The sequence below is a fragment of the Janthinobacterium sp. TPC_1 genome, from assembly GCF_056037845.1.
The window spans coordinates 57,672-171,291 of record NZ_CP195157.1; the positions used below are offsets into that span (position 1 = coordinate 57,672).

Below are 113,620 nucleotides of genomic sequence, written 5' to 3' on the forward strand. Positions count from 1 at the left end.
TTCCAGAATCACGTGCAACAACGCCCGGTTTTCGTCGCTCAGGACTTCTGCCAGCGATTTGATCGAAGTGAACCAGACCTTGGGCTCATCCGCCTTCGGTTTATATATGCCGCGAGCGATGGCGAGCACGCGTTCGCGGATTTTCTCTTGCGGCATGATGCCAATAAAAATCGGTTTCATTGCTTTTTTACCTCCAGCAAAATGCGGTCCACGTCAGCAAAGAAATCATTGATGAGATGCTGTGCATCCTTGAATTCGTATGGCACTCCCTGATCTGACGGATGCCGGTGTTTATGGTCGAATGCCACGATACGTCCCGCATATTTGAATTTCTTTGGCGGCTTTACCATGTGCGCATTGTCGTAACCGAGAATGCGTTTGCCATATGGTTCATGCAGCGTCAGCGAGTAGCGTATGCCATGAGGAATCTCATCCGATACCTCCGTCCGCCTGGCTTCTATCTTGATCCAATAACCGCCATCCTGGTCGAGGATGGAGCCATCCAGGTCCAGCAATGTATCAATGGCAGGATCGATCCGCATGCGGGAAGTATATCATCTGTTGATATGCCGATTCCACGAAAGCCTCAATAACTGCAGCCTTTGACTCCATCCGGCCAAGACATCGAGAAGCTTTGTACCTATTTTCGTTTATGCTGGTGTTTTACCTTTTGCATCGACCGCCATGATCGTCCACTTATTAAGATGTTTCGGCGCCGCGCCCGGTGGCGGCAATGCGGCGCTGGTCGTGGAAAACGACGGCAGCGGCGAAACGGCGCGCCAGGCCTTCGCCCGCGAGCGGCAAGTAAGCGCCTGCGCCTTCATCGACCGGCAGGCGGACGGCGGCATCGTGCTCGACTATTTTTATCCGCACACGCGCAGCCCCCTGTGCCTGCACGCCACCCTGGCCGCCGCGCATGTGCTGCTGACGCGCCCGGCGCCCCGGCAACCTTGACGGTGAGCACGGCCATGCGCGGGCAAGCCTTGCAGCTGGTGCGCCGCGCGGAAGGGCTATTCATTGGCTTGACTTCGCAGCCGGCACCGGCCGTCATGCTGGAAAAATATATCCCGTCCGAACTCATGGGCCAGCACATGCACTTGCTGTCGCCGCCCGTCATCGCCTCCGTCGGCAGCCCGAAGCTGCTGCTGGAAGTGGCCGACCGCACCACCCTGCGCGCCTTGCGGCCGAACCTGGAACTGATCGCCGACTGGAGCGCCCTGCACCAGATCAGCGGCTGCTACGTGTATTGCCGCACGGGCGAGAGCGAATATGAAGGGCGCAACTTCAACCACCGCGATCCGGCCCTGGAAGACAGCGCCACGGGCGTGGCGGCGGGCGCACTGGCAGCGCATCTGCAACAGTCGCTGCGCCTGCATCAGGGCCACGTGACGCAGCAGCCGTGTCTGATCGAGGTGCAATACAGCGCAGACGCAATCTGGGTGGGCGGCATGGTGCAGCGCAGCACCTGAATAGGGCATCGCGCACCAGTACAAGGCAAGCCGGGCAGCGGCAAAAAGATAATCAACCAGGAAACAACAGTTACGGCAAATTTGTAACAACAAAACAAAGTATCGCTGGTGAATGCTGAAATGATGGCACTAGAATCAAGTCACGAATCTTGCTCATCAGCCACTTGGAGACACTGCGTGCCGACCCTTACCACCTTGCGTAAAGCCATCCTCATCAGCCTGTACGGCAGCGCCGCCCTGGCCGCCTTCAGTCCCGCCGCCATGGCCCAGAGCACGGAAGCGGCCGCCACGGACGGTCCCGTGCAAACGGTCAGCGTGGTCGGCTCGCGCCGGGTCGCCAGTTCCGCCACGGACACCATGGTGCCGGTCGATATCATCCCGATTTCCCGGTGGCCGAGCAAGGCGGCCAGTTTGATCTGGCGCAATCGCTGCAATACATTTCGCCCTCGTTCAACTCCACGCGCCAGACGGGCGCCGACGGGGCCGACCTGATCGATTCGGCCGCCCTGCGCGGCCTCGGTTCCGACCAGACCCTCGTGCTGGTGAACGGCAAGCGGCGCCACACGACGGCCCTGGTCAACCTGTTCGGCGCGCGCAACCGCGGCAACACGGGCACGGACATGAATGCGATTCCCTTGTTGGCGATCAAGAACGTGCAAGTGCTGCGCGACGGTGCCGCCGCCCAGTACGGCTCGGACGCCATTGCCGGCGTGATCGACATCGAACTGAAGAAAAGCCTGGGCTGCGAAGCGGTGGCCGGCTACAGCCAGTATTCCGAAGGCGACGGCAAGAATTACATGACCTCCGCCTACTGCGGCATCGCGCTGGGCGACAAGGGCACGCTGGCCATCACGGGCGAATACCTGGACCGGGGCCGCTCGAACCGCGCCGACGCGGACAGCATGCGCATCATCGGCGACACCAAGTCCAAGAACAAAACCCTGTACCTGAATGGCGACTACGCCACCAGCGGTACGGGCAAGCTGTACTTCACGGCCGGCGCGCAGACGCGCGACGCCTCCAGCGCGGCATTCGGCCGGGGCGGCATCGGCAGCGACGACATTCCATCGCGCAATTCGGCCGCCATGTATCCGGACGGCTTCGTACCCTTCATTAACGGCAAGATCGACGACCAGTACGCCACCATCGGCCACCGCAGCCAGATCGGCGAATGGCATGCTGACTTTTCGCAAACCTATGGCTACAACAAGATGCGCTACGACATCAGCCATACCTTGAACGCCTCGATCGCCAACCTCGACTTGATGAACGGCGGCAAGGGCGTCAGCGCCAGCAACTTTGACGCGGGCGGCTTCTCGTTCCAGCAGCTGACCAGCAACGCCGATTTCAGCCGCTACTACGACACGGTGATGAGCGCATGAATGAACGTGGCCTTCGGCGCCGAGTACCGCAGCGAGGAATACAAGATCATGGCGGGCGAGCCGAACTCCTACATCGATGCCGACGGCGTGGGCGTGGGCGGCAATGCGGGCAGCCAGGGCTTTCCCGGCTTCCAGCCCGGCGATGCCACCAAGGCCAAACGCCACAGCATCGCCGCGTATGGCGACGTGGAACTGGACTGGACGGAGCGCCTGAAAACCCAGGCGGCCCTGCGCTATGAAAAATTCAGCGATTTCGGCTCCACCGTGACGGGCAAGCTGGCCGCCAGCTATAAAGTGGCGCCGAACGTGCTGCTGCGCGGCTCGGCCAGCACTGGTTTCCGTGCGCCATCGTTGCAGCAAGTGTATTTCTCGTCCACCTTCACCGACTTCATCGGCGGCGTGCCCACCGACGTGGTGCTGGCGCCGAACGGCGGCGCCGTCGCCAACGCGGCCGGCATTCCCAAGTTGAAAGAGGAAAAATCTACCAGCTTTACGTTCGGCACCACCTGGACGCCGACGCAAGCCATTTCCGTGACGGCCGACTTGTACAACATCAAGATCAAGGACCGCATCGTGCTGTCGGGCCGCTTCAATGCCGACAACTACCCGGACCTGGCCGCGCGCCTGGCCTTGCTGGGCGTGGGAGAGGCGCAATTCTTCGTCAACTCCATCGACACGCGCACGCGCGGCCTGGACCTGACGGCCTCGCACAAGGGAGAATTCGCCGGCAACCGCCTGAACACCTTCCTGGCCTTGAACCTGAGCAAGACGGAAGTGACGAAGGTCAAGACGCCCGCCTCGCTGACGGGCTTTGAAGACGTGCTGCTGTCCGAACGCGAACGCCTGTTCATCGAACAGGGCGGCCCCCGTTCGAAAGCCACGCTGGGCTTCGACTACATCACGGGCAAGCTGGAGTCGGACCTGCGCATCATTTATTTTGGCCCGCAAACCCTGGGCACCTTCAGCGGCACGGCCGAGGGCGTACCGAACGCCCGCTACGCGGCCAGACGTCCGCCGACCTGAGCTTCACCTACAGCATCAACAAGAACACCAAGCTGACCTTCGGCGGCAACAACATCTTCAACGTCAAGCCCACCACGCAAAACGCAGACGAGACGGATAACGGCTTCAAATACGACAGCGTGCAGTTCGGCCTGAACGGCGCCTCGTATTTCGGACGGCTGTGGGTGAAGTTCTGATCATCCTGTGCGCATAAGAAAACAGCGGAAAACAGCGGCTGCGCCAGCATGGGCAGCCGCTGTTTTTTATGCCGACATCCACGTCTTCACGTCCAATCCGGATTGTCGCTTGACTTGAAATGATGAAACAGCGAATCGTAACGCCAGCCATCCTCGGCCACGACACTGCAATCGGTGGCGCGTACGCAGTCATGCAGCAATTTGACTGGATCAGCAATAACAGGAACAGGTAATGTATCCAATATCCGTTTCCTGGCAGCAGGAAACTCGGCGTATTCCTCTGCAAAGTCCTGTTCGCTGAACCGAGGGTCCGGTCCGGCGCATCTCTTGCAAGTTACCACGATCTGAAAACTTGAGCAGGTCGCGCCAGTAAGGCAGCGCCAGCATCATGGCAATCAGCTCCGTGAGATTGGCGGCGATACAGCCCGCCTGCCCCTCGGATGTAACATACAGGACAGGGCGTCGGTCGACCTCGCCATCGCCGTACGCCAGAAAAACGCCACCACTGCTTTCACCGGCCAGTACCATGAAAGGATGTTCTGGCTGCAGCGTGATCCAGGAGCTGTCCCGAGCGGCGCGGCCAAGGTCAAAATCGCAATACGATGCGAGCTCGTCCATCACAGTTTGCGATTTTTGTATATCAGCAAGAATAATCATAATAGAGAAACAACCTTTAGTGCGATAGGTGAAAAGCCATGGACTATCCGCTTGCTTCATAGCGGAACGTGCCCCCTTGGCCCACCCCAGTGGCTCCCGGCCAGCACGGCCGCGGTGAACAATCTTTGCCCTGCGGCGGAAAGCACGGATAAAGCGGCTAACTCATAAGCACAGTATTGGATTACCTCATGGAAATTAAAGTCAACTTTCTCGACAAGCTGCGTCTCGAAGCCAAGTTCGACGATTTTACCGTCATCGCCGACCAGCCCATCCGCTACAAGGGCGATGGCTCGGCACCTGGCCCGTTCGATTACTTTTTGGCATCGTCGGCACTGTGCGCGGCCTACTTCGTGAAGTTGTATTGCGATACGCGCAATATTTCCACGGAAAATATCCGTCTGTCGCAAAACAATATTGTCGATCCGGAAAACCGTTACCAGCAGATTTTCAAGATCCAGGTCGAGTTGCCGGCCGATATCTCGGCCAAGGACCGCCAGGGCATCCTGCGCTCGATCGACCGTTGCACTGTGAAAAAAGTGGTGCAAACGGGCCCCGAATTCGTCATTGAAGAAGTCGCGAACCTGGATGCCGATGCGCAATCCTTGCTGATGCTCAATCCGGCCAGCGAAGCCAGCACTTATATTGTAGGCAAGGACTTGCCGCTGGAACAGACCATCGCCAATATGTCTGGCCTGCTGGCGGGCCTGGGCATCAAGATTGAGATCGCCTCGTGGCGCAACATCATTCCCAACGTATGGTCGCTGCATATCCGCGACGCGCATTCGCCCATGTGCTTTACCAACGGCAAGGGCGCGACCAAGGAAAGCGCGCTGGCGTCGGCCCTGGGCGAGTATATCGAGCGCCTCAGCAACAACCATTTCTACGCCGGCTCGTTCTGGGGCGAGGACATCGCCAACGCGGATTTTGTCCATTACCCGAACGAGCGCTGGTTCAAGCCGGGCCGCAAGGATGCGCTGCCGAAGGAGATTCTCGACGCATACTGCCGCGACATCTACGATGCCGATGGCGAGCTGCGCGGCTCGCACCTGGTCGACACCAACTCCGGCAATGCCGAGCGCGGCATCTGCTCGCTGCCGTATGTGCGCCATTCCGATGGCGAGGTCGTGTATTTCCCGTCGAACCTGATTGAAAACTTGTATGTCAGCAATGGCATGAGCGCCGGCAATACCCTGGTGGAAGCGCAGGTGCAATGTCTGTCGGAAATTTTCGAACGGGCCGTCAAGCGCGAAATCATCGAAGGCGAAATCGCCCTGCCCGACGTGCCGCAGGAAGTGCTGGCGAAGTATCCGGGCATCCTGGCCGGCATACAGGGCCTGGAAGAACAGGGTTTCCCCGTGCTGGTAAAAGATGCGTCGCTGGGCGGCGTGTACCCGGTGATGTGCGTCACCCTGATGAACCCGCGCACGGGCGGCGTGTTCGCCTCGTTCGGCGCGCACCCGAGCCTGGAAGTGGCGCTCGAGCGCAGCCTGACGGAATTGCTGCAGGGCCGCAGCTTCGAAGGCTTGAATGACTTGCCGCAACCCACGTTTGCCAGCGAAGCCGTCACCGAGCCGAACAACTTCGTCGAGCACTTCATCGATTCGAGCGGCATCGTCTCGTGGCGCTTCTTCAGCGCCAGGGCCGATTACGATTTTGTCGAGTGGGATTTTTCCGGCCATGGCGAAAACTCGAATGCCGAGGAAGCGGCGACCCTGTTAGGCATCCTCGCCGGCATGGGCAAGGAAGTGTACACGGCCGTATATGACCAGCTGGGCGCCACGGCCTGCCGCATCCTCGTGCCCGGTTATTCGGAAGTGTATCCGGTCGAAGATTTGATCTGGGACAACACCAACAAGGCGCTGCTGTTCCGCGCCGACATCCTGAACTTGCACGGTCTGGACGATGCCAGCCTGGAAGACCTGCTCGACCGGCTGGAAAACAGCGAACTCGACGAGTACGGCGACATCGCCACCCTGATCGGCATCGAGTTTGACGAAAACACGGTGTGGGGCCAGCTGACGACCCTGGAATTGAAGCTGCTGATTCATCTCGCCTTGCAGCAATTCGAGGAAGCGAAAGAACTGGTGGAAACCTTCCTGCAGTATAACGACAACACGCTCGAGCGCAAGCTGTTCTATCAAGCCTTGAACGTGGTGCTGCTGGAAGTGGAACTCGACGACGAGCTGGAACTGGACGATTACGTCGTCAATTTCCGCCGCATGTTTGGCAACGACCGCATGGACGCGGTGCTGGGCTCGGTAGATGGCAGCGTGCGCTTCTTCGGCCTGACCCCGACCAGCATGCAGCTGGAAGGCCTCGACCGGCACCAGCGCCTGATCGACAGCTTCAAGAAACTGCACGCGGCGCGCGCCAGGGCGGCGGCGGCCTGATCTGGAAACGATGCCATGGCCACACTGGAATTCTGGTTCGATTTCGGCAGCAACTACAGCTACCTGAGCGCCATGCGCATCGACGCGCTGGCGCGTGAAAAGCAGGTGCAAGTGATCTGGAAACCCTTCCTGCTGGGCGTCGTCTTCAAGGCGCTGGGCTGGGAGACGTCGCCGTTCGTCTTGCAAAAAATCAAGGGCGACTACACGTGGCGCGACATGGCGCGCCAGTGTGAAAAGTACGGTTTGCCATGGCAGCAACCGAGTTCCTTCCCCCCACGCACGCGCGCTGCTGCCCATGCGCGTGGCGCTGATCGGCGCGGACCAGGGCTGGATTGCGCCCTTTGCGCGCCGCATGATGGCGATGAATTTTGCCGAAGACCGCGACATCGACAACCTCGAAGCCGTCAGCGAAGCTTTGGAAGAACTGGGCCTCGATGCGCGCACCGTCCTGGCGCTCGCTTTGACGCAGGACAACAAGCTACGGCTGCGCCGCCAGACTGAGCAGGCACAAGCGCTGAAGCTGTTCGGCGCCCCCAGCTTCCTCAGCGGCGGCGAACTCTTCTGGGGCAACGACCGGCTCGACGATGCGCTGGCGCATGCCGCCGCCCACCCCTGACGAGCATCAGCCGGCCAGCGCCGCGATTTCCTTCTGCATGTTTTCAATGGCCCGTTCGTTGTACTGGTCGGCAAAATACGCATCGCCGAACAGCTGGCCCGCCTGCGCCTTGCCGCACAAATGCTGCAGCGCCAGGCCCCGCTGCTCGTTGAAGCGCGCGGGATCGACATGCGCGTATTCGCGCACGATGGCTTGCGTGTAGGCCTGGTACACCTCTTCGTCCTGCCCCAGGATGGCCAGGTCGGCGCTGAGCATGGCGTCTTTCAGCGCGTGGCTGATGCCGGGGCCCTGGAAATGGTCGGTGGCGCGTATCAATTGCGCCACATCCTGGTTGTCGCCCGCATCGAGGCCGCTGGCCAGCCACAGCTGGGCGCTCGCCTCTTCGCTCGAATAGAGGGCGTCTTCGTCGTGGCTGTAGACGGCGTCGTGGAACCAGAACGCCTTCTTGACCAGCGCGCTGTCGCGCTTGGGCGCATAGGTATTGTCGGCCCACACGCGGATCTCGGACAGGCCGTGCACCAGGTGGTCGAGATTGTGATAGTGGCGGTCCGCGCCGCCGTAAGCCTGCGGCCCCGTCAGGTGCGCGAACCAGTGGTCCGCCAGCGCGATGTCGGCCTGCGACGCGGTCGCGTAATTCCACAGCGCTTCCCACTCCTTGCGCAGGCAGTCGAGTATCCACGCCTGGTAGGCGGGGCCGGGGACGAATTTCTTCATGGTCCAGTTCCAGCCCACGGGGCCTTCCAGCGCCTTGACGAAGCTGGAGCTGACGGAGCCGAGGTCGCGCGGCGGCATGACGAAGATCGTCTTGGCGCCCTGCAGCACGTCCACATTCGTTTGCTGGATCAGGTTTTCATAGTCGAAATCGGCCGTCGTGCGGATGCCGCGGATCAGGTAGTCGCAGCCGTGCTTTTTCGCCGCGCGCGCCGTGTAGTCGCCCTTGACGATGACCACCTGCACATTCTCCCAGCCGCACTCGCGCGCGCTCTGCTCGATGATGCGCTTGCGGTCTTCGGCCGGGAACTGCGGCTTCTTGGCGGGGTTTTGCGACAGGAACACGATCACCTCGTCGGCGAGCGAACGCGCCTCGCCGATCACCCACATGTGGCCGTTGGTGATGGGGTCGAGGGTGCCTGAAAAGCCGATCTTCTGCATGCTGCGCTCCGTTTGCTTGATTGCTTATTGCGCAGACAATATATGCCAGCGGCGCGCGCGTCAATGCAACAGGCCAAAGATCATGATCAAAACGTTATTTTTTCACGGCTTGCGGGAACTCCACGCGCACGCACAGGCCGCCCAGGCGCTCGGATTTGTCCAGCACCAGGCGCGCGCCATGGCGCTCGGCGATGGCCTTGATGATGGCCAGCCCCAGGCCGCTGCCGTTGGCGTCCGTGCCGGGCACGCGGTAGAAGCGGCTGAAGACGCGCTCGCGCTCCTCGGGCGGGATGCCGGGGCCGCTGTCTTCCACCGATAACGTCACGCCGACGGGGCTGGCGCGCAGGTCGATATCGACCGTGCCGCCCTGCGGCGTGTACTTGATGGCGTTGTCGACCAGGTTGCGCAGCATGATGTTGAGCGCATCGGCCTGGCCCGCCACCTTGGCCGCATCCATGTGATGCAGGCCCAGGTCGATCTTGCGCGCCTGCGCGATGCCGGCCATGTCGCCCAGCGCGCGCTTGACGACGTCGTTCAAGTCCACCGCCTGCAGCTGGTCGCCGCTGGCGGCGCTCGCTTCCTGGCGCGCCAGTACCAGCAATTGCTCGACCAGGCGCGTGGCCCGCTCGATGCCGGCGCTGACGCGGGAAATGGCCAGGCTGCGTTTTTCTTCCGATTCAGCCCGTTCCAGGCTCAATACCTGCAGTTTCAGGGCCGCCAGCGGCGTGCGCAATTCATGCGCGGCGTCGGCAACGAAATGCTGCTGGGCGTCGAACGCCGTCTTGACGCGGCCGAACAGCAAATTGAGTTCATGCACGAGGGGCCGTACTTCGTCGGGCAAGCCCGCTTCCGAGACGGGAGATAAATCGTCCGCCTGGCGCGCCGCCACCTGCTTGCGCACGCGCGAGACGGGCGCCAGCGAACCGCTGACGACCCACCAGACGACCAGCATCAATATCGGCGCCATCAGGGCGATGGGACCCACCGTGCGCAAGGCCAGGCTGCCGGCCATGCGCTTGCGCACGGCCATGTCCTGGGCGATCTGCACAGTCTGGGAACTGGTTTGCACGGAAAAGATGCGGTAAGTCGTGCCGTTGGCTTTCACGTTGGAAAAGCCCAGCACGGCGCGCTGCGGCAGTTCCGCGCGCGTGATCGAACGGAACACCTGCACGCCGTCCGGCGTCCACACCTGCACCACCATGTCGTTGTTGACGGGGTCGGCCGGCAAGGCTTGCGCATGGTTGGCCAGCGGCGCGCCGGAGCGCAGCGACAGGGCCATCTGCTGCATGTGATAGTCAAAAATCTGGTCGGCGTCGTACAGGGCGCTGCGGTAGGCGATCGAGGCCTGCGCCAGGGCCGCCATGATGATGGCCGCCAGCAAAAACCACAGCAGGCGGCCGCGCAGCGAGTGCGTCACCGTGACCTTCATCCTCATGCCTTGGGCACCATGTAGCCGAGGCCGCGCACGTTCTGGATCAAGTCGCTGCCCAGTTTCTTGCGCAAGCCGTGGATATACACTTCCACGGCATTGCTGTTGACTTCATCTTTCCAGCTGTACAGTTTTTCTTCCAGCTGCGCGCGCGACAGCACGATGCCGGGACGCGCGATCAATGCTTCCAGCACGGCCCATTCGCGCGCCGACAGGTTCACGGGATGGCCCTCGGCAATCACTTCGCGCGTCAGCGGATTGATGGACACGCCCTGGTGCTCGAAAACGGGTTCCGGCCGCCCCGAGGCGCGCCGCAGCAGGGCGCGTATGCGCGCCAGCAGTTCGTCGAGGTCATACGGTTTTAAGACGTAATCGTCGGCGCCCGCGTCCAGGCCGGCGATACGCTGCTCGACGGCATCGCGCGCCGTGGCCACGAGGACCGGTGTATCGAGCTTGCGCAAGCGCATCGAGCGCAGCACGTCAAGGCCATCCTTGCGGGGCAAGCCCAGGTCCAGCAGCACCAGGTCATAGGTCTGCGTCTGCAGGGCCGTATCGGCCATGTCGCCATCCTTGACCCAATCCACCGCGTAATGCTCGGCGCGCAGCAAGTCGAGCACCACCTCGCCGATCATCGTATCGTCTTCTACCAGCAATAAGCGCATGCCCTACTCCTTCATCTTGACTGTTTTATCGACCTTGCATCCTGCGCCAGATCAACCGAGGCGCACAGGAATGAAGATCTTATCGGGGCCGCGCTGTATCAGCAAGGCCACCGACTTGGCGGATTTTTCCACCACGTCGCGCACCTGCTCGACCGTGTTGACGGGACGGCCATTCACCGACAATAGCACGTCGCCCGGCTGCACTCCCGCATTCGCGGCGGCACCGCCCGCGTCTTCCACCAGCAGGCCGGCGCTGATGCCCGCCTCGCGCTTTTCATCCGATTGTAACGGACGCAGGGCCAGGCCCAGCTTTACCTTGCCGGCGGCGCTGTCGTTCTTCGCCACTTCGGCCACCTTGTCGGCCGCATTGCCCAGGGTTGCCGTCAGGCTGACGATCTTGCCGTCACGCCAGACGTCCATGCTGATCTTGTCGCCCGGCAAGGACGTCCCCACCAGCGCCGGCAAGTCGGCCGAGCCGATGATGCGCTGGCCATTCACCTTGCGCACCACGTCGCCCGATTTCAGGCCCGCCTTGTCGGCCGGGCTGCCCCGCTCGACATTGGCCACCAGCGCGCCTTCCGGCGTGGCCAGCTTGAACGAGTCGGCAAAGCCCTGGTTGACTTCCTGCACCGTCACGCCCAGCTTGGCATGGCTGGCCTTGCCCGTGGCGACGATCTGGTCCTTGATGCGGCCGGCCAGGTCGATCGGAATGGCGAACGACAGGCCCTGGAAGCCGCCCGTCTGGCTGTAGATCTGCGAATTGATGCCGACCACTTCGCCGCGCGTATTGAACAGCGGGCCGCCCGAGTTGCCGGGGTTCACCGCCACGTCCGTCTGGATGAACGGTACATTGCTGTCGTCCGGCAGGGAACGGCCCTTGGCGCTGACCACGCCGGCCGTCACCGTGCTGTCGAAGCCATACGGCGAACCGATGGCCAGCACCCATTCGCCCACTTTCAGGTCGCTCGAATGGCCGAGCGGCACGATGGGCAGGTTGTTGGCGTCGATTTTCAGCACGGCAATATCGGTCTTCGGATCCGTGCCCAGCACCTTGGCGCGGAATTCGCGGCGGTCGTTCAGCTTGACGGTCACTTCGCGCGCATCGCGCACCACGTGGGCATTCGTCATGATGACGCCGTCGGGGCTGACGATGAAGCCGGAACCGAGGCCGTGCGTAGGCACGTCGCGGCCACCGCGCTGTCCGCCTTGCGGCCCCTGGAAGCGGCGGAAGAATTCGAAGAACGGATCGTTGCCGAAATCGTCATTGCCGGCCTGGGCCGAGGGATCGTAGGCCACCTTGGTGCTGCCCGTCACGCTGATATTGACGACGGCCGGGCTGTTGCGCGCGGCGATCTGGCTAAAGTCGGGCAAGGCCACCAGCGGCGCGCTGGCGGCAGGCGCCACGGCGGCAGCCACGGGTGCGGGTGCGGCGGCGGCCGCTGCGGCATTTGCGCCGGCATTGTTCTGATGCACCACCATGGCGCCGCCGGCACCCAGCACACCGATCGCGGCCAGCGCGGCTACGGTGCGTTTGATTTTCAGGGATGCGGTATTCGTTTGCTGTTCCATGAATTGCTCCTCATTTAATGAGATTTTGATGTATGCAATAGTGGGCCACGAGTCTTAGGCGGTGCTTAACATTTTTCCATTTGGAAACAGGCATTTGCGCCTTTAAGCAAGGTTTAATCTTGCCTGCCGCACGCATGTTGCATGCCGATCAAGGAGGACCCGAACTGGCTCCAGACGTGACACTGGCCGGATCAACCGGCCAGTATTTTACTGCATGGGAGAGGCTAGCCCGGGCGCCCGAGGGGCGCCGCAGTCAGATCAGGCCGCCTGGCGCTGTTCCAGCGCATTCACGTTAGCGGCGGCAGCGATGGTATCGCCGCCGGTGCCGATTTCGATCTTGCGCGGTTTCAGCGCTTCCGGCACTTCACGCACCAGGTCGATGGTCAGCATGCCGTTTTCAAACGTGGCGCCCGTGACCTTCACGTGGTTGGCCAGCTGGAAACGCTGTTCGAAATCGCGGGCAGCGATGCCGCGGTGCAAGAACGTGCGCTCGACGCCATCTTTCTGCTTGCGGCCCGTGACGTGCAGCGAATCGCGTTCGGTGATGATGTCGATCTCTTCGCGCGAGAAGCCGGCCAAGGCCATCACGATGCGGTACTTGTCTTCCGACACGAGTTCGATGTTGTATGGGGGATAGCTCGGTTGCGCATCGGCGCGTTGTTCGTTGAGCAACTGTGCCAGGCGGTCGAAGCCAATGGCGGAACGGTACAGGGGAGCAAGGTCAAAAGTACGCATGATAAATATCCTTTTCAAATGAAGCGATAAGAGGGGCGGACCTCACCGTGAGCATCCGCTTGCTACCAATCTAAGGACGATCAAGCGGCCTTCAAGGCCTTGAAATTGGCGCAAAACACCCCAGACGGCCTCAAATTTGTAAGAAATTTTTACAGAATGCTAGACTCGCCGTTTGCCACCCAGCCGCCGCCCCATGTCCCGTGCCTTCCTCTCTTTCGCCTTGTCCCTGCTCGTTTCCACTGCGGCCCAGGCCGCCTCGCCCACGGCTCCTCCCATCGTGCTGCAGGTGGACGCCAGCAATGTGGCGCAGCAACTGTTCAGCATCCGCGCAAGCATTCCCGCCGCGCCCGGCAAGCTGACCTTGCTGTATCCGCAATGGGTGCCGGGCAATCACGGTCCCAGCGGCCCCCTGAACCAGCTGGCCGGCCTGCGCCTGTCCGCCAACGGCCAGCCCCTGGAATGGCGGCGCGATCCCGTCAACATGTTCGCCTTTCACCTCGACGTGCCGGCCGGCGCCAGCAGCGTGGAAGCGCAATACCAGTTCCTCTCGCCCGTCGACACGAGCCAGGGCCGCATCACCATGACGGGCGCCATGCTGGGCGTGCAATGGCATGCGATGACACTGTATCCGGCCGGGCGCGCCGCGCGCGACATCCTCGTGCAGCCATCGTTGACCCTGCCGGCCGGCTGGGAATTTGCCAGCGCCCTGGAAGTGCGCGCGCGGGCGGCCACGCCAGCCGGCCAGCAAGTCGATTTCGAGCCGCTGGACCTCGACACCCTGGTCGACTCGCCCGTCTTTGCCGGGCGCCATTTCGAGCGCATCGACCTCGATCCGGGCGCCAAAATCCCCGTGCACCTGAACGTGATGGCCGACAGTGCCGACAGCCTGGAAGCGTCGCCGCTGCAAATCGAACAACATCGAGCCATGCTGCAGCAAGCCTATAAATTGTTCGGCGCGCGCCACTACCGCCACTATGACTTCCTGCTGGCCCTGAGCGACGAGTTCGGCGGCATCGGCCGCGAACACCTGCAATCGAGCGAAAACGGCGTCAAGCCCGGCTATTTCAGCGAGTGGGACAAGAACGAAGCGGAGCGCGTGCTGCTGCCGCACGAGCTGGCGCATTCGTGGAACGGCAAGTTCCGCCGCCCCGCCGGCCAGGACACGCCGGATTTCAACACGCCGCTGCAAAACAGCCTGCTGTGGGTGTACGAAGGCCAGACGCAGTACTGGGGCAATGTGCTGGCAGCCCGCTCCGGCCTGGTGGCGGCAGCCAACATGCGCGACCTGTTTGCCGCGACGGCGGCCCATTACGACGCCATGCCCGGGCGCGGCTGGCGCACCATGCAGGATACGACGAACGATCCCATCATCAATGGCCGGCGCCCCATAGCCTGGAGCAGCTGGCAGCGCGACGAGGATTACTATATGGAAGGCGCGCTGGTCTGGCTCGACGTCGACACCACCATCCGCGCACTGTCCCGCGAGCGCCGCTCGCTGGACGACTTCGCCCGCGCCTTCTTTGGCATGCAGGATGGCAGCACCACGCCCCTGCCCTACACCTTCGAGGATGTGGTGGCGGCCCTGAACGCCGTGCAGCCGCACGACTGGGCCACTTTTTTGCGCACGCGCCTGGAGAGCCACGGCCCCGGCGCCCCGCTCGATGGCCTGGCCCGCGCCGGCTGGAAGCTGGTCTACCGCGACACGCCCACGCCCTTCCTGAAAGCCAATGAAGAGCGCGGCGAGAGCACGGACCTGACCTATTCTCTGGGCTTGACCATCGACAAGGATGGCAAGCTGGGCAAGCTGCTGTGGGATGGCCCCGCCTTCCGGGCGGGTTTGTCGGGCAACACGACCTTGCTCGCCGTCAATGGCACGGCTTATACGCCCAAGCTGCTGAAGGCGGCCATCCAGGCGGCCAAGACGAGCCCGCAGCCGATCAACTTGCTGGTCAGAAAGGGCAAGCAATTCCAGACGGTAGCGCTCGACTACCACGGCGGCTTGCGCTACCCGCAACTGGAGCGCATCGCCGGCACGCGCGACCGCCTGTCGGCCATCCTGCAGGCGCGTTGAGGCGGGGATTGCCCGGTGATTTTGCGCCGCGCGCCCCATGCGGGGCCGGCTTTTGGTGTATGCTGGCGGCATGAATAATGACACCGACATCCAGCTCAGCGGCCCCTTCAAGGCCACCGACGGCTCCGGCCGTGCCCACGACATCAAGGCCATCCGCATCTTCGACGAAGGCTACGGCATCATCGACGTCTACGTCGACTTCGCCGCCCCGCTCGAAGCGGGCGCCTACAAGGACAAGACCCTGGTCGGCCACATCCTGGCCCGCTTGCGCAGCCTCGGCTACGTCGGCCCCGACTTCGGCCACGGCGACCTGGGCTTGCAGGACAAGAAACTGATCGTCCTGGAAGCGCCCGAGGAATTTTCCGCCTTTGCAATTAGTAAAGGCTGGAAGGATTTATCCGCCGAATTTGACGAAGACTGAGAACACCTGACCAAATCTACTGCGCGCCGCGCCAGCTTCTGCTGCCGCGGCGTTTTTCATGGGCGACCGCTTGCTTACTTAGCTGATATAGCGCACGCTCCAGGCGGCGATGACGTGGCCCACATAGGCCGCATCATTGCGCCCCGTCAATAAGTGGTCGGCATCGTCGAGCGAAACAAAACTTTTCGGGTGCTTGGCGGCCGTAAAGATATCCATCGCGTTCGACAGGCTCACCGTCGTGTCGTTCGGCGCATGCATCACCAGCAGGGCGCGGCGCAGGCCGGCGATGTGGGCCTTGAGGCTGTGGCTGCCCGCGTCGTCGACGAATTGCTGGCGGATGCGGAAGGGCCGCCCTTCCAGCTGCACCAGCGCCTCGCCCTCGGCGGCGATCTGCTCCAGGTGCTCGCTGAACATGCGCGTCACGTAGGCGGGCGTGCTCGGCGCGGCCAGGGTGGCAATGGCGGTGGCTTCCGGCACGTGCGCGGCGGCCGCCAGCACGGCGGCGCCGCCCAGGCTGTGGCCGATCAGCAATTGCGGCGCAGCATGTTTTGCCCGCAGGAAATCGGCGGCGGCGATCAAATCGTCCACATTCGACGAGAAATTCGTGGCGGCAAACTCGCGCCCTCGCTGGCGCCCAGTCCCGTGAAGTCGAAGCGCAGCACGGCGATGCCGTGTTCCGTCAAGCCTTGCGCGATACGCCGCGCGGCCAGCACGTCCTTGCCGCAAGTAAAACAGTGGGCGAACAGCGCGTAGGCGCGGATGGCGCCATCGGGCGCGTCGAGGCGCGCCGCCAGCACATGGCCGTGCGCGCCGGGAAAATCTTGCCGGGTGGATTTCATTGTCTCAGATCAAAGCTGCCGCGCAGGGCGGCCGATGGCGCATTGTAGCGCCGCCCGGCCGCTGCCGCAGTTGGCCAACCTTATCCGCGCTGCGGGATGTCGAGCCCCTTGATGACGGCGGGACGGGCAAGAAACGCGTCCAGCGCGCGCTGCACGTTCGGGAAGTTATCAAAACCGACGAGCTCGCCGGCGCCGTAGAAGCCCACGAGGCAGCGCACCCACGGGAAGATGGCGATGTCGGCAATCGTGTACTGGCTGCCCATGATCCAGTCGCGGCCCTGCAGGCGCTGCTCGAGCACGCCCAGCAAACGCTTCGCTTCGCCGATATAGCGTTGCAACGGACGCTTGTCTTCGTATTCCTTGCCGGCAAATTTATGGAAGAAGCCCACCTGGCCGAACATGGGGCCGATGCCGCCCATCTGGAACATCAGCCACTGTATCGTTTCGTAGCGCAGGGCCGCGTCCTGCGGCAGGAACTTGCCCGTCTTTTCCGCCAGGTACAGCAGGATGGCGCCCGACTCGAACAGGGCCAGCGGCTTGCCGCCGGGACCGTCCGGATCGAGGATGGCGGGAATCTTGTTGTTGGGATTGAGGGACAGGAAGGCGGGCGACAGCTGGTCGTTTTGCTCGAAGCTGACCAGGTGCGGCTCGTACGCCAGGCCCAGCTCTTCCAGCAGGATGGACACCTTGATGCCGTTCGGCGTGGGCAGCGAGTACAGCTGCAGGCGCTCGGGATGCCGGGCCGGCCATTTTTGGGTGATGGGGAAGTCGGAGAGTTGGGACATGAAAATCCTTATTCAGTGTATGACGTGGCGCAAGAAAGCAAGTATAGCCAAGCATGGCAGTTTCAGCAGGACAGCGCCTTCAGCCAAACAAGCCATGCAAAAACCAGCGCGGCGCGGCGTCTTCTCCGCTGCCGGCGATGCGTTCGCGGTAGACCCAGTAATGGGCGTGGTCGAGGCCTTCCGCAATGAAGTAATCGCGCGCCTGCGACTGGCCCCACCAGCCCGCCTCGATGCGCTCGGCCACGGACACCATTTTCAAAGGCGAGCCATAGAAGGGCCGGTGCTCGCGCATCAAGAGGGCGATGGGCTGGGCCAGCAGCCAGCCGGGACGGGGCATGCCGGGCAAGCCGGGCGGCAAGTCGGGTGGCACATTCTTGCCGCTGACCTTGGCCGGCAGCGGCAGCCACCGGTTGGCCGCCTCGGGGCGGTAATCGGCGCGCGGCACGGCCTGCAAGACATTCTCGGCGCCCAGGCGCGCCACCAGCAATTCCAGCAGGCGCTGGCGTTCCTGCGGCGTGCCGCCCGGCTCGGGAAACAGGCTATCGCTGGGCGGCGCCATCGGCTGCACCTGCAGCGCTTCCAGGGTGAGGCCGATCACGGGCGCGTCCAGCACCAGCTGCGCCAGGCGCTCCTTGAGCAAACGCAATAAATGCTCGTCGCGCCAGACGGCCTCGCCCAAGGCCAGGTCGATGACGGTGGGCGGGCGCGCCACCCTGCCCCGCTCGTGCGCCAGCAGCAGCTGTATGCGCTCGACGGCGAATTGCCGCGCGCACAGCCAGCCCGTCATTTGCTGCAGCAGGCGGCGCGCGCCGAACAGCAGCGCGTCGGCGTGCTCGACGCGGTCGAACAGTTCCAGGCTGGCGCGGAACGTGGGCGGCGCTTCGATCCAGACGAACAGTTCCGTGCCGTGGCCATGCGCGTCGTCGAGCATGGCCAGCAAGGCTGCGCCGCAGCGGCGCTGCAAGCCCGGACGCGGCAAGTGGCGCAGCTGCCCCAGGGTGCGGCAGCCGATGCCTTCGAACCAGTCCAGCCAGGCGCGCGCAGGCGGCAGCAGGGCGCACGGCAAGCCGTCGAGGCGGCGCACCAGGCTGGCCATGCTCAATGTCCGGCCCCGGCGCGTACCGGCGCGCGCCAGCAGCCAGGCGCCGCGTGCCGTGGGGGCGCACGACAGCTGGGCCGTGTAGCCGAGCACGCGCAAGCTGGCCGCGATGTGCCGGCACAGGGCGCGCACGCCGCCGAACAGGCGCAGGCTGGCGCCCGCGTCGACCAGCAGGGTCGCTTCCTCGCCCTGCGCCACCAGCGGCGAATATTGCAGCAGCGCCAGCGCCACCGCCTGCAGGGCCTGCGCTTCCAGCTCGGGCGAGCGTTCGTGCAGGCGCGCCTGCGGCGCCAGCATCAGCGCGCCCGCGCGGCGCATGCCCGGCTTGACGCCGGCGGCCAATGCCAGCGGCGACACGGCCATCACTTGCTCCTGCTCCAGCACCACGCCGAGGCTGTCAGCCGACCAGCGCGGGCAAAACACTTCGAGCGGGAGCCGGGGCAGGTACAGGCCGATCCAGAGTCGCATGGCGCAGCAGTAAAGAAGGAGGTTGCAGGGGCAGGAACAACGGCGCGTCGCGCTGCGGCCCCCGGCGCTTGATGAAGCCGATCTCGATGCCGCCGGCGGCCGGGCGCACGGACAGGCGCAAGGGCGCCGGCGACGCATCCTGCGCGCCGTGCAAGGGGCGCAGCATGCAGAACAGGGTGTTGCCCGACTGCGCCGCCAGGTGCAGCCGGCGCAGGCTGTCGGCGCGCACGTGCGATTGCCAGAACAGCAGGGCGCCGCACGTGCCGCTGCGCAAGATGTTTTCCGCCGCCCACAGGGCATCCTTGCTGCCGGCGCTTTTGAGCCACAGCAATTGCGACGGCGCCAGCCCCTGCGCGGCCAGGGCCAGCGCCTGCGGCGGATGGGGCGGCTGCAGCAGCACGATGGGCAAGCCCGGCAGCTGCGCCAGCGCGGGCGCCAGCAGCCGCAATTCGCCGCTGCCCGGCTGCTGCACCAGCAGATCGATGAGGCTGCCGCTGGGCCAGCCGCCGCCGGGCAGCTGCGCGGACAAGGCGGCAAAGCCCGTGTCCAGGCAGCGCGCGGCGCCCTGGCCCAGCTGCGATGCGCGCCATAAAGACGGATGCAAGGCTTCCGGCGACGCCATCAATTGGGAATGTTGCATAATTGGCTAGGGAGATAAATACTGTATGCATATACAGTACTATCCGGCCCCGCTTTTGGCAAGGCTTATCTGCCAGAGAACGTGCCCGGGGCCGCTCCGCCATGTCCGAAAAACCCCGTTTCTGGCATCGATTGCTGTACCATAAGCACTCTCCTTACCGCTCGGCAATGCACCGGGCGGCTTCCTCCGTCCATAAGGAAACGCATTTGACCACCATCCAAATCATCAGCGCCATCGTCTTCGGCCTTGCGCTCATCCACACCTTCGCCGCCAAGTCGTTTGAAACATTATCGCGGCGCCACCCCCGCCATGCGGGCTTGCTGCATCTGCTGGGCGAAGTGGAAGTCGTGTTCGGCTTCTGGGCCTTCATCCTGATCATCATCATGGCCTTTGTCTCGGGCAGCGATGCGGCCATCGAGTATGCCGAGTCGCGCCATTACACGGAACCGCTGTTCGTCTTTGTCGTCATGGTGGTGGCCGCTTCGCGCCCCGTGCTGGACGCCGTGCAGCGCCTGCTGAAAGGCGTGGCGCGCGTAATGCCGCTGCGCACTGAACTGGCCCTCGTCTGGCTGGGTCTGGCACTCGTGCCCCTGACGGGCTCCCTGATCACGGAACCTGCCGCCATGACCCTGGCCGCGCTGATGCTGGCGCCGCAAATCTTCCGCCCGGGCATCCCCGAATGGCTGAAATATGGTGCGCTGGGCGTGCTGTTCGTCAACGTTTCCATCGGCGGCACCCTCACCTCGTACGCGGCGCCGCCCGTGCTGATGGTGGCCACCACATGGAACTGGGACAGCGCCTACATGGCCACCCATTTCGGCTGGAAAGCCGCCATCGCCGTGCTGATCAACGCCACGGGCGTGAGCATATTGCTGCGCAAATATCTGCACAGCAACACCTCCGACATCAAGCCGAAAGCGGGCGAAGTGGAAGCGCCGAAAGTGCCGCTGGCCGTCAGCCTCGTGCACATGATCGTGCTGGCCGGCGTCGTTACCCTGGCGCATCATCCCGTGCTGTTCATCGGCCTGTTCCTGTTCTTCCTCGGCTTCGTGCAGGCGTATGAGCGCTATCAAAGCCCGCTGATCCTCAAGGAAGGTTTATTGGTCGGCTTCTTCCTCGGCGGCCTGGTGGTACTGGGCGGCATGCAGCAATGGTGGCTGCAGCCCATCGTTTCCAGCCTGAAACCTCTGGCCCTGTTCTTCGGCGCCCTGGGCTTGACGGCGATCACGGACAATGCGGCCCTCACCTACCTCGGTTCGCTGATCGTCGGCATGACGGACGAAGCGAAATACATGCTGATGGCGGGCGCCGTGGCCGGCGGCGGCCTGACCGTCATCGCCAATGCGCCGAACCCGGCCGGCGTGGCCCTGCTGCGCCGCGGCTTCAAGGATGAATCGATCGGCGCCGTCGGCCTGCTGGCCGGCGCCCTGCTGCCGACGGCCGTGGCCGGCCTGGCCTTCCTGGCTTTGTAAGCACCCTCGCGGGGCGGCTGCCTGCCGCCCCCCCCCCCTCAGTTACCCTCCTCAGTTTCCTTCATACACGAGGAAATGCAGCCGGTCATAGAACAGGCTGTAGGCATAGTCGAACGTGCCCACACTGCGAAAACCCTTGTGCAGATACACTTGCAGCGCTTCGCTCTTTTCCCACACCGTCAGGGTGATGCGCGCACAGCCCTTGCGGCTGGCCAGGTCGCGGATTTCATGGAACATTTGCCGGAACAAGCCCTGGCCACGGTATTTCTCGTCGATGGCCAGGCTGCTGACGAAACAGTCGTCGGCGCGCGCATGCGCGAGCACGAATTCGTCATACGCATCGTCGAGCGCCTTCATGTCATCGCGGTAATATGACTCGGCGCCGCAAGCCTGGAATTCGGCCATCGTCGCGGCCGTGAAAAAGCCGATGAAACGGTCGTCCTCGTCATGCAGGCCGTGGATGTGCGCCAGGTAGGGGTCGATGTTCTGCCGCCGCTGCAATTCGACGAACTGCAGATTCAATTTATTACCGAACGAACAGTATTCGAGATAACTGGTGGCAAACAGCAATTTGGCCATGCGGTTCTTCGCCTCGTCGCCCAGCAGTTCGCCCGCCACCAGCCTGAGCGGCGCATGCGACAGCAAGCCCGCCTGCACCTCGTCACCTGGCGGGACGGCATCGCCGGGGGCCGGCATGCGGCTGCCGTGGCGGCCCACGGTGGGGCGCCAGAAATTGCCGGCGGCAATATGCTGCGAACGGTGGGCCAGCAGGTAGCGGCAAAAGACGTCATTCACGCGGTCCAGCTGCGGGTCGTCCGACAGCACCGAATAATAGTGAAAATGGTCGATATCCGCCCGCAATTGGGCAGCATACGCCATGCGCGGCACTTCCTCGATGTCGAACACGTCGACGATATTGGGCAAGATCAAAGGATCGTCGAGCTGCCAGCCGACGTCGTCCAGCCGGGCCACGCAGCGCGCATACGCGCACCGCTCCTCGTCGCTCAAGGGGATGTGCATGCCGGTAATGATATCGTCCAGCAGCCGCATGCCGCGGATGCCGCCCGCCACCGCTTCGCGCACGCCGTCGTACAGCACGCAATAGCGCTGGTAGAACTCGGCATGGCTGAGCACGGTCACGCCCAGATTCTTCTTCCATTCAGCATAGAACTGGCCAAACAGCTGCGCCTCGAATTGCGGGCAGGAACGGGGGATTGCCTCTTCAATGCCAGCATACGCGAGATTCACATTGCGCTGGATCACGCGCAGCGCGGCATCGTTCTTCTTGGCGATCAGCATGCCCGTTTCATCGAGAAACAGATTCATCCAGCTGACATGCCGGCGCGCTTCGCCCTCGCCTTCCCCATGCTGGAAATAGTCGGGCACTTCCGGCTTCATCAGGAAAATCGTCGCCGGATTGTGCGGGATCGTATCGACATCCATGTACATGCCGCCGTATTCGCACATGATGAGGATGCGGAAATAATCGGACAGGGTGGCGAAGTAGCGCTGCGTATGCAGGGTGTCGAGGATGTCGAAGCGGGCCGGCGCGAAATCGAGCGCCAGCGCGCGCAGCGAGTTGATGTGCAGGGTCGTGCCGCCAATGGCATAGCGGCCTATCGTGTAGCGCCCGGCGCCGCCCGTGGGGCTGAAGCGTTCGTCATTGCGCAGCTGCTGCGCATCCCACACCCACAGGATGGAGACATACGGCGCGCCGCCGTTAAGCCGCACTTCTTCCAGCGCCGCGCCCCACTGCCCGATCGCCTCGGCAGCGATGGCCGGCAGCGGCCCGCCCATCCAGATGCGTGCAGGTAGCGCTCGTCGTCACCCAGCGCGCGCGTGGGGATGCAGCTGAGCGAAGAACAGCTTGCCGCATTGAAATGCGTAAAATTGCCGGCGACGAAGCTGCGCAGGGCGGCGATGCCCGCCTGGTGCTCCGCAGCCAATTGTTCCAGATCAATGCCGGGGGGCCGGATATCGGCCAGAGTGATGTAATCGAGTTTCAGCCGGTGGATGCGGAACTCATATTCCAGGTTGAAAATCTTTGCTTGATCGTGTTTCGAGGCCAGGTCATCTATTTTCATGGGCGCACCATTTTCCGCAGGAGAGTGTCAATAAACGTCGCAGGAGGTAAAACAAGGTCGGGAACACGCGCATCGTTGCGCCATCAGTGCCGGGCCAGCCGCACCCCGCTTTCCCGGCGCCCCGCCATGCCCCGCGTAAACAACAGCAGGCAGGCGGCGATGACCACGATGACGGGAATATTCAGCAGCGCATACGTTTCCAGCGCATAGCCGAAGCGCTGGCACAGCACGTTGTACAACTGCAGCCAGGCGGACAGATAAATGCAGTACAGCAAGCTCATGGCGGCCGTCGTCAAGGTCATCGATTCCTTGCTGGCCGTGATCGCGCTGCGTATCAGGGCGCCGTTGAACAGGCCGAAGCCGATGGAATAGACGAACATGCAAGCGGCAAACACATCGACGTGATGGCGGCCCAGGCCCGCACCAAGCATGCCGGCGGCCGCGATCAGCCCGCCCAGGCGCAGCAAGGTGACGAGCGGAAAATCCTGGCGCAGGCGCTGGATGGCGATGCTGCTGATCACGAAGCCCGACAGAATCACGCATTGCAGCGCGATATACGTGGCGTAGGACGCGCCCATTTCCTGCAGCACGAAGATGGGCGAGAAGCCGATCCAGGCCGTCAGGGGCACGGTGGCCAGCCCGGCCGTGAACATGCCGAACATGAAGCGCCCGTTGCTGAAAATGGCGGCATAGCTGCGCACGATGGCGGCAAGGTCCAGGCGCGGCCGCGCCGGCGCCGTGCGCGGCATGGTCTTGAACAGGCCCAGCAAGGACAGCAGCGCCAGCAGGCCCGAGAGGAAAAACACATAGCGCCAGTCCAGCCGGCTGATGATGGCGCTGCCGAGGATGGGGCCGGCCAGGGGCGCGAGGATGGTGGTGCTCGATAGAATGCTGCTGAGCTTGACGGCCGCCATGTCGTCGAACAGTTCATGGATCATGGCATAGCCGACGAAGATGAAGCAGCAGCCCATGCCCTGGATGAAGCGCACGGCGAGAAATTGCTCGATGGAAGTGGCAAACGGTACGGCCAAGGTCGCCAGCAGGAACAAGGTATTGCCGGTGAGCACAAGCTTGCGCTTGCCGATGGTATCGGCCAAAGGCCCCAGGAATATCTGCAGCGAGCTGCCGCCCAGCAAATACAGGCTCAGGGACAGGGGGACGAATTTTTCCTCCGCCTTGAATTCGTCGACGATGCCCAGCATCGCCGGCATGATCATGTCGTTCGACAGATAGATATTCAACTCAAAAACGAGAAAAAACGCAAAAAAACACAGCAACTGCCTGGACTTGATGGACATGGCGCGTTCCGTAACGTGGGTGGCTGCCGTCAGTGCGTGCCGGCCGTCGGGGCATGGGACGGTAGACACGTCTCACACTGAAAACGTGTACCAATTGTATACCAGTTAGGGTTTTTGACGCCTGTTTTTGTGATTTTTAAATACCGCAGCAATACCACTTATGAAAATGCGCATGGTATGGCGGCAATGGCACCCGGGCTGAAAAGGGCGCGGCCCGCATGCCGGCGCGCGGCAGCGGGCATGCGGGGAAGGAAAGAGCGATGCGTACCAGTGCCCTGCCGCGCCGTTGCGGCGCGCGGCGCGGCGGCTCAGCGGCTCAGCGGCGGCGGTGGCCGGCGAAGAAATCGAGCAGCATCTTGCTGGCGTCGGGCTTGGCCTTGTCGTTGAACGGCAGGCTGGCGTCGCCGCCGCTCCACGCGTGCTCGAGGTGCTCGACCTGCGCCACGCGCAGCAGCACCTGCTTGCCCACCTGATAATCGTGCAGCGCATATGCATGGGCCGGATTGCGCCCGCCCGCCGCGCCGCCGGGCAGGCGCTGCGCCGTCACCAGCGTGTCGGCAGGCATGCGGTTGACGCGCACGCTCTGGCGCACCAGCTGCGTCTGGTTAATGGGCCGCACCACCTTATCGGCCAGCCCCTGCAGCAGGATGGTGGGCAGGCGGGGGAACGCGGGCTGGCGCGCCAGCACTTCATCGATGGCAGCATCGGCGCGGGCGGCGGCGCCATGCTGCATCACGCCCAGCGCGCCGATCAGGTTATGCCCGGCGCCAAACACGGGCCCCGAATGCAGACCCAGCCCGGCGAACAGATGGGGATGGTTCAGGGCCACGATATGCGCCATGCCGGCGCCGGCGGAAATGCCGCAGATATAGATGCGCGCGCGGTCGATCGCATTGCGGGCCGCCACCTGTTCGATGGCGCCGACGATCAGGCGCACGTCGCCGCCGCCCTCCTGCGTCAGCTTGTCGTACCACTTCCAGCAGCGGCGCGCATGCGAACGCAGCGATTGCTGCGGATACAGCACGGCATAGCCCTTGCGTTCGGCCAGGCGGTTCATGCGCGTGCCTTCGGCAAACTGCGTGGCACTCTGCTCGCAGCCGTGCAGCATCACCAGCAGCGGCCGGCCCCGGCTGCGCATGGCGGCGCTGGGCGCCTTCTCGGGCAGGTACAGGAAATACGGCAGGCGCCGGCCCGGCAACTGCCCCAGCTCCGGCAGCGGCGCATAGTGGGCGGCCAGCCACTTGCCCGGCGGGGGCGCCGTTCGCTTGCGCACGCGCGGGGGCGACAGGGGCGTGGCAAACGGCGCCAGCGCGGGCACGGCGTCGCTGGCCGGCCTGGCGCGCGGCTTGGCGATGGTCTTGGCGACGGTCTTGACCACGGGCTTGCTGCGTGGCTTGGCCCTGGGCTTGGCCGGCACGGGCCCGAACAGCACCTTGGCCAGCTTGGTCGCCGTGCGCTGCTGCACCTTGCCGACGCGCAATAGCCCGCGCAGCCATTTGGTGGCGGGCTTCACCATGGCTGGCAGCGCAGGTATCGTGGTGGAGCGATCCGCAAGTTCATCCCCCTGCAGCGTTGCATCGTCAGCATGTGCGGCCTCCTCCGTAGAATGCATAGAGTACCGCAATTGACTGACAACACCGTACGTTTGCGCACGGATAAAAGTGCCGCTAAGTAATCCTCAGGAAATTATTGTGAATTTATGACGAACAGAACCGGATGCTATGCAAGGCGCCCACTGCGACGCAGTGGGCAAGCCTCGTCGGCCACCTTGCAGAGCGCCGGTTATGGAAGTCAGAAATCATAATAATTTGGGGGTTACTTAACACCATTGAGGCAGATCAAATGCGACCCTGTGTGCATGCGTAATCTGGGTGTTCGATCAGCACTTCACGAGGAGAGAACACCATGAGCTACCTGGATCGCGACATCCTGGGCATGTACCGCAACCACGACGGCCCCGGGCCGGCCCTGATGGGCGCCGATACCCTGATCGGGGACGAAGTCTACAATCACAACGACGAGGAATTGGGCGATATCAAGGAAATCATGCTCGACATGCGCACGGGCCAGATCGCCTATGCCGTGCTGTCCTTCGGCGGCATCTTGGGCATGGGCGACAAATTGTTTGCCGTGCCCTGGGAACGCCTGACGCTGGACACCGTCAACAAGCGCTTCCTGCTGAACGTGGACAAAAGCCAGCTGAAAGACGCGCCCGGCTTCGACAAGAACAACTGGCCCGACATGGGCAGTGACGCCTGGAACCAGCAGATGGAAGCCTTCTATGGCAGCGGCACGCGCTACGGCAGCATGGCGGGCAGCCGCATGCCATCCGGCAGCGACCTGCGCGGCGGCGCCAGCCTGCAATCGGGCAGCGAAGGCAGCATGTCCGGCACCTCCATGAGCGGCAGCCGCGCCGGCACGGGCAGCCAGAGCGGCTCGCGCTCATCACTCGGCGATGATGGCCGCGACGAGCGTAGTTGATGGAGTAGACGACAGGCAAACCCGACAGACAAGGACCGGGGTCGTACCCTGAGGGTACGACCCCAGTATTTGCTTGGGGCTTAGCAGGCTAGCGCTGCATCGATTCCCATACCTTCTGCAGCCGCTTGGCCGACACGGGCATCGGCGTGCGCAATTCCTGCGCAAACAGCGATACGCGCAGCTCTTCCAGCATCCAGCGGAACTCGACCAGTTTCGGGTCCGTGTTCTTGCCGGCCTGGCGGTCCTTGGCCTGACGCAAGTACGGCGCGGCGGCCGATTGCCATTCAGCCATCAACTTGGTGTCGCGGGCGGGGTCGGCGCGCAGTTTTTCCAGGCGTACATTGATCGCCTTCAAATAGCGGGGGAAATGCGCGAGCTGCGTGTACTCGTTTTCCGTCAGGAAACGTTTATGCACGAGGCCCTGCAGCTGCGCCTGGATATCGATGCGGCCGCGGCAGGAATATTTTGCAGGCGCTTCGGCAAGCCGTGGAATTCCGTCAGCACTTGCGACAGCAAACGGGCGATTTCATTGACCAGCAAGACCAGGCGCGACTTGCCTTCCGCCTGGCGCTTGGCGAACGAGGCGGCGTCCAGCGGCAGCGGATCTTGCAAGCAGGCAATATCGAGCGCCTTGTTGATGATTTGCTCGCGCAGCTCTTCCTGCGAGCCCAGAGCCATGAATTGCATGCCCATCTGCTGTAAACCAGGAATGCTTTTCTCGACGTACTTGATCTGCTCCTTCATCTGCAGTGCAAATAAACGGCGCAAACCGACCTTGTGCGTACGGGCGGCCACGGTCGGGTCGTCGAACACTTCCAGGTCGCAATGCGTGCCCTTGTCGACCAGGGCGGGGAAGCCGATCAGGGTCAGCTTGCCCTGCACGATTTCCAGCAGTTCCGGCAGCTCGCCGAAGGTCCAGGCCGTCAAACCCATGTGCTGCGAAACAGTCGCATTCGGAGAAGCGGACGCGGCTGGGGCAGCGCCCCTGGCCGGCGCGCTGCCCTTGGCGTTGGCGGCGGTGTTCTGCGCTTGCGCCTGCAGCCGCGACGCCACTTGCGCGCCCGCCACCTTGGCACCAGGCGTGCCCGCGCCGGAGACGCCCGACACTTCGGCCAGCTTCTGGAAGCTCTGGCGCGCCTGGCCGCCGAATTCCGCCTGCAGGGTGGCCAGGTTGCGGCCCATGTCCAGCTGACGGCCATGCTCGTCGATCACCTTGAAATTCATGAAGTGATGGGCAGGCAGGGTTTCCGGCTTGAAATCCGTCGTCAGCACATTGATCGTGATCTGCGTGCGAATGTCGAGGATGATGGCGTCGATCAGGTCACCGCGGCCGAACACGCCCGCTTCATGCACGCGCTCGCAGAATTTCGCCGCATAGTCAGGCAGCGGCACGCAGTGGCGGCGCAGCTTTTGCGGCAAGGACTTGAGCAGCAGGTGCACTTTTTCCTTCAGCATGCCCGGCACCAGCCATTCGCAACGCTCGCGCGGCAACTGGTTCAGCGCATACAGGGGCACGCTCAAGGTCACGCCATCGCGCACGCTGCCCGGCTCGAAGTGGTACGTGAGGCCCATTTCCAGGCCCGTCACGGACATGGTTTTCGGGAACAGGTCCGTCGTCACGCCGGCCGCCTCGTGGCGCATCAGCTCTTCGCGGTTCAGGTACAGCAGCTTCGGATTCTCGCGCGTGGCTTCCTTGTGCCACTTTTCGAAACCGGCGCCATTGCACACGTCCGCCGGCAGCAACTTGTCGTAGAAGGCGGCGATCAGTTCATCGTCGACCAGCACGTCCAGGCGGCGCGACTTGTGTTCGAGGTTTTCGATGTCCTTGATCAGTTTATGGTTGTGCGCAAAGAACGGCGCGCGCGTGTCGAAGTCGCCGCCGACGAGCGCGTCGCGGATGAAAATCTCTCGCGCCTCCGGCAAGTTGAAATTGCCGTAGTTGATGCGGCGCTGGCTGTACACCACCAGCCCATACAAAGTCGCCCGTTCGGACGCCGTCACCTGCGCCGAGCGTTTTTCCCAGCGCGGCTCGCCCCACGATTTCTTCAGCAGGTGCTCGCCCACTTTTTCCAGCCACTCGGGCTGGATCTGCGCCACGCAGCGCGCGTACAGCCGCGTCGTGTCGACCAGCTCGGCCGCCATGATCCACTTGCCCGGTTTTTTCAGCAGCGAAGAACCGGGCCAGATGTGGAACTTGATGCCGCGCGCGCCCAAATACCCCGCGCCCGGCTCGTCCTCGCCCTTGAAGCCGATATTGCCCAGCAAGCCAGTCAGCAAGGCCATGTGCAGATTATCATAGGTGGCGGGCGCTTCGTTCAGGCGCCAGCCCTGTTCCTTGACGATGGTCAACAACTGCGAGTGCACGTCGCGCCATTCGCGCAAGCGCATCTGCGACAGGAAATTCGTGCGGCAATTGTCCTGCAACTGGCGGTTGGTCTTCTTGTGCTCGATGGCGGACTCGAACCAGCGCCAGATCTTTAAATAGCTCAAGAATTCCGACTTTTCATCGGCAAACTTCTTGTGCGCCTCGTCGGCCGCCTGCTGGTGCTCCATCGGGCGGTCGCGCGGGTCTTGCACGGACAGGGCCGAGGCGACGATCAGCACTTCCGTCAGACACGCGTTATCGAGCGCGGCCAAAATCATGCGGCCCACGCGGGGGTCGAGCGGCAGCTTGGCCAGCTTGTTGCCCAGCGGCGTCAGTTTATTGACTTCATCGACGGCGCCCAGCTCTTGCAGCAGTTGATAACCGTCGGCCACCGCGCGCGCCAGCGGCGGCTCGATGAAGGGGAAGGTTTCCACATCCGTCAGGTGCAGCGACTTCATGCGCAGAATGACGGCCGCCAAGGAGGAGCGCAGGATTTCCGGCTCCGTGAACTTGGGGCGCAGCAGGTAATCCTGCTCTTCGTACAGGCGGATGCAGACGCCGTCGGCCACGCGGCCGCAACGGCCGGCGCGCTGGTTGGCGGCCGACTGGGCGATCGGCTCGACCTGCAGCTGCTCGACCTTGTTGCGATAACTGTAGCGTTTCACGCGCGCCAGCCCCGCGTCGACCACGTAGCGGATGCCGGGCACCGTCAGCGAGGTTTCCGCCACGTTGGTGGCCAGCACGATGCGGCGCGCATTGCTGGTTTTAAACACGCGCTCCTGCTCTTCGGCCGACAGGCGGGCGAACAGGGGCAAGATTTCCACGTGCGGCGGGTGGTGCTTGCGCAGCGCTTCGGCGCAGTCGCGGATTTCGCGCTCGCCCGGCAAGAACACCAGCACGTCGCCCGAGCCGATGCGGCACAGCTCTTCCACGCCATCGACGACGGCATCCATCAGGTCGCGCTTTTCGCGCGCGGCAGCCGTGCGCTGGCCGGGCTTGTCCGCGTTCGCGGCACCCGGCATGGCCACCTGCTCGCGTTCCACGGGGCGGTAGCGCACTTCCACCTGGTACAAACGGCCCGACACTTCGATCACGGGCGCGGGTTTTTCCGGCGTGCCGAAATGGCGCGCGAAGCGCTCGGCATCGATGGTGGCCGAGGTGATGATGATTTTCAGATCGGGCCGGCGCGGCAGCAGCTGCTTTAAATAGCCGAGCAGGAAATCGATGTTCAGGCTGCGTTCGTGCGCTTCATCGATGATGATGGTGTCGTAATTTTTCAACAAGGGGTCGGTCTGCGTCTCGGCCAGCAAGATGCCGTCCGTCATCAGCTTGACGGACGCGCCCTTGGTCAGCGTGTCGGCAAAGCGCACCTTGAAGCCCACGGTTTCGCCCAGCGGCGTGCCCAGTTCCTGCGCGATGCGCTTGGCCGTCGACGAGGCGGCGATGCGGCGCGGCTGCGTGTGGCCGATCAGGCCCTTCTGCCCCCGTCCCAGTTCCAGGCAAATCTTCGGCAGCTGCGTCGTCTTGCCCGACCCCGTCTCGCCCGAGACGATGATGACCTGGTTGTCCATCAGGGCCTTGGCGATTTCTTCGCGCCGGCCCGAGACGGGCAAGTCTTCCGGATAGGTAATCGGCGGCAGCGGATTGCGGAAAGCCTTTTCCGCTTCGCGCGCGGCGCGGGCCGCGTCACGGCTTTCCTGCCCCTCGCGCGGCGGGCGCGCGGCCTGGGGCTTGCCCTCTCCCGATCGCTGCTGCTGTTGCTGTTTCTGCTGTTCCGCGCGCGGCGATTGCGGCCTTTGCTGGCTCACGGGCGGGCGCTGGCGGCCTTGCGCAGGCGTGGCGGCAGGCATGGCAACATCCCCGCTGGCGGGCACATTTGCAACGGTGGAAGGAGGGGAAGACTTATTGCTGGCTGAAGACATTGTTTTTTACAGGTATTTTAAGCGCGCACATCGCGCAGCGAATTATAATGCGCTTAATGGAAAACCCTACCCAATTCGTCCAATGGCTGCGCTCCGTCGCGCCCTACATCCACGCCTTTCGCGGCAAGACCTTCGTGGTCGCCTTCCCCGGTGAACTCGTCAGCGCCGGGGCGCTGCAGGTGCTGGCCCATGATTTGTCCCTGCTGCATGCGCTGGACATCAATGTCACCGTCGTCTACGGCTCGCGGCCGCAGGTGGCGGAACAACTGGCCTTGCGTAACGTCGAAGGCCGTTTTCACAACGGCGTGCGCATCACGGATATCGCCGCGCTGGAATGCGCCAAGGAAGCGGCCGGCGAGCTGCGCCTCGATATCGAGGCCGCGTTCAGCCAGGGCTTGCCGAACACGCCCATGTCGCATGCGGCCATCCGTATCATTTCCGGCAACTTCATCACGGCGCGCCCGCTGGGCGTGATCGATGGCGTGGACCTGGAGCTGACGGGCATCACGCGCAAGGTCGATGCCGAAACCATCCACTCCATCCTCGGTTCGGACGGCCTGGTGCTGCTCTCGCCGCTGGGCTTCTCGCCGACGGGCGAAGCGTTTAATCTGACCATGGAAGACGTGGCGTGCAGCGCCGCCATCGCCCTGCACGCGGACAAGCTGATTTTCATCACGGAAACACCTATGATGGAAGACGCCACGGGCGTGGAAATCCGCGAACTGTCGTCGCACCAGGCCGAAGCCGTGCTGATGGCCGGCTTCCTGCCCGACGCCACGGCGTTTTACTTGAAACATTGCGTCAAGGCATGCCACAACGGCGTCGAGCGCTCGCACATCGTGCCCTTCTCGATGGACGGTTCCGCCCTGCTGGAATTGTTTACCCATGATGGCGTGGGCACCATGATCAGCCATGAAAACCTGGAAAGCCTGCGCCAGGCCACCATCGAGGACGTGGGCGGCATCATCAAACTGATCGAACCGCTGGAAGCGGACGGCACTTTGGTGAAGCGGGGCCGCGAGCTGATCGAACGCGAAATCGATTATTTCTCCGTCATCGAGCATGACGGCGTGATCTTCGGCTGCGCCGCCCTGTACCCGTTCCCCGCGCAAAAAATGGCGGAAATGGCCTGTTTGACCGTCAATCCGGAAGTGCAAGCCCAGGGCGACGGCGAGCGTATCCTGAAACACATGGAAAACCGCGCGCGCGCCGCCGGCCTGAACAAACTGTTCGTGCTGACCACGCGCACCTCGCACTGGTTCAAGAAACGCGGCTTCGTGCCCGCCACCGTCGACGACTTGCCGAAGGATCGCCAGCATATGTATAACTGGCAGCGCAAATCGCAAGTCTTGATTAAAACCCTGTAACACGTGAAAAAGCCCGGCATGCCGGGCTTTTTCTTTGCGCAACATCAATATTTGATAATCAATTATTTGATGTTCAGCGGGGCGAACGATTTCACCAGGTCGTCGAGCGCCTTCAATTGCGCCAGGAATGGCTCCAGCTGGTCCAGCGGCAAGGCGCTGGGGCCGTCGCAGCGGGCGTTGTCGGGGTCAGGATGGGCTTCCAGGAACAGGCCGGCGATGCCGACGGCCAGGCCGGCGCGGGCCAGGTCCGCCACTTGCTGGCGGCGGCCGCCCGAAGCGGCGCCGCCGGGATCGCGCTGCTGCAGCGCATGCGTGACGTCGAAGATGATGGGCAAGTCGTCGCAGGTCTTCTTCATGACGCCAAAGCCCAGCATGTCGACTACCAGGTTGTCATAGCCGAGGCAGGTGCCGCGGTCGCACAGGATCAACTGGTCGTTGCCCGCTTCCTTGAATTTCTCGACGATATTGGCCATCTGGCCAGGGCTCAAAAATTGCGGCTTCTTGATGTTGATCACTTTACCCGTTTTCGCCAGCGCCACGACGAGGTCCGTCTGGCGCGCCAGGAAGGCGGGCAATTGCAGCACGTCGACCACTTCGGCCACCTGCTGTGCCTGCCATGGCTCATGCACGTCGGTAATCACGGGCACGCCGAACGCCGCCTTGACGTCCTGGAAGATGCGCATGCCTTCTTCCAGGCCCGGGCCGCGGTAGGAATGGATCGAGGAACGGTTGGCCTTGTCGAAACTGGCCTTGAACACATAGGGAATGCCCAGTTTTTGCGTACGCGCACATATTCTTCGCAGGCGCGCATGGCGAGATCGCGCGATTCGAGCACGTTGATGCCGCCAAACAGCGCGAAGCTGCCTGTATTGCTGACATCGATGCCATGGACTTTCACTGAGGTCATAGGGATTCCATATTGGTTAATTATTACTACTTGCTTGGAAGAGGCGCAGCCAGCGGCTGGCGCGACAAGGCATCTTACTAGCTAGGGCGGCGCAGATCAAATTTGATCCAGCGCAAGGGCGCGGCAAACGGCGCGTGGCCAGGCCGCGACGGCCCCGCGAGGAGACACGCAAAGTACCTTATAATCACGCTTTATCTCTACACTGATTCAGGAGCACAGATGGCCCGCACGATCCACTGCATCAAACTCAACAAGGAAGCCGAAGGACTGGATTTCCCGCCGTACCCGGGCGAACTGGGCAAGAAGATTTACGAATCGGTGTCGAAAGAAGCGTGGGCCGCCTGGCTCAAGCACCAGACCATGCTGGTCAATGAAAACCGTTTGAACCTGGCCGACGCGCGCGCCCGCAAATACCTGGCCACGCAGATGGAAAAGCATTTCTTCGGTGATGGCGCCGATGCGGCCATGGGTTACGTCCCCCCTACCGAGTAAGTTTTTCGCTTTGAATGTCCGTGGCCGCCGCGCCACGGGTAGCATTCCCCTCCCCGTTTCACGCAGCCTGATGCTGTTTCACGGCTTACCTTCCCCGTTTCGTCGCACCCCGCTCGCCGCCGCCCCTGCCGCCGGCTGGCACAGTACGTCCATCGACAACCTCACTCCAAGGCGGACACCATGTTGCAGCAAATCTTCAGCCACACTCCCCTGTATGTCTGGGCCATCCTGGGCTTCCTCGTGTACCGCGGCGTGCTCGCCAGCCGCGCGCGCGAAGTGACCTTGCGCAAGCTGTGCATCATTCCCCTGGTCATGCTGGCCCTGTCCCTGAGCGGCGTGCATGGCAGCTTCGGCTTGGCCGGCAGCGCGCCATTCGCCTGGGCAATCGGCGCCCTGGCCGGCGCGGCGCTGGCATGGTCGCTGGTCGATACGCGCAAGATAGTCGCCATTCCCGAACGGGCCAGCGTGCAGCGCCCCGGCAGCTGGGTGCCGTTGACCTTGATGATGAGCATCTTCTGCATGAAATATGCTGTCGCCGTGACCCTGGCCATCGCGCCGGCCTACGCCCATGCAATCGGCTTCAGCCTGCCCGTCTGCCTCGCCTATGGCTGCTTCAGCGGCATCTTCCTCGGTGGCTTGCTGCGTACCGTGGCCGTGTACCGGGCGGCGCAAATGACAAGCGGCCCGCAAGGGGCCGCCGTGTAGATCAGATGCAAACGCCGGCGAACGCCGGCTATCGTCTTAGTAGGCCAGCGTACGCACGCCTTCCGGCATGCCCAGCAGGCAAACGTTGGCGCCGCGCACGGCGAACAGGCCGACGGCGATGACGCCGACGATCTGGTTGATCTGCTGCTCCAGCGCCACCGGGTCGGCAATCTGCAAGCCCACGACGTCGATGATTTCGCCGCCGTTGTCGGTGATGAATGCTTCGGTGCTGCCGGCCTTCAGGCGCAAGCGGGGCGTGCCGCCCAGCGCGGCCAGCTGGCGCGAGACGGCGGCGCGCGCCATCGGCACCACTTCCACCGGCAGCGGGAACGCACCGAGGGTCTCGACCAGCTTGGAGCCGTCGGCGATGCAGACGAACTGTTTCGCTACGGAAGCAACAATCTTCTCGCGCGTCAATGCCGCGCCGCCGCCCTTGATCATGGCGCCGCTGGCCGTGATTTCATCGGCGCCGTCGATGTAGACGGCGATCGACTCGACGTCGTTGAGGTCGAAGACGGGAATCCCATGGCCTGCCAGGCGCGCGGCCGTCGCTTCGGAGGACGCAACCGTGCCTTTGATGCGGTCCTTGATCTTGGCCAGTTCATCGATGAAAAAGTTGGCGGTGGAGCCGGTACCGACACCGATGATTTCACCATCGACTACATAGTCAATGGCGGCGCGGGCTACGGCTTGCTTCAATTCGTCTTGGGTCATGGCATTCAGGCTAAAGTGAGGAATGGCGCTATTTTAACGGATTGCCAGCCCGGCCAGCCGGCCATCATGACCGATGGGGCGACTCAATACAACAGGCAAACGGGAAAACCTTGCCCTAGGGCAATTGCGCACCCAATTACACTCTATGCCCTCTAAAATATGCGAAAATGGAACGATTGACCGATATGACGTTTCAGGAATAGCACATGAATCACAGTAAGCAGGTACTTGTTGTCGATGACAGCCGGGTTTCACGTTTGATGTCGCATCAGTTCATCCTCAGCAAACATGCCGACTGGCAAGTGATTGAGGCGGCGACGGGTGAGGAAGCCCTGGAAAAAGTCAAGACTGTTACCCCTGTGCTGATACTACTGGATGTCAACATGCCCGGCATGGGCGGCATCGCAGCGGCGGAACAATTGCGCGCGCTGTGCCCGCAGACGCACATCATTCTCGTCACGGCAATGTGCAGAACGCCACCCGCAACCGCGCCAGCGAAATGAAAGTCGGCTTCATGGAAAAACCGATCACGGAAACGCGCATCCACCAGCTGATCGATTCCCTGGGACTGTGAGCATGGTCAATCTCTCCGAACTCGAAAACGATGCCTTGGTAGAGATATTCAACATCGGGGTAGGCCATGCGGCGGCGGCCATGAGCGAGATCGTGAATGAAGAAGTCACCATGTCGGTGCCGTCGATCACCTTCCTGAACCGTGCCGACGCGGCCGCCTTGCTGGGCAGCAAGAAGGATGGCGATCGCATCTGCGGCGTCAGCCAGCATTACGATGGCGCCTTCGCCACCGAAGCCATCCTGATGTTTCCCGAAGATAAGAGCCTGGAAATCGTGCGCCTGATGGTGGGCGACGCCATGCCGCTGCAGGAACTGACGGAAATGGAACAGGAAGCGATGAGCGAAATCGGCAACATCATCCTCAATTCCTGCGTGGGAACCCTGGCCAACCTGTTCGACAGCGAACTGCATGGTTCGCTGCCTCTGTACCACGTGGGCACCAGCGCGGAAATCCTGTCCTCGTTCGGCGGCCAGGATGACGAGGCCGTCGTGCTGATGCTGCATATCGACTTCGTGCTGTCCAAGCACCAGATCCATGGCTATGTGGCATTCGTGCTCGACCTGTCCGCCTTGCACGACCTGAAGCAGCAGGTCAGCCGCTATCTGGCCAAGGTTCTGGGACAGGCGTGACGATCATGCCGGATGCCTTACACCGACTTGCCCTGCTCGAGAGCATACTCGGCGCCGTGAACCTGGGCGCCATCGTGCTCGATGAGCAGCACCGCATCGTGCTGTGGAATAACTGGATGGCGCGCCACTCGGCCTGCCAGGCGAACGCCGTGCTGGGCCAGGATTTTTTCGCCGTCTTTCCGGAACTGCGGCACAAGCGCATCGATTCGGCCATCACCCAGGCCCTGCGCGACAATTTCCAGTCGCTGCTGTCGCAAACGCTGCACAAGGCGCCGTTTGCCCTGTACACGCATGGCGCGACCGCAGGCGGCAACGACGGCGAGGAACGCATGCAGCAGGCGATCGCCGTCACACCGATCAATTTACCCGCTTCGCCGCGCCACTGCCTGATCCAGATCAATGATGTCACCATCGCCGTGGGCCGCGAAAAGCTGCTGCGCGAACAGACCATGGTCTTGCGCTCGCAAACCTTTTCCGATGGCTTGACGGGCATCGCCAACCGCCGCCACTTCGACGTGGCCATCGAAAAGGAAATGCGGCGCGCCACGCGTACCAGCAGCCCGTTGTCGCTGCTGATGATCGACATCGACCACTTCAAGGATTACAACGACCACTACGGCCACCAGCAGGGCGACGATTGCCTGATCCGCGTGGCGGCCGAACTGGCCGCCATGCTGCAGCGCCCCACCGACCTGCTGGCGCGCTATGGCGGCGAGGAATTTGCCGCCATCCTGCCCGACACGGAGGCCGAGCAAGCGCTGAGCATGGCCGAGGCGATCCGCCAGCGGGCGGCCGACTTGCGCATTCCGCATGCCAAGACGGGCAACGACGTCAAGCACGTCACGGTCAGCATCGGCATCGCCACGCAGCACCCGCAGCAGCCGCTGGCCATCTCCGCCCTGATCGGCGCCGCCGACCGCGCCCTGTACCTGGCCAAGGGTGCCGGGCGCAACCGCGTGATGGTGCAGCCGCTGTAAAAAAAGCAACGCAGGGCAAAGGATTCCAGTAGACATCTTTACGGCGTGTGCGTAGACTCGTTACTGATTGCAGCAACAACAACAAGAATTTATCTGTGGTATCTATCCCTGCGCGGCCCGCCCATGCGGGGCACGGCCAGGAGCGCTTGTGAATCTCGATCCTCCCCTCAGATCCGGCTTGCCGGGTGCCGGCATGGATACGACCATGGTGAACGGCATGCGCCTGCTGCTGTCGAGCGCTACCTTGCTGACCCTGTTCATCGACCCCGAAAGCGCCGGCAAGCTGAGCAAGATCACCTGGCTGATCTTTTCCGCGTACACCCTGCACAGCCTGCTGCTCTACCTGCTGGCCCTGCTGGGTTTCAGCCTGCCGCAGGACATCCTGCTGTACTGGCTGGACGTGGCCTGGTATGCGCTGATCGTGTTTTCCACCAGCAGCCACAACAATTTATTCTTCCTGTTTTTTTTCTTTGCCATCCTGACCTCCTCGTTCCAGCGGGGCTTCGAGGAAGGCGCGCGCGTCACCCTGGCCTCGGCCGGCCTGTTCGCCGCCACCGCCCTGTTCGGCGAAACGGATGCGGAACTGTCGCGCCTGCTGCTGCGCACGACCTTCCTGCTGGCGCTCGGCTACATGATCGCCTACTGGGGCGGTTCGGCCATCACCCAGCGCAGCCACCTGGCGCTGCTGCGCGACGTCAGCCAGCTGTCCAATCCCCGCTTCGGCGTCGACCAGACCATCACCTCGGTGCTGGAAAAGACCCGCAGTTATTTCAATGGCCGCAGTTGCCTGCTGATCATGCAGGACAAGGGCTCGCGGGTCTGGTCGCTGCGCAGCGTGATTTATACGGGCACGGGCGTCGTGCATACCAGTTCGCTCCTCAGCGACGACGCGGCCAGCCCCCTGCTTGCTTTTCCGCTCGATAAAATCGCGCTGTACAACCAGCCCGCCGGCCGCTGGCTGCCGTGGACGGGCGGCGCGCGCATGCTCGATCCCGACAGCGGGCGCTGGCTGCGGCATGACGATGCGGCCGGCGCCCGCCTGGCCGAACTGCTCGAAGCGCATGCCTTCATCAGCGCGCCGCTGCCCTTGCGCAATGGCAAGGGACGCATCTTTGTCGTGTCCGCCACCAGCATGAGCAAGACGGATGCCCTGTTTCTCAGCCATATCGGCGCGCAAGCGTTTCCCGTCATTGAAAATATCGACCTGCTCGACCGCCTGGCGTCGCAGGCGGCCTCGCGCGAGCGCGAAAAGATCGCGCGCGACCTGCATGACACGGCCATCCAGCCGTACATCGGCTTGCGCCACGGCCTGGCCGCCCTGCGCAACGAAGCCACGCCGGGCAACCCGCTGCTGCCCGAGCTGGAAAAGCTGATCCTCATGTCGGGCCAGGTGATCACCGACCTGCGCAGCTACGCGCGCACGTTCAAGAATGGCCAGGTGCAAAGCGAGCCGGAACTGCTGGTGGCGCTGCGCCGCCAGGCCACGCAAATCCGCGAGTTCTACGGCATCGACATCGCCCTGCATATCGAAGGCGACCTGCACATCAACGACCGCCTGGCGGCCGAGGTGTTCCAGATCGTCAACGAGGGCATGAGCAATATCCGCAAGCATACGTCGGCGCGCCATGGCGCCGTCAAGCTGACCTGCGTGCAGGGCGCGTTGCACATCAGCATAGACAACGAATGCGCGGCCGCGCACGTGCCCGACTTCCTGCCCGACTCGCTGGCCGAGCGCGCCGCCGCCCTGGGCGGCACGGCCCGCGTCACGCATAGCATGCTGGGCAACACTTCCGTGCAAATCGAGATCCCCATATGAATGACAGTCGTGCCATGCCACCGCCCAGCCATACCATCAGCGTCATGCTGGTGGACGATCACAAGACCATGCTGTGGGGCCTGGAGCGGCTGATCGGCGGCGAACACTCGGGCATGCGCGTGGTGGCCACGGCGTCCGACAGCGCCGAGGCGCTGGAACTGGCGAAGGCGCTGCAACCGGATGTGATCGTGCTGGACCTGGACCTGGGGGGCATCAGCTCGCTGGCCATCCTGCCCGCGCTGGCGCAATGCGGCAGCACGCGCGTGCTGGTGCTGACGGCCAGCCACGACCAGGCCATCCTGGACCAGACGGTGCTCAAAGGCGCGCGCGGCATCGTCAGCAAGGATGCGCCGGCGGAAATGGTGCTCAAGGCCATCGAAAAGGTGTATCACGGCGAACTGTGGCTGGAGCACGCGATGCTGGGACGCATGCTGACGCAGCTGACCCAGCCGGGCGGCGGCTCGGCGCAAGCCATCGCCGTCGCCAGCCTGACCATCAAGGAACGCAAGATCATCGCCGCGCTGGTGCACGGCAGCGGCACGCCGGCCAAGCTGCTGGCGGACCAGCTGTTCATCTCCGAACATACCTTGCGCAATCACCTGACCTCGATCTACCGCAAGCTGGGCGTGTACAACCGCCTGGAGCTGTACGCCTACGCCACCAAGCACCAGCTGGGCCAATTGCCGCCCGGCGCCTGACACCACCGCAGCACCCGCGCGGCGCCTGCCTCGCCGCGCGCCTCCCCCTCCCTGCAGCGACGCCAGCGGCCTCAATGGCCAGCCTGGGCACGCCCCCGCGCATCCAGCTCGACCATGACAATTGTCACGAAAAAAACAAGCAGTTCCTCCTTGCAATAAAAGGATGTTCTTCTGATGTAGATCAATGTGCCGACTTCTATAGTGGATTTACCGGAGTGCAAATCACCGCGCGGCCCACCACGACACGGAGCACAGCATGCGCTTTGACAAGTTTCTTCCGACAGCCCTGATCACCTATTTGCAGGGCAAGGAAAAGGCTGCGTTCTACCGCTATGCCCTGGTGGCGGCCCTCATGGCGGTGGTCTGCATCATCGGACTGCTGGCACTGGGCGAGAGCCCGTGACCCCGCCAGGTCAAAGCACCAGAAAGCAACACTGCAATGCCGTTTTACCCACCGCTGTACCTTAACCACCACCAGGAGTTGTCATGAACCTCATCAAAAACTTTATCCGCGAAGAAGATGGCGTCACCGCAATTGAGTATGGCCTGATCGCTGCCCTGATTGCCGTGGTGATCATCGCCGCCGTCACCATCGTCGGCACGCAGCTGAAAAAAACCTTCAGCACCATCGGCTCCAAGCTCACCACCGCCAATGCCTGACGCGGTGCTGTCCGGGCCGGCCCAGCGCCAGCCCGGACTACGCTGCCCCACATTCCCGGCACCTCCACCTTGACGAACGCATAGCGAGGCCCATCGTGAAATCTCTCTTCCGCCGTTTATCCGACGAGTCGGCCGTCACGGCGATCGAATACGCGCTGCTGGCGGGCCTGATAGCGGCAGTGCTGGTGCTCACGATCACCCTGCTCGGCGACCAGGTCAAGCTGCTGTTTTTCTACGTCAAGGACCAGGTGGTCCTGGCCCTGTCATGAACACCCTGCGCGCCTCGCTGCGCACCCACCGCGCCCTGCTGCTGATCGTGCTGCCGTACGCCGCCGCGGCGGCGCTGCTGGCCGGGCCTGCCCAGCGCCTCGGATGCCCTCAACGTGCTGGCCGGCTTCCTCGTGGCCATCCTCACGGGCCCCGTCTTCATCCTGTGCGGCTACACCATCCACGTCATGGTCACGAAACGCCCGCACCGCCTGTGCCACTATCTGTACCACGATCTGCGCCGCTACCTGAGCAACGAGCGCCTGCTGCACGCGCTGCCGGCCATGCTCTTGATCCCCATCTTCGCCTCCAGCTTCACCGTCTTCAAGGCCGCCATCCCGCGCCTGCATCCCTACACCTGGGATGCCAGCCTGTCCGCCTGGGACATGGCGCTGCATGGCGGCATGGCCCCCTGGGAAAGGCTGCAGCCGCTGCTGGGCCACCCGCTGATCACGGGCTTGCTCAACTTCAACTACCACTTCTGGTTCTTCCTGTTTTACGCCATCCTGTACTGGCTCATCCTCGATACGCGCCGCCCGCTGCTGCGCATGCAGTTCCTGCTCAGCTTTGCGCTGACCTGGATCGTCCTCGGCAGCATCCTGGCCGTGCTGTTTGCCTCGGTCGGCCCCTGCTACTACGGCCACCTGCATGCCAGCGACCCGTATGCGCCGCTGATGGCCTACCTGCATGACGCCAACCAGCACGTCCCCGTCTGGGCCCTGCAGGTGCAGGACATGCTGTGGCACGGTTATCAAAGCAAGGGCGCGAACGGCGAGCTGGGCATCTCCGCCATGCCCAGCATGCATGTGGCCACGTCCGTGCTGATGGCCATGATGGGCTGGAGAGTCAGCCGCGCCGCCGGGATCGCCCTGTCCGCCTTCGCCGTGCTGATCCTGCTCGGCTCCATCCACCTGGGCTGGCACTATGCGCTCGACGGCTATGTGGGCGCGGCCGGCGCGGCGCTGGTATGGCGCCTGGTGGGACGGCTGCTGGGCAGCCAGGCCGCCGCACCCGCCATGCACCTGGCCACGGTGCCCTGCATGAGCAAGGAAGGACTGCCATCATGAACGCCCACCTGCCCATGCTGCTGTGCCTGGCCGTGCTGGCCACCTTGCTCGCCAGCGCCCTGTGGCACGACCTGCGCACGCGCCGCATCCCGAACCGGCTGGTGCTGTGGGGCACGCTGGCGGGACTGATCCTCAACGGCTTCGTGCCATCCGGCGCCGGCCTGTTCGACGCCTCCTTCGGCGGCCTGGGACTGCTGCAGGCGCTGGCCGGCGCCGCCGCCGGACTGGCCCTGCTGCTGCCCATGTACCTGCTGCGCGCCCTGGGCGCCGGCGACGTCAAGCTGATGGCCATGTGCGGCGCCTTCCTCGGCCCCGACGCCGTGCTCGAAGCGGCCCTGCTGACCTTCCTGTGCGGCGGCGTGCTGGCCCTGGCCGCCGCGCTGGCCGGCCAGCGCCTGCGCCAGGTGCTGAAAAACACCTATCACATGATGCTGGGCGCGCTGCTGCACAGCCTTGCCGGCGGCGCCGCCACGATCGCCGAACCGCCGCCGGCCACCGGCAAGCTGGCCTACGCCTTCGCCATCGCCAGCGGCACCGGCTTGCAGCTATTCCTGCAATACAACCATCTGTGGAGTCTGCGCTGAAACGCGCCGCCTGCCCGCCACCCCAGGAACTGACCATGGACACCATCGCCACCCTCTGCCACTCGCGCCGCGCCAGCCTGTTCACCAGCATCACCATGGCTTGCCTGTGGGCGCTGTTTGCCAGTGCCCACGTGGTGGGATTCCTGCACAGCGGCGACTGGAGCTATCTGCTGTTCTGCGCCGCCGAAACCCTGGCCGCCCTGTTCTTCATCGTGCGCTCGGCCCCCGTCAGCGTCTCCACCGATGCGGGCGACTGGCTGCTGGCCATCGGCGCCACCTTCGCCCCCTTCCTTCTGTCCCCCGCCGACATGGCCATCTGGCCCGGCGCGCGCTACCTGCTGGCCGTCGGCAGCCTGCTGCAGATCGCCGGCCTGCTGTCGCTGAACCGCAGCTTCGGCCTGGTGGCGGCGCAGCGCGAGATCAAGACGGGCGGCGTGTACCGCGTGATACGCCATCCCCTGTATGCCAGCTACCTGATTTCGCTGAGCGGCTACCTGCTGGCCAATACCTCGCCCGCCAACACCGTCACCTATGTTGCGACGATGAGCATGATGGTGGCGCGTTTGCTGCGCGAAGAACGCTTCCTGTCCACCGACGTGCGCTACCGCGTCTACATGCGGCAGGTGAAGTACCGCCTGCTGCCCTTCATCTTCTGATCACCGGCCACCCGAACGAGGAGTATCCATCATCCCTGACACCTATCCAGAACGCAGCGACGGCGGCGGCGTCGAACCGGCGGCCAAGCGCGCGCCACGCACGGTCGAGGAAACGGGATTGCCCTTCCTGTTCCTGGTCGAACTGCTGGTGAAGATCCTTTTCCTGCGCGGCCAGATCGGCCTGCCGGCATTGTCGACGCATGTGAAACTGGGCGCCGGCGTGCTCGAACCGCTGCTCACCTTCATGCGCGCCGAAAAGCTGTGCGAAGCGCGCCGCAACGGCGGCAGCGGCACCGACGCCGACCTGTATTACCTGCTGGGCGACCAGGGCCGCCTGCGCGCCGCCGAATACATGCGCCGCAATGCCTACAGCGGTCCCGCGCCCGTCACCCTGGCCGATTACAGCAACCAGGTGCTGGCGCAAAGCGTGGCCGACATGCACGTCACGCGCGACGACGTGCAGCGCGAATTCCGCGACGTGGTGGCCAGTTCGTCCGTGCTAGACCAGCTGGGCGCGGCCATGAATTCCGGGCGCGCCCTGTTCTTCCACGGCCCCGCCGGCAGCGGCAAGAGCTACCTGGCCGAGCGCCTGAACGGCTTGCTCAGCGGCGCCATCGCCCTGCCGCATGCCGTGATGGTCGACGGCGAAGTGCTGCCCTTCCTCGACCCCATGCTGCACACCCTGTCAAGCAAAGGCCCCGTGCCATCCGACCCCCGCTGGGTGCGCGCCGAGCGCCCCGCCGTGCTGACGGGCGGCGAGCTGACGCTCGACATGCTGGACCTGCAATTCGACCAGGGCACCCGCTTGTACCAGGCGCCGCCGCACCTGAAGGCCAACAACGGCATCTTCATCATCGATGACCTGGGCCGCCAGCGCTGCTCGCCCGTGGAACTGATGAACCGCTGGATCGTGCCGATGGCGCGGCATATCGACTACCTGTCGCTGCACACGGGGTACAAGTTCCCCGTGCCCTTCGACGTCATCGTCGTGTTCTCGTCGAACCTGGCGCCGCAGCAGCTGGCCGACGACTCCTTCCTGCGCCGCATCGGCTACAAGATCCACGTGGGCCCGTTGAGCGCCTACCACTACCTGGCCGTGTTCCGCAGCACCTGCGCCCAGCTGGGCATCAATTTCGACGAAGCGGCCTACACCTATCTGCTGCACCTGCACAGCCAGTACCAGCGGCCCTTGCTGGCCTGCTATCCGCGCGACATCCTGGCGCAGGTCTGCGACCAGGCGCGCTATGAAGACCACGCGGCGCAGCTGTCTCCGGAAGTGCTGCTGTGGGCATGGAAAAACTATTTCGGCAGCGATGACGACCTTGCAAGCACACATAACGGACCGGCAGCGGTCCAGCACAAAGGGGAAGCAAAATGAGAAACGCACGCGCTCTGACGATGATGGCCATTGCGGTCATCCTGGCGTTCGCCGCGGTCATCGTGGCCGCGCGCTGGATCAATGCCCAAGCCTCGGGCAACATCAACAAGGTGGCCGTGGCCCAGGTCGACATCAGCCTGGGGGCACGCCTGACGCCCGACATGGTGCGCATGGTGGACTGGCCTTCGAACGCGCTGCCGCCGGGCGCCATCAACGATCCGAAGCTGCTGGAAACGCGCGTCACGCGCACCAGCATCCAGCACGGCGAACCGATCATGGAAGGCAAGCTGGCGCCTCCCGGCACGCAAGGCGGCCTGTCGGCCGTCGTCGCCGAGGGCAAGCGCGCCATGACCGTGCGCGTCAACGATGTGGTGGGCGTGGCCGGCTTCGCCCTGCCCGGCAACTTCGTCGACATCCTCGTCAACACCCAGGGCGAAGGCGCCCGCAAGACGCCGGACCGCGATCCGAACATTTCCAAGATCGTGCTCGAACGCATACTCGTGCTGGCCATCGCCCAGGAATCGAACCGCGACGACACCAAGCCCAAGGTGGTCAACGCGGTGACCCTGGAGCTGACGCCGGAACAGGCGGAAAAACTCGACCTGGCGCGCAGCGTGGGCACCCTGTCGCTGGTGCTGCGCAACCAGGTCGAGGACAAGCCCGTCAACACGGAAGGCGCCACCAAATCCAGTCTGCTCGATGAAAAAGTCGCCGTGGCAGCACCCGCCGCCATGGTGCAAGCCAAGCCGCTCCCACGCCGCCGTCCTGCCGCCGCGCCTGCGCCACAGGCCGGTCCCCGCGTCGATGTCATCAAGGGGCTGGAACGCAGCTCCCAACAATTCTAACCTGCACCAGAGGAGCCTAGCCATGAGTACATATCGCACAGCAAGCGGCATCCGGGGCCTGCGCCTGGCGCTTGCCATCGCCGCCATCGGCGCCCTGGCGCCCCGGGCGCACGCCGAGCCAGTCGCCGCCACGGCCGCTACCGCCGCTGCCGAAGCGGGCGCCGCCAGGAGCAGCCGGGCGGCCGTCCGTCCCAAGTCCACGCCGCCGCAAAGCGAATCGCGCGCCGGCCGCACCGAGATGGCGCCGCAAATGAGCCTGGCCGAAGGCAAGTCGACCCTGATGCGCCTGCCGTTCGCCGCCAGCCGCATGTCCGTCGGCGACCCGCGCATCGCCGACGTCATCCTGCTCAATCCCAACGAGGTGTACCTGCTGGGGCGTTCCGTCGGCACCACCAACCTGATCCTGTGGAACAAGAGCAATGACGCCACCATCATCGACCTGGCCGTCGGCATCGACAGCAGCAGCCTGCAGGCACGCATGGCCGAACTGCTGCCGAACGAAAAAATCCACGTCACGGTGGCAGGCGACACCCTGATCCTGTCGGGCATGGTCAGCGACGCCGTCAAGGCCGACCAGGCCCTGTCGCTGGCCAACGCCTATGTGCAGCGCAGCGCCCGCAGCGGCGCGGCCAGCGCCGGCGCCGCGGCGCCTGCCGCCGGCGCCGCCCCGGCGCCCGCCGCAACGCCGGATGCGGCCATGCCGCGCGTGATCAACCTGCTGTCGATCGCCGCGCCGCAGCAGGTGATGCTGGAAGTGAAGGTGGCGGAAGTGTCGAAGGTGCTGGTCGATCAGCTGGGCGCCAGCCTGGGCATCAACAAGACCATCGGCAGCTGGTCCTACTCGTTTCTGTCCAGCCTGCTCAGCAACAATCCCAGCGGCTTGAGCGGCGCCAGCAAGAACAACTTCTTCAGCCTCGACGCGCAAAAGCGCGATGGCCTGATCAAGGTGCTGGCCGAACCAAACATCATGGCCATCAGCGGCCAGGAAGCGAGCTTCCTGGCCGGCGGCAAAATCTTCATCCCCGTCAGCCAGACCAACAACAACGGCGTGCCCACCATCACGCTGGAAGAGAAGGAGTTCGGCGTGGCCGTGAAATTCACGCCCACCGTGCTCGAAGGGGGACGCATCAATCTGAAGGTGGCGCCGGAAGTGTCGGACCTGAACAAGGACGGCATCGGCATCACCGCCACCGGCATCTCGGCGACGGCCATCCTGCCCTCGTTCACGACGCGGCGCGCCACCACCACGGTGCAGCTGTTCGACGGCCAGAGCTTCGCCATCGGCGGCTTGATCAAGAACAATGTGACCAGCAATATCAAGGCCTTGCCGGGCCTGGGCGAAGTGCCCGTGCTGGGCGCCCTGTTCCGCAGCACGGACTTCCAGACGGACCGTTCGGAACTAGTCTTCATCATCACGCCGCACCTGGTCAAGCCGCTGCCGCCCGACTACAAGCTGCCCACCGACGAGTACATCCAGCCGACGCGCGGCGACATGTTCATGCAGGGAAAAATGGAAGGCACTGCGCCCGCGCCCGCCCCCGCAGCGCCAGCAGCGCCCATGCAGCCGCAAGCGGCCGCGCCCCAGCCTGCCGCCGGCTTCGACCTCAAATAGGAGAACACCATGAAAACCGTACATTGCCTGCCGGGCGCCGCCCTGTTATGCCTGCTGGCCGGCTGCGCCGCCACCACCACGCCCGTGCTCGATTCCCACTTTGGCGAATCGGTGGCCCTGCTCAAGGCGCAACAGATCATCTACCCGGACGCCTACCGCAATACCAATCCCGTCAGCGGCATCGATGGCAAGGCCGGCGCCAGCGCCTACCAGCGCTATCAGAAATCGTTCAGCGCGCCGGAACCGCAAGTCAATGTCTTCGCCATCGGCGTGGGCGGGCGCCAGTAGGTGCCAGCCCCACGATGAATTCCCCCCAGGCCACCAGGAGACGTCCATGAAAACCGCATTCCGCAGGCACGACAGGCAGCAAGGCGCGATCGCCATCGTGCTGGGACTGACCCTGGTGGTGCTGTTTGCCATGGGCGGCCTGGTGCTGGACCTGGGCCACCTGTACATCGCCAAGACGGAACTGCAGAACGGCGCCGACAGCGCCGCCCTGGCCGGCGCCGTGGAACTCAATCAAAGCGCCGCCGGCATCGACAATGCGCAGGCCAAGGCCATCGCCATCGCGCAAAAGAACCGCTACGATTTTTCCACCGCACTGACCCTGACGGCTGCCAACATCGAGTTCGGCCCCAGTCCGGACGGTCCCTGGTCATCCGGCGCCAGCGCCCGCACCAGCCCGCAAGGCCAGACCTTCATCCGCGTCGACACGGGCAGCAAGACCTTCGCCACCTACCTGATGGGCATTGCCGGCATCGCCAGCACCAGCACCTCGGGCGTGGCCGTGGCGGGGCGCTTCGTCAACGACGTCACGCCGATCGGCGTGTGCGCCGTCGATCCGGCCAACAAGACGGCGCAATACACGTATCCGGCCGCGCCGGCCGGCACGGGCCTGACGGAGCTGGTGGAATTCGGTTTCCGCCGCGGCGTCACCTACAACCTGTTCGGCCTCAATCCGCTGGGCGGCCCGTCCGATCCCTACCTGATCAACCCCGTCGACGCGCCCCCTGGCGCCTGCGACGCATCGCATTCGAGCGCCAATTCCACCGCGCCGTTCATGTGCACGGGCAGCAGCGCCGTCGTCAGCAGCGGCTCCGGCAAGGTCTACACGAACACTGGCTTGAGCGCTGGCAAGATCGCGGCTTCGCTCAACTCGCGCTTCGACGACTATTCCTCGCCCTCCGTATGCGACCCAGCAACGGCGCCGCCCGATACCAACATCAAGGAATATCCATGCAAGGGCGGCGGGTCCCCCTGCGTCGCCAGCGCCGCCAACTCGCCGCCCACCGGCTGGATGGAACCGGGCGCCAGCACCTTGCCCAGCCAGCAGTCGGTCAGCCTGTCCGGCAGCAAGCCGAACTACCGCCTGCCGCCTGCCTTCACGACGCCCGTGACGGCAGCCCAGGCGCAGTTCGCCGGCTACGGCGTGCTGTGGTCGTATGGCCCCGCCTACCAAAGCAATGGCGCCACGCCAGCCAAGGCCGGCACGGCCTACAGCGTCGCGGATGCCAACGCCAACCCCATGTACAGCACGGCCAAGGCGAATTACTTCGACACGGCCAGCTATCCCGTCACGGCCGGCGCCAGCTTCCCCGCCGGCACGCCGCCTTCGCCGTACAACCAGACCAGCGGCCCCACGTTCCAGGCGCCGTCGGCAAGCCATCCAGGCCGCAACAATCGCCGCATCCTCAACGTGGTGCTGGTCGATTGCCGCACGGCGCCCGTCGGACCCTCCTCCTGTGGCGCCATGGATGCGGTGGGTATCGGCAAATTCTTCATGACGATGAAAGCCGATTTCAGCGGCGGCACCAAGCGCCTCGACGTCGAGTTCGCGGGCCTGATCGAACCCGTGCCGAATTCCGAAATCAAACTCTACAAGTGAGGCGGCCATGCGCATTCCCCTTTCCCATCCCAGCCAGCGCGGCGCCGCCGCCGTCGAATTCGGCATCGTGCTGGCCCTGCTGGTCACCCTGCTGGCCGGCATCTTCGGCTTCGGCCGCGCCTTCTGGTACTACGACGCGCTGACCAAGGCGACGCGCGACGCGGCGCGCAACATGTCCGTCAAGGCCAAGGCCAGCATCGCCTCGCAGGGCGTGCCTGCCGCCAAACAGACGGTGGCCGACGCAGCCGTCAGCGCCGGCATCAGCGACTTCACCACGGCCAACGTGACGGTCACCTGCCTGGACGCGGCGTTCAACGACAGCAGCTGCACCGATGGCACGGCGCCGGGCGGCATCCGCGTCGAAGTCGTCAACTACACGCTGTCGGTGGGCCAGTACCTGCCCTTCGTGATCGGCGCGGCCAGCAGCTACGCCACGCCGCTCTCGCCGCGCACCACCATGCGCTACATGCTGTAAGGAGAACGCCATGCGCCACCGCCTTCCACTTGCCCCCCGGGCCGGCCGCCAGCGCGGCGCCGCCGCCGTCGAATTCGCCCTGGTGGCGCTGCTGTTTTTCACGCTGCTGTTCGGCATCCTGGAATTCGGCCGCATGCTGTTCCTGTACAACACGGTGCAGGAAGTGAGCCGCCGCGCCGCGCGCGAAGCGGTGGTGCGCTGGATCGACCAGACCGCCGCCATCAAGACCCTGGCCCTGTTCGGCGGCACGGCCCTGCCGGCCGCGCCGGAACTGACGGCCGCGAACATCACCATCAGCTACCTGAACAAGAGCGGCGCCGAAGTGACCTTGCCGCCACTCGACCCGGGCGACAACCTGTCGGCCTGCGGCGACATCACGCGCACGGCCAGCTGCATCGACAGCGTGCGCGTGTCGATCGACAACGTCAGCTATACGCCGATGGTCAGCCTGTTCGGCTTTCTGAATATCGCCGTGCCGGCCTCGGTGGTGGTCATGCACGCCGAAAGCCTGGGCTTCCAGATCAACTGAACGCCTTTACCAGGGAGTACCAAGTGAATATCGTCATCGTCTCGAAGAATGAAGCCCAGCTCAAACGGCTCACCCGTTTGCTGCGCGAACGCAGCGCGGCCGACCGCGTGGCGCTGCTGGCGAGCATACCGGATGTGTTCGACAACGGCGTCACGCCCGACCTGCTGCTGCTGGAGCAGGAGCAGACGGGCGAGGCGGAGCTGGAACGGCTGGAGCTGCTGGGCGGGCGCCATCCGAACCTGGCCATCATCGTGCAATGTCCGCAGCAAAGTCCGCAATTCCTGCTGCGCTCGATGCGCGCCGGCGTGCGCGAAGTGCTGCAGCCCGACGACGACGCGGCCCTGTGCGCCGCCCTGCGCCGCATCGAGGACAAGCTGCAGAAGCAGGTCACGCGCAAGGGCCAGGTGCTGGCCTTCGTCTCGTGCAAGGGCGGCAGCGGCGCCACTTTCATCGCCGCCAACCTCGGCTACGCGCTGGCCGCCGGCGAACAGCGCAAGGTGGCGCTGTTCGACCTGAACCTGCAGTTCGGCGATGCCGCCCTGTTCGTCTCGGATCACAAGCCGGCCACCACCCTGTCGCAGCTGTCGCAGCAAATCGTGCGCCTCGACGCCTCGCTGCTGAACGCCAGCATGATCCAGATCACGCCCGCCTACAGCGTGCTGGCCGCCGCCGACGATCCCGCCCACGCGGCCGACATCGAAGCGGACCATATCGACCGTCTGCTGAGCCTGGCGCGCAGCCAATACGACTACATCCTGCTCGACGTCGGACGCGGCCTCGATGCCGTCAGCGTGCGCGCGCTGGACCGGGCCGACCTGATCTTCCCCGTGCTGCAGGCAACCTTGCCGTACGTGCGCGACGGCAAGCGCCTGCTCGACGTGTTCCGCGGCCTCGGCTACCGCGAAGACAAGATCCGCCTGATCCTGAACCGCTATGCCAGCAGCGACAGCATCCGCGTCGCCGACCTGGAAGCAGCGTATGGCAAGCACGTCTACAAATCCATCCCCAACCACTACGAGGCGGTGGCGGCCTCCGTCAGCCAGGGCGTGCCCATCCTCAAGCTGGCCCCGCACAATCCCGTTTCGCGCGCCCTGCAGGAGCTGGCCGCCAGCCTGGCCGGCGAAACCCCGCCGGCCGCGCAAGGCTGGGTGGCGCGGCTGCTGGCGCGTGCCTGAGGTTCCAACCAGATACCCCCATACACCGGAGACCGACCATGACTGCCGAAAAACTCACCCTGCGGGACCGCCTGGGCTATGCCCAGGATGACGCCAGCCTGAACGACGATGCCGCGCACCAGGGCGCCGCCAGCCAGAGCTACCAGCAGCTCAAGCACCGCACGCACCAGGCGCTGCTCGACCGCGTCGACCTGGAGGGCATGCAGCGCCTGTCGCGCGAACAGATCCGCGAAGAGCTGAAAATCCTCGTCAGCGAGGTGCTCACGGAAGACAATGTGGTGATCAACGAGCTGGAACGGCGCTCGCTGATCCGCGACATCCAGGACGAAGTGCTCGGCTTCGGCCCGCTCGAACCGCTGCTTGCCGATCCCGGCGTGTCCGACATCCTCGTCAACACCTACCGCCAGGTGTATGTCGAGCGCCATGGCCGGCTGGAGTTGAGCGACATCTGCTTTACCGACGACGCCCACCTGATGAAGATCATCGACAAGATCGTCTCGCGCGTGGGCCGGCGCATCGACGAATCGAGCCCCATGGTCGATGCGCGCCTGCCCGACGGCTCGCGCGTGAACGCCATCATCCCGCCGCTGGCCATCGACGGCCCCGTGATGTCGATCCGGCGCTTCTCGGCCCAGCCCCTGCGCCTGGCCGACCTGATGCTCAAGCACAGCCTGACGGAGGAAATGAGCACCACCCTGCAGGCGCTGGGCAAGGCCAAGGTCAACATCCTGATCTCGGGCGGCACGGGCAGCGGCAAGACCACCATGCTCAATGCGATTTCCGGCTTCATCAGCACGGCCGAACGCATCGTCACCATCGAGGATGCGGCCGAACTGCAGATGCAGCAGCCGCACGTGGTACGCCTGGAAACGCGGCCGGCGAACATCGAGGGCAAGGGCGAAGTGACGCAGCGGGCGCTGGTGCGCAACGCGCTGCGCATGCGCCCCGACCGTATCATCCTGGGCGAGGTGCGCGGCGCCGAGGCGCTCGACATGCTGGGCGCCATGAACACGGGCCACGAAGGGTCGATGGCCACCATCCACGCAAACACCCCGCGCGACGCGCTGACGCGGCTGGAAAACATGATCAGCATGGCCTCGGCGGGCCTGCCCGTGAAGGCCATGCGCCAGCAGATCAGTTCCGCCATCAGCGTGGTGGTGCAGGTGGCGCGCCTGACGGACGGCAAGCGCAAGATCATTTCGATCCAGGAAATCACGGGCATGGAGGGCGAGATGATCACCATGCAGGAAATCTTCACCTTCCGCCAGACGGGCATCGGCGAGGATGGCACGGTGCAGGGACATTTCCATGCCAGCGGCGTGCGGCCGCATTTCCTGGAACGCCTGCGCGCCTTCGGCATCAGCCTGCCGGAAACCCTGTTCGATCCCGCCCGCCAGTACCATTAAGGGGAGCATCATGGACTATCTCTATTACGTATTCGCCATCCTCACCTTCATCGCCGTGGTGCTGCTGATCGAGGGGGTGTACCTGGCGTGGAACACCTCGCGCGGCCCGGAAGCGGAAAGGGTCGCGCGCCGCCTGCGCATCATGTCGGCCGGCGCGCATGGCGACACGGGCAGCTCGATGATCAAGAAGCGCCTGCTGAGCGACACCCCGGCCCTGCAGCGCGTGCTGCTCAGCGTGCCCCGCGTGCATGCGCTCGACCGCCTGCTGGAACAGTCGGGCCTGAGCTGGAGCGTGGCCAGCTTCGCCGGCGTGATGCTGGCCACGGCCGGCGCCGCGTTTCTGTTGCTCAGCTACTTCAGCGTGCCGTGGATGCTGCGCCTGCCGCTGGTGGCCGGCGCGGCCCTGCTGCCGCTGCTGGTGGTCTTGCGCGCCAAGGCCAAGCGCCTGCAGCGCATCGAGCAGCAATTGCCCGATGCGCTGGACCTGATGGCGCGCGCCCTGCGCGCCGGCCACGCCTTTCCCACGGCCCTGAAAATGGTCGGCGATGAAATGAACGCGCCGCTGGCCGTGGAATTTCGCGCCACCTTCGATGAAGTCAATTTCGGCATCGCCATGCAGGACGCGCTGATGAACCTGGCCACGCGCGTGCCCAGCACGGACTTGCGCTATTTCGTCATCGCCGTGCTGATCCAGCGCGAAACGGGCGGCAACCTGGCCGAACTGCTCGACAGCATCAGCCGCATCATCCGCGAACGCATCAAGCTGCTGGGACAGGTGCGCGTGCTGTCGGCCGAAGGCAGGCTGTCGGCCTGGATCCTGTCGCTGCTGCCCTTCGGCGCGGCGGCCATGATCCACCTGACCAATCCGCAATTCCTGGAAATGCTGTTCGTCGACCCGGGCGGACGCAAGATGCTCGCCGGCGCCCTGGTGATGATGGCGTGCGGCGTCCTGGTCATGCGCAATATCATCCGCATCCGCGTCTGAGCCCGCAAGGAGAACTCTCATGAATCCCGTGCATATCGCCTTTCTCGCCCTGCTCTTCATTGCCGTCTTCGGCACCGTGCTGGTGGCCATGCGCAGCTTTGCGCCCGATCCCTTGCGCCAGCGCATGGACAACGCCACCGGCAAGAGCGCGGCGACGCCTGGCGCATCATCAGCGCCCAGCCCGTGGCTGGCGCGCATGGTGCGCCTGAGCGGCCCCCTGGCCAAACTGTCGCTGCCCGACCAGGGCTGGGAAGGCTCCGTGATGCGCCGGCGCTTCATGAATGCCGGCCTGCGCCAGGCGTCGGCGCCCATCCTGTTCTTTTCCGCCAAGACCATGCTGGCCATCGGCCTGCCCCTGCTGCTGTTCCTGGGGCTGAGCGCATCGGGCAGCCAGATGGCAGGCAAGGCACTGCTGTTCTGGCTGCTGATCGTGGCCGCCATCGGCTACTACCTGCCCAATATTGTGCTGGCGCAAATGATCAAGCGGCGCCAGCGCGATATCTTCGAAAGTTTTCCCGACGCGCTGGACTTGATGACGGTATGCGTGGAAGCGGGCCTGGCCATGGATGCGGCGCTGGCCAGGGTGGCGGCCGAGATCTCGCTGAAAAGCAAGGTGCTGGCCGAGGAATTGCACCTGGTGATGCTGGAACTGCGCGCCGGCAACACCAAGGAGCGGGCGCTGCGCAACCTGGCCCTGCGCACGGGCGTCGAGGATGTCGACGCGCTGGTGGCCATGCTGATCCAGGCCGAGCGTTTCGGCACCAGCATCGCCGCCTCGCTGCGCGTGCAGTCGGACCAGCTGCGCACCAAGCGCCGCCAGATGGCCGAGGAAGAAGCGGCAAAGATTGCCCTCAAGCTGCTGTTTCCTTTGATCTTTTTCATCTTCCCGTCGCTGCTGGTCGTCCTGATGGGACCAGCCTTCCTGCAAATCTACCGCGTGCTCCTGCCCAGCATGGGCGGCGGCAACTGACCGGAGAACCGCCATGTCACAGCACACCACCCTGATGCTCATGCTCGCCTGCGCCGGCCTGCTGCCCGCCTGCGGCCACCTGCCCGGTCCGGCCAGCCAGGCCAATCATGCTGCGCCGCCCCAGGCGCGCACCGAAGACAGCGCCGCAGCGCGCAGCGCCGCCTTCTGCAAGCTGGGCAAGCGCATGCAGGAACTGGGCGACCCGCGCGCGGCGCAGGCCGCCTATCGCGAAGCGCTGCTGCTTGAGCCCGGCTCGACCGATGCGCGCAATGGCGCCGCCGTGCTGCACGCGCAGCTGGGCCAGCTGGAAACGGCCCGCGCCATGCTGCAGGCGCTGGCGCAGGAAGCGCCCACGGCCAGAGCGTACAACAACCTCGGCTATGTGCTGTACCTGCAGGGAGAGTATGCCCAGGCGGCGGCCGTGCTGCGCCAGTCGCTGCAGCTCGACAATGGCCAGCAGCCGGCACGCGCCAATCTGGAGCTGGCCATCGCGGCGCTGGCGCGCAGTGTCAGCACGGTCGATGCCGTCGATGCCACCGCGGAGGCCATCGCGCCCGACCTGGCGCCGGCGCCCAAGCCGGCGGCACCGGCCAGCCGCTTGCAGCTGACGCAATTGCAGCCGAATATCTTTGCGCTGAGCTGGCGCGATGCTCCCGTGGCGGCGCGCGCCGCCGTTCCCGTGAAGCTGGCAGCGCCGCTGGCGTCGGCGGCCCCCCTGCCACGGCTGGAAGTCATCAACGGCAATGGCGAAACGGGCATGGCGGCGCGCGCATGCGCGGCATGCTCGGCGGCATGGGCATCAGCGTGCTGCGGCTGGGCAACCAGCGGCCGTACGGCGTCCAGGCCAGCAGCATCGTCTACCGCCCCGGCCATGCGCAGGCGGCCGCCGCCCTGGCCCTGGCCTTGGGCGGCATGCCGCAGCTGCAGGCGGCGGACGGTGGCGGCATCGGCGCGGGCGCCGACCTGCGTTTATTGCTGGGCAAGGATGCGGCGGCCAGCCTGCGCGCGCCGGACGTGCGCCTGGCATCGAACGCGCAGTAACGGCGGCGTCAGCGCGGCAGCAGGCGGCGGTCGGCAGGATTGATCAGGAAGCCTTGCAGGATATCTTGCAGCTGCGGCAGCTGCGCCACGTAGGCGGGAATGCCCAGCTGGCGCGCGCCGAAGTAGTGGGCGATGATGTCGCCCTGCTGTTCCATGTTGAAATCGGACAGGATGCCGCCCGCCTGCGCGTCGTAGCGGTAGGCCCGTTGCCGGATGTAGCCGCCGCACAGCGCCAGCAGCACGCCATGCAGCAGCACGCCGTAGCCGAGCTGGTACTGCCACACGTGCACCATCTCGTGGATGAAGAACAGCTTGCCGCTGTTGCCTTCGCGGGAAAAGTCGTCGCGGTACTGGGCCGGCATGAAGTGCAGGCTGCCGCGCGGCGTCATGGCCGTGTTCTGGTCCTGCAGGCCGAACGGTAGAAAGGAGCCGCGCACGACGCGCACGCGCGCGTAGTCGATGGCGCCCTGGAAGACGCTGCGGGCCATGGCGGTTTCGCCGATGGTGAGGGGGCGGCGCAGCACTCGCATAAGAGAAGAAAGCGCGGCAAGCGTAAAGCCTGCCGCACCGGTGCCGCTTAAGCCAATCGAAGGCCGCTGGCAGCCTTGGCGATTTCCGTGATGCGGTCCCAGTTGCCGGCCGCAATCGCGTCTTTCGGCGTCAGCCACGAGCCGCCCACGCAGGCGACGTTCTTGCACGCCAGGAACTGCGACGCCGTCTCTTGCGAGATGCCGCCCGTCGGGCAGAACGTGATGTCCGGCAGCGGGCCGTAAATCGCGTTGAGCATGCCGATGCCGCCGGCCGGCACGGCCGGGAACAATTTCAGCTGCTGGAAGCCGTTTTCGCGTGCCGCCATCACTTCACCTGGCGTCATCACGCCTGGCAGCAAGGGCAAGCCGCTGCTTTTCGCCGCCGCCACCAGGGCCGGCGTCAGGCCCGGCGAGACGCCGAAGACGGCGCCCGCATCGCGTGCCTGGGCAAATTCCTCGGGACGCGTCAAGGTGCCGACGCCGACGATGGCGCCTGGCACTTCCGACATGGCGCGGATCGCTTCCAGGCCATGCCTGGTGCGCAGGGTTACTTCCAGCACGCGGATACCGCCCGCCACCAGCGCGCGCGCCAGCGGTACGGCGTGGTCAGGGTCGTCGATCGCAATCACGGGGATCACGCTCGAGGTGCGCATAATTTCCAGTAGTGTCATGGTCATCTCTTATTTCCTAGCCAAAAAGTCTTCATCGGAACCCGGTACGGTATCACCGACATTGTCGGCGTCGTGCAAGGCGACGGTGGTGGGAATCGGCGACGGCAGGCCGAAGGTGGTAGCACCCTCTTCCGCCGCGCTGACGGTGGAACGGAACATGGAAAACAGCTCGCGGCCCATGCCGACGTGGTTCGGCGACAGGTCGGCCGTGACCAGCGCACGCGCGTGCCAGACGTCGGCCGGCACCAGCGCCTCCAGTACGCCCGTAAAGGCGTCGAGGCGGATGATGTCGCCGTCGCGCACGAGGCCCAGCGGGCCGCCGGCGAGAATTTCAGGCGAGACGTGGATGGCGGCCGGCACCTTGCCCGACGCGCCCGACATGCGGCCATCGGTGACCAGCGCCACGTGGCGGCCCGCATCCTGCAGGTTGGCCAGCGCGGGCGTCAGCGCATGCAGTTCCGGCATGCCGTTGGCGCGCGGGCCCTGGAAGCGCAGCACGGCGACGAAGTCGCGGTCCAGCGTGCCGGCCTTGTAGGCGGCCATGAAGTCTTCCTGCGAATTGAATACCAGCGCCGGCGCTTCAACCGTGCGGTGCTGCGGCTTGACGGCCGAGACCTTCATCACGGCGCGGCCCAGGTTGCCCGCCACCAGGACCATGCCGCCGTCCGGCGCGAACGGGTTCGAGGCGGGGCGCAGCACGTTTTCGTCGGCGCTGGCGGCCGGCGCGTCTTTCCAGAAGACCTTGCCGTCTTCGCCCAGGAACGGCTCCATGCAGTGCGCGCGCAAGCCGTGGCCCAGGATGGTGTTGACGTCTTCGTGCAGCAAGCCCGCGTCCAGCAGTTCGCGGATCAGATAACCGGTGCCGCCGGCCGCGTGGAAATGGTTCACGTCGGCGTCGCCGTTCGGGTAGATGCGCGTGAGCATCGGCACGATGGCAGACAGTTCATTGAAATCGTTCCAGTCGATGACGATGCCGGCCGCCTTGGCGATCGCGACCAGGTGCAGGGTGTGGTTGGTCGAACCGCCCCGTGGCCAGCAAGCCGACGACGGCGTTGACGATACATTTCTCGTCGACGATATGTCCAACTGGCAAGTAACTGGCGCTTTGCGCCGTGATGCCAGCGGCGCGCTGGGCGGCGGCCCTGGTCAGCGCATCGCGCAGCGGCGTGTTCGGCGTGATGAAGGCGGCACCCGGCAAGTGCAGGCCCATCACTTCCATCAGCATCTGGTTGCTGTTCGCGGTACCGTAGAAGGTACAGGTGCCGGCGCCGTGGTAGGCTTTCGATTCGCCTTCGAGCAAGTCTTCGCGCGTGGCCTTGCCTTGCGCATACAGCTGGCGCACCTTGGCTTTTTCCTGGTTCGACAGGCCCGACGTCATCGGACCGGCCGGCACGAAGACGGCCGGCAAGTGGCCGAAGTGCAGCGCGCCGATCAAGAGGCCCGGCACGATCTTGTCGCACACGCCCAGGTACAGGGCGGCGTCGAACATATTGTGCGACAGCGCCACGGCCGTCGACATGGCGATGGTGTCGCGCGAGAACAGCGACAATTCCATGCCCGGCTGGCCCTGCGTCACGCCATCGCACATGGCGGGAACGCCGCCGGCGAACTGGGCGACGGCGCCCACTTCGCGCACGGCTTGCTTGATGATCTGCGGGAAGCCTTCGAAGGGCTGGTGCGCCGACAGCATGTCGTTGTACGACGAGACGATGGCCACGGACGGCTTCTTGTACTCTTTCAGCGACAGCTTGTCGTTGGCGGGAAAGGCGGCAAAGCCGTGCGCCAGGTTAGTACACGACAGGGCGCCGCGCTGCACGCCCTGGATGCGGGCCGCATCCAGATGCGCCAGGTAGGCGCCGCGCGATGGCCGGCTGCGCGCGATGATGCGCGCTGTTACGGATTCGACTACTGGATGCAGCGCCATATGGATTTCCTTAAAAATGAGTATTTCGTGAAATTTTACTACAAAATACTGAAGAAGACGCACTCTTGCATGGGCAAACAACACAAATAAGCCACGGATTGCGGCATATCAAAGCAAATCCATGAAATATCGCGTACCAGCACCTGCCGACACATCCCTTATGTATCACTGGTGCAATCACTAAAAAAAGCACAACAAAATCGGCTTGACATCACAAACTGTAGTGAAATTACGTTTTTCTGATGTATTATTCTCACACCAACGCCGGAACCGCTGTTCGCCACGACGAACGCGCCGCGCTCCTTTCAACCGAGACAAGCACCCAAGCCGACCGCCATGCGCCAGCCAGCACCTACTCCTGCCATCACCGCCACCGCCAGTTTCCAGTCCCTGCAAGCGCATGGCGCCAGCCTGCGCGAAGTGCATCTGCGCCAGCTGTTCGCCGCCGACCCCGCGCGTTTCTCGACGATGACGGTCGATGCGGCCGGCCTGCTGCTCGATTACTCGAAGAACCGGGTCGACACCACCGCCATGGCGCTGCTGATGGACCTGGCGCGCGAGCGCGGCGTGGAAGCGCAGCGCGAAGCGATGTTCACCGGCGAGAAAAATCAATCTTACCGAACATCGGGCCGTTCTGCATACGGCCTTGCGCGCGCCACGCGGCACGAAACTGGTGGTCGATGGCCAGGATATCGATGCCGACGTGCAAGATGTGCTGCAACGCGTCAAGGCGTTTACGGACAAGGTGCGCAATGGCAGCTGGCTCGGCTACACGGGCAAACCGATTTGCGACATCGTCAACATCGGCATCGGCGGCTCGGACCTGGGACCGAAGATGGCTTGCCTGGCGCTGCGCTCCTACGCCAACCCGGGCCTGGAAATGCACTTTGTTTCCAACGTCGACGGCCACGACATGGAAGCGACCCTGTCCAAGGTCGATCCGGAAACCACCCTGTTCATCGTGGCCTCGAAAACCTTTGTTACCGCTGAAACCATGCTCAACGCCAACACGGCGCGCGCCTGGTTCCTGCTGGAAGGCGAAGAGAAGGATCTGGCGCAACACTTTGTGGCCGTGTCGACCAACACGCAAGCCATCGTCGACTTTGGCATTGCGCCGGAAAACATGTTCCCGTTCTGGGACTGGGTCGGCGGCCGTTACTCCGTCTGGTCGTCGATCGGCCTGGCCGTGGCCCTGTCCGTGGGCTTTGAATACTTCAGCGATTTCCTGGCCGGCGCGCATGCGATGGATCAGCACTTCCGCCAGGCCCCGCTGGAAGACAACATGCCCGTGGTGCTGGCCATGGTCGGCTTCTGGAACCGCCAGTTCCTCGATTGCGGCTCCGTTTCCATCGCGCCCTACCACCAGGACTTGAGCCGCTTTGCTGCCTATCTGCAACAGCTGGACATGGAAAGCAATGGCAAACGCGTCACCAAGGATGGCGTGCCCGTCGACGTGCCGACCGGCCCCGTCATCTGGGGCGATTGCGGCACGAATGCCCAGCACGCATATTTCCAGCTGCTGCACCAGGGCACGGACATCACGCCCATCGACTTTATTGCCGCCCTGCGCGCCACGCACGACTTGCCCGGCCACCACGACGCCCTGCTCGCGAACTGCTTCGCCCAGTCGGAAGCCTTCATGACGGGCAAGACGGCCGAGGAAGTGCGCCTTGACTTGCAGGCGCAGGGCTTGCCGGAAAGCGAAATCGAAGCGCTGGTGCCGCACAAGACTTTCCCTGGCAACCGCCCCAGCAACACCATTTTGATGGACCAGCTGACCCCGACCACCCTGGGCGCCCTGATCGCGCTGTACGAGCACAAGACCTTCGTGCAGGGCGTCTTGTGGAACGTCAACAGTTTCGACCAGTGGGGCGTAGAACTGGGCAAGGTGCTGGCGAAGAAAATCCAGGCCGAACTGACGGGCGAAGCCCGTCCCGACCACCACGACAGCTCGACCAATGGCTTGATTGCCTTGGCGAAGGCCGCCAAAGCGGCGTATTAACTTAATTGAGGTTTATGAATATTTACGAAATCAAAGTAGTCAGCGACAAGCCCATGCAAGTGGGCGAATGCCCGCTCTGGCATGGCAAGGAAGCGGCCCTGTACTGGGTCGACATCGATGGCCGCGCCGTGCACCGGCTGCACCCGGCCAGCGGCAAGCATGCGCAGTGGAACATGCCGACGGAACCGTCGGCGCTGGCCATCAATGCCGGCGGCGGCCTGATCGTCGCCCTGCGCAGCGGCTTTGCCCACCTGGACACGAAGACGGGCAGCCTGGCGGAAATCGCCCCGGCGCCGTTCGACATGGCCACCACGCGCTTCAACGATGGCAAGGTCGACCCGGCGGGCCGCTTCTGGGTCGGCACGATTTTCGAGCCGCGCAGCACCGATGCGGCGGAAATGTTCGTGCTGGAAAAGGGACAAGTGCGCAAGGTCTGGTCGGGCGGCATGACGGTGTCGAACGGCCTGGGCTTCAGTCCCGACGGGCACACCATGTACCACGCGGATACCACCACGCACCGCATCGACCGCTTCGACTTCGACGCGGCCACGGGTGCCATTTCCGCACCGCAACCGTTCCAACGCTTTTCCATGGACAAGAAAGCGTTTGATTACGGCGGACGCCCCGATGGCGCGGCCGTCGACAGCGAAGGCAATTACTGGTCGGCCATGTTTGAAGGCGGCAAGATTTTGCGCTTCGCGCCCGATGGCCATCTGCTTGGCGAAATTACCGTGCCCGTGCGCTGCCCCACCATGGTGACCTTTGGCGGCCCCGACCTGCGCACCCTGTACATCACCAGCGCCAGCCACAACAGGTCAGACGCAGAAGTCGCCAATTACCCGTTGACGGGCCACGTGCTGTCCGTGCGCGTGGACGTGGCGGGCCAGCCGGAAACGGCTTACCAGGCGTAATCGTTTGCCAACATGAAAAAGCGCCGGCCCCTCGCGGGTGCAGGCGCTTTTTAACATGCGGCGTGCAGACTAGCGGGCCAGCACCTTGCGGATGGTTTCCGCCAATTCAGCCGCTACAAACTTGGCCACATAACCGTCGGCGCCCACGCCCTTGACGTGGTCTTCGTTGGTCGAGCCCGTCAGTGACGACGAGTGGATCACCACGGGGATGTTGGAGAAGCGGCCATCGTTCTTGATGTTGCGCGTCAAGGTAAAACCATCCATTTCCGGCATTTCCAGGTCGGTCAGCACCAGCGCGACCTTGTCTTTCGCCGTCTTGCCTTCCGTGGCCGCCTGGGCCGAGATCGCTTGCAAGCGCTCCCACGCTTCCTTGCCCGTCTTGGTCATGATGAAAGGCACGCCCATCGCTTCGAGGCCCTTTTCGATCAGCGAGCGGGCCAGCGAAGAGTCGTCGGCCGCGAGGATCACGGCGCCGGCCGGCAAGCGCACTTGCGGGCCGATACTGTTTTCGTCCACGTCCGGGTCGCCCGACGGCAGCACGTTGCGCAGGATTTGTTCTACGTCAAGCACTTGCGCCAGGCGCGTCTTGTCCGTGTCGCCATCGAGGCGGGCGATGCTGGTGACGAGGCCGCCGCCGACGCTCGATTCGGCCGACAGCACCTGGTTCCATTCCAGGCGCACGATTTCATCGACCTCTTCCACGGCAAACGCCTGTGTCGAGCGAGCAAATTCAGTCACCATCAGGATCTTCAAGCCGCTGCTCTTGCAACCGACCGCCATCGGCAAGTCGATCACGGGCACGATCTGGCCGCGGATATTGACCACGCCCAGCATGTGCGGGTGCGACCCGGCTACCGCCGTGATGGCCGGCATTTCCATGATTTCACGGACTTTGAACACGTTGATGCCGAACAGTTCGCGGCTGGTCGAGTGATCACTGGTGCCCAGCTTGAACAGGAACAGCTCGAATTTGTTATTGCCTGTCAGGCTGGTGCGTTCATCGACATCTTGCTGCATTGAATTCATTGTGTCCCCTTGAGCCGTCTTGTAAAGTTAAGTCTGCCTACCCCTGATGCTGCGGGCAGTGCGGACTGCACGTCGCATGGACGTCGGATGGCGGGTTCGGGGCATGGCCGGCGCTGCGGTGCAGTGTATATCGTACAACTTCGTACAACCAATAGTTGCTATCGATTCGAGCTTGAATTATACGTTTTTTTACTTTCCTCAAAGCTACTTTACGCTGCCAACGGCAATCCTGACAGCATTTCTTGATTTCCTTGTTGCTACAGCGCAAATGATGACGGAGAGAATCGAAAATTTCCCTGGCAACCATAGTTGCTTTGCAAAGCCGATAACCAGCATGGCGCTGCGCCGGCGCCGGCGAACGGCATATAATGGCCATGCCGGCATCGCAGGCAGGCATACCGGGCAAAATGGCGACGACAGCGGCAGGAATGTAGTAAAATTTCTTGCAATTGCCTGTTCCACGTAGTAAATTTACACTACCGATTATAGTAGCGACAGACTGGCACTTCCGGTCGGCTTCCTCCCCGCTCCGGCCCTTTTACTTTTGCGACGACACTCACTTATGGCACTTACCGATTTTGACCTGGTCCTGTTTGGCGGCAGCGGCGATTTAGCAATGCGCAAGTTGTTGCCTGCAATGTATGCGCGCGACGTCGCGAACGATTTGCCGCCGACGGCGCGCATCATCTGTGTGGGCCGCCAGGACAGCGGCCAGGATGCCTTCCTGAAGATGGTGGAGACCAATTCGCGCCCGCACATCAAGGCCAGCACCCTGAACGCTGCCACCTGGAGCAAATTCTGCGCGCGCATCGTGTACGTGTCGCTCAACGCCAGCGATGCGGCCACGTACGCGCCGCTGGTCGAAGCGCTGCGCGGCGATGCCGACCTGACGCGCGTGTACTACCTGGCCACGCCGCCGCACCTGTTCGCCTTGATCTGCGACAACCTCGAAGACAACGGCCTGGTCACGCCGAATTCGCGCGTGGTGCTGGAAAAGCCGCTGGGCCGCGACCTGGCCAGCGCCAAGCAGATCAATGCCGAAGTGGGCAAGGTCTTCCAGGAATCGCAGATCTACCGTATCGACCATTACCTGGGCAAGGAAACCGTGCAGAACTTGCTGGCCCTGCGCTTTGGCAACATCCTGTTCGAACCGCTGTGGCGCCGCGAATGGATTTCCGACGTGCAAATCACCATCGCCGAAAAGCTGGGCGTGGGCAACCGCATGGGTTACTACGACACCTCGGGCGCGCTGCGCGACATGCTGCAAAACCACTTGCTGCAGTTGCTGTGCATCGTCGCCATGGAACCGCCGACCTCGATCGCGCCGGACGCCGTACGCGATGAAAAGCTGCAGGTGCTGCGCTCGCTGAAAAAATTCACACCGACCACCCTGGCGCAAAACATCGTGCGCGGCCAGTACCGCGCCGGCCACGTTGACGGCGCCACCGTGCCGAGCTACCGCGACGAGCCCGATGCGCCGGAACATTCGCGCACCGAAACCTTCGTTGCACTGAAGGCGGAAATCGATACCTGGCGCTGGGCCGGCGTGCCGTTCTACCTGCGCACGGGCAAGCGCATGGCCGACAGCCTGGCCGAGATCGTCGTGCGCTTCAAGCAGATTCCGCATTCGATCTTCAACCAGCCGACGTCCAGCTTCCAGCCGAACTGCCTGGTGATCCGTTTGCAGCCGGACGAAGGCTTGCGCATGAATTTGATGGCGAAAACCCCGGGCGACGGCATGCGCTTGAAACCGGCGGAGCTGGAACTCGATTTCCGCGAATCGTTCAAGACCCCACGCATGGACGCCTACGAGCGATTGCTGCTCGACGTCCTGCGCGGCCAGCTGACCCTGTTCATGCGCGGCGACGAGCTGGAAGCGGCCTGGGAATGGGTCGAGCCGATTCTCGACAACTGGGAGCAGAACGACAGTGCGCCGATTCCGTACACGGCCGGCACCTGGGGCCCTGCGGCCGCCAGCGCCCTGATCGGCCGCGACGGCTTGCAGTGGCGTGAAGAGGCCTTGCCAGAGGACTGAAGCCGTTAAGATTTGGCTTAACCCTGAACGGCAAAATACTGGGGTCGGACCCTGAGGGTTCGGCCCCGGAACTTTGCTTTTGGGGTGAAAAGGACGCAAACTTACGGCATTACTGCCAGAAGATTAATCAATGCTACTCGATTCCATCCGCACCCAGCTCGATTCGCTCTCCAAGTCGGAGAAAAAGGTCGCACTGGCCGTGCTTGACCAGCCCAACCAGACAGTCAGCCAGAACATCACGGCGCTGGCGAAAAGCGCGCAGGTGTCGGAACCGACCGTGGTGCGCTTCTGCCGCACCCTGGGCTATGACGGCTGGCATGAATTCAAGCTGAAACTGGCACAGGGCCTGGCCTTGGCCATGCCGGGCGCCAACGAGCAGCCAGCGCAGGACGACCTGGCGGCCGACCTGGTGAATAAAATCTGCAGCCGCTCGATCAACACCCTGCTCGACCTGCGCAACAACCTGAACCCGGAAGCGATCCAGCGCGCGCTCGACATCCTGTCGCGCGCCAGCAAGATCGAATTCTATGGCCAGGGCACCTCGGGCATCGTGGCGGCCGACGCGCAGCACAAATTCTTCCGCTCGGGCGTGCCGACGGTCGCCTACAGCGACCCGAACATCCACAGCATCGCGGCGGCCCTGCTGCGCGGCGGCGACTGCCTGGTGGCCATCTCGCAGCGCGGCAACAGCCCCGCCCTGGTCCGCTCCGTGAAACTGGCGCGCCGCGGCGGCGCCGATGTCGTCGTGCTGGCCCCATCGGGCACGCCGCTGGCCGACCTGGCCACCGTGCTGATCCCGATCGACCTGGTCTTCAACACCGACCCCTACACGCCCATTTCGGCCCGCCTGGCCTACCTGGTCGTGATCGACGTGCTGGCAGTGGGCCTGGCCCTGCAGCGCGGGCCGGAATTCCGCAAGAAGATGCAAAATGCGCAGAAGGCGCTGCAGGAATTCGACATGCAATTCGATTCCTTCATCGGCTGATCCTCCATCGGCGCCAGCCTCGCTGGTTCCGCTCCTTATCCGAACGTCTCATTTCCCATCCTTGATCTCACATGCGGAACCGGTACCCGCGGCAGCCTTTGCATCGCAAGATCGGTCCACCATCCGTGTCTAAGAATTGGGATCCCTTGGTTTCCCATGGTGACGTATCGGATGAGTTTTGCTACCTCCTCCTGCATTGGACACAACCACTCTCACCTCGTCGTTGGGGAAAAAGTGCATATAGATATCTCCCGGCTCATCGTATTTTTCCACTTCCACCATTTTCTCTTTGATAATATGCGTATGTTCTTCTGGCATATCCCACCGCACCAGTACCATCATGCCCGGATACCACACTCGCGGGATTGATGCACAGCAAATTTCTGCTCCCCCCGCTCCCCATCTGGCCATATTGGCGCCTCCCGCCCCATCCACCGATGCGGAATAAATATACTTCCCCGTATGGTTCACAATACCCACCTGCGCCGTCGCGGTAGACCTTGGACCGGCTTCCTCCACCTGCCTGGCCTGGAACGTACAACCGCTCAGCAGCAAGGCAGTGCCAAGATAAATAAACCATTTCATCATTTTTCCTTTTATAAAAGCAGTTCGATTGCATCATCGGCTGATCTCCCTTCGGCGCCAGCCTTGCCGAGCGGCGCAGCCGGCTTGCCCATCAGTCATTCCCTATGCGGCTTGCGGGGAATGCCATAGAAAGGATTTTCAATTTCTTGTCTGCAAAACTGCCCTTGAGGAAGGCGCGAGGCATGCAATTTCACCTCGGCGGCAGCAAGCGGCGCCGCCGTCTTGAATGTTCCCAGCCGCGCCTGAACCGTACCATCGGCAAGAAAGTGCAAGAGCACGCTAGTCGGGCGATCGGGACCAGTCGCGGGAAGAATGTCGACAATGGCCTGGCACCAGCGGCTGCCAGGAGAACCTTGTCTGGAAGTACGTTCATCATAAGAAATACTGGATTGACCATCGTGGTAGCGCATATCGAATACCACGCTCCACACCACCCGCACCCTCAGCGGCTTGTCGACCGGCCGATCCCAGCTTAAACAGCAATTGCCACTGCTGAAGGCAACTTTTTCGCCATTATCCAATCTCCCCTCGCTTGCGTCGCGAAAAAAAACGGAGCCGCCGCTGGGCGCATCATCGATATTGAAGGGGAGCGAGATTTCCTTGAACGCGATGGAATACAGGTCGTATGGCGTGTAGTTATAGGAAGTGGTCGTAAAAGTTTGCTCACTTAACTCTTTTTGCAATCGCTCCTCCTTCTCCCTGGCATTGCAGGCAGCCAGAATGAACAGGGACAATATGATAAGAATGATTTTTTTCATATCTGGATAGCGATCATTTTCCGGAAACAGAAAATTCTTCAAATAAAATCTAATGCCGAGAAAGCTAGCCAAGGAAGTAGCAGCAATGTCGGGATCGAATGAAAAGCTCGGCAATACGACTCAAGAATATGGGACGACTGGCACGTAGAAGGTTCAATAAAAGAAACGATGAAAAATAGAAAATTTATCAATTTCCCTATCAAGGAAAACTGGCAGGTTTTCCAGCATGAAGAATAGGATGAGTTTTTCCACGCCCTCCAGCATTTGACACAACTACTCTCACCTCGCCATTCTCAAAAAAATGCATATAGATATCTCCCGGCTCATCGTATTTTTCCACTTCCAGCATTTTTTCTTTGACAATATGCGTATGTTCTTCCGGCATATCCCATCGCACCAGTACCATCATTCCCGGATACCACACTCGCGGAATGGATGTGCAGCAAATATTGGCAAGCCCCGCCCCCCACCTAGCCATATTCCCCCCTCCCGCACCATCCACCGATGCGGAATAAATATACTTCCCCGTATGGTTCACGATGCCTACCTGCGCCGTCGCGGTAGGCCTTGGACCGGCTTCCTCAACCTTCCTGGCCTGGAGGGCGCAAGCGCTCAGCAGCAAGGCCGTGCCAAGATACATAATCCGTTTCACAATTTTATTTTCTATAAAAGCAAGCAGTTGAAGGTGCAAGCGCATGCAGCCGATCACGCAATCTTTAGCGTCCGGAAATGTACGATCCAAACGCGCCACATTACTGGACGAGTAAAACGGCATATCCAGCCTCATATCATTGTTGCGCCGTCGAAGAAGAAACCAAAAAATATTGACACCACATGGGGGCGGGAAACCTGGAAGTGGACATTCACGCTTCTTCATAAATTCTATAATTTCATCCATTTCATTAGTTCCGTCAAAAAAACGGGCTTTGTCAGATGGATAATTCTTATCAAAAGAATAGCTTTCAGCCAAAAAAGCTGTCATCGCACATCCCCATCTAAATCCAGACTTTGGATGAGCTTTCTTTGGAATTCAATTATTTCTTGAGTCTCCTTTATGTCATCAACTGACATAACATTGACGTCACGCAACAATGTCCTTTCCAGCGTAAGTAATGTCGCTTTTTCCCTCTTCAATTTCTGCCTAAGGCGCTCATCCAGATACTCCTTCGTCGGCACCGGATACCCCTTGATTTTCCCCGGCCACTCCGGTCGGCTCGGTCCGTAATGCGACACCACGGCCCCCACGCTGCCATCTTCATAGACGATTAGCCAGATATCGCCCGCCTTCCCATTCGGATACGGCGGAATGCTGACCGTTTCGCGATGCAAGGTCGGGTCTGGGTAAAATTGATACTTCACCACGACCTTCAAATCCGCATGCCATTTTGCCGGCACGCTGAAACAGCATATTATGCCGCCCTGCCCATATGGATCGATCGCATCGCCACCGCCGCCGCTGTTCGTATTGCCCGGATTTTCAACCGCGATGTAATTAACCTCGCGCGAAGAATAATTCAGCGCCTGAATGCTCGCGGCCATGGCGACGCCGGGTAAACATGCAGCCAGCAAGAGGCCTCGCCATAATTGTTGCTTGAGTAACATCATCATGATTTCATCGCTATCCATAAAACCGGCGGATCAGTCCACCCTGCTTCAACCGCGCTGAAGTCACGCCCTATGCGAGCGCATTGATCCGCTCTGCAGAGCGCTGCTGCGCCAGGTAAATCTCTTCATCGAGTTTGGCTTGCGCAATATCCTGTGTTAAGTTTTCGCTCCACACGAATTCTTCGGGTGCATCTTTCGCCTGGATGCCGGCCGTCGGCATGCGCTGCAGCTCGTTTTCGTGCACGCTTTTCCGGAAGAAGCCGCTTTGCGGGTAATAGCCTCGGCGCAAGATATAGCCGCCACCCCCGCGCCGTGTATAGGTTTGCGTGGTGATCAGTCTGCTACGCATGTCGGCGCTGGCGGCATCCGTACGGATCGGATAGGGAGTGCCATACTGCGCTTCCTTGACCAGCGCTTCCTCTTCCGGCGTCAATGCTTCGCCATTCTTCTGTTTCAGTTGCGCGGCTTCCGTCTTCCGGCTGAGCTCATACGCGCGTTTATAAAAGCCGTCTTCAGGCGGTTTATCGGCGAACGAGGCGATCCTGGCCCGCTTGTCGAATTCCGTCACTTCGCCAGCCATATAAAATCCGGCCAGGGAATCATGCACATAGTCGTCAAAAAAACGCATCACTTCGGGCGGCAGCGGTTTGGGGTGATCGAATATGTCCAGCGCCCATGCTTCCCAGTCATCCAGGGGCGTGTGATTTTGGGCCCGATAATATTGCCAGTGGTTGATGCGCGCAATATCCCGGGCGCTGAACGGTTTATCCTCATCACTATGACGGACGGCTTTGCGTGCGCGCAGCGCTTCCAGATCGCCTGCCAGCAAGCGGTTGTAGGAACCCAGATCTTCCCGCTCCTGCACGCTGGCCGCCTTGAAGCTGGCCGTGGATTCCAGGGTCTTGACGCGCACCGCGCGCCAGCGGTAATACAGCTCCATGTGCTTGCTCAGCAAGCCGCCTTGCTTGTTAAGCTCGGCGGTATATGCTTCCCATGCCTTGGCAAGCTCTTGACTGACCTGGAAATCAACTTGCACCGTAGCTTCCAGTTCGCTGAACGGCCTCAAAGGCACGCCCTTGAGGCGCGCTTCCTTGAACATATGCGCCAGCGGAATTTGCGACAGCAAGGCCGCTTGTCCGCCACGCCCCTTTCCCTGCTCCCCCGGACCATAGCCGCCTCCGACGTCGGAGTGCACGCCAGGAAAATACACTTCCTCGATTTTCCCTGTCAGGCGCGTGACGGGAAAATTCATGCGCCGCTCATGCGTGGCAATGCAATGCAATGCAAGCCTGCCATGACGCAGGGCGGCAACGGCTTGAGCTATTCATTGGCCCAGGCCCAATGACCATCGAACATCGCGCCAGGCGCGATCGTAGTTTTCGCTACAGACGCCGAGCTGCCCACGGTTGCCACCGTGTCGAAGAAGCCAAGAAAATCGATGCTGGCGAGAATGCCGGCAAACTTCTGCACCTTATCTTTGGGCGGCGTGAGCAAATCGGCAAACAGCTGGCAAAACGCCACCGCTTCGGCGGCGCCACGCGAAAAACCGAACACGGACAGGGGCAGCGATGGAATGTGCGGCTTCGCTTGTGCCGCCATCGCCGCTTTGAGTTTTTCAATATGCTCAGCGAACCAGTCAGAGTGGCTCATGAAGCGCTCTCTGCCAGTTGAGGGATGCGCTACCTTTTTGTGGCCTACGTCATTATCATAAGTACGGGCAAGTTCGCCAGCCTCATCTGATTCGTACAGTAACTTACCAACAAGAGTCCGATGAACTGCATTTAAAACCTGCAACAATCCCCATATAATGCGCGGCTGTCCTCCTTTGGCAAAAGCCTTTCCCTCGTCCGATTCAGTCAACTCACCTATTTCCTTAAATGGCGTTCCCACGCCAGGAATGTAATATCGGCAATAACCGGCATCCCGCTTATCAGACGAAAAAGCAGAAAATAGACGTGCCACATTGCTATGACTGGCATCATTGGTGTCTACCACGACATTATTTATCGGTATGGGCTTCTTCGTTTTCGGGTCGAGCACGCCTGTTCTAATCCCATTTTTATCGCGTTCCAGGTTATTATTGGTTCCATCAAAGAAAAGTCCAACCCTTACTGGAATACTGCACGGCGAGCTATCTTTATTATCACATGCCACCTTCGCAATTTTGGATTGCTCTGGCGTCGACGGCTTAAGAAAAGAATCGACGGGAAACGGCGCGGAATTAGGAGTTTCACTGATCATAATATCAAGGGATATTGGCAGGTTTTCCGGAATGAAGAATGGGATGATTCTTACTATCACCGTCCACATTTGACACAACCACTCTCACTTCGTCATTGGGGAAGAAATGCATATAGATATCTCCCGGCTCATCGTATTTTTCCACCTCCACCATTTTTTCTTTAATAATATGTTTTAGTCCATCCGGCATGTCCCACCGCACCAGGACCATCATTCCCGGATACCATACCCGCGGAATAGAAGTACAACAAACCTCGGCTCCCCCCGCCCCCATCTGGCCATATCCGCGCCTCCCGCCCCATCCACCGAAGCGGAGTAAATAAAATTCCCAGTATGGTTCACAATACCCACCTGCGCCGTCGCGGTCGTCCTTGGACCGGCTTCATTAACCTGCCTGGCCTTGAGGGCACAGCCACTCAATAGCAAGGCAGTGCCAAGATACATAATCCATTTCATCATTTTCACCTTATAGAAAATGCTACGTCATTTCTCACTTTACCGCCACATAGGGCAATAGAACACACAGAACTCCCACGCGTCGTAGATGGTTTAAGAAAAACCAGGAAAAGGGGCAAGAGGGGAATTTCATTGATTGCAATAAACCTCTAAGGATTGATATTTCCCGGTTTTCCATAGTGACGTATCGGATGAGCAGTGCTATATCCGGGATAAATTGAAACCACAACCCTAACTTCGTCGTTTGGAAAAAAATGGATATAAATACTTCCTGTTTCATCGTACTTTTCCACTTCCACCATTTTTTCTTTGACAACATCGGTATGCCCTTCAGGCATATTCCACCGCACCAGGACCATCATGCCCGGATACCATACCCGCGGGATGGATGCGCAGCAAACTTCGGCTCCCCCCGCTCCCCACCTGGCCATATTGGCGCCTCCCGCCCCATCAACCGATGCGGAATAAATATAGTTTCCCGTATGGTTGACAATACCCACCTGCGCCGCCGTCGCGGTAGTCCTTAGACCGGCTTCCTCAACCTGCCTGGCCTTGAGGGCGCAGCCGCTCAGCAGCAAGACAGTGCCAAGATAAATAATCCATTTCATAATTTCCCTTTTATAAATTAATAGCCAATTTAATTGATCAAGCGTCGACGGCTGAAGAAAAAATCAACAGGCAAAGGCGCGGAATTGGGATTTTCACTGATCGTGATATCAAGGGATATTGGCAGATTTTCCGGAATGAAGAATAGGATGATTTTTACTATCGCCGTCCACATTTGACACAACCACTCTCACCTCGTCGTTGGGGAAAAAGTGCATATAGATATCTCCGGGCCTATCATATTTTTCCACTTCCACCATTTTTTCTTTGACAATATGCGTATGTTCTTCTGGCATATCCCATCGCACCCGGACCATCACTCCCGGATACCATACCCGCGGGATGGATGCGCAGCAAACTTCGGCTCCTCCCGCTCCCCATCTGGCCATATTGGCGCCTCCCACCCCATCCACCGATGCGGAATAAATATAGTTTCCCGTATGGTTGACAATACCCACCTGCGCCGTCGCGGTAGTCCTTGGACCGGCTTCCTCAACCTGCCTGGCCTTGAGGGCGCAGCCGCTCAGCAGCAAGGCCGTGCCAAGATACATAATCCATTTCATAATTTCCCTTTTATAAATTAATAGCCAATTTAATTGATCAAGCGTCGACGGCTGAAGAAAAAATCAACAGGCAAAGGCGCGAAAAGGGATTTTTCCTGATGATCATATCAAGGGATATTGGCAGGTTTTCCGGAGTGAAGGATAGGATGATTTTCTGCACTCCCTCCAGCATTTGACACGACAACCCTCACCTTATCATTGGGGAAGAAATGCATATAGATATCCCCAGGCTCATCATATTTTTCCACTTCCACCATTTTCTCTTTGATAATATGCGTATGTTCTTCTGGCATGTCCCACCGCACCAGCACCATCATTCCCGGATACCACACACGACGAGGAATGGATGCACAACAAACCTCGGCTCCTCCCGCTTCCCATCTGGCCATATTGGCGCCTCCCGCCCCATCCACCGATGCGGAATAAATATAGTTTCCCGTATGGTTGACAATACCCACCTGCGCCGTCGCGGTAGACCTTGGACCGGCTTCCTCAACCTGCCTGGCCTTGAGGGCGCAGCCGCTCAGCAGCAAGGCCGTGCCAAGATACATAATCCGTTTCACAATTTTATTTTCTATAAAAGCAAGCAGTTGAAGGTGCAAGCGCATGCAGCCGATCACGCAATCTTTAGCGTCCGGAAATGCACGATCCAAACGCGCCACATTACTGGACGAGTAAAACGGCATATCCAGCCTCATATCATTGTTGCGCCGTCGAAGAAGAAACCAAAAAAATATTGACACCACATGGGGGCGGGAAACCTAGAAGTGGACATTCACGCTTCTTTACAAAATCGCTAATAGTTGGCCTTTCCTTTTTCGCGTCAAAAAAAGCAAATGAAATCAGAAGGATCATTTTTTATAGCCTGATAAATATCAACTAAAAAAGCAGTCATTTATCATTTCCCTCAAGAAAAATAATGAGCTTTTTACTATATTCAATTGCCCCCTTCAATCTCATCAACTCTGCAGGAGTTAGGTCGCTCACATCGCCATCTAATGCATTCTCCATAGAATGTAGAGCTGCCTTCTCTCTTTTTATTTTTTCCTTGCGGCGCTCGTCCCGATACTCCTTCGTCGGCACCGGATACCCCTTGATTTTCCCCGGCCACTCCGGTCGGCTCGGTCCGTAATGCGACACCACGGCCCCCACGCTGCCATCTTCATAGACGATTAGCCAGATATCGCCCGCCTTCCCATTCGGATACGGCGGAATGCTGACCGTTTCGCGATGCAAGGTCGGGTCTGGGTAAAATTGATACTTCACCACGACCTTCAAATCCGCATGCCATTTTGCCGGCACGCTGAAACAGCATATTATGCCGCCCTGCCCATAGGATCGATCGCATCGCCACCGCCGCCGCTGTTCGTATTGCCCGGATTTTCAACCGCGATGTAATTAACCTCGCGCGAAGAATAATTCAGCGCCTGAATGCTCGCGGCCATGGCGACGCCGGGTAAACATGCGGCCAGCAAGAGGCATCGCCATAATTGTTGCTTGAGTAACATCATCATGATTTCATCGCTATCCATAAAACCGGCGGATCAGTCCACCCTGCTTCAACCGCGCTGAAGTCACGCCCTATGCGAGCGTATTGATCCGCTCTGCAGAGCGCTGCTGCGCCAGGTAAATTTCTTCATCGAGTCTGGCTTGCGCAATATCCTGTGTTAAGTTTTCGCTCCACACGAATTCTTCGGGTGCATCTTTCGCCTGGATACCGGCCGTCGGCATACGCTGCAGCTCGTTTTCGTGCACGCTTTTCCGGAAGAAGCCGCTTTGCGGGTAATAGCCTCGGCGCAAGATATAGCCGCCACCCTCGCGCCGTGTATAGGTTTGCGTGCGTGGTGATCAGCCTGCTACGCATGTCGGCGCTGTCGGCATCCGTACGGATCGGATAGGGAGTGCCATACTGCGCTTCCTTGACCAGCGCTTCCTCTTCCGGCGTCAATGCTTCGCCATTCTTTTGTTTCAGTTGCGCGGCTTCCGTCTTCCGGCTGAGCTCATATACGCGTTTATAAAAGCCGTCTTTAGGCGGTTTATTGGCGAACGAGGCGATCCTGGCCCGCTTGTCGTATTCCGTCACTTCGCCAGCCATATAAAATCCGGCCAGGGAATCATGCACATAGTCGTCAAAAAAACGCATCACTTCGGGCGGCAGCGGTTTGGGGTGATCGAATATGTCGAGCGCAAATTCTTCCCATTTGTCCAAGGGCGTGTGGTTTTGGGCCCGATAATATTGCCAGTGGTTGATGCGCGCAATATCCCGGGCGCTGAACGGCTGGCCCTCATCGCCGTGGCGGAAGGCTTTGCGCGCGCGCAACGCTTCCAGATCGCCTGCCAGCAAGCGGTTGTAGGATCCCAGATCTTCCCGCTCCTGCACGCTGGCCGCCTTGAAGCTGGCCGTAGCTTCCAGTGTCTTGACGCGCGCGGCGCGCCAGCGGTAATACAGCTCCATGTGCTTGCTCAGCAAGCCGCCTTGCTTGTTAAGCTCGGCGGTATATGCTTCCCATGCCTTGGCAAGCTCTTGACTGACCTGGAAATCATCCTGATCGCGAAGTTCCAGTTCGCTGAACGGTATCAAGGGTACACCCTTGAGGCGCGCCTCCTTGAACATATGCGCCAGCGGAATTTGCGACAGCAAGGCCGCTTGTCCGCCGCGTCCCTTTCCCTGCTCGCCCGGACCATAGCCGCCTCCCACGTCCGAGTGCACGCCAGGAAAATATACTTCCTCGATTTTCCCTGTCAGGCACGTGACGGGAAAATTCATGCGCTGCTCATGCGTGGCAATACAATGCAAGCCTGCCTGGACGCAGGGCGGCAACGGCTTGAGCAATTCATTGGCCCAGGCCCAATGGCCATCGAACATCGCGCCAGGCGCGATCGTGGTTTTCGCTACAGACGCCGAGCTGCCCACGGTTGCCACCGTGTCAAAGACGCCAAGAAAATCGATGCTGGCGAGAATGCCGGCAAACTCCTGCCCCTCACCTTTGCCCGGCGTGAGCAAATCGGCAAACAGCTGGCAGAATGCCACCGCCTCGGCGGCGCCCCGCGAAAAACCGAATACGGACAGAGTCAGCGATGGAATATTCGGCTTGGGTTGTGCCGCGATCGCGGCTTTTAACTTTTCGATATGCTCAGCGAACCAGTCCGAGTGGGTCATGAAGCGTTCCCTGCCGGTTAAGGGATGCGGCACCTTTTTGTGGCCTACGGCATTATCATAAGTACGTGCGAACTCGCCGGCTTGATCATCTTTATATAATGGATTTCCTTTTCCATCAATCATTGCATGCAATGAATTCATAACCTGCAACAGCCCCCATATAATGCGCGGCTGCCCCCCTTTGGCAAATGCCTTCCCTTCGTCCGATTCAGTCAACTCACCGATTTCCTTAAATGGCGTCCCCACGCCAGGAATATAATATCGAAAATAACCGGCACCCCGTTTATTCGAGGGAAAACTCGAAAATAGCCGCGCCACATTGCTATGACTAGCGCTATTGGCGTCGACTACAGCATTACTTATAGGAATAGGCTTCTTTGTTTTCGGGTCGAGCACGCCTGTCCTAACCCCATTTCTATCGCGCTCCAGATTATTATTGGTTCCATCAAAGAAAAGTCCAACCCTCACTGGAATACTGCACGGCGCGCTATCTTTCTTATCACATGCCTCCTTGGCAATTTCAGATTGCTCTTTCGTCAACGGCTTTAAAAAAAAATCGACGGGAAACGGCGCGGAATTGGGAGTTTCACTGATCATAATATCAAGGAATATTGGCAGGTTTTCCGGAGTGAAGAATAGGATGAGTTTTTGCCCCCCCTCCAGCATTTGACACACGACGACTCTCACCTCATCATTGGGGAAGAAATGCATATAGATATCCCCTGGCTCATCGTATTTTTCCACTTCCACCATTTTTTCTTTAACAATATGCGTATGCCCTTCAGGCATATCCCACCGCACCAAGACGTTCATTCCTGGATGCCATACTCTCGGGATTGATGTACAGCAAATATTCGCACCTCCCGCCCCCCATTTGTCCATATTCCCCCCTCCGGCCCCATCCACCGACGCGGAGTAAATGAAATTCCCGGTATGATTCACGATACCCACCTGCGCCGTCGCGGTAGTCCTTGGACCGGCTTCCTCAACCTGCCTGGCCTTGAGGGCGCAGCCGCTCAGCAGCAAGGCCGTGCCAAGATACATAATCCATTTCATCATTTTTCCTTTTATCAAAGTAAGCAGTCGAAGAAACAAGGCTAGGCAGCCGAGCGCGCCTGCCAGAAATCGTCGGGCAGCGTGTCGAGCTCGGACAGGTAATTCGCTCCCTGGCGCGTGCGCCGCAACAGGCTGGCCATCGCCGGATGCGAGGTAAAATCGTCGGCCAGCATCAAGGCCAAGGCGCTGAAATGCTGACGCTGGCCCGCCGCCTCGATGCCGCTGGCTTTTGCCACAAGCAAATGACGCGCCACGCGCGCGTGACACTCGGCCGGGGTGCCGGAATGAAACAGGTCCGGCTGCACATCATGCAGATTGGCCAGGATGGCGTCGGCCTCGGCGATATCCACCAAAGAGGCAAAGGGCGTCGCTGAGGGGGAATTTATCAAACTCCGCAGGGACGGGACTGGGCTGCGCCTCGCCCTGCCAACTGATCAGGGAGCCATCGCGCCGCAGCGACCACCAGCGGTAGATGGGGCTCAGCAAATGCGCAGACTGCGTTTCAGTCAAGGCTGCCAGCAGGGCCGGCAATATGCGCGTATCGGCCCAGCGCACGGGCCATTCGACGGTGTCTGGCGTGATGGCAATCAAATAGGGGCGCAAATGCTGCTCCAGCTGGCCGATATCGAGCGTGCTGGCGATGATGCTGAGCATGGGCTTGCCTGCGCACAGCGAAAACAGGCGCTGCAGCCACGCAGCCTGCTCGCTGCTTGTCGATGGCGCCGCCATTAAATGCGGTGCGGCGCTCTTGAAGTTTTGCAGCGAGGTGTGCGCATACAGCGACTGGCGCCGCAGCCGGCTCGGGTAGCGCTTGGTGAAAAACTCCTCGTCGCAGGCGCCGTCGAGCAGCGCCAGCAGATACAGGGGCTGGCTGCCGTTCGCCGCTGCCGCCTCCGCGCGCAAGGCCAGCAGTTGCTGCGCGATCAAGTCGGGTACTGCCGCGTCAGGAATATCGATGGCAAAGTACATCAGGGCTCCTTTTCTAGGCTGCCGTGGGTGCAACAAACGGACTACCGCTACGCAACGCCGCCAGCAGACACGCTTTGCAGACGCTCGCAGGCAGCGCCGGCAATGGATAAGCGAGCCGTGTCGGCCCGATAAAACTCTTCTTGCCCGCATGCACCGTAATCTTGCCCGGGCACTGGATCGTGATATTGCCGCCCTCGATGGTGATATTCGCGCCGCCCGCCGTCGACAGGCGGATGCTTTTCGCCGCCGCCCAGTCCACATGCGCGTTGGCGCTGATGACGTTGACCTCTTCGCGCGCCTGCACGTTGAGCACGTCGGCCTGCGCCTGCGCGTCAATGGCGCCCTGGGCCGCGATCAGTTGCACCCCGGCATCACCCTCGCCGGCCTTGACGGCGCCGCCCAGCACGCCGATGGCCTGGCCCGCGTGCACGCGCCACTGGCCGCCACCGGTGAACTGGGTATCCTGGCCGCTCATCACGGTGACGGTTTCGCCGCTGGCCAGTTGCATGTCTTGCCCCGCGACAACGCCCAGTCCGGCCCTGGCGGCGATCGCGATGATGGCGTCCTTTGTGTGCGGCAACTGTTCATGCATGCCGGAAATGCTGGCCAGCATCGCTTTCAAGGGCGCCGCCTGGCCGTCGAGCGCGCTGGCATTTCGGCGCGCTGGCGCCGATGTGGCTGGCGTAGGCCACCGTCTGGTGCGTCTTGGCGGCAGCGCTGAATGTGTCGCCCAGCAGCACCGCCTGTTTCAGCAGGGCAATGCCGGCGGCGTTGTCGCCAGCCGGATCGCGTTGCGCGGCCTCGTGCCGGAGCACATAGCTGCTTACCAGCAGGCCGGCCCTGGCGCGCACCACGCCATACGCATCGGTGCGCAATTCGGCGCCGGCGCCGCGCAGGCTGCCACGGTAATTATCGGCGCCATGGATCAGGTGGCCCAGGTTCAGTTCGCTGGCCGCATGGCTGCTTTTCAGCTGGATGCATCCCTGCTGGTCGGTGTCGTCGAACAGCAGCTGGTTGTAGCCGGCCGCGCTGCCCGCCTTGCCGAATTCCTTGCTGCGGATGCCCCATTGCGCTGCGCCATTGCGGTGCGCCGCGCTGGCGCCCGCGGCGCCATGCCACAGCGGACTGTTGCCGCCCGCCACATTGCCCTGGCCCGCGATGGCGTGGTCGTGCGCCGGCTGGAACACGCCGGCGTCGCTCTGATCGCGCGCCATGCCGCCCGGCGTGGGTACGGTGCCGCCCTCGCCCTGGCCGTTGTACAGGGCGCCGACGATGACGGGCCGGTCGATATCGTTTTCCAGGAACTGCACCAGCACTTCCTGGCCGATGCGCGGCAGGAACTGGCTGCCCATGCCGCCGCCGGCCGCGCGCTGCGCCACCCGCACCCAGCACGTCGCGCCAGTCTCTTGCTGCCAGTGAAAGCGGATGCGCACCCGGCCCAGCTTGTCGCAGTAAATCTCATCGGCGCCGCTGGCCACGTCATTGCCGTCGGCGCCGACGACGATGGCGCTCTGGCTGCCCAGGGCGGTCGGCGTGGCGTGCTGGCGCGCCTCGCCGTCATCGTGCGCCGGACGCCACGGAATCGCCGCACTGATCATATCGATGCAGTTGGCGTAACCGCTGGCTTGCGCCTGGGCAATCGCGGCGGAGAAATCGGGAAACCCTGCACCCCACGCTGCCACGGTTTCCTCCAGCAATTCCGGTATCGGGCCGAACAGTTCCGCCAGTCCTTCCAGCGCCGGCAGCGGCAGGTTGTTGACGCCGATGCTGGCCACGCGCAGCACGACATACTCGGGCGCGGCGCCGTCGGCTGGCTGCAACGGGCCTTGCGTCAGGCTAAAGCGCGTGCCAGCGCGCAGGGTGCGCACGGTCGAACGGGCTTGCCACAGCTGGGCGCGCGCTTCGTGGGCCTGCATCTGCAAGCGGGCGTAGCGCTGCGCCTGGGCACCATTCGCATACCAGTACTGGCCCGGCGTATCGTAGCTTTCCAGCACCGGCGCGTTCTTGCCGCCAAGAATCATATTCGTCGGCACGCTGGCGGCAACCGCCTTTTTCGCCTTGTAATCGTAGCTGAGCACGCTACTCAGCCCCACCTGCAGGCTGCGCCGCGCGCGCAAGGCTTGCACCGTGTCGCCCGGCTCGCCCACGCGCGCGCGCATGAAAGCGCAAGCCGCCGCCTTGCGCGCTGCTGGCGTCCTCGGGCGTGGCGCAAGCCTGGCTGCTGTCGGCAAAGACGAGCAAAGTCTGACCGTCAAACCGCCAGGCCAGCCCCTCTTCCGTCAGCAGCCGGCGCACGAAATCGAAATCCGACTCACGGTACTGGCAGCAATAGCTGCGTTCGCCCGCTTCCTGCATGAACGACACGACCTCGTCGCTCCAGCGCCACAGTGCATGCGGCGCATACGCCTGCAAGACCTCGTCGACGATGGCCGTCACGCTCCGATCTTGCCAGACGCGGCTGTTTCGCGCCTGCGTCAGCAGCCACAGCCACGGCGTGATGCGCAGCCGGTAGCGCGCCAGTCCGCCATTGCTGCCCAGCATGGCGGCGGCGCTGATGTAGCCGGAAAAGGACGTGCGCGTGCCGTCGGCCAGGCTGACATGCAGGCTGGCAGGCTGGCCCAGCAGGGACGCCAGCGCGACATGGGCGCTGGTGGACAGGGCGATGATGTCGCGCGCGCCGACTTCCTGCAGCCGATCATCGCTGGCAAAGGCCTCGACCAGCAGGCCGCTGTCCTGGTCATCCTTGCCGATGGACAATGCATACAGGCGTGTCGCGCCGTTGAAGGCGGCCAATGCGCTAACGATATCTTGTGTCAAAAGGATGCTCTTCATCTGAATGGTGGCATCGCATATTGCTTATAAAAACAATGTGCAAAATAAACAAGTTCAGCCAATTATGCGCGAGTTCTTAAAAAAGCAAGATTCAATTGAACAAGTAGTACACAGACAAGACAATAGTGGGTCCCACCTGCGATGGATTCGGTACAATACTTCGGCAAGCCCTTTCACTCTTTCCCGTCCAGCCATGAACCAACTCGAACAACTGAAGCAATTTACTACCGTGGTGGCCGACACCGGCGACTTCCAATCGATCCAGGCCTACACGCCGCGCGACGCGACGACCAATCCTTCGCTGATCCTGAAGGCCGTGCAGAAGGATGAATACAAGCCGCTGCTGGAAAAGGCCGTGCGCGACCATCCGAACGCCTCGACCGCCGAAATCATCGACCGCCTGCTGATCGCGTTTGGCGTGGAAATCCTGCAAACCATCCCCGGCCGCGTCTCCACCGAAGTCGATGCGCGCCTGTCGTTCGACACGGAAGGTACTGTCGCCAAGGGCCGCGACCTGATCGCCCTGTATTCGAACGCCGGCATTGCCCGCGAACGCGTGCTGATCAAGATCGCCTCCACCTGGGAAGGCATCCGCGCCGCCGCCATCCTGGAAAAGGAAGGCATCCGCTGCAACATGACCCTGCTGTTCTCGCTGGCCCAGGCCATCGCCTGCGCCGAAGCGGGCGCGCAGCTGATTTCGCCCTTCGTCGGCCGCATCTACGACTGGTACAAGAAATCGACGGGCATCGACTACGTGGGCGCGGAAGACCCGGGCGTGCAATCGGTCCGCCGCATCTACAATTACTACCGCAAGTTCGGCTACAAGACCGAGGTGATGGGCGCGAGCTTCCGTAATACCTCGCAAATCCTCGAACTGGCCGGCTGCGACCTGCTCACCATCAGCCCCGACCTGCTGCAAAAGCTGGCCGACAGCGATGCGCCCGTGGAGCGCAAGCTGAGCGCCGAAGCGGCGCCATCGACCAATATCGTGCAAATGTCGCTGAACGAGGAAGCCTTCCGCTTCATGATGAATGAAGACGCGATGGCGACGGAAAAACTGGCCGAAGGCATCCGCGCCTTCTGCGTCGATTCCGGCAAGCTGAAGCAGATGATCGCGGCGCTGCGTTAATCGCCGGCTCTCCCCGCAGAAAAGCGGCGTCCGTGCAGTGCACGGCGCCGCTTTTTGCATGGCAGCGCCCTCGGGCGCAATGGCGCTACAATAAACGACCGCCACCAGCCACCCACGCATGTTGCTTAATTCGTCCGCCATCACCATCCGCCTGGGCCGCCGCGCCCGCGCCCGCGCCCGCATTGCCGACAACGGCTTGCGCGCGCTCGACGTCGCCATCGTGCCAGCCGCCGCGGGCGGACCGAAAGGCTTGATCCTGCACCAGCTCGACTGCTGGCTGTTCGGCGATTTTCTGGCGCAGGCGCCGCGTCCGCGCCACTTCGTCGGCGCCTCGATCGGCGCCTGGCGCATGGCCGCCGCCGTGTTCCCCGACCCGGTCGCCGCGCAGCGCCGCCTGGTGCGCGCATACGTGGGCCAGCGCTATCCCGACAAGCCCGGGGCGGCGCACGTCAGCCGCACCTGCCGCGCCCTGCTCGACGCCGTGCTCGATGGCCAGGATGCGCAGCTGCTGCAGCATGCGCAGCACAGCCTGTCGGTACTGGCCGTGCGCGGCATCGGCGCGCTGGCGCAGCCGGGCAAGTGGCGCGACCGGCGCGGCTTCCTGCTGGCCGCCGCCGGCAATGCTGTGGCGCGCGCGCGTCTGGCCGCTTCGCTCGAACGCGCGGTATTCCATGCCGGGCCGGATGGCGCCAGCTGGCTGCGTTCGCGCTTCGACGCCTTTCATTCGCATTTCGTGCCGCTGGCGCAAGACAACCTGCGCGACGCCTTGCTGGCCTCCGGTTCCATCCCGCTGGTGCTCGATGCGGTGACGGACATCGCCGGCGCGCCACCCGGGCGCTACTGGGACGGCGGCCTGGTCGACTACCATCTGCACCTGCCCTACCAGCGCGAACCGGACCTGGTGCTGTACCCGCATTTTGCCGACCATATCGTGCCGGGCTGGCTGGACAAGGCCATGCCCTGGCGCCGCGCGCGCAGCGGCGATAGCGCATTCGACAACATGATCCTCGTCTCGCCCTCGCCCGCCTTCGTGGCCAGCCTGCCGAACGGCAAACTGCCGGACCGGCGCGACTTCCCCCATTACGGGCAAGACCACGCGGCGCGCATGCGCGACTGGCGCCGCGCCATCGCGGAAAGCGAGCGCATGGCGGCCGCCTTCGCCCGCTGGGCCGAGCAGCCGGACCTGCGCCAGGCGCTCGACCTGTAGCACGGGCGAGACTGCAACAGGCGCAAAAACAAGCGCGCTTTTCCCTCGCCTATTGGTCACTTATCAGTGCATACTATGTCGCACAGGCAACTTAAATCCCCTCTGCGACAGGAGTTACGACCATGCACGCCCTCTCCCACCTCCGTATCGGCACGCGCCTCGCTGCAGGCTTCGCGCTGGTGCTGCTGCTGTCCGTGATCTCTACCTCGTACGCGCTGTACAGCGCCAGCGTGAATGCCGAAGCGACGCGGCAAATGATGGAAAAGCCGCTGGCCAAGGAACGCCTCGTATCGGACTGGTACGTGTTGATTTACTCGGCCATCGCGCGCACTTCGATGATCGCCAGGAGCACGGATGAAACCCTGTCGAGCGTGTTTGCCGACACCATCGCCGACAGCACCAAGCAGGGCGGCGAACTGCTGAAGCAAATCGAAACCCTGCTCGTCAGCGACGAGGAAAAGGCCATCTTCAAGGCGTCCATTGCCGAGCGCGTCAAATATCAGGATGCCAAGACCCTGGTGATGAATGCGCGCAAGAGCGGCAACGCGGCGCAGGCGGAAAGCACTTACCGCGACAGCTTCGCGCCTGCCGCCACCAAGTACCAGAACAACGTCAAGGCCCTGCTGTCGCAGCAGCGCCAGGCCATCGACGCCACGGCGCATGCGATCGAGGCGGCCAATGGACGCAGCTTTACGCTGCTGCTGACCTTGTGCGCGCTGGTGGTGGCGCTGGGCAGCGTCTGCGCCTGGCTGATCACGCGTTCGATCACGCAGCCGTTGAAGGCCGCCGTGAAAGTGGCTGAAACAGTCGCCAACGGCGACTTGCGCACGCATTTCGGCACGCCTGCCAGCGATGAAATCGGCGACCTGATGCGCGCGCTGCACGGCATGAACGAGGCGCTGCGCAAGGTGGTGTCGGAAGTACAGACGGGCACCAATGCGATTGCCACGGCATCGGGCGAAATCGCCGCCGGCAACCAGGATCTGTCGGCGCGCACGGAACAGCAGGCCAGTTCGCTGGAAGAGACGGCATCTTCGATGGAAGAATTGACCAGCACCGTGAAGCAGAATGCGGACAATGCGCGCCAGGCCAACCAGATGGCGGTCGCCGCGTCCGGCGTGGCCGAACGGGGCGGCAGCATCGTCAGCCAGGTGGTCGACACCATGGGCGCCATCGATACGGCGTCGACGAAAATCGTCGACATCATCGGCGTCATCGACGGCATCGCCTTCCAGACGAATATCCTGGCCCTGAACGCGGCCGTCGAAGCGGCCAGGGCCGGCGAGCAGGGGCGCGGCTTTGCCGTCGTCGCCACGGAAGTGCGCAGCCTGGCGCAACGTTCTGCCGCCGCGGCGCGCGAAATCAAGACCCTGATCGGCGACTCGGTGGAGCAGGTCAACAACGGCACGCGGCTGGTGCAGCAGGCCGGCAGCACCATGGGCGAAGTGGTCGACAGCGTGCGCCGCGTCACCGACATCATGGCCGAGATCACGGCCGCCAGCGCCGAGCAAAGCATGGGCATCGACCAGGTCAACCAGGCCATCGCGCAGATGGACCAGGTGACGCAGCAAAATGCGGCCCTGGTGGAAGAAGCGGCGGCGGCGGCCGAAAGCATGCAGGACCAGGCGGCGCGCCTGGCGCAGGTGGCGGCGGGCTTCCAGCTCGAACACATGGTCGCCGCGCCACCGGTACGCGCCGCGCGGCCGGCGGCTGCCCAGCTGGCCAAGCCGGCAGCCAGGAGCGCCACCGCCCGGCAGCCAGGCATCGCTGCCCGGAGCGCGCCTCCTGCGCGCAAACCCCAGGCGCACGTGGCTGGCGAGCAGGATTGGGAAGAGTTCTAAGGCTGGCGGCGCCGTCGGCTGAAAGGGTTTGACAGCGCCATGGCGCGCGAGGATACTTGCTTCAGGTGGCATGGCGCTCCACCGGCAGCAATACGTGTTGCGCCTGATATCGTTCTGCGGGAGCACGAACATGAAATGTATCAGCGGCATCAGCCAACACCTGCGCCGGGGCTTCCTGCCCCCTTTGCTGCTGTGCGCAGCCCTTGCCGGCTGCGCCACGGCGCCCACCACTGCGCCGCCACCCGACCTTTTCAACGATGCCAGCTTTGCCGCGCCGACCGTACCGGTCGACCCGCGGCAGGCGTTTGCCATGAGCGAGGCCATGCGCCACTACGTGCGTGTCGATATCGCGCGCGAGGCGCGCAGCAAGAATCCCCGCCGCGCCCTCGCCGATGCCCTGCGCAACAGGGCCGGGTTGCAGCTGGAATATGATGCCGCCATGACGCGCACGGCGGCGCAGGCGTTCGACGCGCGCAGCGGCAATTGCCTGTCGCTGGTGCTGATGACGGCCGCTCTGGCCAAGGAAATGGGACTCGACGTCCACTACCAGGCGGTCCTGGGAGAAGAAAGCTGGAGCCGCAGCGGCGGCATGTATTTCGTTGCCGGCCACGTCAATCTCGCACTGGAACGCCGTGCTGCCAGCAATACGGTCGGCTATGACGCCGATGCCATCCTGCTCATCGACTTCCTGCCTGGCGAAGACCTCGCCGGCCAGCGCACGCTGCAAATCAGCGAGGCGACCATCCTCGCCATGTACCTCAACAATCGCGCCGCCGAAACCATGGCCAGCGGCGAGCTCGATCAAGCCTACTGGTATGCCCGCGCCGCCATCCGGCAAGACCCCACGTTTGCGGGCGCCTTCAATACCCTGGGCATCATCCAGCTGCGCCACGGCGACATTGAGCCGGCCCGGCGCACGCTCGCTTACGCACTGGAACGCTCGCCATCGAATACCGTGCTGCTGTCCAACCTGGCGCAGGCACTCGACGGCCTGGGACGCGCGGACGAAGCGCAGCTGCTGCGGCGCAAATTGCTGGCCCTGCAGCCAGAGCCCCCCTTCCACTTCTTCAACCTGGGCCAGCGCGCCATGGAAACCGCCGACTACCAGGAAGCGGCACGCCTGTTCAAGCGCGAAATCGCGCGCGACCCTACTACCATGAATTCCATTTCTGGCTGGCGCAGGCGTATGCCCGCATGGGCCAGCTGGCGCAGGCGGGCAGGCAGCTGGAACTGGCGATGGACAACAGCACCACGCGCAGCGAACACGGGCTGTACGCGGCCAAGCTGCAACGGCTGCGCGGCGCCACCGCGCACTAGGCAGCGTCAGTCTTCCAGGAACATCTGCTGCAGGTCATTCAGGAAGCACAATCCCCGTTCCGTCGGGCGGATGACCTGATGGTCGCGGTACAGCAAGCCTTTCGCTTCGGCCGCATTCAGCGGCTGCTCGATGGCGTTGAGGGCCACGCCTGTGCGCTCGGCGAACAGGTTCGGCGAAAAGCCCTGCGTCAGACGCAAGGTATTGAGCATGAACTCGAAGCCCATTTCCTCGCGCGCCAGTTCGCGCTCTTCCTGCACCGGGTTACCGGCCAGTACCGCGTCCATGTAGGCGCGCGGCTGCTTGTAGCGGGCCTGGCGCAGCACGCGGTGCGGGAACGAAATCTTCGAATGGGCGCCCGCGCCGATACCGATATAGTCGCCAAATTCCCAGTAGTTGCGGTTGTGCCTGGCCTGGCGGCCCGGCTGCGCATACGCCGACACTTCGTAGCGGCCGTAGCCGGCCTGCGCGGCGCGCGCGGCGACCATGTCGGCGATGTCGGCGCTCTCGTCGTCGTCCGGCAGCACGGGCGGATACTTGGCGAACAGGGTGTTCGGTTCGAGCGTCAGGTGGTACAGCGACAGGTGCGGCGGCGCGAACGACAGCGCCGTGTCCAGGTCCTGCCGCGCCTCGTCCAGCGTCTGCGTGGGCAGCGCGTACATCAGGTCGAGATTGAAATTGTCGAAATTGGCGTGCGCAATCTCCACCGCGCGGCGCGCTTCATTATCGTCGTGGATGCGCCCCAGCGCCTGCAGGTGGCGGCCATTGAAGCTCTGGATGCCGATCGACAGGCGGTTAATGCCGCTGGCCCGGTAAGACTTGAATTTTTCCGCTTCAAAGGTACCCGGATTGGCTTCCATGGTGATTTCGCAATCGGGCTCCAGCGGCAGCAGGGTGCGCACGTCCGACATCAGCCGGTCCAGGCCCGCCGCCGACATCAGGCTGGGCGTGCCGCCGCCGATGAAGATGGTGTGGATCTTGCGGCCCCAGATCAGCGGCAGCGCCATTTCCAGGTCCAGCCGCAGGGCCGCCAGGTATTCGGCTTCCGGCAAGTCGCCGCGCACCTCGTGCGAATTGAAGTCGCAATACGGACATTTTTTCACGCACCACGGAAAATGGATGTACAGCGACAGCGGCGGCAGCGCCGTCAGGTTCAGCGCGCCCGGCTGCAGGTATTTCAGCGCAGCCCCGGCCGCGCCGGAAATGCCGTCCTGCGGCGCGGGAGCGGCTCCCGCCTTGGCGCCGGGCCTGGCGGCCGACCTGGCAACGGCGCCCACCAGTTTGATCGGGATCATCGCAGCTTTTCCACCAGCGCGCGCAGGGCCTGGCCACGGTGCGACAGCGCGTTCTTTTCATCGGACGTCAGTTCGGCCGCGCACTTGCCCAGCGCGGGAATGAAGAAATGCGGATCGTAGCCGAAGCCGCCGTTGCCGCGCGGCAAGGCGATCATCTCGCCGTTCCAGCGGCCGTCGGCGATCACGGGCTGCGGGTCGTCCGCATGGCGCACGTACACCAGCACGCAGTAATAGTACGCGGACTTGTCGGCATGCGCCTCCAGGTCGGCGATCAGTTTGGCGCTGTTGGCCGCGTCCGATTTCGGCTCGCCCGCATAGCGGGCCGAATACACGCCGGGCGCGCCGCCGAGCGCATTGACGCACACGCCGGAATCGTCGGCCAGCGCCGGCAGCCCCGTCAGGCGGGACGCGTGGCGTGCCTTTTGCAGGGCGTTTTCAACGAAGGTGTGGAATGGTTCGTCGCTTTCCGGCACATCGTATTCGCCCTGGGCGTGGACGGAAAAACCGATGGTCGAGAGCAGCTCGTTGAATTCCTTGAGCTTGCCGGCGTTGTTGGAGGCGAGGATGAGGCGTTGGGTCATGTCAGTAGTCCGGTTGAAGTGCCGACATTGTAAACCTTTTGCGCGCCCCTCACCTCGCCCCGCCGCTGCCGCGGAAAGCGGCAAATGTGGGTTTTTTGCCCGGCACGGCGGGCAATCACATGTAAATCTGTGTAAAGATTACATGCCGAGCGCTTGCTTTTGCAGGGCGATCAGGTCGGCGATGCCGCCCTGCGCCAGGTCCAGCAGGCGGTTCATGCCGGCGCGGTCGAAGGCGGCGCCTTCGGCCGTGCCCTGCACTTCGATGAAGTGGCCCGCCTCAGTCATCACCACGTTCATGTCCGTGTCGCAGCCGGAGTCTTCCACGTAGTCGAGGTCCAGCACCGGCATGCCCTGGTAGACGCCGACCGAGATGGCGGCGACGAAGCTTTTCACGGGAATGGCGGCAATCGCGCCGCGCGCCTGCAGCTGGGAAAACGCGTCATACGCGGCCACCATGGCGCCCGTGATCGAGGCCGTGCGCGTGCCGCCGTCGGCCTGGATCACGTCGCAATCGAGGTGCAAGGTGCGTTCGCCGAACGCCTGCAAATCGAAGGCGGCGCGCAGCGAGCGGCCGATCAGGCGCTGGATTTCCTGCGTGCGGCCCGACTGCTTGCCGCGCGCCGCCTCGCGGTCCATGCGCGTGTGCGTCGAGCGGGGCAGCATGCCGTACTCTGCCGTCAACCAGCCCTGGCCCTTGCCTTTCAGGAAACCCGGCACCTTGTCTTCGATGCTGGCGGTGCAGATGACCTTGGTGTCGCCGCACTCGATCAGCACCGAGCCTTCGGCATGCTTGGTGTACTGGCGGGTGATGCGGATGGCGCGCAGCGCGTCGACGGCGCGGCCGCTCGGGCGGGATTCGAATGTCATGGGGATGTCCTGTGTGATTGGGGTTGCGGCAGCGATTTTACCACCGCGCGCCCGTCCATTTGCAGTCATGCAACAGCGCAGGGCGCAATGGCGGGCGGTGCACACATGATCCCTACAATCCTGCCCCGCCAAACACAATTTTCTTTACAATGCCGTAAAACGCACACTATTCAGCAATTTTCAGGCCATCAGGCACTTCGGTCCTGTTTTGCGGCGCGGGCGGTATTGCCTGTGCTGGCTGATTAAGTGTATAAGTGACTGTATACAAGACCAAATCGGGGAATCCTTTGAGCATTTCAAGCATGACAGGCTACGCGGTTGCCACCAGCGAAGGTGCTGCAGGCACACTGACAATTGAAATCAAGAGCGTCAACTCGCGCTTTCTCGACCTGCAATTCCGGATCAACGACGATCTGCGGGCGCTGGAGCCCGACTTGCGCGCCGCCGTCATGTCCGCCATCACGCGCGGAAAAGTCGAGGTACGCCTGAGCTTTGGCCGCAAGGCCGCCACCGCTGGCACGCAGGCGCTGAACGTGCCCCTGCTGGCCGAACTGGCGCGCTTGCAAAACGAAGTGGGCCAGCATTTTCGTCTCCGCCCCCGTCATGACGGTGGCGGAACTGCTGCGCTGGCCTGGCGTCATCGAAGAAGCGCAAGTAGGACAGGAATCCCTGCAGGCCGACGTGGGCGCACTGACCAAGCGCACCGTGGCCGCCTTCGTCGACAGCCGCAAGCGCGAAGGCGCGGCGCTCGAAGCGGTGCTGGTGTCGCGCATCGAAGCGATGGAAGCCATCGTCAAGCGCATCACCCCCCTGATTCCGCAAGTGGTGGCGGCCTTCCAGCAAAAAGCCATCGAGCGCATGCAGGATGCGCTGGGCCTGGCCAGCCAGGGCTCGAATTCAGCCCTGTCGCGCCAGGACGCCATGGAACGCATCCGCCAGGAAGTGATCCTGTACGGCATCCGCATCGACGTGTCCGAAGAACTGGCGCGCCTGTCGGCCCACCTGGGCGAAACGCGCCACATCCTCGCCAAGGGCGGGCAAGTGGGCAAGCGCCTCGACTTCATGATGCAGGAACTCAATCGCGAAGCCAACACGCTGGGTGCCAAGGCGTCCGTCAAGGAACTGGCCGACGCCTCGATGGACCTGAAGCTGCTGATCGAGCAGATGCGCGAACAGGTGCAGAACCTGGAATAAGCGCTCCCGCCTCAGGCCAGGCGCGCTCCGGCGCGCCCCTGGTCGCTGGCGGCGATGACGACGCAGGCGACAAACAGGACGATGCTGTACTCCACGCCGCCGGCGCCATGCTCGCCCACGAACCAGCCCTTGGCCGCATGCACGATGGCGATGCCGCCGACGCAGATCACCATCAGCCCGGCCGCCGCCCAGCGCGTGTAGATGCCGATGATGAGCAAACTGCCGCATACGATCTCGACGACGGTAATCGCCCACACCACGGCCAGGCCGTAGATGAATCCCTTGTCTTCCAGGAAACCGGCAAAACGCGGAATGGTGCCATTGGCGATGCGCGTGATGGCGTGCGCCATGAACATCACGGCGATGGCCACCCGCAGCAGCAGCATGGCCTGGGAAGAACTGAGGAACGGGAAATTTTTCATGCGCACATCCTGTCGCTTAAATAATTATTAAGAAAAAACCATTCCAAATTAAATAACTATTTCCTCAAGATAACAAGCAAAATATGCGCAAGCCTGGCGGCAAGGCGCATCGCGGGGCTGGCTCGCCGCCTTGCCTCTTGGTAAAATACCGAATTGGGCGGCGCCCATGCAAGCGCAAACGCCGCCATCACACGCATATGGAAAGATCCGCATGAGCCACCCTACCGCCTTCTCCGGCAGCCTGTTCGTGGTCGCCGCGCCATCGGGCGCCGGCAAATCGACACTGGTCAATGCATTGCTGGCGCAAGAGCCCGGCATCAAGCTGTCGATCTCGACCACCACCCGCGCACCCCGTCCGGGCGAGCAGCATGGCCGCGAGTATTACTTCACGACCGCGGAAGACTTTGTCGCGCGCGCCGACCAGGGCGAATTCCTGGAATGGGCGGAAGTGCATGGCAATTACTACGGCACCTCGCGCATCATGGTGGAACAGCAAATGCTGGCCGGCACCGATATCCTGCTGGAAATCGACTGGCAGGGCGCGCGCCAGGTGCGCAAGCAATTCCCCCGCGCAGCCGGCATTTTCATCCTGCCGCCATCGATCGATGCGCTGGAAGAACGCTTGAACAAGCGCGGCCAGGACGAGCCGCACGTGATCACGCGCCGCCTGCTGGCGGCCGGCGGCGAAATCGCACACGCTCCCGAGTTCGAGTATGTTATTATCAATGAAGAGTTTACGGTCGCTTTGTCCGAACTGAGCGCGATCGTGAGAGCGGCCCGTTGCCGGTTTGCGCAACAAGCGGCCCGCAACGCATCGCTATTCGCCCAGCTGGGCCTGCACGCAGAATAATCGTTTCTGCACGCCAGTTCACACAGCACCACGCACACAATTTAGGAGTTACTATGGCCCGTATCACAATCGAAGATTGCCTGAAGCAGATCCCTAACCGTTTCCAGCTGACCCTGGGTGCAACCTACCGCGCACGTCAGTTGCTGCAAGGCCACACCCCCAAGGTCGAAGCCAAGGACAAGCCTACCGTCGTCGCACTGCGTGAAATCGCTGCCGGTAAAGTCGGCATCGAAATGCTGAAAAAGGTCCCGATGTAATTGGGAACCCGCGTGCCGGAACAGTGCTGACCCCTGGTTCTACCGTATCCTTTATTCACACTGTGAAGTAACGCGACGTTTTATGAGTCTGACCCCAGCCGACACGACTTCCGCAGCACTGCCGCCCCTGGCCCCGCGCCAGGCGGCAAAATCGCAGGGCGCTTCCGCGCCCGGTGCCGGCACGTCCGCAGGCGGCGCCCCCGCAGCGCCCGCCCTGGGCGTGGCCTCCGTCAGCCACCTGGCCGACAAGCTGGCCGAATACCTGTCCCCCGCCGACCTGAAAAAAGTCAAGGAAGCCTACCGCTTCTCCGACGAAATGCACCTGGGCCAGATGCGCCGCTCGGGCGAGCCGTATATCTCGCATCCGATCGCCGTCGCCGAAATCTGTGCCGACTGGAAACTCGACGCGCAAGCCATCATGGCCGCCCTGCTGCACGACGTCATGGAAGACCAGGACGTCAAGAAGGAAGAATTGATCGAGCGCTTCGGCGCACCGGTGGCGCACCTGGTCGACGGCCTGTCGAAGCTGGAAAAGATCGAATTCCAGAGCCAGATCGAAGCGCAGGCGGAAAATTTCCGCAAGATGCTGCTGGCCATGGCGTCCGACGTGCGCGTGATCCTGATCAAGCTGGCCGACCGCCTGCACAATATGCGCACGCTGGACTTCATGACGGCGGCAAAAAAGCGCCGCATCGCCAGCGAGACCATGGAAGTGTACGTGCCGATTGCGCACCGCCTCGGCCTGAACAATATCTACCACGAGCTGCAAGACCTGTCGTTCTCGCACCTGTATCCGATGCGCTACCGCACCCTGGCGAAAGCCGTCAAGGCGGCGCGCGGCAACCGGCGCGAAGTGGTCAACAAGATCATGGAAGCGGTGAAAAGCACCTTGTCCATGGCCGAGCTCGAAGCCGAGGTCACGGGCCGCGAAAAGACCCTGTACGACATCTATAAAAAAATGCGCAGCAAGCACTTGTCGTTCTCGCAAGTGCTGGACGTGTACGGCTTCCGCGTGGTGGTGGGCAGCTTTGCCGACTGTTACGTAACCCTGGGCACCCTGCACAGCCTGTACAAGCCCATGCCGGGCAAGTTCAAGGATTACATCGCGATCCGCAAGCTGAACGGCTATCAGTCGCTGCACACGACCGTCATCGGCCCGTATGGCACGCCCGTGGAATTCCAGATCCGCACGCAGGACATGCACCGCACGGCCGAATCGGGCGTGGCGGCGCACTGGCTGTACAAGAGCGGCGAATCGAATCCGTCCGACCTGCAGCAGCGCACGCATGCCTGGCTGCAATCCCTGCTCGACATCCAGCAGCAGACGGGCGACTCGGCCGAATTCCTCGAACACGTCAAGGTCGACCTGTTCCCCGATTCCGTCTACGTGTTTACGCCGAAGTCGAAGATCATCGCCCTGCCGCGCGGCGCCACGGCCATCGACTTCGCCTATTCGATCCACACGGGCATCGGCGATCAGACCGTGGCGGTGAAAATCAACAACGAAACCTCGCCGCTGCGCACCGAGCTGCACAATGGCGACATCGTGGAAATCATCACCGATTCCTCGTCGCGCCCCAGCCCGACGTGGCTGTCGTTCGTGCGCACCGGCAAGGCCCGCTCGGCCATCCGCCACCATTTGCGCACGATCAACCTGCCTGAATCGATCGCCCTGGGCCAGCAACTGCTGTCGCAGGCGCTGCAAACGCTGAACATCGACGCCGAACTGCCGGCGCCGCTGGTGGAACGCCTGCTCAACGAATCGAGCGCCAATTCCATGGACGAACTGTACGCGGACATCGGCATCGGCAAGCGCATGGCCACCCTGGTGGCGCGCCACATCTTCGGCCTGATCGGCGGCGAAGCGGCCAGCATGCCCGTGGAACACAACAGCGGCAGCGAACTCGATCCCGTCACCATCTGCGGCAGCGAAGGCGTCTCCGTGCAACTGGCGCCATGCTGTTTGCCGATTCCCGGCGACCAGATCATCGGCCAGCTGCGCCGCGACCAGGGCTTGCTGGTGCACACGAGCGACTGCTCGCAAGCCAAGCGCCAGCGCGCCAAGGAACCGGACCGCTGGATCGCCGTGCGCTGGGGCACGGAACTGAACCGCCGCTTCGATTGCCGCATCAAGGTCTTGATCAACAGCGAACGGGGCATCCTGGCCCGCGTCGCCGCCGAAATCGGCGAATCCGACGCCAACATCATCTATGTGGGCATGGACGAAGACAAGGACAACGTCCTCGACCAGTTGCGCTTCACCGTGCAAGTCAAGGACCGCGTCCACCTGGCCGCCCTGCTGCGCAATGTGCGCCGGGTCGCCGGGGTCAACCGAATACTCCGGGAGCGCAATTAAAAAAAACGGCTGGCCAGATTCTCTGCCCAGCCGTTTTTTCATGCCGCGAGCATCAGCTCAAGTTTCCCCCGGCGCCGGATACGTCACTTCCAGCAACTCCAGTTCCTGCTCGCCCTGCGGCGTGTTGAGGGTGATCAAATCGCCTTCGCGTGCCTTGGTGATGGTGCGCGCCATGGGCGAGATCCAGCTGATCTTGCCGTTCAGGGGGTCGAATTCATCGATGCCGACGATGGTGATGGTGTGCGTTTCGCCGTCGCTGGTGCGGTAAGTTACCGTGGCGCCGAAGAATACCTGGTCGTTGCCGTAGTGCACGCTAGGGTCGACGATGGCGGCCAGATCCATGCGTTTCGTCAGGAAACGAATGCGGCGGTCGATTTCGCGCAGCCGGCGCTTGCCATAGATATAGTCGCCATTTTCCGAGCGGTCGCCATTCGACGCCGCCCAATGGACGATGCGCACCACTTCCGGACGGTCGACGTCGATCAGCTGCAGCAACTCTTCCTTGATGCGCTGGTAGCCGGCCGGCGTGATGTAGTTCTTGGCGCCGGCGGGAATGGCCAGCGCCAGCGCGGCCGCTTCTTCATCGTCGTCGTTGTCGGATTCTTTTACAAAGGCTTTATTCATCTGTCTATTGTAGCCCCGTCAAGGACTGCCGGGCACACCGATTTATCGTATCATCGAGGCCATGGCAGCCATACCGGGGCGCCACACGGAGACGGATGAAAAAATTCTACAGAGTCAGGCGCTGGCTGTTCGCGCCGCTGGTCTACCTGGCCGCCATCTGCCTGCTGATCGAGGAATGGCTGTGGGCGACGGGTGCGCGCATCATGCAGGTCATCGCGCAATTTCCACCCCTGCATGCACTCGAAGCGTGGATCAAGCGCCTGCCGCCGTACTGGGCGCTGGCCATCTTCGTGCTGCCGGCCGTGCTGCTGTTCCCCGTCAAGCTGCTGGCCCTGCTGGCGATCGCGCGCGGCCATGCGTTTTCCGGCATCGGCGTGATCGTCATCGCCAAGCTGGGCGGCGCGGCCGCCGTCGCGCGCCTGTATTCGCTGACGCGCCCTACCCTGCTCAGCTTGCCGTGGTTCGCCCGCTGGCACGGTTTATTTATGGAAACCAAGGACCGCTGGATCGCCCGCCTGCGCGCCACGCGCCCATGGCGCCGCGTCAGCCGCCTGTCGGCCGCGCTGGGCCGCGCCCGCCGCGCCTGGTGGCAACGCTTGCGCAAGGGCACGCCCGGACGCCATAATTCCCGGCCAGCAAGAGTGCTGCGCCGCTTCGCCGCCTTCTGGCGCGCCCGCCGCTGATGAAGAAAGGCAACTCCATGCACGACACGCCCCGGCTGGCCCCCGCCCTGCGCGCGGCGGCGCCGGAAATCTACCTGTACGACGCGGCCAGCTTGCAATTGCTGGACGCCAACGATGCCGCCTGCGACAACCTGCAATATGCTCGCAAGCAATTGCTGGCGATGACGCCGTTCGCGCTGGCGCCACAGCTCGAGGCGCAGCAGCTGGCCACCGTGCTGGCCGCCCTGGACGACAGCATCGGCGCGCAAGCCCGGCTGCACGTGCAGCAACGGCGCCGCGATGGCAGCCTGTATTCGCTCAGCCTGCACCTGTCGCGCGCCCAGCGCCAGGGGCGCGCCCTGCTGCTGGCCGAGGGCGAAGACTTGCGCACGCCGCAGGCGACGGCCGCCGCGCTGGCGCAGGTGCAGTCGCGCTTCAACGCCATCGTCTCAAATACGCCGGGCCTCGTGTACCAATTCTGCCTGCATGCGGATGGGCGCGCCGCCTTCCCTTACCTGAGCGATGGTTGCCAGGCCCTGCTGGGGCTGGGGCCGGCACAGCTGCACGCGCGCCCGGAACTGTTCTACCAGTTGATCCTGGCCGACGACCGCGCCTCGTATCTCGAGTCGATGCAAGCCTCAAAAAACGCCTTGTGGAGCTGGAACTGGGAAGGCCGCATCTGGATCGATGCCTGGAAGGACGTCAAATGGATCAACCTGCGCTCCACGCCGCGCGCGCTGGCCGACGGCACGGTGCAGTGGGAAGGCATCATGACGAATATCACGGAAAGCCGGCTGGAACAGATCGAAGTGCGCCAGTCGCGCGCCCGCCTGGCCGAGCTGACGGCGCATATCGACAAGGTCAAGGAACACGAACGCACGCGCCTGGCGCGCGAATTGCACGATGACCTGGGCGGCAATTTGACGGCGATCAAGATGGCGCTGGCCATGCTGGCGCGCCGCCTGCCGCCGGACGACGCGTTGCTGCAGGAAAAGGCCGACTATGTCGATGCCCTGGTCGACCGCAGCATCGACGCCGTGCACCGCATTTCGCTGGACTTGCGCCCTTCCATGCTGGATCTGGGCCTGGTCGCCGCGCTGGACTGGCAAGTCAAGGAATTCGCGCGCCAGGCCGGCATCGAGTGCCAGTTCATTTCCAACCGCCAGCACATCGAACTGGAGCTGGACCAGGCAACCAGCCTGTTCCGCATCGCCCAGGAGGCGCTGACGAATATCGCCAAGCATGCGCAGGCGAGCAAGGTCAGCGTGCGCCTGGCCCGGCAGCGCCAGCATATCAGCCTGACCATCGCCGACAATGGCGTCGGCATGCGCCTGTCCGACCGCGCCAAGCCGCAGTCGTTCGGCATCCGCGGCATGGCCGAACGGGCCAGCGCGCTGGGCGGCACCCTGAGCCTGATGGACGGGCCGGGCGGCGGCACCATCCTGAGCATAAAAATCCGGCTGACCACGCCGCGAGAGGCGATAATAGCGGCTGCAGCCAGCGCACCAGCGCAAAGCGGCATGCCCTAAGTCCACAGGGAAGCCGCCGGTGCAGGGATTCAGATAGGAAACAACGCAGTCATGAAAGAAAAAGCCACCATCCGGGTATTCATCGCCGACGATCACGCGATCGTGCGCGAGGGCTTGAAGCAAATCCTCGCCGATACGCGCGACATCATTGTCGCCGGCGAAGCCGAAAATGGCCACGACGCCATCAAACTGTTCCGTGGCTCGAAATGCCAGGTGTTGCTGCTCGACATCTCCCTGCCCGACCGCAGCGGCATCGAGGTGCTCAAGCAGATCAAGAAGGAAAAGCCGGAACTGGCCGTGCTGATGCTCTCCATGCACCGCGAGGACCAGTACGCCATCCGTTCGCTCAAGGCGGGCGCGGCCGGCTATCTGACGAAACAGAGCGCGCCGCGCGAGCTGGTCACGGCCATCCGCCAGGTGGCGCAAGGCTTGAAATACATCAGCGCCTCGCTGGCGCAGGAACTGGCCAACACGGTGGGCGAAGACCACGAAACGGCCTTGCACGACACCTTGTCGGACCGCGAATACCAGACGCTGGTCATGATTGCCTCGGGCAAGGCGGTGGGCGCCATCGCCGAAGAGCTCAAATTGTCCGTGAAAACCGTCAGCGAGTACCGCGCCCGCCTGCTGGTCAAGATGAAACTCAAGAACAGCGCCGAACTGACGCATTACGCCATCCGCAACCAGCTGGTGGATTGACGGCAAAGCGGCATGCACGCTGGCATCGGGCGAATTGACAGGACTTCTCCTTGCTTCTCGCACAATAAGTTCTTTGCCAACTCGCATATCATGAGGATAATGAGAAATATCTGAAAAGGCTGTGCCTACATGTCCAGTAAATTGCCATCTTCACCAGCAGGTGCTCCCGCTGGCACCACGAATACCGCCGCCGCTGCGGCGATGAACCCGGCCGATATCGCCCGCGAAGCGTTTCGCCGCCTGGCCACGCGCCGCATCGCCCCCACGCCGAGCGCCTACCGCGACATCTACAATGAAATCGCCGGCATCAGCGAACCGGCCGATACGCCTGCCGCCCCGGCCGCCGTGCTGGCAGCCAGCGCACCCACGGAGAGCGGCGCGGAAAACGTCCTGACGCAATTCGCCGCCAAGATGAGCGAATCGGCGGGCGAACTGGGCGACTTTGGCAAGCGTTTCCAGCGGGCACTGAAAGCGCGCGACTGGGACAGCTATGCGCGCACCCTGGCGCAGCTGGCCGAGAAACAGGTCAAGAAAGGCGGCGGCATCGAATTGCCGCCCCTGCCGGACGGCGAACAGACGCGCACCCTGCGCGAATTGCTCAGCCGCACCTTGGGTTTTGCCGTCGCCACCTTGCTGACGGGCACGCCCGCACTGGTGGAAGAAGCCGAATCGCTGGGCGCGGCCATCAAGCAGGCGCACACGGAAGAGGCGCTGAACGAAGCGGCCCTGCGCCTGAAGCAGCTGTGCTACCAGATCGAACTGAAAAGCGGAGACACGGCCGAGCAGCAGGAATTGCTGCTGCGCCTGTTCAAGTTACTACTCGACAACGTCAGCCAGTTGCTCGACGACGACAGCTGGCTGCGCGGCCAGGTCGATGCCGTGCAAAACCTGATCGCCGGCCCGCTCGACCAGCGCGCACTGGAAGACGCCACGCGCAGCCTGAAGGAAGTCATCTACAAGCAAAGCCAGCTCAAGCACAGCCTGTCCGACGTCAAGCTGACGGTCAAGAACATGATGATGACCTTCATCGACCGCCTGGGGCAAGTGGCGGCCAGCACGGGCGACTTCCACGAAAAGATCGGCGGCTATTCGGAAAAGATCAGCCAGGCGGAAAATATCAGCGAATTGAACAGCGTTCTCGACGAAGTCTTGCGCGAAACGCGCATGGTGCAGAACGAGGCCTTGCGCGCACGCGACAAGATGGTGCTGGCGCGCCAGGAAGTGCAGGATGCGGAACAGCGCATCCATACGCTGGAGGCCAAGCTGCAGCATATGAGCGAGCTGGTGCGGGAAGACCAGCTGACGGGCAGCCTGAACCGCCGTGGCCTGGACGACGTGTTCGAGCGCGAGACGGCCCGCTCCGACCGGCGCGGCACACCGCTGTGCATCGCCATGCTGGACCTGGACGATTTCAAGCGCCTGAACGACACCTATGGCCACCTGGCCGGCGATGCCGCCTTGAAACACCTGGTCAAGATCGTCAAGGAAACCCTGCGCTCGATGGACGTCATCGCCCGCTTCGGCGGCGAGGAATTCCTCATCCTGCTGCCGGAAACGACGGTCGAGGCGGCTTCGTCGACGATGACGCGGTTGCAGCGCGAGCTGACCCGGCATTTCTTCCTGCACGACAACGAAAAAGTCTTGATCACCTTTTCCGCCGGCGTGGCCCTGCGCCTGCCCAACGAAGACCAGGCCGAACTGGTCAAGCGCGCCGACCGCGCCATGTACCAGGCCAAGCAGACGGGCAAGAATCGCGTGGTGGTGGCCGACTGAGTCCGGCCCGCTGCACGCCATGCCGTCCCGCCGCCCGGCCGGACGGCATTTTTCATTTCAAAACAACAACATTTTCTCCTATTCCCGCGCTTCGCCAGTATCCCTGCGATATAAAAATAAAACTATTTTTACCCTCAAGTTTCTTTAAAACCTGTCGTCTAGCGCGCGGCTGGCGGCAAACTGAAGGGCTAAAAATTAAAATTTAAAGCACTTTCGCCATAAATTTTCCCGCAGAGCAACCGTTACCCTAAACAACAGCGGCTTGATTGTCCCGGAACAGCGGGGCAGGCCAAAGTGACTAGCACATAGCGCAATGTAGTACCTGTTTGGAGAATTATCATGGCTGCAGTAATTAATACCAACATCTCGTCCCTGAATTCGCAACGCAACCTGTCGACCTCGCAGTCGGCCCTGAGCACCTCGCTGCAACGCCTGTCCTCCGGCTTCCGCATCAACAGCGCCAAAGATGATGCTGCTGGTCTGGCGATTTCCGACCGCATGACGTCGCAAATCCGCGGCATGACCCAAGCCACCCGCAATGCCAACGACGGCGTCTCGCTGGCTCAGACGGCTGAAGGCGCGTTGGCAAGCTCGGGCGACATCCTGCAACGCATCCGCGAACTGGCCGTACAATCGTCGAACTCGACCAACTCGTCGAGCGACCGCCAGGCGCTGCAAACCGAGGTAGGCCAGCTGGGTTCGGAACTGAACCGTATCGCCCAAACCACCTCGTTCAACGGCCAGGCATTGCTGGACGGCACCATGGGTACGGCCAACTTCCAGGTCGGCGCCGATGCCAATCAGCTGATTTCCGCCAGCGGCGCGAACTTCCTGACCAATACCTACGGCAACAACCGTATCGCCAACGATGCATCGGCTGTCAAAAAAGATGCACTGGGTAATGCAGCCGCCGGCAAGCTGACGATTGCCGGCTCCATCGGCACCGCCACCGTCGACACGACGGCAGCAGCAGCCGGCGTCAAAGGCAGCACGGCCAAGTCCGTCGCCGCCGACATCAATAGCCAAACGGCGAAAACCGGCGTGACCGCCTCGGCACAAACGGACGTGAACCTGAACCTGGGCGCCGAATCGTATTCGTTTGCCATCACGTCGGACAACCCAAGCACGGCGCCTGTCACCGTGTCATTCGCCGTCAGCGGCACGGCTTCGACCGCAGCCGACTATGCGGCAGGCATCAACGCCATCAATGCCCAACGGCCAAGACCGGCGTGACCGCCCAGTACGACAGCGTCAACAAGGGCATGAAGCTGACCAATGCATCGGGCGAGAATATCGGCCTGACGCAAGGCACGACGGCCAACGTCAAGTTCGATGTCGATGGCTACAAGGCTGACGGCAAAGTACAAGCAGCGGTGCAGTCGATCATCACCGCAGCCGACGCCGCCACGGTCAACGGCCGCGTGACCTTCGACTCGCAAAACAGCTTCTCCGTGACGGAAACGACCACCACCGGTCTGGCGATCGGCCAGGCAACGGCGCAAGGTTCGACCCTGAACTCCGTGTCGACCCTGGACGTGACGAACTTTGACAATGCGCAGCTGGCAATTAAAATTGCCGACGCAGCACTGGCAACGGTCAACAGCCAACGCGCCCAGTACGGCGCTTTGCAGTCGCGCTTCTCGTCGGCAATTTCCAACCTGCAATCGACCACGGAAAACCTGTCCGCATCGCGCAGCCGCATCGTCGATACCGACTTTGCATCGGAAACGGCCAACATGACCCGCGGCCAGATCCTGCAACAAGCTGGTACGGCCATGCTGGCGCAAGCGAACTCGCTGCCGAACGGCGTCCTGAGCCTGCTGCGCGGCTAATCTCCGATTAGTCAGGCAACAGCGTAGGACTCTGATTCCCCTGCCGGATTTTTTCGGCAGGGGAATTTTCACTAGGAGAGCACCATGACTATCGACACGATAGCGGCCGCCTCCGCGGCCAGGATAGACAAGAGTTACGTCGCGACGGACACGCCGGCGGCGCGCCCGGCAACGCCACGCACGGCTACGGAAAACGACACGGTTGCACCACAGCAAGCCAGCAAGGAACCCAGCCGCGAGCAGTTGAACAAGGCGGTATCGGAGCTGAACCAGTCGTCGCAGATAAAAACGCAAGGCATTGAATTTTCCATCGACGAAGACAGCCAGCGTACGGTCGTCAAGGTCATCGACCAGGAAACCAAGGAAGTGCTGCGCCAGATTCCCACCCGGGAAGCGCTGGAATTGGCCAAGACCTTTGACTCGGCCAAAGGTTCACTGATCAGTCAAAGCGCATAAGATGACCTCGCCCACGGACATGCAGCAGCGTGGCAGTATGCATCGGCATGACCACGGGGCCCGATAGCCTGGCTATCCGGCCCCGTTTTTTATTGCGGTAAAAGCAACATCCTCCGGTCTCTTCCCCGATTTTTTCCGCCCGCTGAAAACAGCGCGGTAAATCCCCCTCTCAAGTCCTGATTGATTCTGCCGATAACAGCTTATATTAGCGTTTTCCTAGGAGTATTCAGTGGCCATCTCACCTACACTTTCATCCATAGGCATCGGCGCCGGCGCCAGCGGCCTGGATGTGAATGCCCTCATCGACAAGCTGATGACGGCCGAAGCGGCACCGCTGGGTACTTTTGACAAGAAAACGGCTTCCTACCAGGCCAAGCTGAGCGCCATGGGCACCTTGAGCGGCGCCGTCAGCACCTTCCAGAGTTCGCTGTCGGCGCTCTCGAACACCAACAACTTCCGCGCCGTCAGCGCCACGCCCGCCGATCCCCTCGTACTGACGGCCAGCGCCGGCGCCAAGGCCGTGGCCGGCAACTACAACATCAATGTCACGCAACTGGCTCAGTCGCAGACCCTGATGTCGGGCGGCATGGCCAACAAGCTGTCGACCATCGGCCTGGGCAGCAAGACGACAATTTCCTTCCAGCTCGGTTCGGTCGCCGGCGGCACCTTCGGCTTGAAGGGCGCCGCCCTTGGCGCCACCACGGCGCAGAGCGGCATCAGCAACGGCTCCCTGATCCTCAATGGCACCGCCATCCCCACCGACGCCAGCACCAAGAGCGCGCGCGCCCTGGCCGACGCCATCAACGCCAAGAGCAGCACCACGGGCGTGACCGCCACGGCCCAGCCGACTGAAAGCAGCGCGACCATGTTCAGCGGCTTCGGCAATATCGAAACGGGCGCGGACGGCACGTATTCGCTGTCGGTGGGCGGCATCGAGATCGTCACCCAGGGGAACGGCGTCGCCGCGGGCGCCGGCATCACGGGGGCCTCGCTCGACACGACGCTCGAAGGCCCGAATGCCGTCTCGAACGCGCTGGCCGCGGCCAACATCACCGTCACCGGCAAGGCCGCCGACGGCACGCTGAAATTTACGCGCGCCGACGGTTCCAACCTGAATATCGAGGAAGTGGTGACGGGCTCGGTCAAGGGCGGCATCGGCCATGCCTCGAACTCGGTCAATGACGGCTCGAACGTGACGCTGACCAGCACCATCAACCTGGCCTCGGGCAATGCCAGCCCCATTACCATCGCCGGCAGCAATCCGGCCGCGGCCGGACTGACGGCAGGCTCCGGTGGCGCCTACATGAACACCAACTTTACCCAGGATGGCACGCAGGCGACGGGCACGGTGGTGATCGACGCCACCAACAACACCCTGCAAGGCATCCGCGACGCCATCAACAACGCGGGCCTGGGCGTAACCGCCAGTATCGTTTCGGACGGCACGGACAAGCCCTACCACCTGGTCTTGAGCTCCTCGAAGACGGGTGCCAATTCGGCCATGAAAATCTCGCTGAGCGGCAGCGACGGCCTGCCGCCGGACAGCGCCCTGAACGACTTGCTATCGTACGATGCGGGCGGCACGCAGAACCTGAAACAGAACAGCGCCGCGCAAAACACGAACTTCAGCGTCAACGGCATCGCCATCACCAGCGCGTCGAACAGCGTCGATACGGCCATCGAAGGCGTGACCCTGGGCATAGCCAAGGTGGGTAGCACCAGCTTGTCGGTGCAAAAAGACACCTCCACCGTCAAGACCAGCATCAATGCCTTCGTCAAGGCGTATAACGACCTGAATACGGCGATGGCCAAGATGACGGCCTATGATCCGGAAACCAAGAAGGGCGGCGTGCTGCTGGGCGACTCGACCGCGCAATCGATCCAGAGCCAGCTGCGCAGGCAGCTCGGTGCGCCCATTACCGGCTTGAACAGCAACCTGAGCACCTTGAGCCAGGTGGGTATCTCCTTTCAAAAAGATGGCAGCCTGACACTGGACTCGAGCAAGCTCGACAAGGCTATCAGCGCCAACTTCACCGACATCGCCGGCCTGTTCTCGGCACTCGGCAAGGCCACCGACAGCAACGTGGCATTTACCAGCTCGACCGCCGCAACCAAACCCGGCAGCTATGAATTGACGATCACCACGATGGCCAGCCAAGGTGCGCTCACCTCGGCCGCCGTCTTGCCGGCCAGCACGACAATTGCCAGCGATACCACCTGGAGCATCACGCTCAACGATACCGAGCCCAGCGCTGCCAAGAACACGGCGCAGGTCGTCATTCCTGCCGGCACCTACACCCCTGCGCAGATGGCCTCGATGATCCAGTCCTCGATCAACGGCGTGAAGTCCTTTGCCGACAACGGCGCCACCGTGTCGGCCTCCATCGATGGAGCGGGCAAGCTGGTGCTGGCATCGGCCCGCTATGGCTCCGTCTCGAATATCGCCGTCAGCACCGGCACGGGCACGGCGCCGACCGCCCTGTTCGGCGCCGCCACGCCCGTCAAGGGCACGGACGTGGCCGGCACCCTGGGCGGACAACCGGTGATCGGCTCGGGCCAGACCCTGACGGGCGCCGCCGGTTCGCCGGCCGAGGGCCTGAAGATTGAAGTCACGGGCGGCACCACCGGTGCGCGCGGCACCGTCAGCTTTTCGCAAGGCTATGCGTATCAGCTCAACAACCTGGCCACCTCCTTCCTCGGCACGGACGGCATGATCACCAACCGTTCCAAGGGTCTCAACGAAACGATCAAGAACATCGCGACGCAGCGCGACAAGTTCAGTGACAAACTGAACGACATCGAAGCGCGCTACCGCGCCCAGTATTCGCGCCTGGATGTATCCCTGAATAAATTGCAAGGCATGCAATCCTATTTGACCCAGCAGCTGGCCGCCATCGCCGCCAACCGTTAAGCGCTATCATCAGGAGAATATATGTTTGGAACCCAACAACGCGGCGTCAACGCCTATGCCAAGGTCGGCCTGGAAACGGGCATAGGCTCGGCCTCGCCGCACAAGCTGATCGTGATGCTGTACGACGGCGCCCTGGTGGCCGTGCTCAGCGCGCAGATGCACATGAAATCGGGCAATATTCCAGAAAAAGGCAAGTCCATCTCGAAAGCCATCCAGATCATCGACAATGGCTTGCGCGCCAGCCTGAACAAGGAGGCCGGCGGCCAGATCGCCGAAGGCCTCGACGCCCTGTATGAATACATGAGCGCGCGCCTGCTGACGGCCAACCTGAACAACGACGTCACCCTGCTGGAAGAAGTACAGCGCCTGCTCACCGACCTGCGCGAAACCTGGAACGCCATTGGTTCCACGCCCGCCGCCATCCCCGGCGCCGATCTGAAACGTATGCCCAGCCTTGCGAGCGCCTGACCCATGATGACGAATCAAGAAGTCCTGACCACCTACGAAGCCATGCAGACCCTGACGGGCCAGATGGTGACCGCCGCCACCAACGCCGATTGGGACGCACTGGAAGTGCTGGAACAGCGCATCAGCGCGCATGTGGCAGCGTTGAAGGCGAATGAAGCAAAAGTCGTGCTGGAGACCTCCGGCCGCCAGCGCAAGGTCGCCCTGATCAAGCAGATCCTGGAAGACGACCGCAAGATCCGCGACCTGACCATGCCGTGGATGGCACAATTGTCCAAGCTGATCAACAGCACCGGCACGGAGCGGCGCCTGGCCAACGCCTACGGCGCGTAAGCGCGCGCGGGGGCGCCATGTTGCCGAAGATGGATGCCATCGGCATGACGCCCCTGACCCCGGTCAAGGTTACGCGGGCGGCCGATGCCGTCGCCGACCCGCGCCAGGCCGAGTTCCAGCGCTCGCTGCAAGGACTGATCGGCAAATCCCTGCAGGGTCAGGTACTGGCCCGCATGGGCGATGGCAGCTATCTGGTGCGTGTGGCCGGCACGCCGGCCCGCATGCAGCTGCCCGCCGGCGCCCAGCCGGGCACGGAAATCCCGCTGACCTTGATCGGCATCAATCCCCGCCCTTCTTTTCAAATCGGCAATAATCGTGACCAGGCCGCCAGCCCCCAGCTGACGTATGCGGACGCGGAAGCCGAGCCCGAGGCTGCCGACCTGCGCGGCCCCCAGGCCGGCACGCGCGCCAGCAGCACGGCCGCCACCCTGCTCAGCCGCGCACCCCTGACACCCGCCAATCTGCTGCCCGCCCTGGCAGGCGACACGCCCGCGCCCGAGCTGAGCACCACCGCGCGCGCCATCAGCACTGTGCTGAGCCAGGCGGAAAGCGTGCCCGGTGCGCCCCTGGCCCTGGTCGGCAAGACGCCGCTGATGGCCACGCCGGGCGCCAATCCCGCCCAGGTAGCCCAGAACCTGCGCGACGCCGTCGGCAGCAGCGGCCTGTTCTATGAATCGCATGTGGCCGAATGGGCCGAAGGCAAGCGTCCGCTCGCGTCGCTGCTGCTGGAGCCGCAAATGCAGAAGGCCCAGCCAGGAGAAACGCTCAGGACGGGCACCGACCTGGCCTCGGCACAACTGATCAATTTGCAGCTGCACACCCACGAACAGGCGCGCGTGCAGTGGCAGGGCGAAGCCTGGCCCGGCCAGAAGATGCAGTGGGATATCAGCCGCGATGCGCCGGAAAGCCAGCAGCACGAGGGGCGCGACGGCGACGAGGAAGCGACGGCCTGGCGCAGCAATGTGCGCTTCCAGTTTCCCCTGCTGGGCGACCTGGCCGCGCACGTGGTCTTGCAGGGCGGCCGGGTGGCCATCCAGATGCAGGCCGGCAGCGAAGGCAGCGCCGCCACCCTGCGCCAGCATGCGGCACGGCTGGAAGCGGCGCTGGAAGCGGCTGGCTGGCCCTTGGCGTCGCTGACGATCACCGGCAAGCAGGACGCTGCCGAGCCGGTGGAAGCCGATGATGCTTGACGATACCAGGCGCAAGGTGCCGCAGACGGCCGTCGCGCTCGCCTACCAGAGCGGCACGCCGGCGCCCAAGGTGGTGGCCAAGGGTAGCGGCCTGATCGCGGACCAGATCATCAGCACGGCGCGCGAACACGGCGTCTTCGTGCATGAATCGAAGGAATTGGTGGCCTTGCTGATGGATGTCGACCTGGACCGCCAGATTCCGCCGGGCCTGTATCGGGCGATTGCGGAACTGCTGGCCTGGTTATATCATATTGAATCTGCGAATGGCGGGCCGATCCCGCCGCCGCCCGACACCAGCGTCAACCTCACCGATACATAGACAGGCATCAATGCAAGCACATATTATGGATTCCGGCCTCGAAAACTGGCATGATTTTGAAGTGGAATCGCGGCGGGAAATCATCGCCTTGCTGCGCAGCATCAGCGAAAAGAACCAGCTGATCCGCATGCTGATCCACGGTGAATCCGATGTGTGCGTCACTTCCATCCTGGATGTCGATGCCGACCGCAATACCGTCATCCTCGACCGTTCCGTGAACGCCGACCAGAACCGGCGCATGGTGGCCGCCACGGGCATTTCGTTTGAAACCTCGCTCGACAAGATCCGCATCCTGTTTGCCAGCGCCCTCGTGGAAGAGTGCAGCTACGGCGGCACGCCCGCCCTGAAAATTGCCATTCCAGAAACATTAATCCGCTTGCAGCGGCGCGAGTACTACCGCATGACGACGCCCGTAAGCAATCCCGTGCGCGTGGCGATTCCCCTGCCGCCCTCGCTGGGCGGCGCCGACACCCTGTTCCCGCTGGCCGACATCAGCTGCGGCGGCATCGCCATCCTCGACAATAAACTGATGCTGGGCGAAACCATCGGCAGGGACTACCCAGGCTGCCGCATCGACTTGCCCGACGTCGGCATCGTCACCGCGACTTTGCAAATTCGCAATTCGCTGGACATGACCTTGCTGAACAACAAGCTGAACCGCCGCCTCGGCTGCCAGTTCGTCGACCTGCCGCGCAGCATGCTGGCGCACGTGCAGCGCTATATCACGCGGCTGGAGCGTGAGCGCAATGCCAGGATGGCAGGGTTGGGCTGATCATAGATAACCCAAAACGAAGACTGGGGTCGGACCTTGCGCTTGGGGTTATCATAAGTTACACCTGCATATTCATGATCTCGTGATACGCCGACACTAATTTATTGCGCACCTGCACCGTCGCCTGGAATTCGATGCTCGACTTTTGCATCGATACCATCACGTCCGACAGGCTGACCTTTTCGTCGCCCATGGTAAAGCGCTGGCCCAGCGCCGACGAGGCCTTTTGCGCGCCGCTCACGGAATCGAGCGCGCTCTTGAAGGCATCGGCAAAATTCACCTTCGCCGCCGGAGCCTCGGTCTGGATCGCCGGTATTTTCGCCTCCGGCCGCGTGGCCGCCGACTTCAGTTGCGCGATCATCGCCTCGATCCTGCTGCTATCGATACCGCCTGTTTTCACTTTGCCTCCCGATTCTGGTCTGCTGCATAACTGTTCCTTGCCTGTTGCACCCAGAGAACAAAACCCTGGCTTGCAAGGCAACGACGGGTACAATAACTTCCGTCACATGTTGCCAGGGTTCCACAATACCAGCGCCAACGCCAGCCGCTCGGCCGAGCAGGCGGCAAAAGCGCCTTCTATTTGGACGATTGAAGCGCGTGACAGTGGCGGATAATTCTGCATATCGCCCCCTCCTCCTGAGGAAGCGGCCCCCACGCACCACCCAATACCCGTAAATAACACGCGCCCTGGAAGGCAATCATGGCTGTAGCCGAAGAAATCGATGTGAACCGCATACCGCCGGAACCGGCGCCTGCCCGCTCGCCCGTGGAATCCGTGCAAGCCTTCGCCAAGACGCCGATGGGCAAGAATTTCCTGCGCGGCCTGGGCGTGGCGGCACTGGTCGCCATCGGCGTGGCCCTCTACATGTGGAACCAGCCGCCCGAATACAAGGTCCTGTTCTCCAACTACACGGACCGCGACGGCGGCGCCATCACCGCCTCGCTGGACCAGCTGGGCATCAAGCATAAGTTTTCCGAAGGCGGAGGCGCCATTCTCGTGCCGACCGAGCAAGTCCACGACGCCCGCCTGAAGCTGGCCGCGCAAGGCTTGCCGAAAGGCGGCAACGTGGGCTTCGAGCTGATGGAAAACCAGAAGCTGGGCGTGTCGCAATTCCTGGAACAAGTCAATTTCCAGCGCGCACTGGAAGGCGAACTGGCGAAATCGATCGAATCGGTGTCCGCCGTCGACACGGCGCGCGTCCACCTGGCCCTGCCCAAACCGTCCGTCTTCGTGCGCGACCAGCAAAAACCCACGGCTTCCGTGCTGCTGAACCTGCACCCGGGCCGCGGCCTCGACCAATTGCAGGTCAGCGCCATCGTGCACCTGGTGGCGTCCAGCGTGCCGGAGTTGCTGCCGATCAATGTCACCGTGGTCGACCAGGCCGGCAACCTGCTGTCGAACCAGGAAAAGGACAAGGACCGCGCCAACGGCATCAAGAGCCTGGACCCGAACCAGCTGAAGTACGTGCAGCAATTGCAGCAAAGCGTGATCAAGCAGGTCGAATCGATCTTGCTGCCCATCGTCGGCGAAGGCAATGTGCGCGCCGAAGCGACGGCCGATGTTGATTTTTCGCAAAGCGAGCAGGCGGCCGAAACCTACAAGCCGAACTCGCCGCCGGAAGCGTCCACCATCCGCAGCCAGCAGACGAGCGAATCGACGGGCGCCGGCAATGCCAACCCGTCCGGCGTGCCGGGCGCGCTGTCGAACCAGCCGCCTGGCGTGGCCACGGCGCCGCTGACGGCCGAGGCACCGGGCGCTCCGGCTGGCGCGCCGACGGCGCCGACACAGAAGGAATCGACGACGAATTATGAAGTCGACAAGACCGTGCGCTACGAGCAGAAATCCATGGGCGGCCTGCGCCGCCTGTCGGTGGCCGTCGTCGTCAACTACCGCCGCAGCATCGGCAAGGATGGCAAGGTCACGGTCACGCCGATTTCGCCTGCCGAAATGGTGCAGATCAATAACCTGGTCAAGGAAGCGATGGGCTACAACAAGGAGCGCGGCGACAGCTTCAGCGTGGCCAACTCGCCGTTCGACGGCATCGACCGCGCGCCGGAAGGCAAGCTGGAGTGGTGGCGCGACCCGGCCAACTTGCCGCTGGCCAAGGAATTGGCGAAATTCCTCATCACGGCCCTGATCCTGCTGTATATCTTCATCAAGATCGTGCGCCCGATGCTGCGCCCCGTGATGCGCAAGATCGACGATTTCGGCGCCCCGCCGCCCGTGATCGAGCCGGAACTGCCGAAGACGGACGAAGAAAACGAAGTCCTGCTCAGCGAAGCCGAGCTGGAAGAACTGGAAGAAGACACGGCCCGCGGCTACCGCGAAAACCTGGCCATGGCCAGGAAACTGGCGCAGGAAGACCCGCGCGTGGTGGCCAACGTAATCAAAGCATGGATAGGCAATAATGACTGAGACAACGGGACTGCAAAAAGCATCGATCCTGATGCTGGCACTGGGCGAGAGCGAAGCGGCCGAGGTCATGAAATTCCTCGGCCCGCGCGAAGTGCTGAAACTGGGCGCCGCCATGGCCACCATGAAGGGCATCGCGCACGAACAGGTGGTCGAGGTGCTCGACGACTTCCGCGCGCAGACGGAACTCAATTCCACCGTCGGCCTCGATTCGGACGAATACATCCGGCAAGTGCTGACCAAGGCGCTGGGCGACGACAAGGCGTCCGTACTGCTGTCGCGCATCCTGGGCGGCAAGGACGCGTCCGGCATCGAATCGCTGAAATGGATGGATTCGCAATCCGTGTCCGAGCTGATCCGCAACGAACACCCGCAGATCATCGCCACCATCCTGGTCCACCTGGAACGCGACCAGGCGTGCGAAATCCTCGGCCATTTCACGGACCGCCTTCGCAACGACGTGGTGCTGCGCATCGCCACCCTGGACGGCGTGCAGCCGGCCGCCTTGCGCGAACTCAACGATGTGTTGACGAAACTGCTGTCCGGTAACGAAAACATCAAGAAATCGTCGCTGGGCGGCGTGCGCGCGGCGGCCGAGATCCTGAACTTCATGAGCGGCGAGCAAGAAGGCTCCGTCATGGACAATATCAAGAACTACGACAATGACATGGCGCAAAAGATCATGGACGAAATGTTCGTGTTCGACAACGTCATCGATATCGACGACCGCGGCATCCAGCTGCTGCTGCGCGAAGTGCAGTCGGAAATGCTGATCATCGCCCTGAAAGGCGCTTCGCAGGAGCTGCGCGACAAGATCTTCAAGAACATGTCGCAGCGTGCCGGCGAGATGATGCGCGAGGACCTGGAATCGAAAGGCCCCGTGCGCCTGTCGGAAGTGGAATCGCAGCAGAAGCAGATCCTGCAGATCGTGCGCCGCCTGGCGGACGAAGGGCAGATTGTCCTAGGCGGAAAAGGCGAGGATTCGTTTGTCTAATCTGATTCCCAAAGAGCAACAAACCGCCTACCAGCGCTGGGAAATGACCTCGTTTGGCGACGAGCGCCCCAGCGTGGTGGCGGCGCGCAAGCTGCTCGAACCGGATCCCGAACCGGAAATCGACCCATTTGCCGAGCTGCACGAGGAGGAGCTGGCCCCGCCGCTCGAATACCCGACGCAGGAAGAACTCGACGCCATCCGCGAGGAAGCGCGCGCCACGGCCTTCGACGAGGGCCGCGCGGCCGGCTATGCGGAAGGCCACGCGGCCGGGCATGCCGATGGCCATGCGCAATCGTATGCGGAAGGCAAGGCTGCCTCCGCCGTGGAACTGGCGCACCTGCAAACCATCGCCGTCGACTTCGGCACGGCCGTGCAGCAGGCCGACGAGCTGATCGCCAACGACGTCATGGAACTGGCCCTGCAACTGGCCAAGGGCATGCTGAAGACGGCCTTGCCCGTGCGCCCCGAACTGATGCTGCCGATGGTGCGCGAAGCCATCGAATACTTGCCCGTACTACAACAACCTGCCTTGCTGATGCTCAACCCCGAAGACGCGCAAGTGGTACGCGACGGCATCGGCGATGAACTCGACAAGGGTGGCTGGCGCGTCATCGAAGACCCGTCCGTGGAACGCGGCGGTTGCAAGATCGACACGGCCAGCAACCAGATCGACGCCCAGGCGTCCACGCGCTGGCAGCGCCTGACGCATGCGCTGGGCAAGGACCTGGACTGGCTGGCGCCGTGAGCGAGCCCGTCAAAGGCCCCACCGCCCATGCGGCGCGCTGGCGCGCCTACCTGAGCGACTGCACGGCCGTGGTCGGCTTTGTGGAGCCGATGCAGATTTCGGGCCGGGTCACGCGCGTGGCCGGCCTGGTGATGGAAGCGGTGGGCCTGCGCCTGGCCGTGGGCGCCGCCTGCACCGTACCGCTGCCGAATGGCGGCCGGGTCGAGGCGGAAGTCGTGGGTTTTGAAGGCGACCGCCTGTTCCTCATGCCGCAAAGCGACGTCGAGGGCATCGTGCCCGGCACGCGCGTATTTTCCGTCGAACCGGCCATCCCCCGCCCCGGCAGCGTGGCGCACCCGCGCCGCCGCCCCAGCGACCGCGCGCGCCACCTGCCCGTCGGCCCGCAACTGCTGGGCCGCGTGCTCGACGGCGCGGGCCGGCCGCTCGACCAACTGGGCCCGCTGCACACGACCGACAGCGCGCCCATCAACGTGCGCCCCGCCAATCCCCTGGGCCGCGCGCCCATCGTCGATACGCTCGACGTGGGCGTGCGCTCGATCAATGCCATGCTGACCGTGGGCCGTGGCCAGCGCATGGGCCTGTTCGCCGGTTCCGGCGTCGGTAAAAGCGTGCTGCTGGGCATGATGGCCCGTTACACGGAAGCGGACGTGATCGTCGTCGGCCTGATCGGCGAACGGGGCCGCGAAGTCAAGGAATTCATCGAGCAGATTCTCGGTGCCGACGGCCTGGCCCGTTCCGTCGTCGTCGCCGCGCCGGCCGACACGCCGCCGCTGATGCGCCTGCAAGGGGCCGCGTATGCGACGGCGATTGCCGAACATTTCCGCGACCAGGGGCAAAACGTACTCTTGATCATGGATTCGCTGACCCGCTACGCCATGGCGCAGCGCGAAATCGCCCTGGCCATCGGCGAGCCGCCCGCCACCAAGGGCTATCCGCCATCCGTCTTCGCCAAGCTGCCCGTGCTGGTGGAGCGGGCCGGCAATGGCGAGGAAGGCGGCGGCTCGATCACCGCCTTCTACACCGTGCTGACCGAGGGTGACGACCAGCAAGACCCGATCGCCGACTCGGCGCGCGCCATCCTGGACGGGCATATCGTGCTGAACCGCCGCCTGGCCGAAGCGGGCCATTATCCCGCCATCGACATCGAGCAATCGATTTCGCGCGCCGCCCACTCGATCACCACGCATGAACACCAGCAGCAGGCGCGCAAGCTGAAACAGCTGTATTCGCGCTACGAGCGCAGCCGCGACCTGATCAGCGTGGGCGCCTACAGCGCCGGCACCGACCCCGTGCTGGACCAGGCCATCGCCCTGCACGAAAAGATCGAAGCGTTTTTGCAGCAGCAAATCACGGAGCGGGTCAGCATGGACGAGAGCTTGGGGCAACTTACCGCTCTATTCGACTGATTAGGGCTTGCACAGCGGGAATATAATCAGCCATGGCTTCTCCTTCCCAACTTGCAACCCTGATCGACCTCGCCCAGCGCGAAACGGACGATTGCGCCAAGCGCCTGGGCGCGGCCCTGAAAGCGCTCGACGATTGCCGCCAGAAGCTCGACATGCTGTCCGGCTACCGCGACGACTATGCCAAGCGCTTCGAGACGAGCATGAGCAGCGGCATCACGCCCATGGCCTACCGCAACTTCCAGGCCTTCATGGTCAAGCTCGACAGCGCCATCCTGGGCCAGCAGCAAGTGGTCGAGCATGCGCAAGCGCGCAGCGAGAATGAAAAGATGCGCTGGCAGCTGGCCGAACGCAAGCGCATGTCGTACACCACCCTGAACAACCGGGCGCAGGAACAGGCGCTGAAGCTGGAAAACAAGCGCGACCAGAAAGCAATGGATGAGCACGCGGCGCGACAAGCCTATTACAAACGCTAAGCAACACTGAGGCAGCATCATGCAAACCCAGCCAACCCCGATTTCCCAGATCGTCTCGCCGAACGCCACGCCGAGCGCCGCCAACCGCAGCCAGCCGTCCACCGGCGGCACGGCGGGCGACTTCCAGCGCACCCTGAACCGCCAGATCGAACAGCGCCAGGCCAGCCGCGCCATGG

Annotated in this window: 110 protein-coding genes and 6 pseudogenes (2 of these 116 only partly in view); 70 read left to right on the plus strand and 46 right to left on the minus strand. The window is 62.7% G+C overall.

Going from position 1 to position 113,620, the window contains the following annotated elements; translation table 11 throughout:
- Both ACQVLG_RS00240 and ACQVLG_RS00245 read right to left on the minus strand, forming a co-directional pair.
- Positions 1–180 carry the 5' portion of an HVO_A0114 family putative DNA-binding protein gene (locus ACQVLG_RS00240; protein ID WP_219136869.1) on the minus strand. Its footprint begins 171 nt before the window's first position, so 180 of the gene's 351 nt are visible here — the first part of the coding sequence; the start codon lies at positions 178–180; its stop codon lies off the left edge, out of view.
- Positions 177–542, minus strand: a complete 366-nt coding sequence (locus ACQVLG_RS00245; RefSeq protein ID WP_474292343.1) for a toxin-antitoxin system TumE family protein — start codon at positions 540–542, stop codon at positions 177–179. Before ACQVLG_RS00245 ends, ACQVLG_RS00240 begins: the two co-directional genes overlap by 4 nt.
- A 142-nt stretch (positions 543–684) precedes the next feature.
- On the opposite strand from ACQVLG_RS00245, the gene ACQVLG_RS00250 reads away from it, so the two are divergent.
- The 5 genes from ACQVLG_RS00250 to ACQVLG_RS00270 all read left to right on the plus strand — a co-directional run bounded on the left by ACQVLG_RS00250 (position 685) and on the right by ACQVLG_RS00270 (position 3,874).
- Positions 685–954: a PhzF family phenazine biosynthesis protein gene (locus ACQVLG_RS00250; protein WP_474292344.1), complete on the plus strand. Its 270-nt coding sequence runs from the start codon at positions 685–687 to the stop codon at positions 952–954.
- 2 nt (positions 955–956) lie between these two features.
- Entirely contained in the window at positions 957–1,469 is a 513-nt protein-coding gene (locus tag ACQVLG_RS00255) for a PhzF family phenazine biosynthesis protein (protein ID WP_474295857.1), read from the plus strand.
- 177 nt (positions 1,470–1,646) lie between these two features.
- The gene (locus ACQVLG_RS00260) at positions 1,647–1,961 is read left to right on the plus strand and encodes a hypothetical protein (protein ID WP_474292346.1); all 315 of its coding nucleotides are present in this window, start codon (positions 1,647–1,649) and stop codon (positions 1,959–1,961) included.
- A complete protein-coding gene (locus ACQVLG_RS00265; RefSeq protein WP_474292347.1) occupies positions 1,859–2,851 on the plus strand; it encodes a TonB-dependent receptor plug domain-containing protein in 993 nt (330 codons plus the stop codon). Before ACQVLG_RS00260 ends, ACQVLG_RS00265 begins: the two co-directional genes overlap by 103 nt.
- Entirely contained in the window at positions 2,852–3,874 is a 1,023-nt protein-coding gene (locus tag ACQVLG_RS00270) for a TonB-dependent receptor plug domain-containing protein (protein ID WP_474292349.1), read from the plus strand. It abuts the gene before it with no gap.
- Between the two features lie 7 nt (positions 3,875–3,881).
- On the opposite strand, the gene ACQVLG_RS00275 is transcribed toward ACQVLG_RS00270, so the two are convergent.
- Complete coding sequence (locus ACQVLG_RS00275; protein ID WP_474292351.1) at positions 3,882–4,100, minus strand: hypothetical protein; 219 nt, start codon at positions 4,098–4,100, stop codon at positions 3,882–3,884.
- A 160-nt stretch (positions 4,101–4,260) separates the two neighbouring features.
- A complete protein-coding gene (locus tag ACQVLG_RS00280; RefSeq protein ID WP_474292353.1) occupies positions 4,261–4,767 on the minus strand; it encodes a hypothetical protein in 507 nt (168 codons plus the stop codon).
- Between the two features lie 128 nt (positions 4,768–4,895).
- Between ACQVLG_RS00280 and ACQVLG_RS00285 the strand changes: the two genes are divergently transcribed.
- A complete protein-coding gene (locus ACQVLG_RS00285; RefSeq protein WP_474292354.1) occupies positions 4,896–7,097 on the plus strand; it encodes an OsmC domain/YcaO domain-containing protein in 2,202 nt (733 codons plus the stop codon).
- Positions 7,098–7,112: 15 nt separating this feature from the next.
- Positions 7,113–7,713, plus strand: a pseudogene (locus ACQVLG_RS00290) (DsbA family protein).
- 6 nt (positions 7,714–7,719) lie between these two features.
- Here the strand turns inward: ACQVLG_RS00290 and coaD are convergent.
- The 5 genes from coaD to ACQVLG_RS00315 form a co-directional block, all read right to left on the minus strand.
- The gene (coaD, locus tag ACQVLG_RS00295) at positions 7,720–8,865 is read right to left on the minus strand and encodes a pantetheine-phosphate adenylyltransferase (RefSeq protein WP_230541181.1); all 1,146 of its coding nucleotides are present in this window, start codon (positions 8,863–8,865) and stop codon (positions 7,720–7,722) included.
- A 94-nt stretch (positions 8,866–8,959) separates the two neighbouring features.
- A complete protein-coding gene (locus tag ACQVLG_RS00300) occupies positions 8,960–10,294 on the minus strand; it encodes an ATP-binding protein (protein WP_046685864.1) in 1,335 nt (444 codons plus the stop codon).
- Between the two features lie 2 nt (positions 10,295–10,296).
- Positions 10,297–10,956 carry a response regulator gene (locus tag ACQVLG_RS00305; RefSeq protein ID WP_070221454.1) on the minus strand — a complete coding sequence of 220 codons (660 nt, stop codon included), beginning with the start codon at positions 10,954–10,956 and terminating at the stop codon, positions 10,297–10,299.
- A 51-nt stretch (positions 10,957–11,007) separates the two neighbouring features.
- Positions 11,008–12,525 carry a Do family serine endopeptidase gene (locus ACQVLG_RS00310; protein ID WP_230541182.1) on the minus strand — a complete coding sequence of 506 codons (1,518 nt, stop codon included), beginning with the start codon at positions 12,523–12,525 and terminating at the stop codon, positions 11,008–11,010.
- A 258-nt stretch (positions 12,526–12,783) separates the two neighbouring features.
- Entirely contained in the window at positions 12,784–13,260 is a 477-nt protein-coding gene (locus ACQVLG_RS00315; RefSeq protein WP_230541183.1) for an Hsp20 family protein, read from the minus strand.
- Between the two features lie 193 nt (positions 13,261–13,453).
- Between ACQVLG_RS00315 and ACQVLG_RS00320 the strand changes: the two genes are divergently transcribed.
- Together ACQVLG_RS00320 and ACQVLG_RS00325 are read left to right on the plus strand one after the other, a co-directional pair.
- Positions 13,454–15,331, plus strand: a complete 1,878-nt coding sequence (locus ACQVLG_RS00320; protein ID WP_474292357.1) for a M61 family metallopeptidase — start codon at positions 13,454–13,456, stop codon at positions 15,329–15,331.
- Positions 15,332–15,401: 70 nt separating this feature from the next.
- Entirely contained in the window at positions 15,402–15,752 is a 351-nt protein-coding gene (locus ACQVLG_RS00325; RefSeq protein WP_035827997.1) for a hypothetical protein, read from the plus strand.
- A gap of 78 nt (positions 15,753–15,830) precedes the next feature.
- On the opposite strand, the gene ACQVLG_RS00330 is transcribed toward ACQVLG_RS00325, so the two are convergent.
- The 4 genes from ACQVLG_RS00330 to imuA all read right to left on the minus strand — a co-directional run bounded on the left by ACQVLG_RS00330 (position 15,831) and on the right by imuA (position 19,583).
- Positions 15,831–16,478 carry an alpha/beta fold hydrolase gene (locus ACQVLG_RS00330; RefSeq protein ID WP_474292360.1) on the minus strand — a complete coding sequence of 216 codons (648 nt, stop codon included), beginning with the start codon at positions 16,476–16,478 and terminating at the stop codon, positions 15,831–15,833.
- A 193-nt stretch (positions 16,479–16,671) separates the two neighbouring features.
- Positions 16,672–17,376: a glutathione S-transferase N-terminal domain-containing protein gene (locus tag ACQVLG_RS00335; protein WP_474292362.1), complete on the minus strand. Its 705-nt coding sequence runs from the start codon at positions 17,374–17,376 to the stop codon at positions 16,672–16,674.
- A gap of 79 nt (positions 17,377–17,455) precedes the next feature.
- Complete coding sequence (locus tag ACQVLG_RS00340; protein ID WP_474292364.1) at positions 17,456–18,943, minus strand: Y-family DNA polymerase; 1,488 nt, start codon at positions 18,941–18,943, stop codon at positions 17,456–17,458.
- Positions 18,873–19,583 carry a translesion DNA synthesis-associated protein ImuA gene (imuA, locus tag ACQVLG_RS00345; RefSeq protein ID WP_070291765.1) on the minus strand — a complete coding sequence of 237 codons (711 nt, stop codon included), beginning with the start codon at positions 19,581–19,583 and terminating at the stop codon, positions 18,873–18,875. The genes ACQVLG_RS00340 and imuA overlap by 71 nt, the downstream gene beginning before the upstream one ends.
- Before the next feature lie 206 nt (positions 19,584–19,789).
- Between imuA and ACQVLG_RS00350 the strand changes: the two genes are divergently transcribed.
- Positions 19,790–21,055 carry a putative Na+/H+ antiporter gene (locus ACQVLG_RS00350; protein WP_474292365.1) on the plus strand — a complete coding sequence of 422 codons (1,266 nt, stop codon included), beginning with the start codon at positions 19,790–19,792 and terminating at the stop codon, positions 21,053–21,055.
- A gap of 51 nt (positions 21,056–21,106) precedes the next feature.
- Here the strand turns inward: ACQVLG_RS00350 and ACQVLG_RS00355 are convergent, their stop codons facing one another.
- The 3 genes from ACQVLG_RS00355 to ACQVLG_RS00365 form a co-directional block, all read right to left on the minus strand.
- Entirely contained in the window at positions 21,107–22,852 is a 1,746-nt protein-coding gene (locus ACQVLG_RS00355) for a GNAT family N-acetyltransferase (RefSeq protein WP_474292367.1), read from the minus strand.
- Between the two features lie 370 nt (positions 22,853–23,222).
- Positions 23,223–24,437, minus strand: a complete 1,215-nt coding sequence (locus ACQVLG_RS00360; protein ID WP_474292368.1) for an MFS transporter — start codon at positions 24,435–24,437, stop codon at positions 23,223–23,225.
- 316 nt (positions 24,438–24,753) lie between these two features.
- Positions 24,754–25,953 (minus strand): extracellular catalytic domain type 1 short-chain-length polyhydroxyalkanoate depolymerase, encoded by a 1,200-nt coding sequence (locus tag ACQVLG_RS00365; protein WP_474292370.1) that lies wholly within the window; start codon positions 25,951–25,953, stop codon positions 24,754–24,756.
- Positions 25,954–26,342: 389 nt separating this feature from the next.
- On the opposite strand from ACQVLG_RS00365, the gene ACQVLG_RS00370 reads away from it, so the two are divergent.
- Positions 26,343–26,918 carry a PRC-barrel domain-containing protein gene (locus tag ACQVLG_RS00370; RefSeq protein WP_474292372.1) on the plus strand — a complete coding sequence of 192 codons (576 nt, stop codon included), beginning with the start codon at positions 26,343–26,345 and terminating at the stop codon, positions 26,916–26,918.
- Positions 26,919–27,006: 88 nt separating this feature from the next.
- Here ACQVLG_RS00370 and ACQVLG_RS00375 read toward each other — a convergent pair whose 3' ends face one another.
- Both ACQVLG_RS00375 and hrpA read right to left on the minus strand, forming a co-directional pair.
- Positions 27,007–27,333, minus strand: coding sequence for a DUF3418 domain-containing protein (locus ACQVLG_RS00375; RefSeq protein WP_474292373.1), 327 nt, complete (start codon positions 27,331–27,333; stop codon positions 27,007–27,009).
- Positions 27,315–31,133, minus strand: a complete 3,819-nt coding sequence (gene hrpA, locus ACQVLG_RS00380; protein ID WP_474292375.1) for an ATP-dependent RNA helicase HrpA — start codon at positions 31,131–31,133, stop codon at positions 27,315–27,317. Before hrpA ends, ACQVLG_RS00375 begins: the two co-directional genes overlap by 19 nt.
- Positions 31,134–31,261: 128 nt before the next feature.
- On the opposite strand from hrpA, the gene argA reads away from it, so the two are divergent.
- Positions 31,262–32,572 (plus strand): amino-acid N-acetyltransferase, encoded by a 1,311-nt coding sequence (gene argA / locus ACQVLG_RS00385; protein WP_046685875.1) that lies wholly within the window; start codon positions 31,262–31,264, stop codon positions 32,570–32,572.
- 62 nt (positions 32,573–32,634) lie between these two features.
- On the opposite strand, the pseudogene kdsA reads toward argA, so the two are convergent.
- Positions 32,635–33,479 (minus strand): annotated as a pseudogene (kdsA, locus tag ACQVLG_RS00390) (3-deoxy-8-phosphooctulonate synthase).
- Positions 33,480–33,698: 219 nt separating this feature from the next.
- On the opposite strand from kdsA, the gene ACQVLG_RS00395 reads away from it, so the two are divergent.
- A complete protein-coding gene (locus ACQVLG_RS00395; RefSeq protein WP_034750797.1) occupies positions 33,699–33,971 on the plus strand; it encodes an oxidative damage protection protein in 273 nt (90 codons plus the stop codon).
- A 180-nt stretch (positions 33,972–34,151) separates the two neighbouring features.
- A complete protein-coding gene (locus tag ACQVLG_RS00400) occupies positions 34,152–34,676 on the plus strand; it encodes a DUF6622 family protein (protein WP_230541194.1) in 525 nt (174 codons plus the stop codon).
- A gap of 36 nt (positions 34,677–34,712) precedes the next feature.
- Here ACQVLG_RS00400 and rpiA read toward each other — a convergent pair whose 3' ends face one another.
- Positions 34,713–35,390: a ribose-5-phosphate isomerase RpiA gene (gene rpiA, locus ACQVLG_RS00405; RefSeq protein WP_230541195.1), complete on the minus strand. Its 678-nt coding sequence runs from the start codon at positions 35,388–35,390 to the stop codon at positions 34,713–34,715.
- Between the two features lie 206 nt (positions 35,391–35,596).
- Here rpiA and ACQVLG_RS00410 point away from each other — a divergent pair, with 206 nt between their 5' ends.
- The 23 genes from ACQVLG_RS00410 (at position 35,597) to ACQVLG_RS00520 (ending at position 55,662) form a co-directional block, all read left to right on the plus strand.
- Positions 35,597–35,893: a response regulator transcription factor gene (locus ACQVLG_RS00410; protein ID WP_474292376.1), complete on the plus strand. Its 297-nt coding sequence runs from the start codon at positions 35,597–35,599 to the stop codon at positions 35,891–35,893.
- Between the two features lie 73 nt (positions 35,894–35,966).
- Positions 35,967–36,593, plus strand: a complete 627-nt coding sequence (locus ACQVLG_RS00415) for a chemotaxis protein CheC (protein ID WP_230541197.1) — start codon at positions 35,967–35,969, stop codon at positions 36,591–36,593.
- A 5-nt stretch (positions 36,594–36,598) separates the two neighbouring features.
- Positions 36,599–37,570 (plus strand): sensor domain-containing diguanylate cyclase, encoded by a 972-nt coding sequence (locus ACQVLG_RS00420; RefSeq protein WP_230541198.1) that lies wholly within the window; start codon positions 36,599–36,601, stop codon positions 37,568–37,570.
- A 148-nt stretch (positions 37,571–37,718) separates the two neighbouring features.
- Positions 37,719–39,386, plus strand: a complete 1,668-nt coding sequence (locus ACQVLG_RS00425) for a sensor histidine kinase (protein WP_230541199.1) — start codon at positions 37,719–37,721, stop codon at positions 39,384–39,386.
- Positions 39,383–40,084: a response regulator gene (locus tag ACQVLG_RS00430; RefSeq protein ID WP_230541200.1), complete on the plus strand. Its 702-nt coding sequence runs from the start codon at positions 39,383–39,385 to the stop codon at positions 40,082–40,084. Before ACQVLG_RS00425 ends, ACQVLG_RS00430 begins: the two co-directional genes overlap by 4 nt.
- 256 nt (positions 40,085–40,340) lie before the next feature.
- Complete coding sequence (locus tag ACQVLG_RS00435; RefSeq protein WP_158300249.1) at positions 40,341–40,487, plus strand: hypothetical protein; 147 nt, start codon at positions 40,341–40,343, stop codon at positions 40,485–40,487.
- An 83-nt stretch (positions 40,488–40,570) separates the two neighbouring features.
- Positions 40,571–40,744 (plus strand): Flp family type IVb pilin, encoded by a 174-nt coding sequence (locus ACQVLG_RS00440; protein ID WP_230541201.1) that lies wholly within the window; start codon positions 40,571–40,573, stop codon positions 40,742–40,744.
- Between the two features lie 95 nt (positions 40,745–40,839).
- Positions 40,840–41,013, plus strand: coding sequence for a Flp family type IVb pilin (locus ACQVLG_RS00445; protein WP_474292379.1), 174 nt, complete (start codon positions 40,840–40,842; stop codon positions 41,011–41,013).
- Positions 41,014–41,127: 114 nt separating this feature from the next.
- Positions 41,128–42,078, plus strand: a complete 951-nt coding sequence (locus ACQVLG_RS00450; protein WP_474292381.1) for a phosphatase PAP2 family protein — start codon at positions 41,128–41,130, stop codon at positions 42,076–42,078.
- Entirely contained in the window at positions 42,075–42,662 is a 588-nt protein-coding gene (locus ACQVLG_RS00455; RefSeq protein WP_474292383.1) for an A24 family peptidase, read from the plus strand. Before ACQVLG_RS00450 ends, ACQVLG_RS00455 begins: the two co-directional genes overlap by 4 nt.
- A gap of 35 nt (positions 42,663–42,697) precedes the next feature.
- Positions 42,698–43,318 carry a methyltransferase family protein gene (locus ACQVLG_RS00460; RefSeq protein WP_230541205.1) on the plus strand — a complete coding sequence of 207 codons (621 nt, stop codon included), beginning with the start codon at positions 42,698–42,700 and terminating at the stop codon, positions 43,316–43,318.
- 118 nt (positions 43,319–43,436) lie between these two features.
- Positions 43,437–44,696: an ATP-binding protein gene (locus ACQVLG_RS00465; RefSeq protein WP_474292385.1), complete on the plus strand. Its 1,260-nt coding sequence runs from the start codon at positions 43,437–43,439 to the stop codon at positions 44,694–44,696.
- Positions 44,693–45,541, plus strand: coding sequence for a Flp pilus assembly protein CpaB (gene cpaB, locus ACQVLG_RS00470; RefSeq protein ID WP_152259249.1), 849 nt, complete (start codon positions 44,693–44,695; stop codon positions 45,539–45,541). Before ACQVLG_RS00465 ends, cpaB begins: the two co-directional genes overlap by 4 nt.
- Before the next feature lie 22 nt (positions 45,542–45,563).
- Positions 45,564–47,153: a type II and III secretion system protein family protein gene (locus ACQVLG_RS00475; protein WP_474292387.1), complete on the plus strand. Its 1,590-nt coding sequence runs from the start codon at positions 45,564–45,566 to the stop codon at positions 47,151–47,153.
- Positions 47,154–47,162: 9 nt separating this feature from the next.
- On the plus strand, positions 47,163–47,441 hold the full coding sequence (locus tag ACQVLG_RS00480) for a pilus assembly protein (RefSeq protein WP_230541208.1): 279 nt from the start codon (positions 47,163–47,165) through the stop codon (positions 47,439–47,441).
- Between the two features lie 46 nt (positions 47,442–47,487).
- Entirely contained in the window at positions 47,488–49,038 is a 1,551-nt protein-coding gene (locus tag ACQVLG_RS00485) for a pilus assembly protein TadG-related protein (RefSeq protein ID WP_474292389.1), read from the plus strand.
- A gap of 7 nt (positions 49,039–49,045) precedes the next feature.
- Complete coding sequence (locus ACQVLG_RS00490) at positions 49,046–49,513, plus strand: TadE/TadG family type IV pilus assembly protein (protein ID WP_230541209.1); 468 nt, start codon at positions 49,046–49,048, stop codon at positions 49,511–49,513.
- Positions 49,514–49,523: 10 nt separating this feature from the next.
- Positions 49,524–50,042, plus strand: coding sequence for a TadE/TadG family type IV pilus assembly protein (locus ACQVLG_RS00495; protein WP_230541210.1), 519 nt, complete (start codon positions 49,524–49,526; stop codon positions 50,040–50,042).
- A gap of 23 nt (positions 50,043–50,065) precedes the next feature.
- A complete protein-coding gene (locus tag ACQVLG_RS00500; protein WP_230541211.1) occupies positions 50,066–51,217 on the plus strand; it encodes a CpaE/TadZ family protein in 1,152 nt (383 codons plus the stop codon).
- 38 nt (positions 51,218–51,255) lie between these two features.
- A complete protein-coding gene (locus ACQVLG_RS00505; protein WP_230541212.1) occupies positions 51,256–52,623 on the plus strand; it encodes a TadA family conjugal transfer-associated ATPase in 1,368 nt (455 codons plus the stop codon).
- A gap of 10 nt (positions 52,624–52,633) precedes the next feature.
- A complete protein-coding gene (locus ACQVLG_RS00510) occupies positions 52,634–53,608 on the plus strand; it encodes a type II secretion system F family protein (protein ID WP_230541213.1) in 975 nt (324 codons plus the stop codon).
- A 19-nt stretch (positions 53,609–53,627) separates the two neighbouring features.
- Positions 53,628–54,578 (plus strand): type II secretion system F family protein, encoded by a 951-nt coding sequence (locus ACQVLG_RS00515; RefSeq protein WP_474292391.1) that lies wholly within the window; start codon positions 53,628–53,630, stop codon positions 54,576–54,578.
- A gap of 13 nt (positions 54,579–54,591) precedes the next feature.
- Positions 54,592–55,662 (plus strand): tetratricopeptide repeat protein, encoded by a 1,071-nt coding sequence (locus ACQVLG_RS00520; protein ID WP_474292392.1) that lies wholly within the window; start codon positions 54,592–54,594, stop codon positions 55,660–55,662.
- Here the strand turns inward: ACQVLG_RS00520 and ACQVLG_RS00525 are convergent.
- The 3 genes and pseudogenes from ACQVLG_RS00525 to edd form a co-directional block, all read right to left on the minus strand.
- A complete protein-coding gene (locus ACQVLG_RS00525) occupies positions 55,628–56,107 on the minus strand; it encodes a Rhs element Vgr protein (RefSeq protein WP_474292393.1) in 480 nt (159 codons plus the stop codon). The genes ACQVLG_RS00520 and ACQVLG_RS00525 overlap by 35 nt on opposite strands.
- A gap of 89 nt (positions 56,108–56,196) precedes the next feature.
- The gene (gene eda / locus ACQVLG_RS00530; RefSeq protein WP_474292395.1) at positions 56,197–56,826 is read right to left on the minus strand and encodes a bifunctional 4-hydroxy-2-oxoglutarate aldolase/2-dehydro-3-deoxy-phosphogluconate aldolase; all 630 of its coding nucleotides are present in this window, start codon (positions 56,824–56,826) and stop codon (positions 56,197–56,199) included.
- Between the two features lie 3 nt (positions 56,827–56,829).
- Positions 56,830–58,744 (minus strand): annotated as a pseudogene (gene edd, locus ACQVLG_RS00535) (phosphogluconate dehydratase).
- A 336-nt stretch (positions 58,745–59,080) separates the two neighbouring features.
- On the opposite strand from edd, the pseudogene pgi reads away from it, so the two are divergent.
- Both pgi and ACQVLG_RS00545 read left to right on the plus strand, forming a co-directional pair.
- A pseudogene (gene pgi, locus ACQVLG_RS00540) lies at positions 59,081–60,746 on the plus strand (glucose-6-phosphate isomerase).
- Between the two features lie 14 nt (positions 60,747–60,760).
- Positions 60,761–61,657, plus strand: coding sequence for an SMP-30/gluconolactonase/LRE family protein (locus ACQVLG_RS00545; protein ID WP_474292396.1), 897 nt, complete (start codon positions 60,761–60,763; stop codon positions 61,655–61,657).
- A gap of 69 nt (positions 61,658–61,726) precedes the next feature.
- Here the strand turns inward: ACQVLG_RS00545 and ACQVLG_RS00550 are convergent, their stop codons facing one another.
- Complete coding sequence (locus ACQVLG_RS00550) at positions 61,727–62,683, minus strand: chemotaxis protein (protein ID WP_474292397.1); 957 nt, start codon at positions 62,681–62,683, stop codon at positions 61,727–61,729.
- 172 nt (positions 62,684–62,855) lie between these two features.
- Between ACQVLG_RS00550 and ACQVLG_RS00555 the strand changes: the two genes are divergently transcribed.
- The 3 genes from ACQVLG_RS00555 (at position 62,856) to ACQVLG_RS00565 (ending at position 65,703) form a co-directional block, all read left to right on the plus strand.
- Positions 62,856–63,149, plus strand: a complete 294-nt coding sequence (locus ACQVLG_RS00555; RefSeq protein ID WP_474292398.1) for a hypothetical protein — start codon at positions 62,856–62,858, stop codon at positions 63,147–63,149.
- Positions 63,150–63,245: 96 nt separating this feature from the next.
- Positions 63,246–64,718 (plus strand): glucose-6-phosphate dehydrogenase, encoded by a 1,473-nt coding sequence (gene zwf / locus ACQVLG_RS00560; RefSeq protein ID WP_034750861.1) that lies wholly within the window; start codon positions 63,246–63,248, stop codon positions 64,716–64,718.
- Positions 64,719–64,848: 130 nt separating this feature from the next.
- A complete protein-coding gene (locus ACQVLG_RS00565) occupies positions 64,849–65,703 on the plus strand; it encodes an SIS domain-containing protein (RefSeq protein ID WP_034750862.1) in 855 nt (284 codons plus the stop codon).
- A gap of 129 nt (positions 65,704–65,832) precedes the next feature.
- Here ACQVLG_RS00565 and ACQVLG_RS00570 read toward each other — a convergent pair whose 3' ends face one another.
- From ACQVLG_RS00570 to ACQVLG_RS00645, 16 genes and pseudogenes are all read right to left on the minus strand, one after another.
- Positions 65,833–66,288 carry a DUF3304 domain-containing protein gene (locus tag ACQVLG_RS00570; protein ID WP_474292400.1) on the minus strand — a complete coding sequence of 152 codons (456 nt, stop codon included), beginning with the start codon at positions 66,286–66,288 and terminating at the stop codon, positions 65,833–65,835.
- 95 nt (positions 66,289–66,383) lie between these two features.
- Complete coding sequence (locus tag ACQVLG_RS00575; RefSeq protein WP_230541223.1) at positions 66,384–67,160, minus strand: lipoprotein; 777 nt, start codon at positions 67,158–67,160, stop codon at positions 66,384–66,386.
- 85 nt (positions 67,161–67,245) lie between these two features.
- Positions 67,246–68,028, minus strand: a complete 783-nt coding sequence (locus tag ACQVLG_RS00580; RefSeq protein ID WP_474292402.1) for a DUF3304 domain-containing protein — start codon at positions 68,026–68,028, stop codon at positions 67,246–67,248.
- A complete protein-coding gene (locus ACQVLG_RS00585; protein WP_474292404.1) occupies positions 68,025–68,672 on the minus strand; it encodes a DUF3304 domain-containing protein in 648 nt (215 codons plus the stop codon). Before ACQVLG_RS00585 ends, ACQVLG_RS00580 begins: the two co-directional genes overlap by 4 nt.
- 49 nt (positions 68,673–68,721) lie before the next feature.
- Positions 68,722–69,903 carry a phospholipase effector Tle1 domain-containing protein gene (locus tag ACQVLG_RS00590; protein ID WP_474292406.1) on the minus strand — a complete coding sequence of 394 codons (1,182 nt, stop codon included), beginning with the start codon at positions 69,901–69,903 and terminating at the stop codon, positions 68,722–68,724.
- Positions 69,904–69,971: 68 nt separating this feature from the next.
- On the minus strand, positions 69,972–70,892 hold the full coding sequence (locus ACQVLG_RS00595) for a hypothetical protein (RefSeq protein WP_474292408.1): 921 nt from the start codon (positions 70,890–70,892) through the stop codon (positions 69,972–69,974).
- Positions 70,893–70,896: 4 nt separating this feature from the next.
- Positions 70,897–71,166: a DUF3304 domain-containing protein gene (locus tag ACQVLG_RS00600; protein WP_474292409.1), complete on the minus strand. Its 270-nt coding sequence runs from the start codon at positions 71,164–71,166 to the stop codon at positions 70,897–70,899.
- Positions 71,167–71,497: 331 nt separating this feature from the next.
- Positions 71,498–71,956 carry a DUF3304 domain-containing protein gene (locus tag ACQVLG_RS00605; RefSeq protein ID WP_474292410.1) on the minus strand — a complete coding sequence of 153 codons (459 nt, stop codon included), beginning with the start codon at positions 71,954–71,956 and terminating at the stop codon, positions 71,498–71,500.
- A 108-nt stretch (positions 71,957–72,064) separates the two neighbouring features.
- Positions 72,065–72,517, minus strand: coding sequence for a DUF3304 domain-containing protein (locus ACQVLG_RS00610; protein ID WP_474292411.1), 453 nt, complete (start codon positions 72,515–72,517; stop codon positions 72,065–72,067).
- Between the two features lie 107 nt (positions 72,518–72,624).
- The gene (locus tag ACQVLG_RS00615) at positions 72,625–73,203 is read right to left on the minus strand and encodes a DUF3304 domain-containing protein (RefSeq protein ID WP_474292413.1); all 579 of its coding nucleotides are present in this window, start codon (positions 73,201–73,203) and stop codon (positions 72,625–72,627) included.
- A 205-nt stretch (positions 73,204–73,408) separates the two neighbouring features.
- Positions 73,409–73,819: a hypothetical protein gene (locus ACQVLG_RS00620; protein ID WP_474292414.1), complete on the minus strand. Its 411-nt coding sequence runs from the start codon at positions 73,817–73,819 to the stop codon at positions 73,409–73,411.
- Between the two features lie 14 nt (positions 73,820–73,833).
- Positions 73,834–74,049 carry a hypothetical protein gene (locus ACQVLG_RS00625; RefSeq protein WP_474292416.1) on the minus strand — a complete coding sequence of 72 codons (216 nt, stop codon included), beginning with the start codon at positions 74,047–74,049 and terminating at the stop codon, positions 73,834–73,836.
- A gap of 104 nt (positions 74,050–74,153) precedes the next feature.
- Entirely contained in the window at positions 74,154–76,733 is a 2,580-nt protein-coding gene (locus tag ACQVLG_RS00630; RefSeq protein ID WP_474292417.1) for a DUF3304 domain-containing protein, read from the minus strand.
- 41 nt (positions 76,734–76,774) lie between these two features.
- Complete coding sequence (locus ACQVLG_RS00635; protein ID WP_474292419.1) at positions 76,775–77,083, minus strand: hypothetical protein; 309 nt, start codon at positions 77,081–77,083, stop codon at positions 76,775–76,777.
- The gene (locus ACQVLG_RS00640; protein ID WP_474292420.1) at positions 77,040–77,702 is read right to left on the minus strand and encodes a DUF4123 domain-containing protein; all 663 of its coding nucleotides are present in this window, start codon (positions 77,700–77,702) and stop codon (positions 77,040–77,042) included. The genes ACQVLG_RS00635 and ACQVLG_RS00640 overlap by 44 nt, the downstream gene beginning before the upstream one ends.
- Before the next feature lie 13 nt (positions 77,703–77,715).
- Positions 77,716–80,534, minus strand: a pseudogene (locus tag ACQVLG_RS00645) (type VI secretion system Vgr family protein).
- A gap of 193 nt (positions 80,535–80,727) precedes the next feature.
- Between ACQVLG_RS00645 and tal the strand changes: the two are divergent.
- The 4 genes from tal to ACQVLG_RS00665 all read left to right on the plus strand — a co-directional run bounded on the left by tal (position 80,728) and on the right by ACQVLG_RS00665 (position 86,107).
- Positions 80,728–81,663 (plus strand): transaldolase, encoded by a 936-nt coding sequence (gene tal, locus ACQVLG_RS00650; protein WP_099666887.1) that lies wholly within the window; start codon positions 80,728–80,730, stop codon positions 81,661–81,663.
- A 118-nt stretch (positions 81,664–81,781) separates the two neighbouring features.
- On the plus strand, positions 81,782–82,870 hold the full coding sequence (locus tag ACQVLG_RS00655) for a patatin-like phospholipase family protein (protein WP_474292421.1): 1,089 nt from the start codon (positions 81,782–81,784) through the stop codon (positions 82,868–82,870).
- Positions 82,871–82,992: 122 nt separating this feature from the next.
- Entirely contained in the window at positions 82,993–84,711 is a 1,719-nt protein-coding gene (locus ACQVLG_RS00660; protein ID WP_230539650.1) for a methyl-accepting chemotaxis protein, read from the plus strand.
- Positions 84,712–84,841: 130 nt separating this feature from the next.
- Positions 84,842–86,107: a tetratricopeptide repeat protein gene (locus ACQVLG_RS00665; RefSeq protein ID WP_474292423.1), complete on the plus strand. Its 1,266-nt coding sequence runs from the start codon at positions 84,842–84,844 to the stop codon at positions 86,105–86,107.
- On the opposite strand, the gene hemW is transcribed toward ACQVLG_RS00665, so the two are convergent.
- From hemW to rph, 3 genes are all read right to left on the minus strand, one after another.
- The gene (hemW, locus tag ACQVLG_RS00670; protein WP_474292425.1) at positions 86,035–87,321 is read right to left on the minus strand and encodes a radical SAM family heme chaperone HemW; all 1,287 of its coding nucleotides are present in this window, start codon (positions 87,319–87,321) and stop codon (positions 86,035–86,037) included. The two genes, ACQVLG_RS00665 and hemW, sit on opposite strands and share 73 nt — an antisense overlap.
- Positions 87,318–87,902: an RdgB/HAM1 family non-canonical purine NTP pyrophosphatase gene (rdgB, locus tag ACQVLG_RS00675; protein ID WP_474292426.1), complete on the minus strand. Its 585-nt coding sequence runs from the start codon at positions 87,900–87,902 to the stop codon at positions 87,318–87,320. The genes hemW and rdgB overlap by 4 nt, the downstream gene beginning before the upstream one ends.
- Positions 87,903–88,040: 138 nt before the next feature.
- Positions 88,041–88,769 (minus strand): ribonuclease PH, encoded by a 729-nt coding sequence (gene rph, locus ACQVLG_RS00680; RefSeq protein WP_046685905.1) that lies wholly within the window; start codon positions 88,767–88,769, stop codon positions 88,041–88,043.
- Between the two features lie 302 nt (positions 88,770–89,071).
- Between rph and ACQVLG_RS00685 the strand changes: the two are divergent.
- Positions 89,072–89,963 (plus strand): annotated as a pseudogene (locus ACQVLG_RS00685) (YicC/YloC family endoribonuclease).
- 11 nt (positions 89,964–89,974) lie between these two features.
- Here ACQVLG_RS00685 and ACQVLG_RS00690 read toward each other — a convergent pair.
- Complete coding sequence (locus ACQVLG_RS00690; RefSeq protein WP_474292428.1) at positions 89,975–90,385, minus strand: DoxX family protein; 411 nt, start codon at positions 90,383–90,385, stop codon at positions 89,975–89,977.
- Between the two features lie 211 nt (positions 90,386–90,596).
- Here ACQVLG_RS00690 and gmk point away from each other — a divergent pair, with 211 nt between their 5' ends.
- From gmk to ACQVLG_RS00705, 3 genes are all read left to right on the plus strand, one after another.
- Positions 90,597–91,235, plus strand: a complete 639-nt coding sequence (gene gmk / locus ACQVLG_RS00695) for a guanylate kinase (RefSeq protein ID WP_077407781.1) — start codon at positions 90,597–90,599, stop codon at positions 91,233–91,235.
- Between the two features lie 53 nt (positions 91,236–91,288).
- Positions 91,289–91,492, plus strand: coding sequence for a DNA-directed RNA polymerase subunit omega (rpoZ, locus tag ACQVLG_RS00700; protein WP_474292430.1), 204 nt, complete (start codon positions 91,289–91,291; stop codon positions 91,490–91,492).
- Positions 91,493–91,574: 82 nt separating this feature from the next.
- Positions 91,575–93,848 (plus strand): RelA/SpoT family protein, encoded by a 2,274-nt coding sequence (locus tag ACQVLG_RS00705; RefSeq protein WP_474292431.1) that lies wholly within the window; start codon positions 91,575–91,577, stop codon positions 93,846–93,848.
- A gap of 57 nt (positions 93,849–93,905) precedes the next feature.
- Here ACQVLG_RS00705 and greB read toward each other — a convergent pair whose 3' ends face one another.
- Positions 93,906–94,472: a transcription elongation factor GreB gene (gene greB, locus ACQVLG_RS00710; protein ID WP_230539656.1), complete on the minus strand. Its 567-nt coding sequence runs from the start codon at positions 94,470–94,472 to the stop codon at positions 93,906–93,908.
- Between the two features lie 95 nt (positions 94,473–94,567).
- Here greB and ACQVLG_RS00715 point away from each other — a divergent pair, with 95 nt between their 5' ends.
- The 13 genes from ACQVLG_RS00715 to ACQVLG_RS00775 all read left to right on the plus strand — a co-directional run bounded on the left by ACQVLG_RS00715 (position 94,568) and on the right by ACQVLG_RS00775 (position 107,413).
- Positions 94,568–95,155 carry a hypothetical protein gene (locus tag ACQVLG_RS00715; RefSeq protein ID WP_230539657.1) on the plus strand — a complete coding sequence of 196 codons (588 nt, stop codon included), beginning with the start codon at positions 94,568–94,570 and terminating at the stop codon, positions 95,153–95,155.
- Between the two features lie 17 nt (positions 95,156–95,172).
- Positions 95,173–96,663 carry a sensor histidine kinase gene (locus ACQVLG_RS00720; protein WP_230539658.1) on the plus strand — a complete coding sequence of 497 codons (1,491 nt, stop codon included), beginning with the start codon at positions 95,173–95,175 and terminating at the stop codon, positions 96,661–96,663.
- Between the two features lie 51 nt (positions 96,664–96,714).
- On the plus strand, positions 96,715–97,362 hold the full coding sequence (locus tag ACQVLG_RS00725) for a response regulator (RefSeq protein WP_152284694.1): 648 nt from the start codon (positions 96,715–96,717) through the stop codon (positions 97,360–97,362).
- Positions 97,363–97,563: 201 nt separating this feature from the next.
- On the plus strand, positions 97,564–99,135 hold the full coding sequence (locus ACQVLG_RS00730) for a GGDEF domain-containing protein (RefSeq protein ID WP_474295860.1): 1,572 nt from the start codon (positions 97,564–97,566) through the stop codon (positions 99,133–99,135).
- Between the two features lie 339 nt (positions 99,136–99,474).
- Positions 99,475–100,368 carry a flagellin N-terminal helical domain-containing protein gene (locus ACQVLG_RS00735; protein WP_474292434.1) on the plus strand — a complete coding sequence of 298 codons (894 nt, stop codon included), beginning with the start codon at positions 99,475–99,477 and terminating at the stop codon, positions 100,366–100,368.
- Entirely contained in the window at positions 100,365–100,967 is a 603-nt protein-coding gene (locus tag ACQVLG_RS00740) for a flagellin (RefSeq protein WP_474292435.1), read from the plus strand. Before ACQVLG_RS00735 ends, ACQVLG_RS00740 begins: the two co-directional genes overlap by 4 nt.
- Positions 100,968–101,051: 84 nt before the next feature.
- Complete coding sequence (locus tag ACQVLG_RS00745; protein ID WP_474292436.1) at positions 101,052–101,423, plus strand: flagellar protein FlaG; 372 nt, start codon at positions 101,052–101,054, stop codon at positions 101,421–101,423.
- Between the two features lie 229 nt (positions 101,424–101,652).
- Positions 101,653–104,334 (plus strand): flagellar filament capping protein FliD, encoded by a 2,682-nt coding sequence (gene fliD, locus ACQVLG_RS00750; protein WP_474292437.1) that lies wholly within the window; start codon positions 101,653–101,655, stop codon positions 104,332–104,334.
- Between the two features lie 21 nt (positions 104,335–104,355).
- Positions 104,356–104,802, plus strand: coding sequence for a flagellar export chaperone FliS (gene fliS / locus ACQVLG_RS00755; protein ID WP_230539662.1), 447 nt, complete (start codon positions 104,356–104,358; stop codon positions 104,800–104,802).
- Between the two features lie 3 nt (positions 104,803–104,805).
- Entirely contained in the window at positions 104,806–105,132 is a 327-nt protein-coding gene (locus ACQVLG_RS00760) for a flagellar protein FliT (RefSeq protein WP_230539663.1), read from the plus strand.
- Between the two features lie 17 nt (positions 105,133–105,149).
- A complete protein-coding gene (locus ACQVLG_RS00765) occupies positions 105,150–106,322 on the plus strand; it encodes a flagellar hook-length control protein FliK (protein WP_474292440.1) in 1,173 nt (390 codons plus the stop codon).
- Positions 106,315–106,641, plus strand: a complete 327-nt coding sequence (locus ACQVLG_RS00770; protein WP_034787205.1) for an EscU/YscU/HrcU family type III secretion system export apparatus switch protein — start codon at positions 106,315–106,317, stop codon at positions 106,639–106,641. Before ACQVLG_RS00765 ends, ACQVLG_RS00770 begins: the two co-directional genes overlap by 8 nt.
- Positions 106,642–106,666: 25 nt before the next feature.
- On the plus strand, positions 106,667–107,413 hold the full coding sequence (locus ACQVLG_RS00775) for a flagellar brake protein (protein ID WP_230539665.1): 747 nt from the start codon (positions 106,667–106,669) through the stop codon (positions 107,411–107,413).
- Between the two features lie 58 nt (positions 107,414–107,471).
- Here the strand turns inward: ACQVLG_RS00775 and fliE are convergent, their stop codons facing one another.
- Positions 107,472–107,774, minus strand: coding sequence for a flagellar hook-basal body complex protein FliE (gene fliE, locus ACQVLG_RS00780; RefSeq protein WP_474295863.1), 303 nt, complete (start codon positions 107,772–107,774; stop codon positions 107,472–107,474).
- On the opposite strand from fliE, the gene ACQVLG_RS00785 reads away from it, so the two are divergent.
- From ACQVLG_RS00785 to ACQVLG_RS00815, 7 genes are all read left to right on the plus strand, one after another.
- Entirely contained in the window at positions 107,671–108,027 is a 357-nt protein-coding gene (locus ACQVLG_RS00785; protein ID WP_474295915.1) for a hypothetical protein, read from the plus strand. The genes fliE and ACQVLG_RS00785 overlap by 104 nt on opposite strands.
- Before the next feature lie 86 nt (positions 108,028–108,113).
- The gene (gene fliF, locus ACQVLG_RS00790) at positions 108,114–109,829 is read left to right on the plus strand and encodes a flagellar basal-body MS-ring/collar protein FliF (protein WP_474292442.1); all 1,716 of its coding nucleotides are present in this window, start codon (positions 108,114–108,116) and stop codon (positions 109,827–109,829) included.
- Positions 109,822–110,820 (plus strand): flagellar motor switch protein FliG, encoded by a 999-nt coding sequence (gene fliG / locus ACQVLG_RS00795; RefSeq protein WP_034787109.1) that lies wholly within the window; start codon positions 109,822–109,824, stop codon positions 110,818–110,820. Before fliF ends, fliG begins: the two co-directional genes overlap by 8 nt.
- A gap of 43 nt (positions 110,821–110,863) precedes the next feature.
- Positions 110,864–111,565, plus strand: a complete 702-nt coding sequence (locus tag ACQVLG_RS00800) for a flagellar assembly protein FliH (protein ID WP_230539977.1) — start codon at positions 110,864–110,866, stop codon at positions 111,563–111,565.
- Between the two features lie 89 nt (positions 111,566–111,654).
- A complete protein-coding gene (gene fliI / locus ACQVLG_RS00805) occupies positions 111,655–112,971 on the plus strand; it encodes a flagellar protein export ATPase FliI (RefSeq protein WP_474295865.1) in 1,317 nt (438 codons plus the stop codon).
- 32 nt (positions 112,972–113,003) lie between these two features.
- Positions 113,004–113,444: a flagellar export protein FliJ gene (gene fliJ / locus ACQVLG_RS00810; RefSeq protein ID WP_230539667.1), complete on the plus strand. Its 441-nt coding sequence runs from the start codon at positions 113,004–113,006 to the stop codon at positions 113,442–113,444.
- A 19-nt stretch (positions 113,445–113,463) separates the two neighbouring features.
- A protein-coding gene (locus ACQVLG_RS00815; protein WP_474292445.1) for a flagellar hook-length control protein FliK crosses the window boundary here: on the plus strand, positions 113,464–113,620 show its start. The gene runs 1,124 nt beyond the window's last position; the window shows 157 of its 1,281 coding nt (coding positions 1–157); the start codon lies at positions 113,464–113,466; its stop codon lies off the right edge, out of view.

What these genes read in the sequence shown, in the direction of transcription:
- ACQVLG_RS00355 (WP_474292367.1), bottom strand. Translation starts at nt 22,852, where the DNA reads ATGGGCGGGCCGCTGCCGGCCATCGCTGCCGAGGCGATCGGGCAGTGG.
- ACQVLG_RS00430 (WP_230541200.1), top strand. Translation starts at nt 39,383, where the DNA reads ATGAATGACAGTCGTGCCATGCCACCGCCCAGCCATACCATCAGCGTC.
- ACQVLG_RS00480 (WP_230541208.1), top strand. Translation starts at nt 47,163, where the DNA reads ATGAAAACCGTACATTGCCTGCCGGGCGCCGCCCTGTTATGCCTGCTG.
- ACQVLG_RS00690 (WP_474292428.1), bottom strand. Translation starts at nt 90,385, where the DNA reads ATGAAAAATTTCCCGTTCCTCAGTTCTTCCCAGGCCATGCTGCTGCTG.
- ACQVLG_RS00630 (WP_474292417.1), bottom strand. Translation starts at nt 76,733, where the DNA reads ATGAAATGGATTATGTATCTTGGCACGGCCTTGCTGCTGAGCGGCTGC.
- ACQVLG_RS00600 (WP_474292409.1), bottom strand. Translation starts at nt 71,166, where the DNA reads ATGGGGGCGGGGGGAGCCGAGGTTTGTTGTACTTCTATTCCGCGGGTA.
- ACQVLG_RS00495 (WP_230541210.1), top strand. Translation starts at nt 49,524, where the DNA reads ATGCGCCACCGCCTTCCACTTGCCCCCCGGGCCGGCCGCCAGCGCGGC.
- ACQVLG_RS00775 (WP_230539665.1), top strand. Translation starts at nt 106,667, where the DNA reads ATGGATTCCGGCCTCGAAAACTGGCATGATTTTGAAGTGGAATCGCGG.
- ACQVLG_RS00515 (WP_474292391.1), top strand. Translation starts at nt 53,628, where the DNA reads ATGAATCCCGTGCATATCGCCTTTCTCGCCCTGCTCTTCATTGCCGTC.
- fliS (WP_230539662.1), top strand. Translation starts at nt 104,356, where the DNA reads ATGTTTGGAACCCAACAACGCGGCGTCAACGCCTATGCCAAGGTCGGC.
- ACQVLG_RS00455 (WP_474292383.1), top strand. Translation starts at nt 42,075, where the DNA reads ATGAACGCCCACCTGCCCATGCTGCTGTGCCTGGCCGTGCTGGCCACC.
- ACQVLG_RS00610 (WP_474292411.1), bottom strand. Translation starts at nt 72,517, where the DNA reads ATGAAATGGATTATGTATCTTGGCACGGCCTTGCTGCTGAGCGGCTGC.
- ACQVLG_RS00720 (WP_230539658.1), top strand. Translation starts at nt 95,173, where the DNA reads ATGCACGACACGCCCCGGCTGGCCCCCGCCCTGCGCGCGGCGGCGCCG.
- hemW (WP_474292425.1), bottom strand. Translation starts at nt 87,321, where the DNA reads ATGATCCCGATCAAACTGGTGGGCGCCGTTGCCAGGTCGGCCGCCAGG.
- imuA (WP_070291765.1), bottom strand. Translation starts at nt 19,583, where the DNA reads ATGCAACATTCCCAATTGATGGCGTCGCCGGAAGCCTTGCATCCGTCT.
- ACQVLG_RS00550 (WP_474292397.1), bottom strand. Translation starts at nt 62,683, where the DNA reads ATGAATTCAATGCAGCAAGATGTCGATGAACGCACCAGCCTGACAGGC.
- ACQVLG_RS00325 (WP_035827997.1), top strand. Translation starts at nt 15,402, where the DNA reads ATGAATAATGACACCGACATCCAGCTCAGCGGCCCCTTCAAGGCCACC.
- ACQVLG_RS00655 (WP_474292421.1), top strand. Translation starts at nt 81,782, where the DNA reads ATGTTGCTTAATTCGTCCGCCATCACCATCCGCCTGGGCCGCCGCGCC.
- ACQVLG_RS00615 (WP_474292413.1), bottom strand. Translation starts at nt 73,203, where the DNA reads ATGCCGTTTTACTCGTCCAGTAATGTGGCGCGTTTGGATCGTGCATTT.
- ACQVLG_RS00580 (WP_474292402.1), bottom strand. Translation starts at nt 68,028, where the DNA reads ATGACAGCTTTTTTGGCTGAAAGCTATTCTTTTGATAAGAATTATCCA.
- hrpA (WP_474292375.1), bottom strand. Translation starts at nt 31,133, where the DNA reads ATGCCTGCCGCCACGCCTGCGCAAGGCCGCCAGCGCCCGCCCGTGAGC.
- fliI (WP_474295865.1), top strand. Translation starts at nt 111,655, where the DNA reads ATGCAGATTTCGGGCCGGGTCACGCGCGTGGCCGGCCTGGTGATGGAA.
- fliG (WP_034787109.1), top strand. Translation starts at nt 109,822, where the DNA reads ATGACTGAGACAACGGGACTGCAAAAAGCATCGATCCTGATGCTGGCA.
- ACQVLG_RS00605 (WP_474292410.1), bottom strand. Translation starts at nt 71,956, where the DNA reads ATGAAATGGATTATTTATCTTGGCACTGTCTTGCTGCTGAGCGGCTGC.
- fliE (WP_474295863.1), bottom strand. Translation starts at nt 107,774, where the DNA reads ATGATCGCGCAACTGAAGTCGGCGGCCACGCGGCCGGAGGCGAAAATA.
- rdgB (WP_474292426.1), bottom strand. Translation starts at nt 87,902, where the DNA reads ATGACCCAACGCCTCATCCTCGCCTCCAACAACGCCGGCAAGCTCAAG.
- fliJ (WP_230539667.1), top strand. Translation starts at nt 113,004, where the DNA reads ATGGCTTCTCCTTCCCAACTTGCAACCCTGATCGACCTCGCCCAGCGC.
- ACQVLG_RS00725 (WP_152284694.1), top strand. Translation starts at nt 96,715, where the DNA reads ATGAAAGAAAAAGCCACCATCCGGGTATTCATCGCCGACGATCACGCG.
- tal (WP_099666887.1), top strand. Translation starts at nt 80,728, where the DNA reads ATGAACCAACTCGAACAACTGAAGCAATTTACTACCGTGGTGGCCGAC.
- ACQVLG_RS00625 (WP_474292416.1), bottom strand. Translation starts at nt 74,049, where the DNA reads ATGGATAGCGATGAAATCATGATGATGTTACTCAAGCAACAATTATGG.
- ACQVLG_RS00735 (WP_474292434.1), top strand. Translation starts at nt 99,475, where the DNA reads ATGGCTGCAGTAATTAATACCAACATCTCGTCCCTGAATTCGCAACGC.
- ACQVLG_RS00305 (WP_070221454.1), bottom strand. Translation starts at nt 10,956, where the DNA reads ATGCGCTTATTGCTGGTAGAAGACGATACGATGATCGGCGAGGTGGTG.
- ACQVLG_RS00335 (WP_474292362.1), bottom strand. Translation starts at nt 17,376, where the DNA reads ATGTCCCAACTCTCCGACTTCCCCATCACCCAAAAATGGCCGGCCCGG.
- ACQVLG_RS00435 (WP_158300249.1), top strand. Translation starts at nt 40,341, where the DNA reads ATGCGCTTTGACAAGTTTCTTCCGACAGCCCTGATCACCTATTTGCAG.
- ACQVLG_RS00250 (WP_474292344.1), top strand. Translation starts at nt 685, where the DNA reads ATGATCGTCCACTTATTAAGATGTTTCGGCGCCGCGCCCGGTGGCGGC.
- cpaB (WP_152259249.1), top strand. Translation starts at nt 44,693, where the DNA reads ATGAGAAACGCACGCGCTCTGACGATGATGGCCATTGCGGTCATCCTG.
- ACQVLG_RS00705 (WP_474292431.1), top strand. Translation starts at nt 91,575, where the DNA reads ATGAGTCTGACCCCAGCCGACACGACTTCCGCAGCACTGCCGCCCCTG.
- ACQVLG_RS00510 (WP_230541213.1), top strand. Translation starts at nt 52,634, where the DNA reads ATGGACTATCTCTATTACGTATTCGCCATCCTCACCTTCATCGCCGTG.
- ACQVLG_RS00505 (WP_230541212.1), top strand. Translation starts at nt 51,256, where the DNA reads ATGACTGCCGAAAAACTCACCCTGCGGGACCGCCTGGGCTATGCCCAG.
- ACQVLG_RS00475 (WP_474292387.1), top strand. Translation starts at nt 45,564, where the DNA reads ATGAGTACATATCGCACAGCAAGCGGCATCCGGGGCCTGCGCCTGGCG.
- ACQVLG_RS00440 (WP_230541201.1), top strand. Translation starts at nt 40,571, where the DNA reads ATGAACCTCATCAAAAACTTTATCCGCGAAGAAGATGGCGTCACCGCA.
- ACQVLG_RS00640 (WP_474292420.1), bottom strand. Translation starts at nt 77,702, where the DNA reads ATGTACTTTGCCATCGATATTCCTGACGCGGCAGTACCCGACTTGATC.
- ACQVLG_RS00370 (WP_474292372.1), top strand. Translation starts at nt 26,343, where the DNA reads ATGAGCTACCTGGATCGCGACATCCTGGGCATGTACCGCAACCACGAC.
- argA (WP_046685875.1), top strand. Translation starts at nt 31,262, where the DNA reads ATGGAAAACCCTACCCAATTCGTCCAATGGCTGCGCTCCGTCGCGCCC.
- ACQVLG_RS00490 (WP_230541209.1), top strand. Translation starts at nt 49,046, where the DNA reads ATGCGCATTCCCCTTTCCCATCCCAGCCAGCGCGGCGCCGCCGCCGTC.
- ACQVLG_RS00715 (WP_230539657.1), top strand. Translation starts at nt 94,568, where the DNA reads ATGAAAAAATTCTACAGAGTCAGGCGCTGGCTGTTCGCGCCGCTGGTC.
- zwf (WP_034750861.1), top strand. Translation starts at nt 63,246, where the DNA reads ATGGCACTTACCGATTTTGACCTGGTCCTGTTTGGCGGCAGCGGCGAT.
- ACQVLG_RS00280 (WP_474292353.1), bottom strand. Translation starts at nt 4,767, where the DNA reads ATGAAGCAAGCGGATAGTCCATGGCTTTTCACCTATCGCACTAAAGGT.
- ACQVLG_RS00525 (WP_474292393.1), bottom strand. Translation starts at nt 56,107, where the DNA reads ATGGCCCGCAGCGTCTTCCAGGGCGCCATCGACTACGCGCGCGTGCGC.
- ACQVLG_RS00415 (WP_230541197.1), top strand. Translation starts at nt 35,967, where the DNA reads ATGGTCAATCTCTCCGAACTCGAAAACGATGCCTTGGTAGAGATATTC.
- ACQVLG_RS00590 (WP_474292406.1), bottom strand. Translation starts at nt 69,903, where the DNA reads ATGAATTTTCCCGTCACGCGCCTGACAGGGAAAATCGAGGAAGTGTAT.
- ACQVLG_RS00460 (WP_230541205.1), top strand. Translation starts at nt 42,698, where the DNA reads ATGGACACCATCGCCACCCTCTGCCACTCGCGCCGCGCCAGCCTGTTC.
- ACQVLG_RS00285 (WP_474292354.1), top strand. Translation starts at nt 4,896, where the DNA reads ATGGAAATTAAAGTCAACTTTCTCGACAAGCTGCGTCTCGAAGCCAAG.
- ACQVLG_RS00340 (WP_474292364.1), bottom strand. Translation starts at nt 18,943, where the DNA reads ATGCGACTCTGGATCGGCCTGTACCTGCCCCGGCTCCCGCTCGAAGTG.
- ACQVLG_RS00410 (WP_474292376.1), top strand. Translation starts at nt 35,597, where the DNA reads ATGAATCACAGTAAGCAGGTACTTGTTGTCGATGACAGCCGGGTTTCA.
- ACQVLG_RS00665 (WP_474292423.1), top strand. Translation starts at nt 84,842, where the DNA reads ATGAAATGTATCAGCGGCATCAGCCAACACCTGCGCCGGGGCTTCCTG.
- ACQVLG_RS00765 (WP_474292440.1), top strand. Translation starts at nt 105,150, where the DNA reads ATGTTGCCGAAGATGGATGCCATCGGCATGACGCCCCTGACCCCGGTC.
- ACQVLG_RS00320 (WP_474292357.1), top strand. Translation starts at nt 13,454, where the DNA reads ATGTCCCGTGCCTTCCTCTCTTTCGCCTTGTCCCTGCTCGTTTCCACT.
- ACQVLG_RS00275 (WP_474292351.1), bottom strand. Translation starts at nt 4,100, where the DNA reads ATGCTGGCGCAGCCGCTGTTTTCCGCTGTTTTCTTATGCGCACAGGAT.
- ACQVLG_RS00300 (WP_046685864.1), bottom strand. Translation starts at nt 10,294, where the DNA reads ATGAAGGTCACGGTGACGCACTCGCTGCGCGGCCGCCTGCTGTGGTTT.
- ACQVLG_RS00420 (WP_230541198.1), top strand. Translation starts at nt 36,599, where the DNA reads ATGCCGGATGCCTTACACCGACTTGCCCTGCTCGAGAGCATACTCGGC.
- ACQVLG_RS00520 (WP_474292392.1), top strand. Translation starts at nt 54,592, where the DNA reads ATGTCACAGCACACCACCCTGATGCTCATGCTCGCCTGCGCCGGCCTG.
- ACQVLG_RS00595 (WP_474292408.1), bottom strand. Translation starts at nt 70,892, where the DNA reads ATGATCAGTGAAACTCCTAATTCCGCGCCGTTTCCCGTCGATTCTTTT.
- gmk (WP_077407781.1), top strand. Translation starts at nt 90,597, where the DNA reads ATGAGCCACCCTACCGCCTTCTCCGGCAGCCTGTTCGTGGTCGCCGCG.
- ACQVLG_RS00270 (WP_474292349.1), top strand. Translation starts at nt 2,852, where the DNA reads ATGAACGTGGCCTTCGGCGCCGAGTACCGCAGCGAGGAATACAAGATC.
- ACQVLG_RS00545 (WP_474292396.1), top strand. Translation starts at nt 60,761, where the DNA reads ATGAATATTTACGAAATCAAAGTAGTCAGCGACAAGCCCATGCAAGTG.
- ACQVLG_RS00315 (WP_230541183.1), bottom strand. Translation starts at nt 13,260, where the DNA reads ATGCGTACTTTTGACCTTGCTCCCCTGTACCGTTCCGCCATTGGCTTC.
- ACQVLG_RS00760 (WP_230539663.1), top strand. Translation starts at nt 104,806, where the DNA reads ATGATGACGAATCAAGAAGTCCTGACCACCTACGAAGCCATGCAGACC.
- ACQVLG_RS00570 (WP_474292400.1), bottom strand. Translation starts at nt 66,288, where the DNA reads ATGAAATGGTTTATTTATCTTGGCACTGCCTTGCTGCTGAGCGGTTGT.
- rpiA (WP_230541195.1), bottom strand. Translation starts at nt 35,390, where the DNA reads ATGACCCAAGACGAATTGAAGCAAGCCGTAGCCCGCGCCGCCATTGAC.
- fliF (WP_474292442.1), top strand. Translation starts at nt 108,114, where the DNA reads ATGGCTGTAGCCGAAGAAATCGATGTGAACCGCATACCGCCGGAACCG.
- ACQVLG_RS00245 (WP_474292343.1), bottom strand. Translation starts at nt 542, where the DNA reads ATGCGGATCGATCCTGCCATTGATACATTGCTGGACCTGGATGGCTCC.
- ACQVLG_RS00485 (WP_474292389.1), top strand. Translation starts at nt 47,488, where the DNA reads ATGAAAACCGCATTCCGCAGGCACGACAGGCAGCAAGGCGCGATCGCC.
- ACQVLG_RS00585 (WP_474292404.1), bottom strand. Translation starts at nt 68,672, where the DNA reads ATGGATAGCGATGAAATCATGATGATGTTACTCAAGCAACAATTATGG.
- ACQVLG_RS00800 (WP_230539977.1), top strand. Translation starts at nt 110,864, where the DNA reads ATGACCTCGTTTGGCGACGAGCGCCCCAGCGTGGTGGCGGCGCGCAAG.
- rph (WP_046685905.1), bottom strand. Translation starts at nt 88,769, where the DNA reads ATGACATTCGAATCCCGCCCGAGCGGCCGCGCCGTCGACGCGCTGCGC.
- ACQVLG_RS00660 (WP_230539650.1), top strand. Translation starts at nt 82,993, where the DNA reads ATGCACGCCCTCTCCCACCTCCGTATCGGCACGCGCCTCGCTGCAGGC.
- eda (WP_474292395.1), bottom strand. Translation starts at nt 56,826, where the DNA reads ATGACCATGACACTACTGGAAATTATGCGCACCTCGAGCGTGATCCCC.
- ACQVLG_RS00365 (WP_474292370.1), bottom strand. Translation starts at nt 25,953, where the DNA reads ATGGTGAAGCCCGCCACCAAATGGCTGCGCGGGCTATTGCGCGTCGGC.
- ACQVLG_RS00770 (WP_034787205.1), top strand. Translation starts at nt 106,315, where the DNA reads ATGCTTGACGATACCAGGCGCAAGGTGCCGCAGACGGCCGTCGCGCTC.
- ACQVLG_RS00730 (WP_474295860.1), top strand. Translation starts at nt 97,564, where the DNA reads ATGAACCCGGCCGATATCGCCCGCGAAGCGTTTCGCCGCCTGGCCACG.
- rpoZ (WP_474292430.1), top strand. Translation starts at nt 91,289, where the DNA reads ATGGCCCGTATCACAATCGAAGATTGCCTGAAGCAGATCCCTAACCGT.
- ACQVLG_RS00395 (WP_034750797.1), top strand. Translation starts at nt 33,699, where the DNA reads ATGGCCCGCACGATCCACTGCATCAAACTCAACAAGGAAGCCGAAGGA.
- ACQVLG_RS00745 (WP_474292436.1), top strand. Translation starts at nt 101,052, where the DNA reads ATGACTATCGACACGATAGCGGCCGCCTCCGCGGCCAGGATAGACAAG.
- greB (WP_230539656.1), bottom strand. Translation starts at nt 94,472, where the DNA reads ATGAATAAAGCCTTTGTAAAAGAATCCGACAACGACGACGATGAAGAA.
- ACQVLG_RS00360 (WP_474292368.1), bottom strand. Translation starts at nt 24,437, where the DNA reads ATGTCCATCAAGTCCAGGCAGTTGCTGTGTTTTTTTGCGTTTTTTCTC.
- coaD (WP_230541181.1), bottom strand. Translation starts at nt 8,865, where the DNA reads ATGCAGAAGATCGGCTTTTCAGGCACCCTCGACCCCATCACCAACGGC.
- ACQVLG_RS00310 (WP_230541182.1), bottom strand. Translation starts at nt 12,525, where the DNA reads ATGGAACAGCAAACGAATACCGCATCCCTGAAAATCAAACGCACCGTA.
- ACQVLG_RS00400 (WP_230541194.1), top strand. Translation starts at nt 34,152, where the DNA reads ATGTTGCAGCAAATCTTCAGCCACACTCCCCTGTATGTCTGGGCCATC.
- ACQVLG_RS00565 (WP_034750862.1), top strand. Translation starts at nt 64,849, where the DNA reads ATGCTACTCGATTCCATCCGCACCCAGCTCGATTCGCTCTCCAAGTCG.